Annotated in this window: 119 protein-coding genes, 8 pseudogenes and 1 riboswitch (1 of these 128 only partly in view); of the genes and pseudogenes, 104 read left to right on the top strand and 23 right to left on the bottom strand. The window is 33.9% G+C overall.

Translation table 11 applies throughout. The features are described from left to right. The first annotated feature begins 75 nt into the window (after positions 1-75). The 4 genes from ABH961_RS20920 to ABH961_RS20905 all read left to right on the top strand — a co-directional run bounded on the left by ABH961_RS20920 (position 76) and on the right by ABH961_RS20905 (position 2,232). Complete coding sequence (locus tag ABH961_RS20920) at positions 76-537, top strand: CarD family transcriptional regulator (RefSeq protein ID WP_000486298.1); 462 nt, start codon at positions 76-78, stop codon at positions 535-537. Positions 538-1,084: 547 nt separating this feature from the next. Next, positions 1,085-1,231, top strand: coding sequence for a BC1881 family protein (locus tag ABH961_RS20915; RefSeq protein WP_000738548.1), 147 nt, complete (start codon positions 1,085-1,087; stop codon positions 1,229-1,231). A gap of 295 nt (positions 1,232-1,526) precedes the next feature. Then, the gene (locus ABH961_RS20910; RefSeq protein WP_098048388.1) at positions 1,527-1,760 is read left to right on the top strand and encodes a hypothetical protein; all 234 of its coding nucleotides are present in this window, start codon (positions 1,527-1,529) and stop codon (positions 1,758-1,760) included. Positions 1,761-1,998: 238 nt separating this feature from the next. Next, positions 1,999-2,232, top strand: a complete 234-nt coding sequence (locus tag ABH961_RS20905; RefSeq protein ID WP_098048389.1) for a YuzF family protein — start codon at positions 1,999-2,001, stop codon at positions 2,230-2,232. 67 nt (positions 2,233-2,299) lie between these two features. Here ABH961_RS20905 and ABH961_RS20900 read toward each other — a convergent pair whose 3' ends face one another. Continuing rightward, positions 2,300-2,575, bottom strand: a complete 276-nt coding sequence (locus tag ABH961_RS20900; protein ID WP_001087713.1) for a hypothetical protein — start codon at positions 2,573-2,575, stop codon at positions 2,300-2,302. A 393-nt stretch (positions 2,576-2,968) separates the two neighbouring features. Here ABH961_RS20900 and ABH961_RS20895 point away from each other — a divergent pair, with 393 nt between their 5' ends. From ABH961_RS20895 to ABH961_RS20865, 7 genes are all read left to right on the top strand, one after another. Next, the gene (locus ABH961_RS20895) at positions 2,969-3,331 is read left to right on the top strand and encodes a Na-translocating system protein MpsC family protein (RefSeq protein WP_000798165.1); all 363 of its coding nucleotides are present in this window, start codon (positions 2,969-2,971) and stop codon (positions 3,329-3,331) included. 592 nt (positions 3,332-3,923) lie between these two features. Next, a complete protein-coding gene (locus tag ABH961_RS20890; protein WP_098080436.1) occupies positions 3,924-5,456 on the top strand; it encodes an NADH dehydrogenase subunit 5 in 1,533 nt (510 codons plus the stop codon). Beyond that, complete coding sequence (locus ABH961_RS20885) at positions 5,456-8,080, top strand: DUF2309 domain-containing protein (RefSeq protein ID WP_098080434.1); 2,625 nt, start codon at positions 5,456-5,458, stop codon at positions 8,078-8,080. The genes ABH961_RS20890 and ABH961_RS20885 overlap by 1 nt, the downstream gene beginning before the upstream one ends. Before the next feature lie 79 nt (positions 8,081-8,159). Further along, positions 8,160-8,675, top strand: a complete 516-nt coding sequence (locus ABH961_RS20880; protein WP_098080432.1) for a carbonic anhydrase — start codon at positions 8,160-8,162, stop codon at positions 8,673-8,675. 85 nt (positions 8,676-8,760) lie between these two features. Continuing rightward, positions 8,761-10,191 carry a cryptochrome/photolyase family protein gene (locus ABH961_RS20875; RefSeq protein ID WP_404519911.1) on the top strand — a complete coding sequence of 477 codons (1,431 nt, stop codon included), beginning with the start codon at positions 8,761-8,763 and terminating at the stop codon, positions 10,189-10,191. A gap of 111 nt (positions 10,192-10,302) precedes the next feature. Then, positions 10,303-10,758 carry a TspO/MBR family protein gene (locus tag ABH961_RS20870; RefSeq protein ID WP_098048397.1) on the top strand — a complete coding sequence of 152 codons (456 nt, stop codon included), beginning with the start codon at positions 10,303-10,305 and terminating at the stop codon, positions 10,756-10,758. Between the two features lie 103 nt (positions 10,759-10,861). Next, a complete protein-coding gene (locus ABH961_RS20865) occupies positions 10,862-11,572 on the top strand; it encodes an alpha/beta hydrolase (RefSeq protein ID WP_098080428.1) in 711 nt (236 codons plus the stop codon). Positions 11,573-11,674: 102 nt separating this feature from the next. On the opposite strand, the gene ABH961_RS20860 is transcribed toward ABH961_RS20865, so the two are convergent. Continuing rightward, the gene (locus tag ABH961_RS20860) at positions 11,675-12,040 is read right to left on the bottom strand and encodes a YxeA family protein (protein WP_098080426.1); all 366 of its coding nucleotides are present in this window, start codon (positions 12,038-12,040) and stop codon (positions 11,675-11,677) included. Positions 12,041-13,275: 1,235 nt separating this feature from the next. On the opposite strand from ABH961_RS20860, the gene ABH961_RS20855 reads away from it, so the two are divergent. Together ABH961_RS20855 and ABH961_RS20850 are read left to right on the top strand one after the other, a co-directional pair. Further along, positions 13,276-13,584, top strand: coding sequence for a hypothetical protein (locus tag ABH961_RS20855; protein ID WP_098079394.1), 309 nt, complete (start codon positions 13,276-13,278; stop codon positions 13,582-13,584). A 114-nt stretch (positions 13,585-13,698) separates the two neighbouring features. After that, positions 13,699-13,998, top strand: a pseudogene (locus ABH961_RS20850) (alpha/beta hydrolase); the annotation flags it as partial. Between the two features lie 113 nt (positions 13,999-14,111). On the opposite strand, the gene ABH961_RS20845 reads toward ABH961_RS20850, so the two are convergent. Continuing rightward, a complete protein-coding gene (locus ABH961_RS20845; protein ID WP_255258497.1) occupies positions 14,112-14,267 on the bottom strand; it encodes an acyl dehydratase in 156 nt (51 codons plus the stop codon). Between the two features lie 119 nt (positions 14,268-14,386). Here ABH961_RS20845 and ABH961_RS20840 point away from each other — a divergent pair, with 119 nt between their 5' ends. From ABH961_RS20840 to ABH961_RS20815, 6 genes and pseudogenes are all read left to right on the top strand, one after another. Then, positions 14,387-14,773 carry a YflT domain-containing protein gene (locus ABH961_RS20840; RefSeq protein WP_098048402.1) on the top strand — a complete coding sequence of 129 codons (387 nt, stop codon included), beginning with the start codon at positions 14,387-14,389 and terminating at the stop codon, positions 14,771-14,773. 123 nt (positions 14,774-14,896) lie between these two features. After that, entirely contained in the window at positions 14,897-15,298 is a 402-nt protein-coding gene (locus ABH961_RS20835) for a peptidase U61 (protein WP_404519909.1), read from the top strand. 35 nt (positions 15,299-15,333) lie between these two features. Next, complete coding sequence (locus ABH961_RS20830; protein ID WP_098048403.1) at positions 15,334-16,359, top strand: ParM/StbA family protein; 1,026 nt, start codon at positions 15,334-15,336, stop codon at positions 16,357-16,359. Between the two features lie 305 nt (positions 16,360-16,664). Next, entirely contained in the window at positions 16,665-17,615 is a 951-nt protein-coding gene (locus ABH961_RS20825; RefSeq protein ID WP_048547847.1) for a magnesium transporter CorA family protein, read from the top strand. A 624-nt stretch (positions 17,616-18,239) separates the two neighbouring features. Then, positions 18,240-19,829: a bifunctional metallophosphatase/5'-nucleotidase gene (locus ABH961_RS20820; protein ID WP_098069194.1), complete on the top strand. Its 1,590-nt coding sequence runs from the start codon at positions 18,240-18,242 to the stop codon at positions 19,827-19,829. 130 nt (positions 19,830-19,959) lie between these two features. Beyond that, positions 19,960-20,084, top strand: a pseudogene (locus ABH961_RS20815) (M15 family metallopeptidase); the annotation flags it as partial. 204 nt (positions 20,085-20,288) lie between these two features. Here ABH961_RS20815 and ABH961_RS20810 read toward each other — a convergent pair. After that, positions 20,289-20,708: a DUF1259 domain-containing protein gene (locus tag ABH961_RS20810; protein ID WP_048547833.1), complete on the bottom strand. Its 420-nt coding sequence runs from the start codon at positions 20,706-20,708 to the stop codon at positions 20,289-20,291. 776 nt (positions 20,709-21,484) lie between these two features. Between ABH961_RS20810 and ABH961_RS20805 the strand changes: the two genes are divergently transcribed. Both ABH961_RS20805 and ABH961_RS20800 read left to right on the top strand, forming a co-directional pair. Then, positions 21,485-22,750 (top strand): Y-family DNA polymerase, encoded by a 1,266-nt coding sequence (locus ABH961_RS20805; protein WP_098079389.1) that lies wholly within the window; start codon positions 21,485-21,487, stop codon positions 22,748-22,750. Continuing rightward, the gene (locus ABH961_RS20800; protein ID WP_048547830.1) at positions 22,747-23,088 is read left to right on the top strand and encodes a YolD-like family protein; all 342 of its coding nucleotides are present in this window, start codon (positions 22,747-22,749) and stop codon (positions 23,086-23,088) included. The genes ABH961_RS20805 and ABH961_RS20800 overlap by 4 nt, the downstream gene beginning before the upstream one ends. Before the next feature lie 461 nt (positions 23,089-23,549). Here ABH961_RS20800 and ABH961_RS20795 read toward each other — a convergent pair whose 3' ends face one another. Continuing rightward, a complete protein-coding gene (locus tag ABH961_RS20795) occupies positions 23,550-24,203 on the bottom strand; it encodes a CPBP family intramembrane glutamic endopeptidase (protein WP_000448284.1) in 654 nt (217 codons plus the stop codon). 188 nt (positions 24,204-24,391) lie between these two features. Between ABH961_RS20795 and ABH961_RS20790 the strand changes: the two genes are divergently transcribed. Both ABH961_RS20790 and ppsA read left to right on the top strand, forming a co-directional pair. Beyond that, positions 24,392-24,673, top strand: coding sequence for a YolD-like family protein (locus ABH961_RS20790; RefSeq protein ID WP_048547829.1), 282 nt, complete (start codon positions 24,392-24,394; stop codon positions 24,671-24,673). A gap of 119 nt (positions 24,674-24,792) precedes the next feature. Then, positions 24,793-27,399, top strand: a complete 2,607-nt coding sequence (gene ppsA, locus ABH961_RS20785; protein WP_098079386.1) for a phosphoenolpyruvate synthase — start codon at positions 24,793-24,795, stop codon at positions 27,397-27,399. Positions 27,400-27,454: 55 nt separating this feature from the next. Here the strand turns inward: ppsA and ABH961_RS20780 are convergent, their stop codons facing one another. Continuing rightward, positions 27,455-28,072 carry a TetR/AcrR family transcriptional regulator gene (locus ABH961_RS20780; protein WP_141497583.1) on the bottom strand — a complete coding sequence of 206 codons (618 nt, stop codon included), beginning with the start codon at positions 28,070-28,072 and terminating at the stop codon, positions 27,455-27,457. Positions 28,073-28,203: 131 nt separating this feature from the next. On the opposite strand from ABH961_RS20780, the gene ABH961_RS20775 reads away from it, so the two are divergent. From ABH961_RS20775 to ABH961_RS20740, 8 genes are all read left to right on the top strand, one after another. Next, the gene (locus tag ABH961_RS20775; protein WP_098079397.1) at positions 28,204-29,424 is read left to right on the top strand and encodes a YhgE/Pip domain-containing protein; all 1,221 of its coding nucleotides are present in this window, start codon (positions 28,204-28,206) and stop codon (positions 29,422-29,424) included. Positions 29,425-29,614: 190 nt separating this feature from the next. Beyond that, complete coding sequence (locus ABH961_RS20770) at positions 29,615-30,049, top strand: ferritin-like domain-containing protein (RefSeq protein ID WP_098079381.1); 435 nt, start codon at positions 29,615-29,617, stop codon at positions 30,047-30,049. A 166-nt stretch (positions 30,050-30,215) separates the two neighbouring features. Continuing rightward, positions 30,216-30,728: a GNAT family N-acetyltransferase gene (locus tag ABH961_RS20765; RefSeq protein ID WP_098079378.1), complete on the top strand. Its 513-nt coding sequence runs from the start codon at positions 30,216-30,218 to the stop codon at positions 30,726-30,728. Positions 30,729-30,732: 4 nt separating this feature from the next. Then, positions 30,733-31,611, top strand: a complete 879-nt coding sequence (locus ABH961_RS20760) for an aminoglycoside phosphotransferase family protein (protein ID WP_098079376.1) — start codon at positions 30,733-30,735, stop codon at positions 31,609-31,611. A gap of 112 nt (positions 31,612-31,723) precedes the next feature. Then, positions 31,724-33,052 carry a YjiH family protein gene (locus ABH961_RS20755; protein WP_098079373.1) on the top strand — a complete coding sequence of 443 codons (1,329 nt, stop codon included), beginning with the start codon at positions 31,724-31,726 and terminating at the stop codon, positions 33,050-33,052. 763 nt (positions 33,053-33,815) lie between these two features. After that, complete coding sequence (locus ABH961_RS20750; protein WP_098079371.1) at positions 33,816-34,403, top strand: GNAT family N-acetyltransferase; 588 nt, start codon at positions 33,816-33,818, stop codon at positions 34,401-34,403. Positions 34,404-34,733: 330 nt separating this feature from the next. Then, a complete protein-coding gene (locus tag ABH961_RS20745) occupies positions 34,734-35,366 on the top strand; it encodes a YdcF family protein (protein ID WP_000662223.1) in 633 nt (210 codons plus the stop codon). 153 nt (positions 35,367-35,519) lie between these two features. Then, entirely contained in the window at positions 35,520-36,668 is a 1,149-nt protein-coding gene (locus ABH961_RS20740; RefSeq protein ID WP_048547812.1) for an acyl-CoA dehydrogenase family protein, read from the top strand. A gap of 136 nt (positions 36,669-36,804) precedes the next feature. On the opposite strand, the gene ABH961_RS20735 is transcribed toward ABH961_RS20740, so the two are convergent. Both ABH961_RS20735 and ABH961_RS20730 read right to left on the bottom strand, forming a co-directional pair. Further along, on the bottom strand, positions 36,805-37,164 hold the full coding sequence (locus ABH961_RS20735; RefSeq protein ID WP_098079368.1) for a nuclear transport factor 2 family protein: 360 nt from the start codon (positions 37,162-37,164) through the stop codon (positions 36,805-36,807). Positions 37,165-37,303: 139 nt separating this feature from the next. After that, on the bottom strand, positions 37,304-37,774 hold the full coding sequence (locus ABH961_RS20730; protein ID WP_098079365.1) for a DinB family protein: 471 nt from the start codon (positions 37,772-37,774) through the stop codon (positions 37,304-37,306). A gap of 69 nt (positions 37,775-37,843) precedes the next feature. Between ABH961_RS20730 and ABH961_RS20725 the strand changes: the two genes are divergently transcribed. The 4 genes from ABH961_RS20725 (at position 37,844) to lepB (ABH961_RS20710) (ending at position 41,342) form a co-directional block, all read left to right on the top strand. Next, complete coding sequence (locus ABH961_RS20725; protein ID WP_048547809.1) at positions 37,844-38,548, top strand: ArsR/SmtB family transcription factor; 705 nt, start codon at positions 37,844-37,846, stop codon at positions 38,546-38,548. A gap of 170 nt (positions 38,549-38,718) precedes the next feature. Further along, entirely contained in the window at positions 38,719-39,864 is a 1,146-nt protein-coding gene (locus ABH961_RS20720; protein ID WP_098079363.1) for a stage II sporulation protein P, read from the top strand. Between the two features lie 225 nt (positions 39,865-40,089). Further along, entirely contained in the window at positions 40,090-40,767 is a 678-nt protein-coding gene (locus ABH961_RS20715; RefSeq protein ID WP_098048420.1) for a copper homeostasis protein CutC, read from the top strand. Positions 40,768-40,790: 23 nt separating this feature from the next. Next, positions 40,791-41,342: a signal peptidase I gene (gene lepB / locus ABH961_RS20710; RefSeq protein ID WP_048547804.1), complete on the top strand. Its 552-nt coding sequence runs from the start codon at positions 40,791-40,793 to the stop codon at positions 41,340-41,342. A gap of 48 nt (positions 41,343-41,390) precedes the next feature. Here lepB (ABH961_RS20710) and ABH961_RS20705 read toward each other — a convergent pair whose 3' ends face one another. Then, positions 41,391-41,804 (bottom strand): hypothetical protein, encoded by a 414-nt coding sequence (locus tag ABH961_RS20705; RefSeq protein ID WP_098048421.1) that lies wholly within the window; start codon positions 41,802-41,804, stop codon positions 41,391-41,393. A gap of 252 nt (positions 41,805-42,056) precedes the next feature. Between ABH961_RS20705 and ABH961_RS20700 the strand changes: the two genes are divergently transcribed. From ABH961_RS20700 to lepB (ABH961_RS20650), 11 genes are all read left to right on the top strand, one after another. Beyond that, positions 42,057-42,809 (top strand): IclR family transcriptional regulator, encoded by a 753-nt coding sequence (locus ABH961_RS20700; protein WP_048547800.1) that lies wholly within the window; start codon positions 42,057-42,059, stop codon positions 42,807-42,809. A 14-nt stretch (positions 42,810-42,823) separates the two neighbouring features. Continuing rightward, positions 42,824-43,537 (top strand): 5-oxoprolinase subunit PxpB, encoded by a 714-nt coding sequence (gene pxpB / locus ABH961_RS20695; RefSeq protein WP_098069184.1) that lies wholly within the window; start codon positions 42,824-42,826, stop codon positions 43,535-43,537. Beyond that, on the top strand, positions 43,528-44,517 hold the full coding sequence (locus ABH961_RS20690; protein WP_098080620.1) for a 5-oxoprolinase subunit C family protein: 990 nt from the start codon (positions 43,528-43,530) through the stop codon (positions 44,515-44,517). The genes pxpB and ABH961_RS20690 overlap by 10 nt, the downstream gene beginning before the upstream one ends. Positions 44,518-44,535: 18 nt before the next feature. Beyond that, positions 44,536-45,297, top strand: coding sequence for a 5-oxoprolinase subunit PxpA (gene pxpA / locus ABH961_RS20685; RefSeq protein ID WP_098079358.1), 762 nt, complete (start codon positions 44,536-44,538; stop codon positions 45,295-45,297). Between the two features lie 21 nt (positions 45,298-45,318). Further along, a complete protein-coding gene (locus ABH961_RS20680) occupies positions 45,319-46,014 on the top strand; it encodes a DUF969 domain-containing protein (RefSeq protein WP_000593393.1) in 696 nt (231 codons plus the stop codon). 1 nt (position 46,015) lies between these two features. Further along, positions 46,016-46,978, top strand: a complete 963-nt coding sequence (locus ABH961_RS20675; protein WP_046959846.1) for a DUF979 domain-containing protein — start codon at positions 46,016-46,018, stop codon at positions 46,976-46,978. A gap of 15 nt (positions 46,979-46,993) precedes the next feature. Beyond that, complete coding sequence (gene pcp / locus ABH961_RS20670) at positions 46,994-47,641, top strand: pyroglutamyl-peptidase I (protein ID WP_048547793.1); 648 nt, start codon at positions 46,994-46,996, stop codon at positions 47,639-47,641. Positions 47,642-47,809: 168 nt separating this feature from the next. Then, positions 47,810-48,004 (top strand): hypothetical protein, encoded by a 195-nt coding sequence (locus tag ABH961_RS20665; protein ID WP_048547791.1) that lies wholly within the window; start codon positions 47,810-47,812, stop codon positions 48,002-48,004. An 80-nt stretch (positions 48,005-48,084) separates the two neighbouring features. Beyond that, positions 48,085-48,822 carry an NAD-dependent protein deacylase gene (locus tag ABH961_RS20660; protein WP_088110319.1) on the top strand — a complete coding sequence of 246 codons (738 nt, stop codon included), beginning with the start codon at positions 48,085-48,087 and terminating at the stop codon, positions 48,820-48,822. Between the two features lie 241 nt (positions 48,823-49,063). Next, on the top strand, positions 49,064-51,217 hold the full coding sequence (locus ABH961_RS20655; RefSeq protein ID WP_098048426.1) for a peptidoglycan D,D-transpeptidase FtsI family protein: 2,154 nt from the start codon (positions 49,064-49,066) through the stop codon (positions 51,215-51,217). An 82-nt stretch (positions 51,218-51,299) separates the two neighbouring features. Beyond that, positions 51,300-51,821, top strand: coding sequence for a signal peptidase I (lepB, locus tag ABH961_RS20650; protein WP_098048427.1), 522 nt, complete (start codon positions 51,300-51,302; stop codon positions 51,819-51,821). 33 nt (positions 51,822-51,854) lie between these two features. Here lepB (ABH961_RS20650) and ABH961_RS20645 read toward each other — a convergent pair whose 3' ends face one another. Next, complete coding sequence (locus tag ABH961_RS20645; protein WP_053078552.1) at positions 51,855-52,478, bottom strand: CmcI family methyltransferase; 624 nt, start codon at positions 52,476-52,478, stop codon at positions 51,855-51,857. 225 nt (positions 52,479-52,703) lie between these two features. On the opposite strand from ABH961_RS20645, the gene ABH961_RS20640 reads away from it, so the two are divergent. Both ABH961_RS20640 and ABH961_RS20635 read left to right on the top strand, forming a co-directional pair. After that, positions 52,704-52,889 (top strand): antitoxin VbhA family protein, encoded by a 186-nt coding sequence (locus tag ABH961_RS20640; protein WP_048547778.1) that lies wholly within the window; start codon positions 52,704-52,706, stop codon positions 52,887-52,889. A gap of 208 nt (positions 52,890-53,097) precedes the next feature. Then, complete coding sequence (locus ABH961_RS20635; protein ID WP_098847280.1) at positions 53,098-53,955, top strand: PhzF family phenazine biosynthesis protein; 858 nt, start codon at positions 53,098-53,100, stop codon at positions 53,953-53,955. A 48-nt stretch (positions 53,956-54,003) separates the two neighbouring features. Here ABH961_RS20635 and ABH961_RS20630 read toward each other — a convergent pair whose 3' ends face one another. After that, a complete protein-coding gene (locus tag ABH961_RS20630) occupies positions 54,004-54,765 on the bottom strand; it encodes a class I SAM-dependent methyltransferase (RefSeq protein WP_098847281.1) in 762 nt (253 codons plus the stop codon). Between the two features lie 198 nt (positions 54,766-54,963). Here ABH961_RS20630 and ABH961_RS20625 point away from each other — a divergent pair, with 198 nt between their 5' ends. Continuing rightward, a complete protein-coding gene (locus ABH961_RS20625) occupies positions 54,964-55,455 on the top strand; it encodes a DUF2716 domain-containing protein (protein ID WP_048547772.1) in 492 nt (163 codons plus the stop codon). A gap of 63 nt (positions 55,456-55,518) precedes the next feature. On the opposite strand, the gene ABH961_RS20620 is transcribed toward ABH961_RS20625, so the two are convergent. The 3 genes from ABH961_RS20620 to ABH961_RS20610 form a co-directional block, all read right to left on the bottom strand. Next, complete coding sequence (locus ABH961_RS20620) at positions 55,519-56,289, bottom strand: DNA alkylation repair protein (RefSeq protein ID WP_048547770.1); 771 nt, start codon at positions 56,287-56,289, stop codon at positions 55,519-55,521. A gap of 32 nt (positions 56,290-56,321) precedes the next feature. Beyond that, complete coding sequence (locus ABH961_RS20615) at positions 56,322-56,627, bottom strand: iron-sulfur cluster biosynthesis family protein (RefSeq protein ID WP_064469863.1); 306 nt, start codon at positions 56,625-56,627, stop codon at positions 56,322-56,324. 113 nt (positions 56,628-56,740) lie between these two features. After that, a complete protein-coding gene (locus ABH961_RS20610) occupies positions 56,741-58,207 on the bottom strand; it encodes an amino acid permease (protein WP_048547767.1) in 1,467 nt (488 codons plus the stop codon). Between the two features lie 112 nt (positions 58,208-58,319). Continuing rightward, a riboswitch (Lysine riboswitch) is annotated at positions 58,320-58,512 on the bottom strand. 323 nt (positions 58,513-58,835) lie between these two features. On the opposite strand from ABH961_RS20610, the gene ABH961_RS20605 reads away from it, so the two are divergent. Beyond that, complete coding sequence (locus ABH961_RS20605) at positions 58,836-59,285, top strand: GNAT family N-acetyltransferase (protein WP_000764636.1); 450 nt, start codon at positions 58,836-58,838, stop codon at positions 59,283-59,285. Positions 59,286-59,324: 39 nt separating this feature from the next. On the opposite strand, the gene ABH961_RS20600 is transcribed toward ABH961_RS20605, so the two are convergent. Continuing rightward, positions 59,325-60,335, bottom strand: a complete 1,011-nt coding sequence (locus ABH961_RS20600) for a sulfite exporter TauE/SafE family protein (protein WP_142346269.1) — start codon at positions 60,333-60,335, stop codon at positions 59,325-59,327. Positions 60,336-60,433: 98 nt separating this feature from the next. Here ABH961_RS20600 and ABH961_RS20595 point away from each other — a divergent pair, with 98 nt between their 5' ends. The 6 genes from ABH961_RS20595 (at position 60,434) to ABH961_RS20570 (ending at position 65,368) form a co-directional block, all read left to right on the top strand. Beyond that, positions 60,434-61,231, top strand: coding sequence for a VOC family protein (locus ABH961_RS20595; protein ID WP_404519899.1), 798 nt, complete (start codon positions 60,434-60,436; stop codon positions 61,229-61,231). Between the two features lie 14 nt (positions 61,232-61,245). Continuing rightward, positions 61,246-62,184, top strand: coding sequence for an aminoglycoside phosphotransferase family protein (locus tag ABH961_RS20590; protein WP_404519897.1), 939 nt, complete (start codon positions 61,246-61,248; stop codon positions 62,182-62,184). Positions 62,185-62,197: 13 nt separating this feature from the next. Beyond that, positions 62,198-62,941, top strand: a complete 744-nt coding sequence (locus tag ABH961_RS20585; protein ID WP_404519895.1) for a metallophosphoesterase family protein — start codon at positions 62,198-62,200, stop codon at positions 62,939-62,941. Between the two features lie 111 nt (positions 62,942-63,052). Further along, a complete protein-coding gene (locus tag ABH961_RS20580) occupies positions 63,053-63,721 on the top strand; it encodes a nucleoside/nucleotide kinase family protein (RefSeq protein WP_098152451.1) in 669 nt (222 codons plus the stop codon). A 43-nt stretch (positions 63,722-63,764) separates the two neighbouring features. Then, complete coding sequence (locus ABH961_RS20575) at positions 63,765-64,307, top strand: GrpB family protein (RefSeq protein ID WP_048547756.1); 543 nt, start codon at positions 63,765-63,767, stop codon at positions 64,305-64,307. A 236-nt stretch (positions 64,308-64,543) separates the two neighbouring features. After that, positions 64,544-65,368, top strand: a complete 825-nt coding sequence (locus ABH961_RS20570) for a DUF2785 domain-containing protein (RefSeq protein ID WP_098847287.1) — start codon at positions 64,544-64,546, stop codon at positions 65,366-65,368. A 157-nt stretch (positions 65,369-65,525) separates the two neighbouring features. Here the strand turns inward: ABH961_RS20570 and ABH961_RS20565 are convergent, their stop codons facing one another. Next, positions 65,526-66,398, bottom strand: coding sequence for a hypothetical protein (locus ABH961_RS20565; protein ID WP_098048437.1), 873 nt, complete (start codon positions 66,396-66,398; stop codon positions 65,526-65,528). A gap of 244 nt (positions 66,399-66,642) precedes the next feature. On the opposite strand from ABH961_RS20565, the gene ABH961_RS20560 reads away from it, so the two are divergent. Beyond that, positions 66,643-66,957, top strand: a complete 315-nt coding sequence (locus ABH961_RS20560) for a DUF3892 domain-containing protein (protein ID WP_098643030.1) — start codon at positions 66,643-66,645, stop codon at positions 66,955-66,957. Positions 66,958-67,043: 86 nt separating this feature from the next. Here ABH961_RS20560 and ABH961_RS20555 read toward each other — a convergent pair whose 3' ends face one another. Both ABH961_RS20555 and pdxR read right to left on the bottom strand, forming a co-directional pair. Next, positions 67,044-67,484: a YaiI/YqxD family protein gene (locus tag ABH961_RS20555; RefSeq protein WP_000708783.1), complete on the bottom strand. Its 441-nt coding sequence runs from the start codon at positions 67,482-67,484 to the stop codon at positions 67,044-67,046. A gap of 81 nt (positions 67,485-67,565) precedes the next feature. Continuing rightward, the gene (gene pdxR, locus ABH961_RS20550; protein WP_098643031.1) at positions 67,566-69,008 is read right to left on the bottom strand and encodes a MocR-like pyridoxine biosynthesis transcription factor PdxR; all 1,443 of its coding nucleotides are present in this window, start codon (positions 69,006-69,008) and stop codon (positions 67,566-67,568) included. A 124-nt stretch (positions 69,009-69,132) separates the two neighbouring features. On the opposite strand from pdxR, the gene ABH961_RS20545 reads away from it, so the two are divergent. Next, positions 69,133-70,044 carry a DMT family transporter gene (locus ABH961_RS20545; protein WP_098643032.1) on the top strand — a complete coding sequence of 304 codons (912 nt, stop codon included), beginning with the start codon at positions 69,133-69,135 and terminating at the stop codon, positions 70,042-70,044. A gap of 18 nt (positions 70,045-70,062) precedes the next feature. Here ABH961_RS20545 and ABH961_RS20540 read toward each other — a convergent pair whose 3' ends face one another. Further along, entirely contained in the window at positions 70,063-70,530 is a 468-nt protein-coding gene (locus ABH961_RS20540) for an NUDIX hydrolase (protein ID WP_098643033.1), read from the bottom strand. Between the two features lie 91 nt (positions 70,531-70,621). Between ABH961_RS20540 and ABH961_RS20535 the strand changes: the two genes are divergently transcribed. The 10 genes from ABH961_RS20535 to ABH961_RS20490 all read left to right on the top strand — a co-directional run bounded on the left by ABH961_RS20535 (position 70,622) and on the right by ABH961_RS20490 (position 78,786). Then, positions 70,622-71,023 (top strand): DUF3980 domain-containing protein, encoded by a 402-nt coding sequence (locus ABH961_RS20535; protein ID WP_098643034.1) that lies wholly within the window; start codon positions 70,622-70,624, stop codon positions 71,021-71,023. A 17-nt stretch (positions 71,024-71,040) separates the two neighbouring features. Continuing rightward, complete coding sequence (locus ABH961_RS20530) at positions 71,041-71,511, top strand: GNAT family N-acetyltransferase (protein WP_404519893.1); 471 nt, start codon at positions 71,041-71,043, stop codon at positions 71,509-71,511. 48 nt (positions 71,512-71,559) lie between these two features. Beyond that, the gene (locus ABH961_RS20525; protein WP_404519891.1) at positions 71,560-72,450 is read left to right on the top strand and encodes an AraC family transcriptional regulator; all 891 of its coding nucleotides are present in this window, start codon (positions 71,560-71,562) and stop codon (positions 72,448-72,450) included. A 24-nt stretch (positions 72,451-72,474) separates the two neighbouring features. Next, on the top strand, positions 72,475-73,422 hold the full coding sequence (locus ABH961_RS20520) for a serine hydrolase domain-containing protein (RefSeq protein WP_404519889.1): 948 nt from the start codon (positions 72,475-72,477) through the stop codon (positions 73,420-73,422). A 208-nt stretch (positions 73,423-73,630) separates the two neighbouring features. Then, a complete protein-coding gene (locus ABH961_RS20515) occupies positions 73,631-73,999 on the top strand; it encodes a hypothetical protein (protein ID WP_098222120.1) in 369 nt (122 codons plus the stop codon). A 65-nt stretch (positions 74,000-74,064) separates the two neighbouring features. Next, positions 74,065-75,150, top strand: coding sequence for an FtsX-like permease family protein (locus ABH961_RS20510; RefSeq protein WP_098222123.1), 1,086 nt, complete (start codon positions 74,065-74,067; stop codon positions 75,148-75,150). A gap of 2 nt (positions 75,151-75,152) precedes the next feature. Beyond that, complete coding sequence (locus tag ABH961_RS20505; protein WP_176519579.1) at positions 75,153-76,418, top strand: ABC transporter permease; 1,266 nt, start codon at positions 75,153-75,155, stop codon at positions 76,416-76,418. Beyond that, on the top strand, positions 76,418-77,089 hold the full coding sequence (locus ABH961_RS20500; RefSeq protein WP_098048449.1) for an ABC transporter ATP-binding protein: 672 nt from the start codon (positions 76,418-76,420) through the stop codon (positions 77,087-77,089). Before ABH961_RS20505 ends, ABH961_RS20500 begins: the two co-directional genes overlap by 1 nt. 185 nt (positions 77,090-77,274) lie before the next feature. After that, the gene (locus tag ABH961_RS20495; protein ID WP_098079324.1) at positions 77,275-78,300 is read left to right on the top strand and encodes an SDR family oxidoreductase; all 1,026 of its coding nucleotides are present in this window, start codon (positions 77,275-77,277) and stop codon (positions 78,298-78,300) included. A gap of 54 nt (positions 78,301-78,354) precedes the next feature. Then, positions 78,355-78,786 (top strand): SMI1/KNR4 family protein, encoded by a 432-nt coding sequence (locus ABH961_RS20490; RefSeq protein ID WP_404519925.1) that lies wholly within the window; start codon positions 78,355-78,357, stop codon positions 78,784-78,786. Between the two features lie 63 nt (positions 78,787-78,849). Here ABH961_RS20490 and ABH961_RS30095 read toward each other — a convergent pair. Next, positions 78,850-78,936, bottom strand: a pseudogene (locus ABH961_RS30095) (DUF4240 domain-containing protein); the annotation flags it as partial. 305 nt (positions 78,937-79,241) lie between these two features. On the opposite strand from ABH961_RS30095, the gene ABH961_RS20480 reads away from it, so the two are divergent. The 6 genes from ABH961_RS20480 (at position 79,242) to ABH961_RS20455 (ending at position 82,911) form a co-directional block, all read left to right on the top strand. After that, positions 79,242-79,631: a GntR family transcriptional regulator gene (locus ABH961_RS20480; RefSeq protein ID WP_001167593.1), complete on the top strand. Its 390-nt coding sequence runs from the start codon at positions 79,242-79,244 to the stop codon at positions 79,629-79,631. Beyond that, on the top strand, positions 79,619-80,479 hold the full coding sequence (locus ABH961_RS20475) for an ABC transporter ATP-binding protein (protein ID WP_048547723.1): 861 nt from the start codon (positions 79,619-79,621) through the stop codon (positions 80,477-80,479). Before ABH961_RS20480 ends, ABH961_RS20475 begins: the two co-directional genes overlap by 13 nt. Further along, the gene (locus tag ABH961_RS20470; RefSeq protein WP_404519886.1) at positions 80,479-81,096 is read left to right on the top strand and encodes an ABC-2 transporter permease; all 618 of its coding nucleotides are present in this window, start codon (positions 80,479-80,481) and stop codon (positions 81,094-81,096) included. Before ABH961_RS20475 ends, ABH961_RS20470 begins: the two co-directional genes overlap by 1 nt. A 29-nt stretch (positions 81,097-81,125) precedes the next feature. Continuing rightward, positions 81,126-81,419 (top strand): YfzA family protein, encoded by a 294-nt coding sequence (locus ABH961_RS20465; protein ID WP_048547721.1) that lies wholly within the window; start codon positions 81,126-81,128, stop codon positions 81,417-81,419. A gap of 358 nt (positions 81,420-81,777) precedes the next feature. Continuing rightward, positions 81,778-82,245, top strand: a complete 468-nt coding sequence (locus tag ABH961_RS20460) for an NUDIX hydrolase (RefSeq protein ID WP_000366240.1) — start codon at positions 81,778-81,780, stop codon at positions 82,243-82,245. Between the two features lie 21 nt (positions 82,246-82,266). After that, positions 82,267-82,911: a hypothetical protein gene (locus tag ABH961_RS20455; protein WP_000679153.1), complete on the top strand. Its 645-nt coding sequence runs from the start codon at positions 82,267-82,269 to the stop codon at positions 82,909-82,911. Positions 82,912-82,956: 45 nt separating this feature from the next. On the opposite strand, the gene ABH961_RS20450 is transcribed toward ABH961_RS20455, so the two are convergent. Beyond that, positions 82,957-84,900, bottom strand: a complete 1,944-nt coding sequence (locus tag ABH961_RS20450; RefSeq protein WP_048547720.1) for an elongation factor G — start codon at positions 84,898-84,900, stop codon at positions 82,957-82,959. 265 nt (positions 84,901-85,165) lie between these two features. On the opposite strand from ABH961_RS20450, the gene ABH961_RS20445 reads away from it, so the two are divergent. The 24 genes and pseudogenes from ABH961_RS20445 to ABH961_RS20330 all read left to right on the top strand — a co-directional run bounded on the left by ABH961_RS20445 (position 85,166) and on the right by ABH961_RS20330 (position 105,197). Further along, positions 85,166-85,594 (top strand): MarR family winged helix-turn-helix transcriptional regulator, encoded by a 429-nt coding sequence (locus ABH961_RS20445; protein ID WP_000204172.1) that lies wholly within the window; start codon positions 85,166-85,168, stop codon positions 85,592-85,594. Between the two features lie 18 nt (positions 85,595-85,612). Then, on the top strand, positions 85,613-86,251 hold the full coding sequence (locus ABH961_RS20440) for a nitroreductase family protein (protein WP_048547718.1): 639 nt from the start codon (positions 85,613-85,615) through the stop codon (positions 86,249-86,251). Positions 86,252-86,297: 46 nt separating this feature from the next. Further along, positions 86,298-86,591, top strand: coding sequence for a putative quinol monooxygenase (locus ABH961_RS20435; protein ID WP_000583805.1), 294 nt, complete (start codon positions 86,298-86,300; stop codon positions 86,589-86,591). Positions 86,592-86,803: 212 nt separating this feature from the next. Continuing rightward, complete coding sequence (locus ABH961_RS20430; RefSeq protein ID WP_017763328.1) at positions 86,804-87,079, top strand: TIGR04197 family type VII secretion effector; 276 nt, start codon at positions 86,804-86,806, stop codon at positions 87,077-87,079. Positions 87,080-87,137: 58 nt separating this feature from the next. Next, positions 87,138-87,482, top strand: a pseudogene (locus ABH961_RS20425) (DUF3958 family protein). Beyond that, positions 87,479-88,951: a T7SS effector LXG polymorphic toxin gene (locus tag ABH961_RS20420; protein WP_098079311.1), complete on the top strand. Its 1,473-nt coding sequence runs from the start codon at positions 87,479-87,481 to the stop codon at positions 88,949-88,951. Before ABH961_RS20425 ends, ABH961_RS20420 begins: the two are co-directional and overlap by 4 nt. Positions 88,952-88,956: 5 nt before the next feature. After that, the gene (locus ABH961_RS20415) at positions 88,957-89,454 is read left to right on the top strand and encodes an SMI1/KNR4 family protein (RefSeq protein ID WP_000427919.1); all 498 of its coding nucleotides are present in this window, start codon (positions 88,957-88,959) and stop codon (positions 89,452-89,454) included. A 582-nt stretch (positions 89,455-90,036) separates the two neighbouring features. Beyond that, complete coding sequence (locus ABH961_RS20410) at positions 90,037-90,819, top strand: recombinase family protein (protein ID WP_048547715.1); 783 nt, start codon at positions 90,037-90,039, stop codon at positions 90,817-90,819. Between the two features lie 158 nt (positions 90,820-90,977). After that, positions 90,978-92,223: pseudogene (locus tag ABH961_RS20405) on the top strand (IS110 family RNA-guided transposase). Positions 92,224-92,277: 54 nt separating this feature from the next. Then, positions 92,278-92,742: pseudogene (locus ABH961_RS20400) on the top strand (CdiA family toxin C-terminal domain-containing protein); the annotation flags it as partial. Between the two features lie 34 nt (positions 92,743-92,776). Beyond that, on the top strand, positions 92,777-93,166 hold the full coding sequence (locus ABH961_RS20395) for a hypothetical protein (protein WP_001087574.1): 390 nt from the start codon (positions 92,777-92,779) through the stop codon (positions 93,164-93,166). Positions 93,167-93,485: 319 nt separating this feature from the next. After that, positions 93,486-94,247 (top strand): annotated as a pseudogene (locus ABH961_RS20390) (hypothetical protein); the annotation flags it as partial. Between the two features lie 28 nt (positions 94,248-94,275). After that, entirely contained in the window at positions 94,276-95,523 is a 1,248-nt protein-coding gene (locus tag ABH961_RS20385) for a PoNi-like cognate immunity protein (RefSeq protein ID WP_098080293.1), read from the top strand. A 132-nt stretch (positions 95,524-95,655) separates the two neighbouring features. Next, positions 95,656-96,498: a hypothetical protein gene (locus ABH961_RS20380; RefSeq protein ID WP_001234187.1), complete on the top strand. Its 843-nt coding sequence runs from the start codon at positions 95,656-95,658 to the stop codon at positions 96,496-96,498. After that, positions 96,495-96,809, top strand: a pseudogene (locus tag ABH961_RS20375) (immunity protein Imm33 domain-containing protein); the annotation flags it as partial. The gene ABH961_RS20380 and the pseudogene ABH961_RS20375, both read left to right, overlap by 4 nt. 139 nt (positions 96,810-96,948) lie before the next feature. Then, complete coding sequence (locus tag ABH961_RS20370) at positions 96,949-97,413, top strand: hypothetical protein (RefSeq protein WP_098049178.1); 465 nt, start codon at positions 96,949-96,951, stop codon at positions 97,411-97,413. A 210-nt stretch (positions 97,414-97,623) separates the two neighbouring features. After that, on the top strand, positions 97,624-98,556 hold the full coding sequence (locus ABH961_RS20365) for an AAA family ATPase (protein ID WP_070168918.1): 933 nt from the start codon (positions 97,624-97,626) through the stop codon (positions 98,554-98,556). Further along, entirely contained in the window at positions 98,553-99,662 is a 1,110-nt protein-coding gene (locus ABH961_RS20360) for a DUF58 domain-containing protein (protein ID WP_098049177.1), read from the top strand. Before ABH961_RS20365 ends, ABH961_RS20360 begins: the two co-directional genes overlap by 4 nt. A 15-nt stretch (positions 99,663-99,677) precedes the next feature. Then, positions 99,678-100,406 (top strand): hypothetical protein, encoded by a 729-nt coding sequence (locus ABH961_RS20355; protein WP_001284440.1) that lies wholly within the window; start codon positions 99,678-99,680, stop codon positions 100,404-100,406. Positions 100,407-100,664: 258 nt separating this feature from the next. After that, positions 100,665-101,171: a DUF3902 family protein gene (locus tag ABH961_RS20350; protein WP_000805747.1), complete on the top strand. Its 507-nt coding sequence runs from the start codon at positions 100,665-100,667 to the stop codon at positions 101,169-101,171. Positions 101,172-101,401: 230 nt separating this feature from the next. After that, on the top strand, positions 101,402-102,568 hold the full coding sequence (locus ABH961_RS20345) for a serine hydrolase domain-containing protein (RefSeq protein WP_000750389.1): 1,167 nt from the start codon (positions 101,402-101,404) through the stop codon (positions 102,566-102,568). Positions 102,569-103,304: 736 nt separating this feature from the next. Next, on the top strand, positions 103,305-103,781 hold the full coding sequence (locus tag ABH961_RS20340; protein WP_000278060.1) for a YbaK/EbsC family protein: 477 nt from the start codon (positions 103,305-103,307) through the stop codon (positions 103,779-103,781). 23 nt (positions 103,782-103,804) lie between these two features. Then, on the top strand, positions 103,805-104,566 hold the full coding sequence (locus tag ABH961_RS20335) for a YqcI/YcgG family protein (protein WP_001143353.1): 762 nt from the start codon (positions 103,805-103,807) through the stop codon (positions 104,564-104,566). After that, on the top strand, positions 104,559-105,197 hold the full coding sequence (locus ABH961_RS20330; RefSeq protein WP_000624898.1) for a LysE family translocator: 639 nt from the start codon (positions 104,559-104,561) through the stop codon (positions 105,195-105,197). The genes ABH961_RS20335 and ABH961_RS20330 overlap by 8 nt, the downstream gene beginning before the upstream one ends. A gap of 287 nt (positions 105,198-105,484) precedes the next feature. On the opposite strand, the gene ABH961_RS20325 is transcribed toward ABH961_RS20330, so the two are convergent. Then, entirely contained in the window at positions 105,485-106,060 is a 576-nt protein-coding gene (locus ABH961_RS20325; RefSeq protein WP_001056074.1) for a sugar O-acetyltransferase, read from the bottom strand. A gap of 124 nt (positions 106,061-106,184) precedes the next feature. On the opposite strand from ABH961_RS20325, the gene ABH961_RS20320 reads away from it, so the two are divergent. The 3 genes from ABH961_RS20320 (at position 106,185) to ABH961_RS20310 (ending at position 109,748) form a co-directional block, all read left to right on the top strand. Then, positions 106,185-107,063 (top strand): LysR family transcriptional regulator, encoded by an 879-nt coding sequence (locus tag ABH961_RS20320; RefSeq protein ID WP_404519881.1) that lies wholly within the window; start codon positions 106,185-106,187, stop codon positions 107,061-107,063. A gap of 290 nt (positions 107,064-107,353) precedes the next feature. Beyond that, complete coding sequence (locus ABH961_RS20315) at positions 107,354-109,108, top strand: adenine deaminase C-terminal domain-containing protein (RefSeq protein WP_142346270.1); 1,755 nt, start codon at positions 107,354-107,356, stop codon at positions 109,106-109,108. A gap of 112 nt (positions 109,109-109,220) precedes the next feature. Further along, on the top strand, positions 109,221-109,748 hold the full coding sequence (locus tag ABH961_RS20310; protein WP_048547695.1) for a hypothetical protein: 528 nt from the start codon (positions 109,221-109,223) through the stop codon (positions 109,746-109,748). 77 nt (positions 109,749-109,825) lie between these two features. On the opposite strand, the gene ABH961_RS20305 is transcribed toward ABH961_RS20310, so the two are convergent. Continuing rightward, positions 109,826-111,205 (bottom strand): catalase, encoded by a 1,380-nt coding sequence (locus ABH961_RS20305; RefSeq protein ID WP_048547694.1) that lies wholly within the window; start codon positions 111,203-111,205, stop codon positions 109,826-109,828. Between the two features lie 271 nt (positions 111,206-111,476). Between ABH961_RS20305 and ABH961_RS20300 the strand changes: the two genes are divergently transcribed. The 3 genes from ABH961_RS20300 to ABH961_RS20290 all read left to right on the top strand — a co-directional run. Next, positions 111,477-112,694 (top strand): aspartate aminotransferase family protein, encoded by a 1,218-nt coding sequence (locus ABH961_RS20300; RefSeq protein WP_098080304.1) that lies wholly within the window; start codon positions 111,477-111,479, stop codon positions 112,692-112,694. Between the two features lie 296 nt (positions 112,695-112,990). Then, positions 112,991-114,013 carry a hypothetical protein gene (locus tag ABH961_RS20295; protein ID WP_404519880.1) on the top strand — a complete coding sequence of 341 codons (1,023 nt, stop codon included), beginning with the start codon at positions 112,991-112,993 and terminating at the stop codon, positions 114,011-114,013. A gap of 376 nt (positions 114,014-114,389) precedes the next feature. Beyond that, a protein-coding gene (locus ABH961_RS20290; RefSeq protein WP_404519879.1) for a glycosyltransferase family 2 protein crosses the window boundary here: on the top strand, positions 114,390-115,343 show its 5' portion. It continues 564 nt past the right edge of the window; only the first 954 of its 1,518 coding nucleotides appear in the window; the start codon lies at positions 114,390-114,392; its stop codon lies off the right edge, out of view.

Genomic DNA, 115,343 nt, shown 5'->3' with positions numbered 1-115,343 from the left:
ATATTATTAAATATTTGATAAAAAATAACATATGTGTTAAGCTTGAGAAGGTTACCACATATGGAGGTGGGTTATATGTTTCAAATTGGCGATAACATTGTTTATCCAATGCACGGAGCAGGTATAATTGAAGCCATAGAAGAAAAAGAGTTCTCAGGGAAAAAGCAACTTTATTATGTCATAAAAATGTCCATTAGTAATATGCAAATCATGATTCCTAAGGGGAAAATATTGAGTTCGAATATACGCCCAGTTATTGATATACTTACATTAACGCGCATTATACACATTTTTCAGCATGGAGAATCAGGCGAATTAATGCCTTGGAAACAAAGGTATAAAGTAAACACAGATAAAATAAAAACGGGTGAAATACAAGAAGGTGCTGAAGTTATACGTGATTTAATCCGTATAAAGAAGGAAAAAGCACTGAATACAAGCGAAAAAAAATTGTTGGATGATGCATATAAATTTTTGGTCAGTGAGCTAGAATTAATTAAAGGAATCACTGAAAAACAAATAAAAAGTTTCTGTTGAGATTTATTATAAATACTGTATGACATCCCTCGGAAATATCCTGAATTTTCTGGGTATACATTGATTATTAAAAGGAAAGTATTTCAAAGATATTCAATTTCTTCAACTCACTTTTAGAGTAGATACCTCTTTTGTTACTACTTCAATCTAATCCATTTTTATTTTTAAATTTCTTTTACGAACGTTTGAAGTTTCATCAAATAACTCGATTAAATAGTCACTTGATTTTTACAATCCTGATTCACACTGGCACGGACAAGGAGCCGTAAGGATGAAAGAGAGGTAGGGCTTTCATTGTTTTAGGTAATATACTATCTAAGTCATTATTTCTAGAAGAAAAAACAATGAATCTCACCACTATCTTTAAGAGTGTCTTATATCTACTGAGACGGTGAATAGTAATTGTTTATCTTCTTTACGTAAAATTGATAAACGAACTGGTAACACCATATGGTCAACTACAAAAAATTGGTTTCCAGACCAGGAAACCAATTTAAATTTTATTTACATACCAATAGTAAATTAAGCAGTAAGAAGGAGTACACACATGAAAAAAATGTTAACAAAAGAATTAAGTAATGAATTAAAGAAGCGAGAAGGGATCATCTCTATTACAGTTGAGTCTTATGAAAAAATCGAAGTTGGTGGAATTCGTGTAGATGGACCAGCTATTATTCTAATTAATCAAGAATAGGTAAAAATAGTTGCATACAAGGAGAAAAGGATCGGCCTTTAAGAGAAGGGGGATCCTTTTTGCTTGTTGCAGCTAATATGGGATATACATAACTTTTATCTGATTTGTTGGGATTAAAAGAAAGGAGAGGGTCGGGATTATCATGGTGGAGAGCTTAATATTGGTAGGATTTCTTTTTACGTTATATAAATTAGTTGATAAAAAACAAACTAATTATTTAAAACGATAGATTGTTTCCTTCTTAAGGGCTAGATTTATTTGAGAGTGAAATGGATTATTTAAAGGAGGAATTTAGATGGATGCAAGGAAAGAACGCATAAAATACGAGAAGATGTCAAAGAATTATGACCGTATTTATTTAGTTTCGTTTATCCTATTAATTATACTTGTTTGTAGTAGTGTGATTATCATAGGAGCTACAGGAGGAAAATATGGAGTGTTTTTATTGTTAGCAATTTTACTTAACGCACGTATTACGAAAGAATCTCAAAAAAAGTATGAGTACTATTCTAATAAAGGGCGTATTTAAAATGATACATATGCTGAAAGGAACAACCTAGATGTACATTCAAAATATCCCTATATAATCACCTATTAACTAGTAAAAGTAACTTTATATAAATAATTTTTTAGCAATTTAGGAATAGAAACCGTATCTTATTAAAATGTTATTTCCGTTCATATAATGAATTATCCTTCTAGCATATTTATAAGATTTATATCATATATTAGTAGAAAGAATGCAAGTTAGAAAGGAGTCTTATAGAATGAGTTATTCGAAAGGAAATGACTTGAGTGAACAACATATGGTAAGTGTGCCTAATCCCTATGTATATCAGACATTACAATCAATAATTGGTAAACATGTGGTTATTGAAACTGTAAGAGGAAATATAAGAGGTAAATTAAAGGATGTGAAACCTGATCATTTGCTCATTGAAGATACGGTACCATATATTGTACGCATTCAACAAATTGTATGGATTATGCCAAAACAATAATCAAATTACATGTAATTTGATTTATAACAGATTAGCGTCATAGAGCATCAAATAAAAACACAGGGTTTTATCTCTGTGTTTCTTCAAATTTTCGTTTTTGGATATATGCTTGAGCATGGATAATTTCTTTCTGAAGTTCTTTTAATTCTTTCGTAGATCCAGATTCAATCCTCATGTACGTAGTAACTAGACTAATCATCATATCCATCTTCTCTACTATATTTTGAATGACCTGTTCAGATTGCTCTTTTTTAGGGTGTTGTATTGCTATTAAAGCATTCTCTATATAATTGTTCTTTCGTTGCTGGATATCATAAATAAACTGTTTTGTGTTTGAGTTCATTTGTTATTCCTCCGTTTTGGATATACTTCTATTCTATCATATTTGAATGGAAAATATTAGATTACCCTAAATTCACACCTGTCTCGTACATCTCCTCAAATATACAACCTAATCTCTTAACGTACAGGGGTCCTGCCCCATCGCTATCAAGCTAAGAAAATACAACTCCCCCCATAATGACCTTTTTAGAAATCTATGCAACAGAGCCTTTATTGTAAGAGTATCTTGTTGGGAATGATCAAAAAAATCTATATTGGAATATAAAAAATCACTATGATATGAAAGGATACCTTGCAACAACCCCAATAAATTCTTCTCAATAATTGAAAATAAAATCAATCCAGATTATTATATTGTTATTGTAAATTTATTTTATTTAAGGAGGATACATAAATGAAAAACTCAAAAGGTTCTATTGAATCAGAGATAAGTAAAGCAATTACTCACTGGGAAAAGGACTACCTAGGACGCGGGTCTATATCAGTTAAGACAGATATATTACGGGATATGATTATCGTAAATTTACAAGGTATTTTAACGCCGGCTGAATATACTGTTTGCGAAACAAAAGACGGTATGTTAACGATAAAGAAAAATCGTTCGGAGTTAGTTGAATCTGGAATTGAAGATTTAAAAGAGATTATACTAGAATTAACTGGAGAGAAAGTGAAAAGCTTTCATACGGATATAAGTTCCCGTACAGGTGAACGAGTAATGATTTTTAAATTGCTTCATAATCTTGAGGAAAAGTTTTAAAAATAAAAAACATCTTAAGATTAGTGGAAGGATTAAGAAACCTACAAGTTTTGCACTTTATTAACATACTAATAATTAAAAATCTGAAGTTATTTAAGTATAATAAATCTTAAAAACTGATAAAGAAATTGACAAATTGCTTAATATGGTTTATCTTATAATTGTTTTAAAAATTAATAGATGCTCATTTTAACAGTTTGCTATAATTAAGGCTTTAGCATTTTTTTAATATGTAATATTGACTAAATGAAAAAGTTTCTTAATTAAAAGATAGCGTATAACATAAATTGATATATTGATTGCACAATCTAGGAGATTAGAAATATACTTTTCTTTTTAACAGGAGTAATACATACATTATCCTCTATAAAATGGGAGCTCTTCAAAAAACTTTATTGAAGTTAGTTGAAGGGAAACCGACAATCTCCATAATTCAATGATGATATAAAATCATTGAATTATGGAAGTTGTCGGTTTTTTTTATGGGAAAAAACGATGTACTAAAAAGAGTGAATGAAAATTGAAATTAAAAAACTATCGTAATTAAAAGGAATTTTTACAGTTTATTTTCGTTTGAAAGGGAGTATTATACATGTTAATTTCGCTGAGTTCATCGACACTGTTAACATTATTTTTTATGGCGCTTAGCGCTTCTTGGCTAAGTGGATTATTGTTTTTACATGCAAGGATACCTTTACGTTTTGTTCATATCCATATCGGTATCGCTGCTTTGCCTTCATTGGTTTCTTTACTCGCACTTGTTAATCACAATGGAGATAGAGTTGTGGGGCCTTGGCATCTAGATACTTTAGCTTGGTTCATGGCTTTCTTTGTTCTTACAATTGGTCTAATCATTCAGCGTTTTTCTATACGTTACTTACTGGGAGATCGCTCATATCGAAAATACTTTGCACTTTTTACATGTACTACAGGTGTATCTTCGGTTGCATGGTTAAGTGATGATCTTCGTTTCATGATTATTTGTTGGGGAGCAACTCTTATAGGATTGGTTCTACTCATAGGGCTAAATAAAGGGTGGAAAGTAGTTAGTGAAGCAACAAAAATTTCTAGTTATTTATTTACAATAAGCTGGATTGCCTTGCTAGCAGCTATCATTTGGCTTTTTCAAGTCACTGGACAGTGGCAGTTAACATCAGTTTTAACGAATGAAAATGTAGCTCAATTTGGAACATTGGAGAAAACAGGAATTAACTTATTCATTATATTAGCTGTGATGATTCCAGCAGCACAATGGCCTTTTCAAAGATGGTTAATTGAGTCAGCTGTTGCTCCAACGCCTGTTTCTGCTATTATGCATGCGGGGTTAGTAAATGCTGGCGGTATCATGTTAACTAGATTTTCACCTCTTTTTCATGATGATATGGCACAAATCATTTTACTAATTTTCTCTAGTATTTCTGTCTTAATCGGAACAGGAATTAGCCTAGTTCAAGTTGATTATAAACGTCAGCTAGTGGGGTCAACTATTGCACAAATGGGGTTTATGCTTATTCAATGCGCATTAGGAGCCTATTTGGCGGCTGTTATTCATTTAATTTTACATGGTTTGTTTAAAGCTACACTGTTTTTACAAGCTGGTTCTTCAATGCAACGTTTTGGGGCAGTGAAGCAGTCTAATGAAAAGATATCTAATTTATGGATTATGGTCGGACGTGTTTTCGGATTATGTATAGCGATTGCTTTTTGGTTTACGACTTCTGGAGAAGGGTATGAATTAGTTAGTGCGTTCATCTTAGGGTGGTCATTATACTTTTCATGGAAACAACTTGTTGTTTTTGGAGAGGGAAGAATGGGACGAATTGTTGGCGTATTTATTTTAGTTGGATTTTCTCTCATTTACTTTACCGTTCATAATTCTCTTTATAAATGGTTGCATACTGACATGTATCAAAATGTTCAACCTTCAGCTTCAGCCGTTATTTTTGTTATATGTCTCTTATTATTTGGTAGTGCTATTAGTACTCTCGTTACTCGTAATCAATCCTCTACTATATTTGCTGTAATGTATCTTTGGTTCGTTCGAGTAGGTGAGGCGAGACAAAAGTCAGTAGAAAGTCATCCAAGCTATCTGAAACATTATGTATCAAAGGGAGGTAATCAGTGATGAGCATACCGTCAATCGTAACGAAAGAAACCTTAAGAAAGAAAGATACAAACATTGAAGTACAAGAAAAGAATATGAATGATTTAGTTGAATCTGCTAGCCGAGTGATTGCACCACTTTGGCCGATTGCTACATTTGCAGCTCATCACCCTTGGATGGGACTTGAAAAGCAATCATTTGAACAAGTTGCAGATTGGTTAAAAGAAACTCGTAATGTGGATATATATCCTAGTGCTACTATGATTCATTCGGCAAAGGCGAAAGGGGAGATTAAGGAATCATTTTTACAAAGTGGCTTGTCTCGTTGGCTTGATTCACAATCTTTTCATATCCCGCGAAAGAAAGCGGAGCAGTTTTGTCAAGCAGCTTTAAAATTAGAGAAATTACCTTCTAGTTTATTATCATCGCCACAATTAAATAAACTGGCAGAAGAAATGAGTTATATAAATACAGGAAGTATGAAAGACTCTTCTATGCAACCAATAAGTTCACTTATAGAGAATCAAAAGGGTGACAACCTATTTGATATTCTTAATTATCACATCATTAAATGGTGTAAATTATATTTGGATGACTCCGGGTCAAGTTGGACGATGCCAAATCGAGAGAAAGGTTTGTATCGTGCATGGCATCACCTTATTACATTTGATCCGGCGCTCAGTAAAAATGAGCGTAGCGTTTTAAAAGATTGGCCAGAGGATGCCGAGATAGCTTTAACAAGAGCTTTATCTGAATTAGGAATTTCTAAATCTAACATGCAAGCTTACCTTGAAGGTCACTTGCTTGCTTTGCCTGGGTGGGCAGGAATGATATTATGGCGTTCCCGACAGTCAACTCAGGAGCAGGAACTCGTTATAGAATATTTAGCCGTTCGAATTTCTATGGAGCTGGCCCTTGTAAAATCTTATTTACCTATAAAAAATCAAAAGGCTGAGAAAAAAGTTGCGATTGTCCCACTTATAGCTTCTTGGATCTACTGGGGGAATATTTCAACCCTGGAATGGTCACAAATGTCTGCAGCTGAACAAAGCGAATTATTAGCATTTGCTTATCGTTTTGATGAAAATATTCGCAGGAAAATTTGGCTAGAAGCTTGGGAACAGACGCATGCAGAGCAATTAAGGGAGAAGATTGCTTCTAAACAACGTGCAACTAATGATAAAAAGCGTGTATTAGCTCAATTAGCATTTTGTATTGATGTACGTTCAGAACCGTTTCGTCGCCACCTTGAAAAATTAGGTCCGTTTGAAACGTTTGGAATAGCTGGTTTCTTTGGGTTACCAATTGCGACTAGTGAACTAGGTAGTAATGACAGTCATCCTTCTTTGCCAGTTATATTAAAACCGAAACATCAAATAAAAGAGCTCACGGATGAAAATGAATGCAAATCTTATCAACAACGCAAGAAGATAGACAGCTCATTAAGTTATACGTTTAAAACGATGAAACAAAATGTACTGACAAGTATGTTACTACCTGAGGTAAGTGGCCCTTTACTTGGTTTACAAATGGTGACAAGGAGTTTTGTGCCAAGAAGAGTAGGGAGTTTCATTCGTAATCTTCATAAAACTATGTTACAAAAACCCGATACAACATTTTCGCTTAATCATGTTCATGATACAAAATGTGAGATACCTATCGGTTTTACTAAAGAAGAAAAAGTGAACTATGTGCGTCAAGCTTTAAAAATGGTGGGATTGACAGAAAAATTCGCGCCTTTAGTTGTAATGTGCGGGCACAGTAGTCAAAGTACGAACAACCCTTATGCTGCAGCGCTTGAATGTGGTGCTTGTGGCGGAGCAGCAGGAGGATTTAATGCAAGAGTTTTTGCTACTTTATGTAATCTTCCAGAAGTAAGAGAGGCGTTGTCTGCCGAAGGTATTAAAATTCCGGAGGATACCATTTTTGCAGCAGCTGAACATAAAACAACCGTGGATGAATTGGAATGGATTTATGTCCCAGAACTTTCGGAAACTGCGCAAGAAGCATTTGATTGTATTGAATCAATTATGCCAAATGTGAGCCAACATGCAAATAGAGAGCGTTTAATGCAATTACCTAATTTTAAAACGAAAATAAAAAATGCGAGTAAAGAGGCACATCGATTTGCAGAAGATTGGAGTGAAATACGTCCGGAATGGGGATTAGCCCGTAATGCATCTTTTATTATCGGACAGCGTGAATTAACTCAGGATTGTGACTTAGAAGGTAGGGCTTTCCTTCATAATTATGATTGGAAACAGGATGAAAGTGGGGATATATTAGCTAACATCATTGCAGGACCAGGAACAGTAGCTCAGTGGATAAATTTACAATATTACGCTTCAACTGTGGCTCCTCATTATTATGGTAGTGGAAACAAAACAACCCAAACTGTAACGGCAGGTCTCGGTGTTATGCAAGGAAATGCAAGTGACTTGTTGCCAGGTTTACCTTGGCAGTCCGTTATGCAGTCAGATAGTGAGACGTATCATTCACCACTTCGTTTACTAATTGTAATTCAAGCACCTATTGAATATATAGAGCGTTTGCTAAATAATGATTTCACATTTCGAGAAAAAGTTCAAAATGGATGGGTTAGACTGGCAAGTGTTGATCCAGAAGGGCAATGGAAAAACTGGTAACAATCATGTAATGAATAATGAACTATCGTTACTAGTTTAAAAGTTTCATAAATACAATAATGAAGAAGGAGTGCTCCATATGAATTCAAAGAATAAAAAAGTATTATTATTATTAACAGACGTTGAACACGGAATAGAGCCTATTATCCAACAAGTAACTAACATTCAACAAGAAAACATGTTGACTATACACAGCTATGATTCTGTAATTGTACATCCTTATGGGGATATAATGAGATCTATTATTATTGCTATTTATGAAGAAAATGTAGAAGAAATTTTTGTTGTCGGAATAGAGGATAAAGAAACTTCTTCCGTTAATCTACAAACTCAAAATGATTTCATAAAAGATAATATAGAATTAGACTATCTTTTTAAAAATTGCATGCCTGAATTTTCAAGTGGTAGCCTGAATGCATGGCTAAGTGGACAAGAAAATGTTAGTGAAAATATTGAAAAGAGTATAGATATGATTCGTAATCATCCATTAGTGCCTTCTGATATTAAAATTCATGGTTTCAAGATTGATAGAACAGGTGAAAAAGAAACGGTTGTTAAAATTCCTACTAATAAAATAGTTGAAAAAGTTAATTAATCTATTAAAGACAAATAAATTCTTATGTATAAACTACTGTTATATAATAAAATTTAATATGTTTTAAGAATTAGAAGGGATAGCCATGCAAAATAAAATTATCGTTATGTTTCAAAAAGATTTTCGTTTATATGATAATCCAGCTTTATTTGAGGCTGTTCAGTCTGGTGAGGTTGTTCCGGTATATGTACAAGATGAAACTTTTTCAATAGGAAGTGCGTCAAAGTGGTGGTTACATCATGCTATAATTGATGTTCAAAAGCAACTTGAGGCATTGGGCTCTACTTTAATAATTCGCAAAGGAAATACACAGGAAGAAATACTTTCTCTCATAGAACAGTTAGGTATAACGGCTGTATATTGGAATATTTGTTATGATCCGGACAGATTACAATCTAATCAAAAAATGAAAATGATGTTAGAAGATAAAGGTATTATTTGTAAGGAATTTAATTCACATTTATTATTAGAACCGTGGATTATTAAAAAGAAAGATAACGCTGAATATAAGGTGTTTACGCCTTTTTACAATGCATTTCAAAAGCAGGTAATACCTAAACCTACTAGCAAAGTGCAGAGTATAAAGTGGGGAAGCTCTTTACCAGCAAGCTTATCTGTTTCAGAATTACACTTGCTGCCAACCATACCGTGGACATCTCATATTGAATCAATATGGGATCCGACAGAGGAAGGGGCATATAAAACATTTAAGAAATTTTTCTCTAGCAAATTAGCCTTTTATAGTGAAGGAAGAGATTTTCCAAATCAAAATGTCCATTCGATGTTGGCACCGTATCTTTCATTTGGTCAAATATCAGTAAAGCTAATGTTTCATTACTTAATAAATAAAAGTACTGAAAGACAATCTAGTCTCTTTGAAAAACAAGTTAATAGCTTTATACGTCAATTAATTTGGCGAGAGTTTTCTTATTATTTACTATATCATTATCCATTTACAGTATATAAACCTCTTAATAAGAGCTTTGAACATTTTCCATGGAATAATGAAGAGGAATTATTAAGAGTATGGCAGAAAGGTGAAACTGGTTATCCGTTTATTGATGCGGGGATGAGGGAATTATGGCAAACAGGTTTTATGCATAATCGCGCAAGAATGGCTGTAGCATCTTTTCTTGTAAAGCATTTGTTAATTCCGTGGCAAGAAGGAGCAAAATGGTTTATGGATACACTACTAGATGCTGATATTGCAAATAATACAATGGGATGGCAATGGGTTGCTGGAAGTGGAGCGGATGCATCACCGTACTTTCGTATTTTTAACCCAATTACACAAGGAGAAAAGTTTGATAAAGATGGAGAATATATAAGAAGATGGGTGCCAGAATTAAGAGATATCCCAAACAAATATATACATAAACCTTGGGAAGCACCTGAGCATATTTTACAAAAGGCTAATATAAAGCTAGGAGATACATACCCTTTGCCAGTTGTTGATCATAAGGCAGCGCGGGAGAGAGCACTTTGTGCATATAAAAGTATGAAAGAATTCGTATGAAATAGGTTAAACAATATGTATTTGGAACTTGAATATTAGAATTTCATCCATTACAAGGACATACTAATCATATAAAGTTTTTATAACCTTCGAGTAAAAAGGAGAATGTTTATGAAAAAATCTAGTATTCTAGTATTTTTACTAACATATGGTTTGTTTTATGTTTCTAGTATCTTATTTCCTATTGATCGTATGTGGTACGATGCGCTAGAAAAGCCGTCTTGGACACCTTCTGGTATGACAATCGGAATAGTTTGGGCTGTATTATATGGACTTATTGCATTATCAGTTGCAATTATTTACAACAAATATGGATGTAAGCCAAAAACATTTTGGTTCGTATTCCTTTTAAATTATATGTGCAATCAAGCGTTCAGCTACTTTCAATTCAGTCAAAAAAATTTATTTTTAGCAACAGTAGATTGTTTACTAGTCGCTATTACTACGTTGCTTCTCATAGCGGTTTCTTCCAAATTATCTAAAGTATCGACATGGTTGCTAATTCCATATTTTTTATGGACTGCATTTGCTACATATTTATCTTGGACCATTTATAGTATAAATTAAAGGCGTAAATAAAAACTTGAGCATAATAAAAATGCTCGAGTTTTTATGTGTATGAATGTTAATCTGAAATATAGAATATATACATCTTAGGGAGGTCACCTTTGTGAAGAAATGGATAAAAATTACGCTGTACTCTTTACTAGGTATTTTACTTATAGGAAGTATTACTTTTTTAACTTGGTCTCAGTTTACATACAAACCAACGAAAGAGGCTATGTCGTTAGTGGATGATAAAAAAGATGAAGATCATATCGTTTTTGGAGAGAAAGATGCCAAAGTAGGGGTTATTTTTTATCAAGGAGCTAAAGTAGAAGCTGAGGCTTATAGTTACTTAGGAGAAGCTCTTGCAAAAGATGGGAACTTTGTAGTAATGCCTAAGTTACCACTAAATTTAGCGATACTTGGAATCAATGCGGTAGACAGTGTAATGGAACAGTATCCTAAAGTTCAAAAATGGTATGTTGCAGGGCATTCAATGGGCGGAGCTATGATTTCTAAGTATGCCTTCCAACATGAAGACAAGGTAGACGGGATCATTTTCTTAGGTTCTTATCCTGCAGATGACTTCTCTACGAAATCGATTCCGATGTTATCAATTTATGGGGAAGTAGATGCTTTAGCAACTGTAGAAAAAATAGAGAACAATAAAAAGTTCATGTCAAAGAATACAACTATGCACATGATAAAAGGCGGAAACCATGCTCATTTTGGCATGTATGGTGAGCAAAAAGGTGATAATGCGAGCTTAATTACGCCAAAAGCCCAACGAGATGAAACAGTGAAAGTAATTGAAGAATGGTTGTTAAAACAATGATAATGAATTTAATAAATTGATCAAAAGAATTCTCCTTCCCAAAAATATCCTAATGGTAGGTTGGAGAGGTAATCAAGAGCCAGCTCATAAGAGTAGGCTCTTTTATTTAACTTCTACCTCTAATTGCTTCCTGATTTTCTCCGGAATATCCTTTTCGGAAATAACGTCGTAAGAATACACATACTTTCCTTTTACATGAATTTTTAAGTAAGTCTTTCTTATAAAATCATTAGGGGTGTTCGTTCCTATTTTATATTCTTTCTCATTGCTTAATTCATCAACACTTTTTAGTGAGTAAATAGCCTGGCCTTTATAATGATAATCTGGAACACCATCCCCCTGCGCAACGGCGTATACATTTTTTTCTTCAGCAATCGGATTAAATCTGTCTAAATCCCCGTGTAATATGAAAGGTAGTAAGTATATAGGAAGACCTATTCCTATTATGCAAATTATAAATTTCTTCATGATCGTTTCTCCTCTTGTTAAATTACTTATTTTTAAGTATAGGAAAAAATTCTTATGAATTTAGAAGTGAATTTCTTAAGTTTTTCTTAAATAGGTGTTTAAAGGAGGGATAACATTGTATGGTTATTTTTTCGTGCAAATCGTATTATTTTTTATCCCGCTTTAATGGGCAGTAAGACCCCCACCTCAAAATTCAGCGAAAGCAAAGAAGTTAGGTGGGGGTCGGGCTGCCCCTAAAAGTCCGATTGGTTCAACTAATAATCAGTGGGGGATGAAGAAAACCCCCACTGATTAAAGTTTCACTTTATTTATATCTTCATAGCTTTTATGCAAAACACAACATTTCTAGATAAAATTAGACCTCCTTATATATATTAGAAAATGTATTTTGTGAATTAATTATGAATATATTTTATTTTGAAAAACATCCCTTGATAAATACACAGAGTTATTGTAAAGTGATGATAATTAAAATGTATATTGTTTGAAAGCGATAAAAGGAAAGAGTAAAAGTAGTTTTTCTTTTAGAGAGTCGGTGGGTGGTGTAAACCGAAGATAGGAAAATAAACCAAATTAGGTTCAAAGATGGTTCTTATGCTGACATTATTTTTATGGATCTTTATATAAAAATACCGAGTAACCACTCATTCTAAGGATGAGTGGTTACTTGCAGTTTGTTTAAACAGAGAAATATTGCTACCAAGGAAGCAAATTTTTATATATGCGGTTCTCTTCCTTTTATGGAAGCTATTATTAAGATTTTGCATAAATGGGAAGTACCAAAGGAATTGATTCATTATGAATCGTTTAGCCCCGTTGCAATTTTAGGTGAGTAACTAATACCGGATAGTGTTATAGTCATAATAATGTAAGCAAATGGTTTTTTGCGATACTTCAATAGTGAAGTATCGTTTTTTCTTGTATAACTAAAGCACAGCTATGGATTATGATGTAATGTTGAAAAATGATCCCAAGTAATGATTTGTCTGTTGTAATACTAAGTAACTATGATGAAATTGAATCTAAAAAGTATGCTAATAAAATAGTAAAAAATTTTTAAAAAAAGTAAAAAAAATAGAGCTTAGATTTGCAATAATAAATGTTTTTTTTATTAGATAATTACTTTACCGATAATCGAGATGTTTGCGGATACATTTATTTTTGAGATACATAATTATATTTAGAGAATACCCAGTTACAGTATTTGAATTTTTAATAAGAAGGGATGCGAAGGAATGAACTCACAGAGACAAGGCTATGCAGGCTGGTGGCAAGGCGGACACGGTGGTTGGCCGGGTGGACATGGTGGTTGGCAAGGCGGACATGGTGGTTGGCAAGGCGGACACGGTGGTTGGCAAGGTGGACACGGTGGTTGGCCGGGCGGACATGGTGGCTGGCAAGGCGGACACGGTGGTTGGCAAGGCGGACATGGTGGCTGGCAAGGCGGACATGGTGGTTGGCAAGGCGGACATGGTGGCTGGCAAGGTGGACATAGTGGTTGGCAAGGCGGACACGGTGGTTGGCAAAGTGGGCATGGATATTAAAACGAGGCTATAAAATCATTTTTTATGCAAAGTTTGTATATTTAGTATCGTTGTATATTTTCATTTGTATAGTAAGTATATAGTGAAAACAGCAAAAAAATTCTGTGAAGTAAGAATTCTATCCGAAAAATTAAAGCAGCAGAAATGTCAAAAGAACAAAAGACATCGCTTTTTATTATTCAAGGAGAAAGAGACTATCAAGTTCAATCAAAAATCGAAATTCCTTTTTGGAAAGAACAATTAAAAGAACGAGATAACGTTGATTATCAACTATATCCAAAGTTAAATCATTTCTTTACAGAAGGTTATGGAGAAATAAGTAAACCGGATGAATATTATAGTCCTGCTAATATTCCTGAGTATGTTATAAATGATATTGCTGCTTGGGTGCAAGGAAGATCGCAATTAAATTAGCAACTATATGTTTTAATAAAGACTTTCTTTCTGTAATCAAACTAGAAACATTATTAGGTTATATGTTTTTTAGCACTCTTTGAAAAGGAGTGTTTTTTTATTTTTCTTTTGATTTAATTAACGAAAAAAGTATCTTGTACTCCTTTTGTAACTTTTTCTAAATAGAAATTTTCTATAAAATAAGGGGCCTGCCTTCCAAACAAAGCGTTATTTGTAACATTGTTATCAAAGCAAAGTGCTCGTGACATCTCGTTAATATTGAAAAACAGTAATAACATATTGTATTAATTTTTTTGAAAATTTAGGTTTAACATCTTTAAAATAGGTGTATTACATATTACATAACAACTAAATAAGAAAATAAAAAATCTAAGGGAGGAAAAATACGATGCATAAGAGTGAAAGAAAACCGGTGGTTCATGAATATGATAATGAACATGAAGTAGTTATGAAAGTAAAAGAGCTAGAATTGCAAGGGATTCACCAAGATGACATTTACGTCTTAACACATGAAAAACATCTAACAAAAAAGATTGCGGATGATACAAATACAAATACGATTGGAGTAAAAGAACAAGGATTGGGTACAAGTATTATCAACTTTTTCTCCAAAAAAGGGGACGAACTCCGAAATCAAATGGAGGAAATGGGGTTGTCGAAGGACGAAGCTAACTTATATGAAGAAAAACTAGATCAAGGGAAGATTTTACTCCTAGTAACAGCTGAAGTACCACTGGCGAATGATAGGCAGCCGCAAAATTATCATTCTCTGTAATAGATTGTAACATCTGATAAATAGGTAAGATAATGCTAATTTCCTATTTTAAGAAAAAATTGAAATAGACTACATTTTAGGTTCTAGCATTGAAGAAAATAAAGTAGAGAAGGGTGAGAAAAAATGAAACATACAATATTCAAATATACTGTGATTGGGATTACGACCGGAATCATAGTCTCCTTGTTAAAAAAAGAAAATCGGAAAGCTATACAAACAAAAGGAAAAAGCGTAAAAGACAAACTACAAGAAGGAAACATAAAGGAAACATTAGAGAAGGTAACTGAGACAAGTAAACAATTTTCTGTAACTGCAGCTAATGTTGCAAAACAAACATTACCACAACTGCTTACAGCCACACCAGTTGTCATTTCTACCATTAAAGACTTAACAGAAAACGAAAATAACAAAAAGAAAACAGATGAAACGGATTACGAAATAAATGAAAATAGTAAGAAATTAGACGGGGAAAAAACGGAAAATGAAAAGAAATATGTGAAAGAAGGGAAAGAAGAGAGTGCTTAGATTTAATTCTAAAAAGAGAAAGTGAGGAAAAAAGTATGAAATCTCTGTATGCAATTGATGTAGGAATTGGCTTTACCAAGCGGGCATATCGACAGGATGTAGATTCTGAGATGACGATCAAGAGTGAAGCTTCCACACTAGCCCCTGTACCTAATCATGCTGAAAGTGAAGATTTAACAAAGGTAAGTTTTATAGACTTAGACTTTGCATACTACATGGGAAATGAAGCACATCAATCTGACGCTTCATTCCTTCCTCCATTTGGCGAAGAAATAGAAAATTATTATGAAAGCGAACGGTTTAAACAACAAATATTTGGTTGCATTGCAAAGGATTATAAAGAAAATGTCGTGTTGCCTTTAGTTGTTACCGGGCTTCCTGTTACTTGTTTTGGTAGTCAGCATGAGCAATTACAATGTGCACTAAAAAAAGAAACTTCCGTGCAAATTGATGGGAAATTTATTCATATTACGGTGGAAAATGCTTTGATTCTTCAGCAACCGGTCGCTTTACATGCCTATTTCTTAAAAGAGGGAATCATTCAGGAACGAGATCGTATCTTAATTATTGATGGTGGATTTCGTACATTAGAAATGACAGATATGAAACAGAATGTCATTTTAAATCATTATGAGACAGAGCTAGGATGTAGCAAGCCTTTGAAAAATATTAAGAATATCCTGCAGAATCATGCGGGTGAAAGTAATCAATTGCATATTAACGACATGCCAAACATATTAGAAAAAGGATATGGAGGTCGAGAAGAAAATCCTCAGACAAGTCAGGTGGATACTTTGATTCAAAAAGAGTTGGATGCACACTTCCAAGACGTTATGCGTGTATTACAAGAACAATTTAAGTTAGAACAGTACGATACTATTATTTGGACAGGAGGAATAGTAGATCTCCACAAAAAACGAATTGAAAAAATACAAGGTGAAATTTCTTCTTTCCGTATGGTAGACGCTTCGAAAGAGGCTGCACTTCATGGATACTATTTGATTGGAAGTCAAGTATTTGACGACATTACCAATCAATCTGTATATGAATCTAAATTATAATAACGACCGAAATGGATTTCGTTGAATAGACGTGCCAAATTATGTAGCTTCTTTTCCACATATAAAAAATTCTTTATAAGAAAAGATAAAAAGTGCTTATATAGAGGAAATGTTTAAAATTGAGAATAAAAATAACGAATATATAGGGGGTCTTCCTTTTAAAAGAATAAGGCCTCCTATGCCATTTATTTTGTAATTTAGATGGACTAAAAACTTTTCCTCCAAGACATGAATACCTACATACAAATTTCATATTACGGATATGATTCGATCAAACATAAAACCCTTTAGAAAGGAAGAATAATATGGAATGCATAAAAATGACGAAATGGAGTTGGTATCATGTGAAAACTAGTGAGCTTGAAAAACTTTCTTCTATAATCCCTCGTGATGTAACATCTTATTTCTCTCAATTTATAAAGAAAATAAGTTCTCCTTGTGAAAATGGATTATATGTTTATACGTTATCGCCAAGTCAAACTTGTGTATATGGTTCGTTTTTATATGATCAAGATAAAAAGGACGCCAAAATTCAAAAATTTCTTCATTATTTCGTAGCTCATGGAATACTGATAACAGTTCAGGAAAAAGAGGAAGAGGATTTTCAAAAATTAATACATAATTTCCCTATGGGTACAAAAAATTGTAATAGTTCCGCTGAAGGATTATGTGCTATCTTATCAATGTTTATATCTCACTACTTGCGAAAGGTTGATTACTTTGAAAACAATTTCAGAAATGTATTATGGGATTTTTATCATCATAATAACATAGCAGTTTTAGAAAGAATTTATCATATTCGTCATGAACTATTTATGAACACACATGTGTTTCGCTTAATACAAGAAGTGTTACAAGGGCTGAAAGAAGCTTGGTTAGAAAACTTAACAAACACCCTTTGTTATAAACAAACACACGTAAAATTAGAGCGTGGATTACAACTCGTTAAAGAGTACCAAGAAGAATTAGACACAATGATTCATTTACAAGAAGTTGTTTCTTCTCATCGTGGGAATGAAATTATGAAAGCTCTTACTGTATTAACTGCTGTAAGTACGCCTTTGACAGCCTTAGGAGCATTGTGGGGGATGAATTTTAAATATATGCCTGAGCTAGAATGGAAATATAGCTATTTAATCGCTCTCTTATTTATTATTTTTACAACAGGTGGTATGTATTTATATATGCGAGTCAAAGGATGGACAGGTGATTTATTACGAGTAAAGAAAAAGAAATCTTTTTTTAAATCTAATTAATCCTGTTTATAAAAAATATGATAGGTATATGGTTAGTAATATTTATTAATGGGGGTAGTGCTATATCCCTATTAAGTTAAAGTTTTGATGTCTCCGCATTTAAAAAGATGCTCTTGGATAAATCCAGGAGCATCTTTTTAAATGCGGAGTAGTGCACCACTGTAATCTTCCATTACGAAATTTCTATTTAATTTTTTAATTTTGATATTGAGATGTTAGCTTGATAAATACTCATTAGTTTCGAATTGAATAATCTTTTTAACAGCTAAAATTTATTGATTAGAGTTTTTTAGGCCTCTTAGATGTATTGATATATTACTATCAAGATAATATTTTGAATAATCCTCAAAACAAAGAAATGCACATTTTCTTATTTTGGGTAGTGAAGCTTCTTAAGTTGTTTATATCATAATCCAAAAGTGTAGGCTACAGCCTACAAATAATCATCTCCCTCTTAAAGTTGTCGTTTTACATCTTCACATTTTTGAGGAAGGAGTGTTTTGTTGGGAAATAATAAAATCTTATTAATTTTTATAATTAGTAGAATTTTTATAGAAATAATCCTCTTAATATATTAAAATAACATTGTATTATGTCAGATTTTAATTAGGGGAGAGAAATTTTATGTTGAAAAAAATCATTCCAGTTGCTTTAGCATTAAGTACAGTTACTTTTACTAGTGTATTCGCTGTGCCTTCAGCACAAGCAAGTACAGAACCAAACCGCTACATAGATGTACAAATGCTCGGTATTAACGATTTTCATGGGCAACTAGACACTGTAAAAAAAATTAACAATAAAGATGCAGGGGGAATTGAGTACTTAGGGGCTTATTTACGTGATCGTGAAAAACAAAATCCGAATACATTAAAAGTACATGCTGGCGATGTTGTTGGAGCAAGTACTCCTGTTTCAGCATTATTACAAGACGAACCTACGATTGAATTTCTAAATGATTTGAAATTCGATGTTGGAACTATAGGAAATCATGAATTTGATGAAGGTGTTGAGGAAATGCATCGCCTTATTTATGGTGGATTCCATGAGAAAACAGGAAATTTTAAAGGAGCAAAATTCCCATATGTTGCTGCAAATTTCTATAATAAATCCACCGGTCGTCTATTTTTACCACCATTCACTATAAAAAAGGTACAAGGAGTTCCTGTTGGATTTATCGGAGTCGTAACAACAGATGTGCCTAACCTTGTTATGCCTACTATGCTAAAGAATGTAGAAATTACAGATGAAGTTGAAGCTATTAACAAATCCGTAAAGCAATTAAAAAAACTAGGCGTTAAATCTATCGTTGTTCTTGCACATAACGGAGGTATAACAGATGGGAACGGTGTAACAAATGGTGATATCGTCCGATTAGCAAATGAGACTGATCCGGAAGTCGATGTTATTTTTGGTGGGCATAGCCACACTTATGTAAATGGAACTGTTAATAATAAACTTGTCGTACAAGCAAACTCTTATGGTATGGCTTTTGCTGATGTTGATGTAAAGATTGATCGTAAGACACAAGATATTGTTGAGAAAAAAGCAGAAATTGTTACAACTTACCATGAAGGCATGGAGCCTGATAAAAAAATCAAGAAGAAGATGGAGAAATATCAAGCAAAAATCGCACCTCTTGTTAATGAAGTTGTAGGTAAGTCTATTGCTCCACTAGATCGCAAACTAAATACGGCTGGTGAATCTACTCTTGGAAATTTAGTTGCTGATGCCCAGCGTACAACAATGCAATCCCAAATTGCACTTATGAATCCTGGTGGTATTCGTAATGACTTAGATGCTGGTGATATTACATGGGGAGAGATATATGGTATTCAACCATTCGGAAATCAATTAATAAAAGTAAATTTAACAGGCCAAGACATTCGTGATATTTTAAATCAACAATGGCAAAAAGACATAACAAGAATGCTTCAAATTTCAGGGATCCAATACACTTGGGATGCGAACAAGCCTAATGGAGAAAAAGTAACAAGTATTCGCTTAACAAATGGAGAAGAAATTATTCCTTCGAAAACTTACAGCGTCGTTGCGAACGCATTTCTAGCTTCAGGTGGAGATGGATTTGTATCCTTTAAAAACGGTAAAGATGCTGAAACAGGACCAACTGATTTTGAAGCATTAGTAGATTATATAAAAAAATCAAAAGAACCAATTCAGTCTATTATTGATGGAAGAATTCAAAAGATAAATTAGGTTTTTATTAATCTCAAAAACAACTAGATTGCCTGTGCGCTAAACTTTTTAGTGTGCAGGTAATCTATTTTTTTTGGGTTTGAAATAAAGTCTTACTGTGGACAAGGGGTATACCGTCTAGATGCAGAGTGCAGGGTTTATCATTCGTTATCCAAAGGAAAAGGGAAATATAACTGGTTATGCGTATTCGCTGTGTAGGAGATATTGCAAAAAATATATAAGGAAAAATTAACTTTAGAGGAATATATGAGGTAAGAAAGCTAAAGTGAATTGCAAATCTGTATTTTTGTTTAGGGAATAGTAGTTTATAAAATAGTAGGGTACTTTATTTTAATAGATTCAAAAACTGCCTATCTAAAAATTTGATAGGCAGTTTTTTCTTTTGGGCACAAAGTGAAATAATTTTATGATGTTCGCACATGTAGAAAATGTAATGTGTAAATATATCTGAAACACCAATCATTGCCCCTCATTATTAGCGATAGGATAGCTACTTAAGGACAAAAAAGAATGGGCTAACTTTTGTGCAAAATGTAATGGAGGCTCTACCGACTGGATATGAATATACATAATTAAGGGATTCATGTATAGCCAGTGATTATGTAAAGCACTTACAATGATTCCTTGTTGTACAATTGATTTCATAAATGCAGGAATTTCTTCTTGTAGAACAGCGATTTCGCCTAAATTTAATGCATTACCATTTGGATCCAACGATTCAAAACTTACTCCCACGGGCACTACAGAAGTACTCGGTTTTCCTTGAACAAGCACCCTAAAATCGCGGTGAAAAGACACTGAACAACCACCTTGATTTCTTTTACCTTTCCCTTTAAGTATTGTAGCAAATTGTTCACAAAGGAAATTAAAATTTTGCATAAATTCAATTCCTTTCTTGTACAAAATTATGTAATTAGAGATTCGATTGAGGAGATACAGATAAAGTGAAACTTTAATCAGTGGGGGTTTTGTTCATCCCTCACTGATTATTAGTTGAACCAATCGGGCTTTTACTGCCCGTTAATGCGGGATAAACAATCTTTCTTTAGCATTCAAAAAACAGGCTGTGATTTTAATGTATCCAATGTTTATTTTAAAAGAAACACACGCGATATTATTTGGATATTCAGGATTTTATTGAAGATGATTCGTGTATCCGGGTTAATAAATTTATGATTCATGATAGTCCGTTCGAGATATTGTTATAAAAAATCGATAAAGTATGCAATTATACGCTTTTAGTTTATGTAGGTTAGATAAATATGTGTCTAAATTTGAATGATAAAACTAGAAAACAACGTTGAGAAAATAATCAATAATAATTTATTTTCTATAAACAAGCACTGCTAAATAGTACTCTTTTTCAAAATAAGTCTTTCTTATATAAGTATATTGCTTTTAAATACAGGATTAAGTTTGAATACTAAAAAACGGGTTCTAAAATACCGTATCTATACAAGAAGAATCTAGTTGTTTCTTCTTGTATCTATTTACATTTTTCAGTATAGAAAAAATATAGAGGTGAATTCCTTGATTTTTTCTTGAAAAATGTTCATGCACGGTTATTTTAACCAAAATTTTCATGAAAACACCTTTAAGAAGAACATGAGTTCGTATATAATAAGAACAAACGTTCTTTGTTAGGAGTGATAACCTTGTATGATTATTCTCTTTTACCGAATCGTATTATTCTTTGTGTAGATTTACGTAGCTTTTATGCAAGCGTATCATGTATTAAAAAAGGACTTGATCCACGATATACAAAATTAGCTGTCGTAGGAGATGTAAACCGCAGTGGATCAATCGTATTAGCAGCAACACCGCCATTAAAAGCGTTAGGAATAAAGAAGATGGCTAGAATGTACGAAATACCGAAGCGGTCAGATATTATTATTGTGAATCCGATTATGCATACATATATGAAGTGTTCAACTTACATAACTGGTTTAGCTTTACAGTATGTTGCGCCGGAAGATTTCCATCAATATAGTATTGATGAGTTTTTTATGGACATGACCGCAAGTATTCATTTGTTTGCGAGTAATCCGTGCGAGTTCGCATTAAAGTTTAAGCGAGAAATATATGAACGTACACGGATTGAAAGTACGATTGGTATTGGCCCCAATTTATTATTGAGTAAAGTAGCACTGGATGTGGAAGCGAAAAAGAATAACGATGGAATAGCGCAGTGGACGTATGACGATATACCCGAGAAGTTATGGAGTATTAGACCACTCAGTAAATTTTGGGGTATATCGTATAAAACAGAAATGAAATTAAATCGAAAAGGTATACATACGATTGGAGATTTAGCGCAGTACCCGTTGAAGTATTTAAAGCAATCATTTGGTGTAATAGGAGAGGAATTACACTTGCATAGTAACGGGATTGATTTTAGCAGAATAGCAGAGAAATATGTTCCAGCGACAACATCTATAGCGAAAAGCCAAATATTATTTCGTGATTATTCGGTAGAAGAGTTCATCGTTATTTTATTAGAGCATACAGAAGAAGTTTGTTACAGATTGAGACGAGAAAAGAAATACGCGCAAACGATTCATTTTTCAGTCGGATATAGTAGGGAATACGGGGGAGGAATAAAAAAAGCACATACGTTAAATAGAGCAACAAATTTAACGATGGATATTTACAACGTTTGCACATATTTTTTATACGAGCGGCATACAGGAGAGCCGATTCGATCGATAAGTCTTTCCTTAACAAATTTAATACATGAAGGAGAAGAGCAAATTTCGCTTTTCGATAACATTATACAGAGAGAAAAAGAAATGAGATTAACGAAGGTGATGGACGAAATTCGAACACGATTTGGTAAGAACAGTATTTTACGTGGGATTTCTTACACAAGCGTCGCAACAGCAAGATATAGAAACACATTATTAGGAGGGCACAAATCGTGAAGAATGCTAATATGCCAAAAGGAAGAGGAATGGTAAAGTGGCAACCGTTTGCTAGTATGCCAGAGCAGTTCATCTGTATTAAAGACATGATACAGGAGCAAACAAAAATCCCGCGTCCAATTTTAACGCAAGATGCAAAAGAAAGGATTGAAAATAAGCTGTTAATTTCATATTTAGGTGAAGAAGAGGTTTTACTTACATATTATAGAGGTGGATACTTATATAAAAATTACATAACTGTAGTTGATATAAATCCCTTGAATGGATTGATTACTTGCACGGATGCTTTTTGTAATAAGAAGATTTTTAAGTTTGGTGATGTAATTGAAATTGATTAGAACTTTTTAGCTGATGTATTTTTGTACTATTTACAAAGAAATGCTCATTTACTTCAAGTGTTATTTCTATTTTTATGCAAAACCCAAAGTTACAAAAGAAGTTCATAATATAAAGTGTAAGTACCATGGGTTTTCAAGTTATAAAACACGTACTTCCGACTAATATATTAAAACTTAAAGAACCTAAAAAATAAGAATGATCACTACTAAATAGGCATTCAAAATACGAATTCATATTTTGAATGCCTATTTGAAAATTTTCGAAGTCAATATAGTTTGTGTCAAACATTGAAGAATCCTTTTATAGGTGTAAATATATATATTTCTCATGTATCTGTCCCTGAAATGAATGGGTATTTTATCTATATTCTAAGTAATATTTTCTGTTAAGTAAAAAAGAACCCTAAGGTTCTTTTTGTTTTTATGTTATTGTTTGTTACTTATAAGTACAATGTAATTTTTTATTTAAAAAGCATTGGTAAAAATCCAATAATGTCGAAAGCAAGGTGGCAAATCCAACTTACCCAAACACTCTTTGAATTTTTCCATATATAATTCAGTAATAACCTAACAGGGACTATAGTTATCAATAATTGCATTGGCACGAAACCATAAGCAGGAATATGCCACAAGGCAAACAGAACGCTACATATTATTGATGCTGTACCAAATTTTAATCCTAATTTTTGTAATGCGATGATTATGTTAGTACATAGCAATTCTTCACCCATTAACATGAATGGTACACGGGTCAAAATCATCGAAACGCTTATTACTTGAGCAACAGAATTTGTAGTTGGAGGTTCAAAAATATAGTTATATAGTGTGCCTGAACCCATGCCCACTATGATTGTTAAAGGTAAACCCCAGAGTAATGTTTTAAATTTAAAATGTTTGAATTGCTCTAAAGATATTTTCCCTAAAAAATAGTATCCTATAATTCCACATAATACAAGATTCCATGAAGCTTCAAGAATCATTTCTAATAATTCAGGTATATTACCTACTATAAGTGCAATACATTGATATACAATTCCTGAAATAATTAATAATCCTAAAGCCAAAAGAGATTTTGAATCAATTTTCTTTTTTGTTTCTATAATCTTTGTTTCCACAACAACCCCTTCTTTCTTATTATTTCATTAATTACAAATATATAATAACATATATTATCCCTAATTAATGGTAATTCAGAAGGGTGCCATAACTTTTGTATAATATCGTTGTATAAATGCAGTAAAGCGATTTTTTAAACAAACTTAATAGGCTTATTTAGCATGCCTACTTTTTTATCGTTGCTAGTATGCCAGAGCAGTTCGCCTGTATTAAAGAAATGATACATGAGCAAACGAAAATCCCGCGTCCAATTTTAACGCAAGATGCAAAAGAAAGGATTGAAAATAAGCTGTTAATTTCATATTTAGGTGAAGAAGAGGTTTTACTTACATATTATAAAAATGGCTATCTATATAAAAATTACATAACAGTAGCTGATATAAATCCATTAAATAAGACGATCACTTGTACCGATACTTTTCATAATCAAAGGATGTTTAAGTTTGGTGATGTAGTTGAAGTGAATTAGAGGGGGGATATTTCTTCCTAACTTAATTATATCATGTAAATCAAGTTCGAAATAGACTGTTTATTCGTATTTACTACTGCTACAATCAAGAACACATGCATAGTAAGGAGAGATGGTAAATGAGTTCTTTCGTTCTCGATTTTCAGGAAATAGAAAACACGCAGCTTGCACTCGTTGGTGGAAAAGGATTGAATTTAGGGGAGTTATCAAGCGTTCAAGGGATACAAGTGCCAGAAGGATTTTGTGTTACAACGGTAGGATATGAAAAGGCCATCGAGCAAAATGAGGAGCTTCAAACTTTGTTGCAGCAACTAACAAAGTTGAAAAAGGAAGAGCGAGCCCAAATTGGTGAAATGAGTAAGAAGATTAGAGAAGTCATTATGGCAGTAAAAATCCCTTCTGAAGTAGTGGAAGCGGTAGCTCATTATCTCTCACGTTTTGGAAATGAACATGCGTATGCCGTGCGCTCTAGTGCGACGGCTGAAGATTTACCGTATGCCTCGTTTGCTGGTCAACAAGATACGTATTTAAATATTATCGGTAAAGAAGCGATTTTGCAGCATGTAAGAAAGTGCTGGGCTTCTTTATTTACAGAGCGAGCAGTAATGTACCGCATGCAAAATGATTTTGAACATAATCAAGTTTCTATATGTGTTGTCGTTCAAAAAATGATTTTCCCTGAGGCTTCGGGAATTTTATTTACTGCTGATCCGGTTACTTCTAACCGAAAGGTAGTATCAATTGATGCCAGTTTTGGACTTGGTGAGGCATTAGTATCAGGACTGGTCTCTGCCGATAATTATAAAGTAAAAGAAGGCGAAATTACCGGAAAGATGATAGCAACTAAAAAATTGGCTATTTATGCTTTAAAAGAGGGCGGAACGGAGACGAAACAGATTGATCCGGCTCAGCAACAAATTCAAACATTGTCTGAACAACAAATTTTACAACTAGCACAGATTGGAAGACAGATTGAAGCTTATTTTGGTTGTCCGCAAGATATTGAATGGTGTTTAGTGGATGATACATTTTATATTGTCCAAAGTCGCCCCATTACGACTTTATATCCAATTCCTGAAGAAAATGATGGGGGAAATCATGTGTATATATCAGTTGGCCACCAACAAATGATGACCGATGCGATGAAACCGCTTGGGTTATCTTTTTTCCTGTTAACGACTAATGCTCCTATGCGTAAAGCAGGAGGACGGCTGTTTGTGGATGCTACGCAACAATTAGCTTCACCTGCTAGCAGAGATTATTTAATAAACACTTTAGGAAAATCAGATCCACTCGTAAGAGATGCATTAACAACTATAATCGAGCGAGATAATTTTATTACATTGTTGCCGGATGATGAAAAAGAAAAGAGTGTTAGTAAAAGTAAGCAACCTGCAAATTCGCAACCAGAAATCGAAAATGATCCGGCAATCGTTACGAATTTAATACAGAATAGTGAAGCATCAATCGAAGAGTTAAAACGAAACATGCAAATGAAATCAGGGGTGGATGTACTTGATTTTATTTTGGAAGACATTCAGCAATTAAAAAAAGTATTATTTAACCCGCAAAGTATAGCTGTTATTATGGCTGGTATGAATGCTTCAACATGGATGAATGAAAAGATGGAGCACTGGCTAGGCGAAAAGAATGCAGCAGACACGCTTTCTCAATCTGTACAAAATAATATTACGTCTGAAATGGGTTTAGCATTACTAGACGTTGCTGATGTGATTCGACCGTACCAAGAAGTTATTACGTATTTACAACATGTAGAAAATGATAACTTTTTAGATGAATTAGTTCAATTTAAAGGCGGAGAAAAAGCTCGAGATGCTATTCTAACTTTTCTAAATAAATACGGAATGAGATGCAGCGGAGAAATCGATATTACGAAAACGCGCTGGAGTGAAAAGCCAACTACAATTATCCCGATGATTTTAAATAATATAAGAGACTTTGAAGCGGGTGCTAGTAAACGGAAGTTTGAAGAAGGGCTGCAAGAAGCTTTGAAAAAAGAAGAAGAGTTAGTAAATCGATTGCAGCACTTGCCAAATGGAAAGCAAAAAGTAGAAGAGATGAAGCGGATGGTTCGTAATATCCGTAATTTTATCGGTTATCGTGAATATCCAAAATACGGCATGATTAATCGTTATTTCATATATAAGCAGGCATTATTGAAAGAAGCTGAGCAACTTGTACAGAGCGGTGTCATTCATGAAATCGATGATATATACTATCTAACCTTTGAAGAACTTCACGAAGTTGTTCGCACGAATAAACTAGATTACGAGCGGATACAAAAACAAAAAAATGATTACAAATTATATGGAAAACTAACGCCTCCTCGTATCATGACGTCTGATGGAGAAATCATTACAGGCAAATATAAACGAGAAAACCTCCCAGCTGATGCGATTGTAGGTCTGCCTGTTTCTTCAGGAGTGATTGAGGGAAGAGCTCGCGTTATTTTAAACATGGAAGATGCGAATTTAGAAGAGGGGGATATATTAGTTACTGCTTTTACTGACCCGGGCTGGACACCGTTATTTGTGTCTATAAAAGGGTTAGTCACCGAAGTTGGCGGGCTTATGACTCACGGGGCAGTGATTGCACGTGAATATGGATTACCAGCAGTCGTCGGGGTAGAGAATGCTACGAAACGAATAAAAGATGGGCAACGAATTCGGGTACATGGGACTGAAGGGTATATTGAAGTGTTGTAATGAAATAAAAGATCATCTGCTATTATAGTAGATGATCTTTTATTATATAGCTAACTTATTTCTTTAAGCCAGCCGCATAAAAAGGTCCATGAACTGCGATTGTTGATAAAATACGAGCAATTTCCTCAGGTGTTTCTTTTTGCCCGGTATTTAACCATTGCTGAATGACACCTATATGAGCAGATGCCATATAAGAAGCTAAGTATTGACTTGGGACAAGTAAATTCTCCTTATTAATGAGGGCACCATTCGTATCTTCAAATATTGTTTTCCACATAAAGTCTTTTAGTTTTGTTTGGAAAGATAAATCTCCTTTTGGGCTTAATACTGCTTTCATAAAATCACTATTTTCATTTAGAAATTCAAGAATAGAAGTAATAAGTATAAACGGCATTGTTGGGGAAGGGTTTGACCCAAGATCAGCAATAACTTCAGGCAATCTCTGTTTGGCAATGCTAGAAAACTCATACATAATTTCTTCTTGGCATTTCGTCATTAAATCAAATTTATCTTGATAGTGCGCATAGAAAGTGCCGCGATTAATGTTTGCTTTCGTTGTAATATCTTTCACTGTAATGGCGTCAAAGCCTTTTTCTTCAATTAGTTCCACCAATGCATTTCGTATGGCAGTTTTCGTACGAATAACTCGTAAATCTAAATTACTATCACGCAAAGTATGTCCCTCCTTCATTTTAGCCAACACATTTCAAAGATGTGTCTTATAACCGACACATTCACGATTTTTGATTATTGTATAAGGATCAACTCAAACATATAATTCAAATATAAATAAACAACACGTTGTTGGTTATTATAAATCAAATGATAGGAGGAGAAAAGAAGATGTTTAAAAATAAACTTTTATTGTTATCACCAGTTATTGCACTACTTGTTGTTTTTATTTTTTCATTAACGTTATTTCCAACTGTTCAACCTCAGCCGAAAAACTTGCCAATCGCAATTGTAAATGAGGATCAAGAAGTAGAAATTCCGAATCAACCGAAGATGAATATGGGGCAAACGATTGTTGATAATATGAAAAAGACATCAAAATCAGAGGAAGAACCTGCGGTGAAGTGGGTAGAAGTGAAAGATAAGGAAGCTGTGCAAAAAGGATTAAATAATCAAGAGTATTACGCAGCGTTAGTTATTCCGAAAGACTTTAGCACAAAACAAGCATCATTACGAACAGCACAGCCATCTTCACCAGAATTAGAAATATTCATCAATCAAGGAATGAATACAGCGGCATCAACTATGGCAGGACAAATGTTAAATGCGATCGTTGATAATATGAATAATACTGTTCGCGCGCAACTATTAGAAGGATTGAAAGCAAAAGGAGCTACAGTAACAACAGACCAAGTTTCAAATGTAGTCACACCAATTGCAAAGAAAGTGACAAACGTAAATGAAATCGGCAAAAATAGTGCGAACGGTAACTCGCCAATGTCTTTATTCCAACCGTTATGGATTGCAAGTTTAGCGAGCGCAGCAATTATCTTTATTGCGATAAGTAAAATGCCAGTAGGTACAAGAAAAGAAAACTTCGTATTAAAACTAAAACAAATCATAACAGGGGCTGTCGCGGCACTTGTTATTGGATTTGGCCTCACATGGATCGCGGATGGTATGGTAGGTTTAAATATTTCGAATTTCACGGATACGGCACTGTTTTTATCAATTACCTCCTTTAGCTTCTTTTTAATGATATCCGCAGTACTTTCACTAGTTGGACTAAAAGGAATTGGTGTATTCGCACTCTTACTTTTCTTTGGGGCACCGTTATTATCGTTAGCACCTGAAATGTTGTCGCCATTTTATCAAGACTGGGTGTACGCATGGTTGCCAATGCGATTTATGATTGAAGGACTTAGAGAAATATTCTTCTTTGGAAAAGGGTTAAGCTGGAGTACACCACTTACTGTGCTCGTTTGGATTGGCGTAGTAAGTATGGTTATTATTTTAGCGACTGCTTTCAAACGTAGTGTAGTAAAGGGACGAAAAACGGAATTAAACGCATAAAAGCAAAAAACGTTTCACTAGGAGTGAAGCGTTTTTTGCTTTTTATTAACTTATCGGGAAATCAAGAAGGATAGGTTTTTCTATATTTTAAAGGGAATAGAAGAGTTCGGATTTGCAGTGCCTTTTTGTATACATGCTCCTGCTATTTCAAATTGCATAAAATGTTATGTGAAATAATGGAGGGGATACGATGTATAATTCGAATGATTATGATTGGTATAGGCAAAATGATAAGTTGATTCGTGATATTGAGAAAGCAATTAATGGAGAGTTTAGTGCTATAAATTGCTATGCGAAATTAGCCAACATGGCTCCAAATGCGGCGGAACGAAATCAAATTCTTGAAATTCGTAACGATGAAATAAAGCATTTTCATCATTTTGTACAAATCTATACAAATTTAAGTGGTCAGCAGCCGAAGCCACAAATTACGGAAGAATGCCCAAATACGTACTTACAAGGATTAGAATTCGCAATACAAGATGAACAGAAGACAGTGGATTTTTATTTGGGAATTTCAGATGAAACATCAGATGCACATATGAAAGAGTTGTTGCGCAGAATAGCTGCCGATGAACAAAATCATGCGGTGTGGTTTTTATATTATTTTGTGAAGTCGAAGTGAATGCTTAAGGAATTAAAACCGTTTCACTAGTAGTGGGCGGTTTTTTTGATGGAATACAAGTTGTAAAATAGATATCTTTGAAGGTGTAGTGGTTAATCTTGGTATATAATGTATAAAACGAAAATTAATAAAGAGAGAAGTAAGCATTTGAAAGGAGAACAGAAATATGGAGAGAAATACAGTTAAAGAATATACAATTCGAACTGCTATTGAAGAGGAAAGCGATAGCATTATCACTCTATTAAAAGAAGTAGCAGAGTGGCTACAACATAAAGAAGTGAATCAATGGCAGTATCTGTTAGGTGGAGAGGCTACGGCTGAAATACTAGAAGGTATAAGAGAGAAATATACGTATGTTGTTACGAAAGGAGATGAAATTGTCGGTACGGTTACAGCATCTCCTAAACAAAATGATTGGGATGAACATATCTTTGGTAAAGAGGAAGTTTCTAATTCGTTATATATTCATAGATTTGCAGTGAAAAGGCAGCATAAGGGGAATGGAATAGGAGAACACATTTTACAGTGGGTAGATGAGAATATGCAAAGTGATAAACAGTATTTGAAGTTAGATTGTGTTGGACATAATCGTACATTGAATGACTTTTATAAGAAAAACGGTTTTGAATATATCGGTAGTACGGATGGACATAGTAAGTTTCAAAAGAGAAGGGGGTAAGTGGATGAATCAATTTCCTACTGCTTTAGCTAAAAGGTTGATAGAGGAACAGTTTCCTGAATGGGCACATTTAGAAGTGAGACCTGTAAAGTTTAGTGGGCATGATAATAGAACGTTTCATCTAGGGGATGAGATGAGTGTAAGATTGCCAAGTGATGCGGCATATGCACCACAAGTAGAGAAAGAAAATAAGTGGCTACCTCTATTAAGTAAGGGGCTTTCTTTACCGATTTCTACACCACTTGCGAAAGGTAATCCATCTGAAGCGTATCCATGGCCTTGGTCTATTAATAAGTGGATAGAGGGCGAAATAGTTACGAAACAAAATGTTCGTGACTTAAATGAATTTGCGGCGGACTTAGGAGCATTTTTAGTAGAATTACAATCCATTGATGCGAGTAATGGACCAATAGCTGGAGCGCATAATTTTTACCGAGGTGGGCTTATATCTGTATATGATGAAGAGGCGAGAGGTGCTATCGAAAATAATAAGGACGTTTTTGATAAAACTGTATTAAAGCACCTTTGGGATGTAGCACTTCAGTCAACGTGGAAGCGTAAACCAGTTTGGGTTCATGGAGATGTTGCACCAGGAAATTTACTCGTTAAGGACGGAAAGCTTTGCGCCGTAATTGATTTTGGTATTTTAGGAGTAGGAGATCCAGCTTGTGATGCAGCGATGGCATGGACATTTTTTGATAAAAGTAGTAGAAACGTATTTAAAGAAGTATTGCAAATAGATGAAGAAACGTGGAATAGAGCGAGAGGATGGGCACTTTGGAAAGCGTTAATTACATATGATGCGAATAAGACTAGTGATAAGGCAGTTGCAGAAGAATCGTATCGTGTTATTCAAGTGATTGTGGATGATTATGAGAGGTAGTAGAAAAAGCCTATTTTAAAATAGGCTTTTTCATATGATGAAATATTAGAAACTGAAAGAAGGAATCTAATATAATTATACAGAATATTTAGATAATAGGAGGTGTCGAATTTTGAGTGAAATTGAATTAAAAAGGAATGTAATTAAGACAGGGAGTGAGAAGGGGATCATTCTTCGGTTTATACTCGCTAGTCTAGTTGGGGTATTTATGTTTTTCGTACCAGTTACGATAAATGGTGCTTCGTCCATTATGATTGATCATATCGTATCATGGGTCAGGACTTCTGTTCCGAGCGTAGTACCTTATTACGCTCTACTCGTTATGATAATGGGTGCGATTTATCCATTTTATACGAAAAAATGGAATGCAACTATTGTAGACATTTGTTTTTCTATTTTAAAAGTAATTGGTGTTGTCTTTGGTGTATTACATTGCTTGAAAGTAGGACCAGCTTGGTTCTTTGCACAAGATGTAGGGCCGTTTTTGTATGAAAAACTAGTAATATCGGTAAGTTTACTCGTGCCAATTGGTTCGGCTTTTTTAGCGTTGTTAGTCGGGTACGGATTACTAGAATTTATCGGTACGTTTTGTCGTCCCATTATGAGACCGTTATGGAAAACACCTGGACGATCAGCAATTGATGCGGTTGCATCCTTTGTAGGGAGTTATTCACTCGCTTTATTAATTACGAATCGCGTGTATAAAGAAGGAAAGTATACGACAAAAGAAGCAGCCATTATCGCTACAGGCTTTTCTACAGTATCCGCAACATTTATGATCATCATCGCAAAAACATTAGACATTATGCATTTATGGAATGTTTATTTTTGGACTACTCTTGTTGTAACATTCATCGTAACTGCTATCACCGTAAGACTCCCGCCCCTTAGTAGAAAACCAGATACATATGTAACAGAAGAAGGGTTCCCAGAGCCCGTTTATAAGGAGAAAATGCTAGAACGCGCTTGGGAAGATGCGCTAGAAGTATCGAAATCTGCACCGAGTATTATAAAAAATATCGCAGTGAACTTAAAAGATGGGTTTATTATGACAATGGGAATTTTACCTTCTATTATGTCAGTAGGATTAATTGGTATCGTCTTAGCGAAATTCACACCAATATTTGATTGGGTCAGCTATATTTTTTATCCTTTTACATGGGCTTTACAATTACCAGAAGCCGACTTAGCTGCTAAAGCAGCATCCGTTGGTATTGCGGAAATGTTCTTACCATCATTATTAGTAGTTAGTGCACCACTTGTGACAAAGTTTGTCATTGCGGTTGTTTCGGTATCATCAATATTGTTTTTCTCAGCTTCCATTCCTTGTATACTATCAACAGATATTCCGTTAAAAGTATCGGAACTTATTATTCTCTACGTACAAAGAACGATATTAACATTACTTATTATTACGCCGATTGCTTATTTGTTGCTTTAAAAAAGGAAAAGTATTATCAAAGTCATTTTAACTTTATAAAGATAGAGTAACGAAAAAGGGAAAGGTATAAAAAAGTAGAATTGAAAATAGTAGTAGTATACATGTGGTAACTACTACTTTAAAGTTTTAAAAAGATACAAGTATAAAAAAGAATCCTTCTGTAAAAGGAAGGATTCTTTTGTTTAGTATTTTTATCAAGTAAATACCTTTTTGATGTTTTATTTGTTTTTTGTATATGACGTAATACTTCTTAAGAAAATTCCTAACCCTGCAAAAAAGAAACCTAAGCATAATAAGCTGCCTGGTGTTCCCCAAGTAATTTGATCTAGCATTTTTATATCCTCCCATTTATCCCATATTAATTAACTGTAAAACTTTCACCGTTTTAAATTTCACTTTATTATTATATAGTATTTTTGGGTTTCTATCCATATTTATCCATACTATCAAACTGAAAAATTGATCCATAAATGAAAAACAATAATCTATTTGTAGAAAAAATAGCATTTTTGCTGTGCAAATCTTTAAAGAACACACATTAGACCATTAGAAAAAGAATAATTTCACATGAAACGAAACCAATATGAATGTAGCTTGAAACAATGAGATGTAAACGGTATTTGTTAGAGATTTTTGGTTGATTATGATGTGAGAAGTTATTAAAAATTGAATGTAAGTGCATTTAAAAGTGGGATTAAAATTAAAATATCTATATAATTAAATTTTATTTTGTATGATATAGTAAGAAAAAGGGGGCTTACAAATGGAAAGCATTCACGAAAGAGCAAAGTTACGGTTAATAGATAGTGATGATGTCGAAACTTTGTTTTCGATTGTAGAAGGAAATCGGGATATTTGGGCGTATTTAATTTCTAAAATGGATAGTGCGCAAGATATGCAGCAATACGTTCAAAAAGCGATACAAGGTTATGGAAAGGGTACGCAAATACCTTTTGTTGTAGTAGATCAACAGACGAATACGATTGTAGGAAGTACACGTCTATATAATATTTCAGTAGAAGATAAGACAGTCGAGTTAGGGCAAACTTGGTATCATCCAAGTGTGCAACGTACGAGTATAAATACAGAGTGTAAGTACATGCTTCTCCAATATGCTTTTGAAAAATTACGTATGCTGAGAGTACAAATTAAGACGGATGCAAGAAATGAAAAAGCACAACGAGCAATTGAAAGGTTAGGTGCAGTAAAAGAGGGTGTGCTTAGAAACGAAAGAAAATTGCCAAGTGGTCATGTGAGAGATGCGGTTGTATATAGTATTATCGCAAGTGAATGGCCAGTTGTGAAAGCACGTTTATTAGAAAATTTAGAGTTGTATAAAGAAAAGTTATAATTCGTGTTTTGAAAGGTATATTGTTCGTGATGTATGAAAAATATACCTTTTTTCTTACAAAATGCTACTTTATTTTAATTCCTTTTGTTTCATCGTTCCCTTCTGAGAAAAAATTCGTTACAATGTAGTTGTATGGTAATAAACTTATGAATTTAAAACATGTAATGAAAACCGCAAATAAAAATGAATTGATAATCCTCAATTTTAAATGAAAACCCTTTTATACATAAATAACAAGTAAAGTTCCTTCTTTTAAATAAACTCAAACGAAACGATTTGATATAAATGTTTTTTTATAGAAGTATGGATGATGTACGGAGGCAATTACAAATGAAAGAAAATAAGAAGAGTAAGAAAAGACGAATCTTTCAAGTATTTTTACTAATGATTTGTTCTGCTATTTTATATGTAAGTTATGCAGCTTACGATATTTGGAGCTATCGTTTTAAAACAGATGATAGTGTGAAAACGGATGCTGGTATTGTATTAGGAGCAGCTTCATGGAACGGAAAACCATCTCCTGTATTTAAAGAAAGAATTAATCATGCGATTTCTTTATATAAGAACGGAAATATTAAAAAGATTATTTTTACAGGTGGTACAAAGTTCGAGGCAGAACTTGAGGAAGCGCGTACTGCAAGAGTATATGCAATGAAACAAGGTGTAAAAGAGGAAGATATTTTAATTGAAACAAAATCCCTTTTCACAGAAGAAAACTTAAAGAATGCGAAGGAAGTTGGAATAGAGAACGGAATACGCACATACACGATTGTAAGTGATCCACTTCATATGAAACGCGCAATGAGAATCGCAAAACATATTAATATTGAAGCGTATGCTTCACCAACGCCGACATCAGCATATAAAACGTTAGACACAGAAATACCATTCTTCTTTAAAGAATTATTCTCGTACATTGGATATGTAACCTCTTTGCCGTTAAAGGCATTGAAGGGAGACTAATATAAGAAAAGAACCTATTTTAAATGGGAACTTTTCTTATTGGTCAAAAACATTGTATTTTTATCGGAATAGTGAAACAATAGAGAGGTAGCTTCATATAATCATAATGAAAAAGTGAGCGGTTGATGAATCGAACATAAAGGAGATTATAGTATGGCACTCTCATTTGTTGAAACAGAAGAACAATCTTTCATTATTGAACAAATAAATAAATTGATTCCGAAGTTCATGGAAAGAGAGCATCAACTAAGTGAATTAGGATCATTTCCGTATGAAAATATAAGTGATTTGAAAGATATCGGATATACGAAATTAACGTTACCGAAGGAATTTGGTGGTAGTGCGATTTCTTTATATGACTTCGTTTTATTTCAAGAGAAAATCGCGGAAGGCTGCGGAGCTACTGCGTTATCGATTGGCTGGCATATTGGCATTGTGAAAGAGCTAGCGGAAAATCACTCTTGGAATGATGAGATGTTCAAATGGTTTTGCGAAGAAGTACGTAACGGTGCGCTTTTTAACAGGGCAGCAACAGAACCAAAAACAGGGAGTCCGACGCGTGGTGGTAAGCCAGAAACGATAGCGGTTCAACAAGGCGAGAAGTGGATTATAAATGGAAGAAAAACTTTTACAACGATGGCGCCAATACTTGATTATTTTATTATTTCAGCGAGTGTGGAAGGCCGAGAAGAAGTTGGTGAGTTTGTCATTCCCAGAAATACGCTCGGTGTATCCATTGAAGAAACGTGGGATAGCGTTGCGATGCGAGGGACTGCTAGTCACGACCTTGTCTTACAAAATGTAGAGATAGAAAGTCGCTTTTTTACGAATGTATTGGGCGGGAAAGTGAAACAAAAGGGTATTGGCTGGTTGCTACATATACCAGCATGTTATTTAGGAATTGCACAATCAGCAAGAAATTATGCGGTTCAATTTGCGGGATCATACAAGCCAAACAGTTTAAATCATTCTATTAGTTTATTGCCGAATGTTAGAAGATTAGTTGGAGAATTAGAACTTGAGCTTATGCAAGCTCGCGTCTTTTTATATCAAATTGCGAAAAAGTACGATGAGGCAGAAGATAAACTATCACTGCAAGCAGAATTAGCGGCAGTGAAATACGCCGTAACAAATGCGGCGATATCAATAGTGGATAAATCAATGCGCATCGTAGGGGCAAAAAGTTTATCAGAAAAAAATCCGCTTCATCGTTACTATTTAAACGTCAGAGCAGGATTGCACAATCCGCCGATGGATGATGCAACACTATCTATGTTAGCGGATGCGGCGTTTCGGTCGTAGTTTTTTTAACTTACATTTTATTGTTTATGGACAATATAGTTGTTTTGAAAGCACGTGTTTGATTAGTAATCGAACACGTGCTTTTTATGTGTACGACGTACCAAATTGAGATGTAGATTTTTAGTATAAATGGTTATCATGATTTTGTAAGTGTTCCTTGATGGAAAAACATTTGCCATTTTCCATCTATCAGTTTCCAAATGGAACTTCGCAAAGTATTCTGCATTCTAGTTTCAGCTCTTACAAGATATGTCGCCAACACAGTATCCTTCGATAAAGGGTATATTTCAAAATTAGAAAGAGTCATTTCTCTCACACTAAGTCCGTCTCCACCAACAGAATCCTTCTTATACCAAACGTTTCCCGAACTTCCAAACTCAAAAAAGTCGTCTGCAAGTAATTTGTCCAGTTCTGTTGGATTTGTACGAGTTTTAGGTTCTAATAGTTTTTCCTCCAGTTCACATAAATGCTTTTTTAATTCAGAGTGCTTTTTCACGTGATCATTCCCATATATTAATTATCGTACAACAACTAAATTGCTCTTTTTAACTAACGGAAAGAATTTTGACTAGTTAGATAATTGGTTGCGTATTATTATAATGCCAGTTTGAAAGCTTTGTAAACATTTGTTATATTTAATCCCAGATTAAAGGTCTTTCCAAGTTTATAATTCGTAAATATTGTAAAAATTGACCAGCATGGACCGCATCATGATAGGCAATTCGTAATAGCATGTCGCCTAAATATCTTTCATAGCCAACATCGCTTCGATCAATAAGGGTTGAATCTAGCTCAGCTATGCTTATGGATTGAACATATTCTATAAAGTCAGTAAAGTACGATTGTGCCAATTCAATTTCCTTTTTTACACAAGTAATTGGCTCGTCATCATACGGGAAATGTATATCATGTATTGAGCCGTTGTTTTTTAAAATCATATGATAGTAAAAAGTTGAGCTCCATACATGACGAATCATCTCACCAAAGGACATAGCTTCATGATCAGGTTTCCAATTAAGAAAATTATCGGGAAGAGAATTCCATAATTTTTCTGAGCGCCTTCTCGTTTCTTTCAAATTTAATATACTAAGATCAATTGCATTCATAATACATTCTCCTTTACTATTAAACTTAAAATAATTGTATCAGTTTAATAGTTAGGGTATCATCGAAATATGAATGTATATCCGAATATCTCATATATAGCTAAACTAATTGCTGAACCTACAAGAGCAATTATCTTAGATTGTCTAATGAATAATCAGGCACTACCTGCTAGCGAATTGGCTTATAAGGCAAAAGTGTCACATCCAACGATTAGTTCCCATCTTTCTAAATTAGTAGAGGGGAATCTACTTACAGTTGAACAACATGGTAGACATCGTTACTATCGACTTGCTAATCAAGAGGTAGCAGAAGTTCTTGAAAAGTTAGGAACAATCGCACCAACAGTCCAAGTTCGTTCTTTAAAACAATCGGATCAACTAAAACAAGTTCGTTATGCTCGAACTTGCTATGATCATCTTGCAGGCAAACTCGGTGTAGAGATAACCGAAAAATTATTAGATAAGGAATTTATAATTTTAGAGAAAGGAGAATACATTGTAACGGAACAAGGTAAGCAGTGGTTTCTGAATTTTGGAATAAATATTGAAACGGCAGATATAAAGAGAAGGGTATTTGCAAAACCTTGTCTTGATTGGAGTGAACGACGCTACCATATTGCTGGTTGGTTAGGATCTGCGATAGCAAAACTATTTTTTGAACAGGAATGGATTACAAAAACGGATAAGAATAGAGCCGTCCATCTTACAAAAAAAGGTATGAAGTTATTGAAAGACCAATTAGGCATTGACATGGAAAATAAAAAATCCCATTAAAATGCAGTGTCTTCTGTCAAGTAAACGGCATGAAATAACCTGAGTACTATATTTATATAGACTCAGGTTATTTCATTTCTTTTAAAATTTTTGAGGCAATTCTATTAAATTAGTAATCATATTACTTAAAAATTATGCGTAAGAATATAGTAAATGAAGGGAGATATAAAATGAATAAAGTGAAACTGAAAGTATTGAATGTAAGATATGTAGTGATATGTATTTTATTCACGATTATATGTATCCTCACTTCATTCGTCATTTCTAGTAATTCCAGCGTATTTAAATCATTTTATATGAATCAGTTATTAGGAACGAATTCTACTAAAGGTCTTATGTATATGATAGGAAGTGAAAATCGTTATTTTGCAGAAGAATTTCATCAAGAAAAAGGACGAGCGTCTTTGGAATCTTTTTTACTGTCACTTTCTACAAACATTAATGTAAATGATCTCCGAAGTTTATTAACTAGAGAACTTCCTAATATGAATCAATTTTATTCGGAAATATTAATTGCTGGGGAAGGAACAGATTATACGAACATTCCTGAAGAATCCAGCATTCCTTTAGATAAAATTAAAGATAAAGGTACTGCTGTTGAGCGCCCAAAGAGTGGGAAAGAAAACAATTCTACTGATAAAAATTCAAATACACAAAATAACAGTGAAAATAAAGTTTTTATTTATCATACACATAGTTGGGAATCGTTTATTCCTCTTATTCCAGGTGCTACTGTACCCGATGATGCTTCCAGTACAAATAATGAAGTGAATATTACGTTTGTTGGAAACTATTTAAAACAAAAATTAGAAGAAAAAGGAATAGGTGTTTCGCATGATACGACAAATATGAGGGATTTTCTGCGAAATAAAAATTTAAATTGGGCCCAATCTTATAAAGGGTCCCGTCAAATATTACAAGATAAATTAACGCAAGATAAAAATATTATGTTCCCAATGGACCTCCATAGAGATGATGCACGAAAAAATACTACAACAAAAAATATTAACGGAAAGAATTATGCTCGGCTCTATTTCATTTTAGGACGGGAAAATCCTAATTATGAAAAAAATAAAAAAATAGTAACGGCAATCAATTCATATTTAGATGAAAAGTATTACGGTTTAAGCCGAGGCATTTTTATTAAAGATCGTAAAAGCGGGAACGGAGTATATAATCAAGACCTTTCTCCGAATGCATTACTTATTGAAATGGGAGGGGTAGATAATACACCAGAAGAATTGTATGCGTCAGTTGACGCATTAGTAGAAGGATTTAGCCACTATTATAATGAAGTAACTAAGAAAAATAACTAAATGTATAGGGGAAACCTAGTATTTTTGTAAAATAAAAAGGAGTGACACCTAGTCAGAAGTTCTAGGGGTTACTCCTTTTTTAGTAGAATATAATATTAACAATGAAGGCAATCAATAAAAAAAATCTTTCTTTTCATTCTTCTTTTTATAGTTTTATAGGAGAATGCTATGCTTCTTATTTCACCTACTGTATAATAAGAAAAAAGCACGAAAAGAGGTCATCTCATGCTAGAGGTTATTGCAACATGTTTAGAAGATGTGAAACGAATTGAACGAGCTGGCGGGAAGCGAATTGAATTAATTTCATCTTATACAGAAGGCGGTTTAACGCCGAGTTATGCATTTATTAAAAAAGCGGTAGAAGCAGTACATGTACCAATTCACGTTATGATTCGTCCGCATGCGAAATCTTTTACATATACGGAAGAAGAAATTGAAATGATGAAAGAAGATATTGTAGTTGCTCAGAAATTAGGAGTAGCTGGTGTTGTATTAGGTGTATTAAATGAACGAAATGAAGTGGATGAAAAGAAACTAGCGGATTTATTATCTGTGGTAGACAGGATAAATGTCACATATCACCGTGCAATAGATGATACAGAAAATCCAGTAGAAGCGATGAGAACTTTAAAGAAGTTTCATAAAGTGACTCACGTTTTAACTTCAGGTGGACAAGGAAATATAGTAGATAATATTCCGGTGCTTGCAGAAATGCAAAAGGTAAGCGATGGCCAAATTCAACTTGTTGCTGGAGCTGGCGTGACGAAAGAAAATATAAAGAAATTACTAGATGAAACTGGAATTTCGCAAGCACATGTCGGTACAGCGGTAAGAGAAGGGAAATCATGTTTTTCTGAAATTGATCTTAATTTAGTACAAGAATTAGTTCAAATTATACAATAAACAGTTAAGAAAGAGGAGAAACGATGAAGGAAAATACGAAGAAAGAATTATTCTCATGGGCTAAAACGATAGGATTTACTCTTTTATTAATTGCTATTATTCGCGGTGTTTTATTTACACCTTCATTAGTACAAGGTGAATCGATGATGCCTACTTTAGAAAATAACGAACGAGTTCTTGTGAATAAGATTGGTTATAGTATAAGTGGATTAGATCGCTTTGATATTATCGTCTTCCACGGAAAAGAAGGATACGATTTAGTAAAACGAGTGATTGGTTTACCAGGCGATACAGTGGAGTATAAAAACGATGTGTTATATGTAAACGGAACAGCGATGGAAGAACCATATTTAAAAGAGTTTAAAGAAAAAGCAGCAGGCCGTGTACTAACTCCAGACTTTACGTTAGAACAAATCACTGGAAAAACGAAAGTGCCAGAAGGCCAAGTGTTTGTTTTAGGAGATAATCGTGAAGTTTCGAAAGACGGTCGAATGTTCGGATTTATTTCAGAAGATGAAATTGTCGGAAAAGGCCAAGCTGTTTTCTGGCCGTTGAAACAAGTAAGAGCGTTATAAAACAAAAAGTATGGAAGAATATTCTTCCATACTTTTTTTGTGCTTTATTTAAATGTTTGGTTTTGCTATAACTTGAACTTTTGAAAGAGAACCATCATTATTCCTGAATTTAATCTTATATTCACCTTCAGGAAGCCAATCGCTCCAATTTATACTAAATTCGTTGATCGCTTGTTCCCCAGGTTTTAAAGTTCCGTCAATCATCCAAGAATCTTTAGCAGTATATAAAGTGTAACTAAAAGGAGAATCGCCTATATTTTTTACAAGAACGCTTAAGTCATCCCCGTGAGAATAGTAAAAGTCAGAAATACTTGATCCGAAAAAATGAATTTCTTCGTTCGCTATTTTATGATGTTGGGCAACTTTAGCGGTTGAATGAGTATCTTCATTTGTCGCAAATGTCACATTATAACCTATACAAAAAGATAACATAATAGCAGGAATTACTAGCAACTTTTTCAAAAGAAACACTCTTTATATGTTGTTTTACATATATCATGATAATTGGAATATGTTGGATATGTAATGGTTTAATGTGAAAATTTACAAAAGAATTGAATTATTGACGTTTTTTAAATTACTGACAAATATATCGAGTCATACGCTTGAAAAAAATATTGATAGAATTGAAAGAATATTTTATAATTTTAAATTATATATTCGTTTCAAAAAACGGAATTTAAGTTTCGAAATTCGGAACAAGAGGGAGATAGAATGAGTATAAATAAAACGGCAGTTAAGACAATGGATATTTTAGAGTTGTTTTATGAGCATGAAGAGCTAAGTTTAACAGAGATGGTTCAGCTTACGAGTATGCCGAAAACATCTGTTTATCGTTTAATTGGCTCGTTAGAAGAAATGGAGTTTTTACAAAAAAACGAGAAGGGGAAATATCGTTTAGGGGTCGTATTTTTACGGTTCGGTCAACTTGTTTCACAAAGATTATCAGTAAGGAATATTGCGATTCCATATATGAAAGAGCTTAGAGATAGTTTAGGACAGGCAGTTAATTTAATTATTCAAGATGGTAATGACGCGATTTATGTGGAAAAGATGGAAGGCGTTCAGCCTGTACGCGTGTATACGGCAGTTGGAAGAAGAGCGCCACTTTATGCGGGTGCATGTCCGAGAATTTTACTATCGTATTTCTCTGAGGAAGAGAAACGGAAATACATAGAGGAAACGGATTTAAAACAGTTTGCAGATGGAACAATTGTGGATAAGGAACAATTGCTAGAAGTGTTGCAAATGGCGAAAAAGGAAGGACATACAATTAGCTACTCGGAGTTAGAAAATCATACAGCGGCTATAGCAGCGCCCATTTTTGCAAGCGATGGAACGGTTGTAGCGGGTATTAGTATTTCGGGATTAGCAATTGAGTACAGCGAAAGTAACATTTCATATTTTATTGCGAAGGTGAAAGAAACAGCACATCGCATTTCGAAAGAACTCGGCTTTTTGGCATAGAAAGAGGGAGTGGGATGAAATTTTCTGCGTTAGGGGATCAAGCAATTATTGTTACATTTGGTGAAGAAATTGGGATGGAGACATACGAAAAAGTGCAGCGATTGTTTCAAGCGTTAAGGCAGCATCCGTTTGCAGGAATGGTTGAGTGTGTGCCATCTTTCACTTCATTAGCTGTCTACTACAATGTATACGAAGTATGGAAGCGAAATGGGAGAAGTGAAGGGCCGTATCATTACGTTTGTCAATATATAAAAGAGCTATGTAATTCATATAAAGAAGAAGTGAATCAAGATGTGAAACATATTTCTATACCTGTTTGCTACGGGGGAGAATATGGACCTGATTTAGAAGAGGTCGCACATTCTAGAGGGTTACAAGCGGAGGATGTTATTCGTATACATAGTGAAACAACATATTTTGTGTATATGTTAGGTTTTACACCAGGGTTCCCGTATTTAGGAGGACTATCAAAAGAACTAGAAACACCTAGAAAAGAAACGCCGCGGTTACAAATACCTCCCGGTTCAGTAGGGATTGGTGGGAATCAAACAGGTATATATCCGCTTGAAACACCAGGAGGATGGAATATTATCGGCCGAACTCCAATCTCCTTATTTAATCCAGAAGAAGAAACACCAACATATATTCAAAGCGGTATGTATTTACGATTTATCCCAATAACGAAGGAAGAGTACGTATCACTTGAGGGGGCTAAAGAATGGATGTAGAAGTTTTACATGCAGGAATGTTTACAACAGTCCAAGATTTAGGGCGAGCTCATTATCAACAATACGGTGTACCAGTTGGCGGGGCCATGGATCAAAGTGCACTTCGGATGATCAATATATTAGTCGGTAATGAAGAGAATGAAGCGGGACTCGAAATGACGATTATGGGACCGAAATTGTTAATAAAGAAAACGACGTTACTCGCAATTGGTGGAGCAAATATGGAGCCGTTACTGAATGGGAAGCGTATTCCGTTATGGCGTCCCATTTTAGCGGAAGAAGGTAGCATGCTTTGTTTTGGGAAAGTGAAAAACGGTTGCAGAGCGTATGTGACTTTTGCAGGTGGTATACATATTGATCATACGATGGGAAGCAAAAGTACTTATATACGTGCTGCGATTGGTGGTATTGAGGGAAGAATGCTGAAAAAAGGAGATTATTTTCAAATTGGTACCCACTCAGAAATAGCGAGTCGTTTCATTCAAGACTTACAAAAGGAGGAGCAAATCAAAACGAAATGGGCAATTAGCAAAAGCGTACTGCCAAAGTATAAGAAGTACCCTAAGCTTCGCGTTATAACTGATTTTGAATATGATCAATTTACAGAAGAAAGTATACAGGCATTTTTTACGAAAGAATATAAAGTATCTAATTACGCTGACCGTATGGGCTATAGAGTTGAAGGAGAAGTTTTAAATAGAGTGGAAGAAAAAGAGATTTTATCGAGTCCGGTTACATTTGGGACCATTCAAGTTCCTAATGGAGGACAGCCGATTATATTAATGGCAGATAGGCAAACGACAGGTGGCTATCCGAGAATGGGAAATATTATTTCAGTAGATTTACCACTTCTTGCTCAGTTAAAACCGGGGGACTATGTATCTTTTGAGAAAATTACACTTGAGGAAGCGGAACAATTGTACATAGAACAAGAAGTAAATATGAATCTATTAAAGAAATTCATCACTTTACGAAGTTGACATTAGGAGGGGAATATCGTGACGACAATCGATTTAAATTGTGATTTAGGAGAAAGTTTTGGAGCTTATAAAATGGGGAATGATGATGGAATTCTTCCGTTCGTTTCCTCTATAAATGTTGCTTGTGGTTTTCATGCGGGTGATCCGACTGTAATGAGGAAAACGGTCGAAAAGGCACTGCAGCATAACGTAGCAATTGGCGCGCATCCTGGTTTTCCTGATTTAATTGGATTTGGAAGAAGAAACATGAATGTTTCAGCAAGTGAAGTATACGATTACGTTTTATATCAAATCGGTGCATTAGACGCTTTTGTGAAAGCAGCTGGCGGGAAGATACATCATGTAAAACCGCACGGTGCTTTATATAATATGGCAGTAACTAATCTAGAAATTACAAATGCAATCGCAAAGGCAATTTCTCATGTGAATCCAACTCTATTACTTTACGGATTAGCAAATAGCGAGGCGTTTATACAGGCTGCGGAAAAATACAATATAACTCTCGTACAAGAAGCTTTTGCAGATCGTACGTATAAGCAAGATGGAACGTTGACAAGTCGTACAGAAGAAAATGCGCTCATAAAAAATGAAGACGAAGCGATAAAGCAAGTGCTTCAAATGGTGAAAGAAGGGTATGTAAACGCGGTGAGCGGAGAGAAAGTAGCAGTTCAAGCACAAACAATTTGTTTACATGGTGATGGAGAGAAAGCAGTCCAATTTGCGGAAAAAATATACAGAACATTCGAACTTAATGGTATTTCTATTTGTGCACCGAAATAAAGAATAGGGGGAAGTGCTGGAATGATTAAATTAATCGGGATATTACTTGTTGCAGTTGGTTTTTTATTTAGATTAAATACACTATTAGTAGTTATGGTTGCAGGTATTGTTACTGGTATGGTTTCAGGGTTAAGCTTTTATGATGTCATTAGCATGTTCGGTAAATTTTTCATAGAAAATAGATATATGTCTATGCCAATAATATTAACTTTACCGGTAATTGGAATTTTAGAGCGTTACGGTTTAAAAGAAAGAGCAGAAGCACTTATAACGAAATCTAAAGGTGCAACAACTGGAAGAGTATTAATGTCATATTTTACGATAAGAGAATCATCAGCAGCACTGGGGCTGAACATTGGTGGTCATGCGCAAACAGTAAGACCGCTCGTTGCACCGATGGCAGAAGGGGCTGCGCAAGGTAAATACGGTAAACTTCCTGAAAAATTAAGAGAGAAGATTAAAGCAAACGCAGCAGCTGCGGAAAATACAGCTTGGTTTTTCGGAGAAGACATTTTTATCGCAACTGGTGCCATTTTATTAATGAAAGGATTCTTCGATTCAGTAGGTATGCATGTCGGTGTATGGGATATGGCACTTTGGGGTATTCCAACTGCAATATCTGCACTTATCGTGAGCTGGATTAGGTTTAGAAGGTTTGATAAATATATAGAGAAAACAATGAAGACAGAAGGAAAAGAAGAGAAGGAGGCAATATAATATGAACATCATAACTATGGATACAATTTATTACGTATTAGGTATAATCGTTGCATTTATCGCTGTTCGTATTGCGTTTGATCGTGAGCATCCAAATCGATTTGGTTCTAGCTTATTTTGGGCATTGTTTGCAGTTACATTTTTATTTGGAAATGTAATTCCTTCGTTTTACGTTGGTTGTATTGTGCTTGCTATGGTCGTGTTAGCTTCATTAAATAAAGTAACAAAATCAGAGGAGAAAGAAGTTCCAGTACAAGAACGTGTGAAACATGCGGAGAAATTAAAAAATAAAATTTTTATGCCTGCACTATTAATTCCTATTTTTACAATTATCGGTACGTTAACGTTAGGGAAGATTAAATGGGGGAATGTATCCCTTGTTGATCCAGATAAAGTCACATTAGTTGCATTAGCACTTGGGGCACTACTTGCATTCATTGCGGCGATGCGTATTACAAAATCGAAAATAACAACGCCTGTGCAAGAAGGAAGCAGACTATTACAAGCTGTCGGTTGGGCTGTTATTTTACCACAAATGTTAGCGGCACTTGGTGGTATTTTTGCAAAATCTGGCGTTGGACAAGTCGTTTCTGATTTAGTCGGACAAGTATTACCGACAGAGTATCCGTTCGTTGCTGTTATGGCATATTGTTTAGGAATGATGCTCTTTACAGTCGTAATGGGAAATGCATTCGCAGCGTTTGCCGTTATTACTGGCGGAATTGGCTTACCTTTAATTGTTCAAATGCACGGTGGAAATCCGGCAATTATGGCAGCGCTTGGTATGTTTGCTGGATATTGCGGAACATTGCTTACTCCAATGGCAGCAAACTTTAATATCGTTCCGGCAATGCTTTTAGAGCTAAAAGATAAAAATGCAGTTATTAAAGCGCAAGTACCAATTGCTCTTTCAATCTTTATCATAAATATGTTTATTATGTACGGCCTTGTATATCGTTTCTAATTAGGAGGGAAAACTATGAAAACAGTATTACTAACAGGATTTGATCCATTCGGCGGAGAAAGCATCAACCCAGCTTGGGAAGTCGCAAAAAGTTTGCACGAAAAAACAATCGGAGAATACAAGATTATTAGTAAACAAGTACCAACTGTATTTCATAAATCAATACAAGTTTTAAAAGAGTATATAGAAGAACTAAACCCTGAAATGATTATATGTATCGGACAAGCTGGGGGCAGACCAGATATTACGATAGAGCGTGTTGCAATTAACGTTGATGATGCAAGAATTGCTGACAATGAAGGAAATCAGCCCGTAGATGTACCGGTTGTAGAAGAAGGATCAGCTGCCTACTGGTCTACACTTCCGATGAAAGCAATTGTAAAAAAGCTACAAGAAGAAGGGATACCAGCTTCCGTTTCACAAACAGCAGGTACATTCGTTTGTAATCATTTATTCTACGGTCTCATGCATGAACTAGAGAAGCGTGATAAGAAAATAAAAGGCGGATTTATTCATATTCCGTTCTTACCAGAACAAGCGAGCAATTATCCAGGCCAACCGAGTATGTCACTTTCTACTATTCGTAAAGGGATAGAACTGGCGGTTGAGGTAACGACGATAGTTGAGGTTGATATTGTAGAAATTGGGGGTACGACGCATTAAGTAAGATTCTGAGGTAGTACCGAAGTGCGTATGTAGTTGTTATTTTTGTTTGGAAGAAGGATATATCGTTCACTTGATAATGATAGGGTACATTGCATATTTTAAATTCGCCCATTCTCATGTATAATTATTGTAAAAATTGGGATTTTGGAAATTGAGGTGGATATCTTGAAAAGTTTTGGTATGTTAGTATTCTCTACTGTGCTTTCAGCGGGGCTATTATATTATAATGCTCAATCCTTTTATAATAGGTTTACTTCTGGAAATACATATTATTGGGTAAACGGTATCCTAGCAGTTATCTTCCTTGTATTTCTGTACAATAATGCAAAAGATATCATCAAGAAAAACTATATAAAATAAGGAAGTTTAAAGAGTTCTTTATACAAAGACAACACCTCTTGTAAACAACTGGTATAATAAGTATAGGAAAATACATAGAGGTGATTTTTGTGCAACAATTTGAAGAAGTACGTTCAATTTTAGAAAAAGCGAAGAAAATTACAGCGTTAACAGGTGCAGGAGCAAGTACGGAAAGTGGTATCCCAGATTTTCGTTCAGCAAATGGATTATATGCTGATGCGAATGTGGAGATGTATTTATCAAGGGGATATTATAATAGGAGTCCGAAAGAATTTTGGAAGCATTATAAAGAAATCTTTCAAATTAATACGTTTCATCAATATAAACCAAATCGCGGCCATCGCTTTTTAGCTGAATTAGAAGAACAAGGGAAAGACATTACGATTTTAACGCAAAATATTGACGGTTTACATCAACTAGGTGGTAGTAAGCATGTCATTGATTTACATGGAACACTTCAAACAGCACATTGTCCGAAGTGTAAAGCGGGATATGATTTGCAGTATATGATTGATCATGAAGTGCCTCGCTGCGAGAAGTGTAATTTCATTTTAAATCCAGACGTTGTTTTATACGGAGATACATTGCCGCAATATCAAAATGCGATAACACGTTTATATGAAACAGATGTACTTATCGTTATGGGAACGTCGTTAAAAGTACAACCTGTCGCTTCATTCCCACAAATCGCAAAGAAGGAAATAGGGGCAACAACAATTTTAGTAAATGAAGAGTTAACAGGGCAAGAATATAACTTTGATTATGTTTTTCAAAATAAGATTGGTGAATTTGTTGAAGGTGTATCGTCGGTTAAATAAGTTATTATTTTTATGAAAAACTGAGGTGTATAGAGAACACCTCAGTTTTTTGTTTGAATAAAATTCATGTTATGACGAATTAAGGGGAATGGTAATAAATAGGACATAAAATCAAAAAACTGAAAATTAAATCTTTTATTTCTTTAGTAATTAATATAAAATTCTATATATATCATATAAATAAATTTGATACATAATGGTTCTATGTAGAAATGTTAATAGAATGAAGTGAGGGAGCGAAATGAGACAGAAAAAGGAGCAGAAGAAACAATCGAAAAAGAAAAAGACTCATATTCCTTTTCGATTAAATGTACTATTTTTTATCGTCTTTCTTTTATTTTCAGCTATTATAATTCAATTAGGTAAAGTACAAATCATTGATGGAGAAACGTATAGAAATGAAGTGAACAAAAAGGAAGATGTAACGGTAAGCACTCCTGTTCCTAGAGGGAAAATGTTTGATCGGCAAGGTCAAGTGATTGTAAATAATAAACCACTACGAACCGTTACATATACGAAAATGAAAGGAGTAGATTCGAAAGAAGTTTTACAAGTAGCAAGAAATTTAGCTCAGCTTATTGAAATGTCGCCAGAAGATATAAATAAGTTGACAGAAACAGATAAAAAAGATTTTTGGATGCAGTTAAATGAAAAGCGAGCAGCAGAAAAAGTAACGAAAGAAGATGAGAGTGCATTTAGGAAGCAAGAGATAGAGGGGAAAGAATTAGATAAAAAAGTTGAAGAGTTGCGTCGTGAAAGAATTACGCAAGAAGAATTAAACGAACTTTCAAAAGAAGATTTAGAAGTACTAGCAATTAAAAGTAGGATGAATGCGGGATATAAAATGACGCCGCAAATTGTTAAAAAAGATGTAAGTCAAAATGAATATGCAATCGTAAGTGAAAGATTGGCAAGTTTGCCAGGAGTGGATACGACAGTGGATTGGGAACGTGAATACCCAAATGATAAAATACTTCGTTCCATACTTGGTAGCGTTTCTACTGAAAATGAGGGCTTGCCGAGAGAACAGTTAGATTATTATTTAGTGCGTGATTATAACCGAAATGATCGCATTGGTAAGAGTTACATCGAGAAACAGTACGAAGATGCATTACATGGAACGAAAGAACAGTCTAAAAATATTACGGATAAAGCAGGAAATATTATTCGAACTGAAAAAGTGACCGAAGGAAAAAGCGGAAATAATTTAATGTTAACAGTAGATATGGAGTTACAGAAAAAAGTAGAGGAAAGTCTTGAAAAGAATTTACGAGCATTTCATTCTGCAGAGCCGATGATGGATCGCGCGTTCGTTGTAATGATGAACCCGAAAAACGGCCAAATTTTATCAATGGCAGGAAAGAAAATTGTAAATAAAGATGGCGGAATGCAAATAGAAGACTTCGCTTTAGGAACGATGACAAGTTCTTATGAGTTAGGGTCAACTGTGAAAGGGGCTACGTTATTAGCCGGATATCAAACTGAAACAATTAAGCCGTATACGCATTTCTTTGATGCACCAATGTATTTTAAAGGAAGTACTAAGCCAAAGAAATCGTGGAAAGATTTTGGTGATATTGATGATTTAAGAGCTTTACAAGTTTCATCAAACGTTTATATGTTTAATACAGCATTAAAAATGGCAGGTATTAATTATGTGCCAAACAATCCGTTAGATATTAAAAAAGAGACATTTAATAAAATGCGCTACTACTTTAGACAGTTTGGCTTAGGTGTACCGACTGGAATTGACTTACCGAATGAATCGATTGGTCAAATGGGTAGAACAGATAACATACCTGGTTTTTTACTTGATTACGCGATTGGACAGTATGATACATATACGCCGCTTCAACTTGCTCAATATATGTCAACAATTGCAAACGGCGGATACAGAATGAAACCACAAATTGTGCAAGAAGTGAGAGAGCAACCACATAGACCAGAGGATGTTGGAAAAGTTGTTCGGTCTATTGAACCAGTTATTTTAAATCGAGTGGATATGGACACTTCATACATTAATCATGTAAAAGAAGGATTTAGAAGAGTTTTTCAAGAAACTGACGGAACAGGTACGGCAACGTTTAAAGGATTACCGTATAAACCAGCTGGAAAAACAGGAACAGCTGAAACTGTATACGGTGGAGAAAGTGATATTGGAAGAGATGAAAACAATAACCGGAAAAAATGTTATAATTTAACTCTTGCCGGTTATGCACCATATGATGCTGATCCGGAAGTAGCTTTTTCAGTTGTTGTACCTTGGGTGAATGATGACAAATCAGGAATTAATTCCGCGATTGGTAAAGAGATTTTGGATGCGTATTTTGAATTGAAAACGAAAAGAGCGGGTGGAAATCCAGTCCCAGTAGAACAGCCGAACAAGGCCCAGTAAAAATAGTATCACTGCATGGAGACATATTGTGCAGTGATATATTTTTTGAGTTAAAAAGCGTTTAAATAAGGTGGGAATGGATATGAAGCAGGAGATTAAAAGAGGCTGGGGGAAATATATACTCTGCGTGTTTGTTTTGGTAGTATCCTATCATTCTTTTACTTTATGTAAAGTGGAAGGGAAATCGATGCAACCGACTTTATATGAAAAAGACTACGTATTTGTAAATAAAGCAGCAGTACATTTTTCAAATTTAGAGCACGGAGAAATTGTCATTATAAAAGAAGAAGATGAATCGAAATATTATGTGAAACGCGTAATAGGACTTCCTGGTGACGTAATTAACATAACGAATGGATCAGTATATGTGAATGATAAAAAGCAAGAAGAACCGTATACAAATAAAGATTTATTCAATAATACGCAAGTGTTTTATAACTTTCAAAAGACGAAAATCCCGCCAAATAAATTATTTGTAATGGGAGATAACCGTGAACTTAGTAGAGATAGTCGAAATGGCTTAGGATATATTGAAGAAGATAATATAATAGGCAAAGTGGAATTTGTATATTATCCTTTTTCAAAAATGAAGATTATAGAATAAGTGGGGTTATACACAACCCCACTTATTAAAGTTTCACTTTATCTTCTTTAAAAAACCTTTTGGATTAAATGAAATGAAAAACTTATGTTTAGATTCATCAATTATGAAGTTGTTGTTTTTAGCTAAAAACTCTTCTACAGCTTCCATTGGGCCGGGGCCCCAATCGGGAGAAACAGGATTTCCATTAATAGATGTATCCTCTACAATAATATAACTACCAGTAGTAACGATAGATTTATAAAGTAAAAGTTCTTTTGATACATGATCTTTACTATGATCAGAATCTAAAATAACTAAAATCACATCATCAGGTTTGCGCATATTTAATATAGTTTGAACGGCATGTACAGAAACAGAAGAAGCTGTTACATACGTAATTCGGTCATGGGATGGACGATTTGGTTGAGGGAATATATCAATAGTAACAACGTGACCCTTTCCAATTAAATCTAATATAGAAGCTAAATACAATGCGCTACCACCATAACAAGTGCCACATTCAATAATTAAATCGGGTTTTAATTCGTAAATAATTTCTTGATACAAAAAAAGATCAGAGGGAAGTTTGAAAATGGGGACCCCGAGCCAGTGTGTATCATGTAACCAAACGTTGCTGTCGTAATAAAGTTTTAGAAATTCATTGCTTATAGTATCGATGTTAATTCTCCTTTCTAAAAAGGATTCTTTCGCTTTACGTAAAGTGCTTACGTATGAAAGTTGTACTATATATTATGTGATAAGGAATTGTAAGGCGAGTGTTTTTACTTAAAAATAAGCTAAATAACTCATGTGTAAAGGGAAGGAAATGGACGTATGTATAAGTACACAATTTGCTTCATTAGAAAAAGAAATGAAAATGATGTGAAGGAGATAACTTAAATTATGGCATTCAAAAGCGAGGATGAACTGAATAAAGCTTTCGAGGCAGCTAAAGCGAGCCTAGAAATAGAAGGTATGACCATTACAAAAGAAATGGAAAAAGTTATAAAAGAAAAGTTAGCCGGAAAGATAACGCACGAGCAACTTATTACATTAGCTGATGCGATTGCGAGAAGCGAACTTACTTAATGATCTAGAAGCTGCCACAAATTTTTGTTAAATAAACGGGAAAAAGAGATGGTAGATCCATCTCTCAGGCTGTAGACAAACTATTTTTGGAGAGTTCAGATGCTAAAAAATAGTTTGTCTCTAGCTTTATGACGAATTTATCCAACAATATATATACGTAGTACGTTTTATGCTACAATTTACTATAAGTGAGGAAGGAAGGTGTCTTATGAAAATATCTGTTTATGTTGCAAGTGCATTTAGCAAGGATCATAAAGGCGGAAATAAAGCAGGAGTGGTATTTATGGAGAATACATTGACCACTACTCAAAAAATGGCAATAGCTAAACAACTGGGCTATGCGGAAACCGCATTTATATCAGAGTCTGAAATTGCTGATTATAAAATTGAGTATTTTACACCAAAAGAGGAAGTTGATTTATGTGGGCATGCCACAATTGGCTCTTTCGCGATACTGATGCATGTAAATAAACTTTTCAAGAATCGCTATACGATTGAAACGAACAGCGGTGTTCTTACTATTACCATAAAAGATGACATCATATTCATGGAGCAAAACGAACCGATATTCTATGATGTTATATCTCCAAATGAGTTTATCGACTGCTTTGACATTAAAGATATAGACAATACATACCCAATTCAAATTGTCTCCACGGGCTTAAAAGATATTTTAATTCCTATAAAAAGCGAAACACAATTACATACAATGCAACCTAATTTTGAAAAAATTAAAGAAATCAGCAAGTATTATAATGTTGTCGGGATGCATCTATATACTTTTAATGACAATCGAATTATATGCAGAAACTTTGCTCCGCTATACGACATTAATGAAGAAGCAGCGACTGGAACTTCAAACGGTGCATTAGCTTGCTACCTGTATGAACACCACTACTTACAAAAAGAAGTCTATGTATTTGAACAAGGTTATTCTTTACACTCGCCTTCCGAAATATTAGTTAAATTAGCAACCGATAGCGAGAATAAAATAGAAAAAGTTTATGTTGGTGGCAAAGGCTATTACTGTGAAACGAAGTATTTAAATATAGAAAATATCGACTGAAAATAAAAAAGAGATGGTAGATCCATCTCTTTTTCATATACTCCATGATTAACTGCGAATTGCCTTAATCATAAATCGATGTTGCTTCACATCAAAATAACCTTTTTGTAAGATGATTTCATGTATACGATATAATTCCTCATTGTAACCTTCGACAGTAAAATCAGGAATTTGCCACGGAATCGCTTTTAAATAATAGACGATAGCGCCAATGTCGTAAAAGCGTTGAAAAGGGAACTCTTCTTTTTCTTCTAAAATAGTAAATCTATTTTCCTTTAACTCACAACATGCCGCTTCAAGCGACCAACTTGCAAATTCGCTATTTAGCGGTGTGTTAAACTGTTCATTCAGTTCCGCGCAATCGAGACCACCAACTTGTTGGGTAAAAAATATTCCATTAGGAGAAAGTATTCTTTTTACTTCAGAAGCAGCATATGATTCATGTTGATTTATGATTAAATTAAACTGACCATCTTGAAATGGTAAAGCAGTATCATCTGTTACCTCTATAACTGTAACCCCTAAAGGTTCTAATTTCTTCCGAGCAATCGGCACGTTTGGAGCATAGCCCTCAGTCGCAAAAATAGTTGATGAGAACGGTTGTAACATAGATAAAAACTCTCCGCCGCCAGTGCCCATATCTACCATTGATTCTGCATGCTGCATAAGCTGGAAAGCAGCGCTGCCATACGACCACGATAAAGGTGCGCTCTTCATCCGACCCGTTTCTGAAATGAAAGAAAAATCCCAACCGCTAAAATTTGTATTAGCACTTTCTAATAAAGTTAAAAATAATGGATCACGTTTCATAATTGTATCCTCCTATTTTGTAAGTAAATGATATGATGAAAAAAGAAAAAAAGGAGGACCTCTTATTAAAGGGGAACGTTTTTACGTTTCGTGTTCGAATAGATTCATATACATTCGCTCCTTGTCAGAATGGTTATTTATATATTCGGGATAATCGAGTGTAAATCCTTTGAAGTTAGTAGGGAAGGTAGTTGTTTAATGGAAAACTGGATAGAGTTTACGGACAAAGAGAATAATCAAATTTGGGACAAGATATATAGTGAACTTAAGTTTTCACCAAGTGTTTCTATATTCCCATCATTTAAGGTGCCAAGTCCTTTTGTAACATATGATATTTCTCATTGCTTTGGAGAATCGATAGATATAAATATATATAGCGATCTGGAAGATAAAGCGTTACAAGCTTTTCAAGAAATTACAGGATCAAATGAATATATTATGGCACTGGATTGGCAACATGAGTGTTATTGGGTGAATCCACATTTTGAGTTTGAAAGAAATGAATTTGATGAGTGGATGATACCTGTATTTCCGAATGGAGATTACTACTTCTTTATTCAGAAAGACTTTAAGTGGGGCTATTTAGGCCATCCTTGGGAGGAGAGTATAACGATATTTGGAAAAGAACTTATAGAAAGCTTTGAACGAAATAAGCCAAAAATGTTTCAAAATATTTTAAGACAAGGGTAATGTTTGAAAGAGAAAACCGCTTATACTTCATTTTTGAAGCATAAGCGGTTTTGTTTAAAATACTTAAAAAGAAAAATCTTTTGGCAAAGTACCACTTTTTATTACCGTTCTTAACCCATGTTTTATAATCCAAGGGTTAACAGGATGCTGTTTATCACGTAACTGCTGCAACCATTGAAAAACGAGTTCTTTATCGTCTTTCGTAATATCGTTAATATGATTGGCTACTGATTTTTGGACATATTTAGAAGGATCATTCATTAATGGTTCAAGAAGCTGTAAATTGTTCTTAAAGTCACCTTTCAGAGCTCCCATTTTTTTAGCCCAAGGAAGTCTTGGTCTTGTACCTTCGGAAACTAATCTCCTAATGTGGCTGTTTTCGTCATGAATCCACTGTTGTAATATGTGTAGTGTGTTTTCATGGTATGTTTTGAGAAAAGGCCGAATGGCATATTCAGCAGTATTCCTTTTTGTTATTTCATACATGGCGTTACATGAGGTTTCAAAATCGTTAAGCCCATATTTTTCAACGTATTTTGCAATAGGCATATACATATAGCCGTTTGTAAATGTACCTACTTCTGTTGTGTTTTCTGGTCCCAATGTTTTCAGTAAAATATGTATTGCTTCATTAAAATCTTTTTGTAATGCAGTATGTAATTCATCTGCTATTACTTCTATACGTTGCTTTAACTCTAAATTTTCAACTTTACATGTGACGGAAGATACGAAGTTTCTTTTAGAGAAATTAGGATCGTGTTTACAAATAGAATCAGCCATTATTTCTGCTAATTCTTCATTAAATAAAAATTTTAACGGAACATAATTACCCATTTTTCACCTCATTGATCAGCTGAAAATAATTTTTATTTTTTAATCGACAACCCATAAACTAAAGTCTCACTCGGAGTCGTAATACTAAAACCTGTCGTTTTATAATCAAGTGTCACCGTATCACCAGTGTAGTCTTTCGTAAATGAATCCATTTGTACGATAAACTCAGCATCTTCATATACAACATCATCTGCATCATATGTATCCCAAATTAAATCAACATCAATGAAAATACTGCAAGAGTTTGTCATTGTTCCTCTAATGCGAATGATTTTTTTGTCTTCACGTTCTAATCTATGTATAGCTGCTTTTGCTTCATCAGTAATGCGAATGTTCATGGTATCCCAACCTTTATGTATATTTCCTTTATTATTGCAAAAACAGGAGCAATAGGGAAGGGAGAAGCATTGGAATAAAAAACGAGCAAACAAATTTGTTTGCTCGTTTCACTTTATTTCAATTCACATTTATCAAGTGGAATCACTTTCGTTTTCTTCGTAAATTTATATCCTAACCATAGTACTAAGAAGAGTGGTAAACCGATGTAAGAAACGAGTACGCCGTTCCAATCAATTGATTCACCCATAAATGCACCGTAGTTTTGTCCTAAAATTACGATGACACAAAGTGCAAATGCGAAGATTGGACCGAACGGGAACCATTTTGCTCTATATGGTAAGTCTTTTAAATCTTTACCTTGTGCGATATATGCTTTACGGAAACGGTAATGACTAATTGCGATTCCGACCCATGCGATAAAGCCTGACATTCCAGATGCGTTTAATAACCAAATGTATACAACACCGTCGCCGAATAAGGAAGCAATGAAAGCGATACTACCGACAATTGACGTTACGATTAATGCGTTAACAGGTACACCGCGGCTGTCTAATTTGCCTAAGAATTTTGGTGCTTTACCTTGGCGAGCTAAGTCCCAAAGCATACGAGTTGATGCATACATACCAGAGTTACCAGCAGATAGTACTGCCGTTAAAATAACAGCGTTCATAACAGAAGCAGCAAAGGCAACGCCCGCTTTTTCAAAAATAAGTGTAAACGGACTTACTGTAACATCGCTTGCGGCAAGGCTTTCAGTTGTATAAGGAATTAATAAACCGATAACGAGAATCGCAAGGATATAGAATAAAAGAATACGCCAAAAGATAGAACGAATTGCTTTTGGAATGTTACGCTCTGGATCAGCAGTTTCACCAGCAGCTACTCCTAATAATTCAGTTCCTTGGAAGGAGAAACCAGCAGCCATAAATACACCGATAATTGCCATAATGCCGCCATTAAATGGTGCATCTGCAACTGTAAAGTTTTTGAAGCCAACAGTTTCGCCACCCATAATTCCGAAAATCATCATAAAGCCGACAATTAAAAAGATAATAATAGTAACTACTTTAATAAGTGCGAACCAATATTCAGATTCACCAAACCCTTTAACAGATAAATAGTTTAAAAGGAAAATAATAGCTAAACATAATCCACTCCAAATAAGAGAAGGGGTATCAGGGAACCAAAATTTCATAATTAATGTTACAGCAGCGAGTTCAGCAGCAATTGTAATGGCCCAGTTATACCAATAGTTCCATCCAAGTGCAAAGCCAAGGGACGGATCAACAAATTTTGTTGCATAAGTACTAAAAGATCCAGTAACAGGCATGTAAGCTGCGAGTTCAGCTAAGCTTGTCATTAAAAAGTAAACCATAATCCCAATTGCGGCGTATGCAATTAATGCGCCACCAGGTCCAGCTGAATGGATGACACCACCGCTGGCAAGAAATAGTCCGGTACCGATTGTACCACCGAGAGAAATCATCGTAAGGTGACGAGATTTTAATCCGCGTTTTAATTCACCTTGTCCTTGTGTAGTTTGCGTTTTAGAGGTAGCTTGATTCGTTGCGCTATTCATGTTCAACACTCCTTTTCTTGTAAGATAGGAAGGAACGGGGGAGAAAAATACAAAAAACCGCCAAAGGAATTTGGCGGAACGTTTCACAAATAACCACCCCATCATACCCTTCCGTTAAGATAGCACCCCACGTTTACACGGTAATTTTGTAAACGTGACAGTTCTGTTCCTTTCGGAGACAGCCCCAGCTCATAATTCCAGAGAAGAAATATAAACTTCGGCAACTTTTCCTTTCAAACGGAGTCGGTGACATTCTCTGTGTCTCGTCCGTTTTACTCATAAAAGTCGCAACCTCTACCTCATCGGATTGATGAGGATTTGATATATTGCTAAGATTTTTAATATATGGCAATTGTAATGACTTTCTGAATATATTGCAAGATATTTTGTTAGGAAAAGTCAAAAAATATCGGTTATTGTATAGAAAACGCTTGCAAAACTCCACCCGAACCTACTGTTATGTAACAAAAAACAAATAAAGAAATTGTTATACGAATGTTTCGCAAAAAATATTGAAAAACCCTTTAAAAATAAAAGAAAATTCTGAAAATATAATTCGACATTCATAATAAGGTCATATTTTTTGTTATAATTAAAAAAACGTTTAAGCAAAAAAGGGGAAATTAACATGAAATTAGAAACAGAAAGACTCTATATAGTACCGTGTACAGAAGAGAGTATGCAAGTTGCTAACGAGCAAGGATATAACAGTGGTCCGCATATTGTAGGGCATGTAGAAAATGTAAAACAAAATAAGGTTTTATTACCTTGGGGCGCGTGGTATGTCATTCGCAAAGAAGATGACATCGTTCTAGGTGATATAGGATTTAAAGGGAAACCAAATGAGGAACATACAGTAGAAATTGGTTACGGATTTATTGAGAAATATTGGAATAAAGGGTATGCGACAGAAGCTGTAAGAGAATTAATAAATTGGGCTTTTCAAACAGGAGAAGTAGAAACGATTATTGCGGAGACACTTCTTGAAAATGATAGCTCGATTCGTGTATTAGAGAAATTACATATGAAGAGAATTGACACTACAGAAACGATGATTAATTGGAAAATAGAAAAATAAAAAATACCGCTCGAAGTATATCGGGCGGTATTTTTATCGTTATGGTAGCATTTGTTTTTGATCATTCGGATATCCGGCTGTCGATGCGTTAGAACGCTTGGAATGATTGCGAACAGCAATGAAAATAGAAATAATAACGACAAGACCAACTGCCACGTAAGAAAGTGAAATAATAGTTGGATCAACTTTAAATGTAGTAAGCAATGTACGAATGTTTGTAAAGATAATAAGGCCACCAACTAATACGCCAAGTAAATGAGAAGGAACGATGCGTACTAGCCATGCAGCGATTGGTGCCGCAACGATACCACCGAGCATGAGAGAAAATACCCAAACCCAGCTTACTTGTTCCCATCCAAGTGAAATGAAAAATCCAATTGTTGCAGCGAGTGAAACAGGAAATTCGCTCGTATCTACAGATCCGATAACTTTTCTAGCTTCATTTCCTCTTGCCAAAAGTACAGGTGTCGTAATCGGCCCCCAGCCACCACCACCAGTTGAATCAACGAATCCAGCGAATAAGCCAAGCGGAACAAGCTGTTTTGCAGACATACGTTTATTTGAAGTAACAATTTGTTTTTGAATGATGAATCGTAATAAAATATAAACCCCTAAAGTAAATAAAAATACGGAAATGTACGGTTTAATTATATCGCCAGGTAAATTGCTTAAAAAACATGCCCCAATAAATGCGCCAATTGCTCCTGGTAATGTAAGCCTGGAAACGGTATATTTATCAACGTTTCCAAATTTGATGTGAGATGCACCAGAAGCGGCCGTTGTAACGACTTCAGCTAAATGAACAGATGCGGAAGCTACAGCTGGTGCGATACCAAACATTAATAATAGTGAGGTAGATGTTACCCCGTACGCCATTCCAAGTGCCCCATCAATCAATTGAGCGAAAAATCCAATAATAGCAAAGACAATTAATTTCTGCATAAATAATCCCCCTGTAATAATAAATGAAAAAGGCACTTTTCCCGTATGAGAAAAGTGCCTTTGGTTTTTCCAATCAGCAATAATTAAATTTGTTTCATTATAATACATATTAATCGTATAAATCAACTGGGTTTTAAAGTTTTTTGAATTGAATGAAAGAAAAATAAAATATACAATAAAAGGATGGAGAGAAAGGGGAGAAAGACATGTTACGATTTGATCATCTCGTACACGCAGTATATGGTACACCGGAGGAAGCGGCAAAACAAATACAGGAGCGTGGATTTCATACTGCAATAGGCGGAGAGCATATTACTTGGGGTACTTGGAATAGTTTATGTTATTTTGATTTATCCTATATAGAATTTTTAGCAGTTCAGCATGAAGAAAAAGCGAAGAAAGCAGACAATCCATTAGTACAAGAAACAGTAGTAAAATTACAAGACGGAGAAGGAATGCTACAAATCGCAATTCGAACAGATGCCATTGAAGACCTAGCAAATAATTTTAGTAAGCACGGTTTACATACGATAGGACCATTTGAAGGAAAACGTATAAGAAAAGATGGCCGTCTTTTAGAGTGGAAAATGTTATTTGTAAAGCAAGAGGAAAACGGACTGAAATTACCATTCTTTATACAGTGGAATGAAACGGATGAAGAAAGAAGAAACGATTTACGTAACATAGGGACGATCACTGAACATAAAAACAAAGTACAACAAATTGAAACGATTCATTACGCAGTGAAAAATGTTCGAGAAACAGTACAGAAATGGAAAGAAGTAATGGGGCTAACTGCAAGCTCAATCACAAAGAATGAAGAATGGAATGCGGAGTGTCAAAGCGTATCATTTGGTGATGTTCATGTGCAGTTTTGTGAACCAATAGGAGAAGGGTTAGTACTAGAACGTTTGAAGCATCATGGCGAATATCCATTTGCAGTGGAGTTTAAAGGTGAAAATAAACGAGAGCATGAAGTGTTAAGTAGTTTGTACATATATTGATAGAGGTGAATGTTGTGAAGGAAATGCTTAGAGAGATAGAGAGACAACTAGAATGGCCTCGTATTGTAAAGTGTACAGCTATTTCAAAAGGTTTTTCACATGAAGAAAAATATAAAGTTGAATTAAAGAACGAAGAAACTTATTTTGTGAAAGTATGTGATGCTGTTCATTTTGAACGTAAACAAGAAGAATATACGTATATGAAACAATTAGAGTTATTACATATTCCAACGCCCAAGTTAATTCATTTCATAAAACTTGAGGAATTAAATAAATGTGTACAAGTATTTGAATGGGCCCAAGGTGTAAATGGTGAAGAAGGTTTAGGGAAGCTATCGGTGGAAGAACAGTATAATGCAGGAAGAAAAGCAGGGGAAGTATTAAAGAGGATCCACTCAATTGGAAGAGAAAGTGCAAGTAATAAATGGGGAACGGTTCGATGGAATAAATACGAAAGATACGTAGAAGCGTTAGCAAACTATGAAATAGACTTCCTTGATTTGAAGCCAGTATTAAGTTTTGTAGGGGAGCATAAACAATTATTGAAAAATCGCCCTATTACCTTTTTACACGATGACTTCCATCCAGCAAATAGTATGATTCATAATAAAGAGTTTATCGTTATCGATTTTGGTGGATATGATTTTGGCGATCCAATACATGATTTTTATAACGTAGCGATCTTTACTACAAGAATAAGTAAACCATTTGCGGTTGGACAAGTTCACGGTTATTGCGTGGGAGAACCGTCACTTCACTTTTGGCAGTTGTACTCATTATATGCAGCAATGACATTCCCAGCTGATATCGTATGGACAAACAGAAGCACGCCACATTTAGTAGATGATATGAAGGAAAGATTGAACGGAATTTTAGAAGATCATTATAATTTTTCATCCTATATTCCAAAATGGTATCAATCACAACATGAGGATATAATAAACAATAAGTAATGGAGGGATTCATATGGATAAAATAGCAGTAATTTCAGATATTCACGGTAATATTCCAGCTTTAGAATCTGTACTGCAAGATATTAAAGTAAGAGGAATTGAGCGCATCATTTGTCTTGGAGATTTAGTCGGAAAAGGTCCTCATTCTAGTGAAGTGATTGAAATCATTCGTAAAGAATGTGATGGAGTTGTAATGGGGAACTGGGATGATTTCATCACAAAACCTACGGAATTTGAAGCGTTAAAATGGCATCAACAAAAATTATCGGAAGAACAAAATGACTATTTAAGAAGCTTACCATTTTCAATCGAATTTTTTATGAGTGGCAAATTAATTCGTATGTTCCACGCATCGCCGAGAAGTTTATATGAAAGAATTCAGCCACATGCCTTAAGAGAAGAGCGTATTAGTATGTTTGAAAACAGTGAGCTGACAGAGAATATAGAAGGGGAAAGAAAACCAGATGTCGTTTGCTACGGTGACGTTCACCAAGCATTCGTTCAAAACTTCAGAGGGAAAACGTTATGTAATGCTGGTAGTGTAGGTAATCCTCTTGAAATTACACAAGCTTCCTATTTAATATTCGAAGGTACTTACAATGAAAAAGAAGCAGCGAGCTTTTCTATTCAACTCGTACGTGTACCATATGATATTGAACTAGCTATCAGACTAGCAGAAGAACTCGATATGCCAGAAATTGAAGAATACAAACAAGAATTACGGACTGCTTTATATCGAGGGTTTAAGGGAAAGTAAGCTAATCATAATATATCAACGATTTTTTCGATATATCGACTTACCGACAAATAATGACACGGATTGTTACCTGTAATTATTTTATGTAAACTAACTGTAGGAGGAAATATCATGAACCGAATACAACGCATGAAAGAAATTGCAGATCATATTTTAAAATTAAATTTAACACATCCAACAAGAGTTGGAGTAAGTGGTATTACAGCTTCAGGAAAAACAACATTTGCAAACGAACTAGCGGAAGAAATAAAAAAACGAGGATTACCAGTAACACGCGCCAGCATTGACGATTTTCATAATCCGCGAGCGATTCGTTATGCACAAGGAAAAGAGTCTGCAAGAGGGTATTACGAAGATGCACACGATTATACAGCTTTCAAAGAAAGATTATTAATGCCTTTAGGACCTAACGGGAATTTACAGTATGAAACGATTTCTCATAACTTAATAACGGATATGCCTGTACATACTGAGCCGCTATTGGCCACACAAAATATGATATTAATAGTAGATGGAACGTTTCTATTGAAAAAAGACGTTGCGCATTTATTTGATTACAAAATCTTTGTAGATACAAATTTTGAGATGGCGAGAAAACGTGGTGCTAAGCGGGAAACTGAAGCTTTTGGAAGTTATGAAGAAGCAGAGAAAATGTTTTTAAACAGGTATCACGCGGCCTGTAAGATGTATATAGATGAGCATAATCCGAAAAGTTGTGCGGATGTTATATTTCGGAATAATAACTTTGATGATCCAGTAGTTGTATTTAAAGAAATTTAATATTGTTTATACAGCAAAAAATTCGTGAAAGGAGATGTTTTGGATGGATACAAAAGAGAATCCGAACAATTGGCCTGTATGGGCGAATGAGTCAGTAGAGATAGTGAATGCAAATCCTGATTGGCAAGATAAAGGCCGATGTGAAGAGCAGCAATTATATGAACTGCTTGCTCCTCTCGGTATAAGCAAAGTAATACATATAGGAAGTACATCCATACCTGGTTTACCTGCAAAACCTATCATTGATCTAATGGCTGAAATAGACTCATTTGAAAGAGTACTACATATTTCAGCTACATTGGCCATATATAATTGGCATTATGTAACCCCAGAATTAGATGAAAGACCTTGGAGAAGGTTCTTTGTGAAAGTTAAGAATAATAGGCGTGTAGCTCACCTGCATTTAATGGTTAAAGGAACTGAGAGATGGGAGCAACAACTTTTATTTCGTAACCGCTTACGAGAAAATCCACAATTAGTTTATGATTATTCAAATCTTAAACAAGATTTAGCTAAAAGGTTTAACCGAGATAGAGAAGCATATACAAAAGCTAAAACAGAATTTATTAAACAAGTTCTAAAATGATGCAACTTTTGATTGTAACTACGTTTGAATACAGAAGAAAAAACATCCTTTATTTTATAAATTAAACTGACATGAAATGCATGTAAACAAAGTGAGAGACTGCGATGCTCTAATGTATTTCCTTTTATTTATCAGGAGAAATTATATATAATTGAATCAAGTTCATATAAGGATAGGTAATTACAGGGGATAAGGCGAAAATATGTTAATAAAGTAAAAAGGGGACAGGAAATATAATGAATGAAGTACTAGAACTAAAAGAAGAACTACTACAAATTAAAAATAATAATTATGCTGTACCAGAAGACGTAGATGCATATCCATATGCGCAGTGGATGTTAGATTATATCGGTTCACCTGATGCTGAATTACGTGATGATTTAATTTATAGTACGCTTCACACATGGATTACAAATGATGTATTTAGACAAAAAGAGTTACGAGGATTAATGTTACAAGCAATTAGTCCTGATTATTTATTTTATAAAATTGGTGAAAAGGGCACAGACTCTGTATTTAAACGTGCATTCTCCGTACTAATTCCACCACTTATTTTATCTGTTCATGAAAGAGAACCACTTTTATCTGAAGAACAACTGTACAGTGTGGCAGAACAAGTGTTGGAATATGTATATTTAGAAGAAGATGTAAGAGGTTACGTAGAAGGAAAAGGTTGGGCACATTCTACAGCACACGCTGCTGATGCACTTGATGCTTTAGCACGTACTATACAAAATCGTGAGTTTTCATATGCGATTCTTGCAGCTGTTCGTCAGAGGGTTCGATTAAGTGATTACGTGTATGTGCACTTTGAAGATGAGAGATTAGTAGCGCCAATTATGTCGTTACGTAACCAAAATATTTTAACTGGAGAAGAGTGGAGCAATTGGCTACATAGCATAGCAACTGTTGAAGATATCCGACATCCGCAGCATGCTATTTTAGTACAAAATATTAGAACTTTCCTAAGAAGTTTTTATTTCAGAGTTTTAGAGGCAGAAGGTAGTACAGCCTTTACAGATGATATATTTGAGACTTTGAAGGGTTTGCGTAGGTATTAAAAAATCACTAGATGCCATTATAAATGAGTACGTAAGAAAAGAATAAGATTAAAAAACCGATTATACATGTAGGCTCTCTACAAAAATAATCGGTTTTTTAGTTGAATTGAAATTTTAGACTTAACTATACATGTGCTTGTATGTAATAAGAAATGTATTAAATATGTAATTGTGGATGTTCTTCATATAAACTATTCACATACTGTTTTAAATTCTTCATGAACAATAAAACATCTTGACTAGCCATTCTAGCATGTTGAAGATGAAATATATTTCTTTTCCCAATTTCAAATTCATCTGATGTTAAAGTAATAGGTATATTTTTAAAGATATGCCATGGGAAATATAAGTGTACAAAAGTTTCTCTAAAATATATACCTGATTCACAAATTAATACTCCATCAGATCCTTTCCCCATATTCCCAAGGATAGATGTATCTAAAAAAGCGATGATTTGTTCTTCTTTTGGAACGATAAATCGTGCCTCAATTGCTTTTAACTTTTTGTCTGAAATATGAGTGTCTACAAATAATCCGTTATCAGGTTCTAATAATTCATTGTATGTTTCAAATAATGAGCAAATTGATTTTATCTCATCCATTTTTATAATTGGATGTATATCATGTTGTTTTGAATTTTGGAATGAATTCGTAAGAGCTATAAGTAATTCTTTAAATAACAGTGGTGGATAATCACTCCCGTTAATATTGAAGCTTTTTTGTGCATCAAAAGATAAGAAACCATCTTTATCAATTTCAATTTGTTGCACTTCATTTAATTGATCAAATTTCAAACTTCCTTTACCTAATAACCAATTTTTCCAGTATAAACCCGAACTCGTAAAGTAAACACCATACTTGCCTGATCCAAATAAATTACAACTTAAAAAAGCAATAACTTGATCATCCTTTGGTATAGAAAAACGTTTATGGGCAATTGATAAGAAATCTTTAGGGATTCTAGTAACATAAAATCTAGATTGCTGATACTCTAAACAAATATCAGTTAAGCGATTAATATCTATATTCACCTGAATCATTCTCCATTTCAAATTTCGTTTCGATATAATTAATTATAAAGTTGTCAGGAAAATATTAACACTTAAATTTAGCTTAAATTAAGAAGGTAAGAAACTATAAATAGATTTGTATTAGAATACAAAAAATGACCTGTATTCTTTATTTGGAGTAGTAAAGACTTGTTAAGGTAATAAAAAGGTACATAAAACCACCACCTCCCAACCATACTAATAAAATGTGTTGGAGGTGAATGTTATGGACAAGAAAGACTTTGAAAAAGTTTATAATGATTACTTACATCAAGGAGAAGAGCAAGCTCAATTTGAAGTAGACCATGAAGTCAATTCAGGAGCAGAACAAATTATTGCCGTTCGTAAAAATGATGATGGGGATTTAATTGCTTTTAAGACAAGTAGCGGGAGAGAGTTAGATTATATGACTGCTCTTAATGAAGCGAAATCAGGGAAGTTAGCACATGTGGACGTATTTCATAAGTATGGTAGGGATATTATACGTAGTGAACCGGATGGAATAAAAGAAAATAACTTAGATAATCTACCTTCATTTTAAACGGGTAAACCCCAAGAAGAGAATGTTCATTTCAATATTCTCTTCTTTATTTTGCGAAGTTTTCCTTGCAAATAGACAGTTCATTTTTAAAGAGCGATCATACTTTTAAAGAGTGCTCGAAATTTCTCTTTATCTTCTGCTGTAAATGGTTTCGGTCCCTTTGTACGTTTACCGCTCTTTCGAACCATTGCACTTAAATACCGTGTTTGTAATAGTTGTTCAATGTTTTCATTCGTATACTTGTACCCTTTATGGTGTAGCACGATACAGCCTTTTGCTAAAGCCAGTGAAGCAAGACCGTAATCTTGCGTTACGATTAAATCTTCTTTTTTTGCTAACTGCATAATCCGGTAATCTGCAGCATCTGCTCCAGAATCAACATAAATTGTTTCTACGCCTGTTGGCTGTTCTGCATTAGAATAATGAGAAAAGCTAGTAACGAGGGTAACAGGGATTTCTACATTCGTAGCTTCGGAAATAATCACATCTTTTACAGGACAAGCATCTGCATCAACGTAAATTTTCATTGGTATCACTCCTATAAATAGATTCGAGTTGATGATAATGGTAGAATTTTCTTTTGTCAAACGAGAAAGCTTTATTTAAAGTTATTTTTCACATACCAAAATAGCCTCACGTAAACGAGAAATACCTTCCTCAATTTGATCAATATTCACTTTTCCATAAGATAAACGAATATAACCATCTTTCGCGCCGAAAATACTCCCAGGCATAAATGCAATTTCTTGTTTTAAACTTTGCATAATAAGTTGTTTTTCGTTTATCGGTTCTCTTAATTTTCCCCATATGTATATACCGCCGGTCGGGTTTGAAAAAGAGATTTTATCGTGAAGTTGCTCGTTTAGGGCCCGAACGATAACATCTCTTTTTTCTGCTAGTTGTTTTCGTAACGGTACGATATGAGACTGAAATGGTACAGTTTCGAAAAATTGTTGCATAAGCCACTGCGGGAAAATACTCATACCTAATTCCATTTGGTGTCTTGCGTCAGATAACCTTTCTACTACAGACTGCGGGGCGACAAGCCAGCCGACTCGTAAGCCTGGCGCAACCATTTTTGATAAAGAATGTACATAAATGACTGTTCCATTTTCATCAATCGATTTCAAAGTAGGGCAAGGTTGTTTCTTTTCTAGCGTAAGTAAGCTGGACGGATCATCTTCCACAATCGCAATTCGTAAGTCTGCGCAAAGTGATAATAGTTTTTTTCTACGGTTTGGATGAAGCATTGTGCCCGTAGGATTTTGGAAGTTTGGATTTAAAAATATCATTTTAATACGGTGCTTTCTATATAACTCTTGCACATCGTCTGGGTTAATACCGTGTTCATCGACAGGTAATGGGAAAATACGAATACCTGCTGATTGGAATAACGGTAAGGAATAACAGTGTGAAGGGCTTTCGAAAGCAACTGCATCACCGGGATTTAATAAACATTGAACGATAAGGTGAAGTGCTTGCTGTGCGCCAGATGTAATCATTATGGATTGTTCAGTCGCTTCAACTTTTAAATATTCTTTCATATATTTTACGACCGCTTGTCTTAGCGGGAGATAGCCTTGCGGATGATCATAACTTAATGAATGCGTTAACGGTTGTTCTCGTAAAATTGTCTGTAGTTGATCGTGAGGATAAAGGTTACAACCGAGCTCGCCGTTTGCGAAATCAATGATATTTTCATTTTGTTGTACTTCTGCCCGAATATGGCGAAGTAACGGTAAGTTTGGTAAAAAAGTACCACCTTCTACGAAATTTCTCCAATTCGGAGTTAATGTTGGAGAAACGCCCCACATATGTGTACTTACACGTGTCCCTTTACCAGTCGTACTTTCCACAATCCCCATAGCACGTAGTTCATTATAAGCAGTCGTTACCGTACTTCGGTTTACATTTAACTGCGTAGCTAATTTCCGTTCGGAAGGGAGGAAGCTTCCAGGAGGAAGTTCTCCGTATGTAATACGTTTCTCAATAAAGTCAACTACTTGCTGATAAATTGGGATTTTACTGTCGTTATCTAGCTTCCATTCCATACAAACGCCTCCGCATCTCTTATATACATTAAGTATAACAAATTGGCTGGGGAAAAAAACAGCCAATTGGACGGTGCTATATCCAGCCAATTTTACTATGCTAAATATGGAAGGGGAGATTCGGATGAAACGATGGCAAATGGAGTGGCTCCTAGTATCAGTAGCATTAGTATGGGGAGCGAATTATACAATTGGAAAGTATGGCGTGGCATATATGTCATCCATTCAATTTAATAGTTTACGATTTTTAGTAGCATCTCCGGTATTATTACTTATTACATTTTTAATGGAACGCTCATTACGTATTGAAAGAAAAGATTGGTTACGACTAGTAGCAGTCGGTATCGTTGGTACGGCAATGTATCAAACGATGTTTATGCTATCTGTGAAATATACTTCAGCAACGAACGCCTCATTATTAATTGCGATGTCACCTATTTTTACAGGGATATTAGCAGTATTGCACAAACAAGAACGTTTTTCGATGAAAGTACAAATAGGTTCAATAATAGCGTTTATTGGTGCAGCATTCGTTTTATTAACAGGACATACAGGAGGAGCTACTTACGAATATGCGTGGCTCGGAAATGTAATTGGATTAGTCGCAGCAATTGCGTGGGGATGGTATCCAATATTAGCGCAACCTCTTATTACAAAATACTCCGCAATGAGGGTCACATCATGGTCTACTTTAATTGGAATTGTACCTCTCGTTATATACTGTTTATTCAACGTAAATACATTAACGTGGCCAGTAGATACGCCAAGCTGGGGATCACTAGCATATTCAATCGTCTTTGCGACCATATTTGGGCTAGCAATGTGGTATGTTGGCATTAGTCAAATAGGTTCAACGAAAGTAATGGTTTATATGTATCTCGTACCATTGTTTGCAGTGATCTTTGCGGCAGTAACCATTGGAGAGCAAATTAATTTGATGCAACTAGTTGGCGGGCTTATTATCTTCATCGGTTTATATGTTGTAAAAAAAGGTGGAATCAAAAAGCCAGCTCTCAATTTGAAAAAAGTAAGTTAACAATAAAAAGGATCTCTTTCATATAGAAGGAGATCCTTTTTGTTTTTGTAATAAAAGCGCTTGTTCAATGGCCCATTTTTGATGATCGTGTATGAGAAGCTCTATAGCATGCAATGGAGACATCCACCTTAGAACATGATCCTCCTCACAGTTTTCAGTTTGTTTCTGCACCATATTCGCAATATAAAAAAATCCATCGTTTAAATAATATATATCTTCCTTTTCTGCATAAAAATATCGAGCCGCATTACCGATATACTGATCAATTTTAATTGCCCATCCTAATTCCTCTAGTAGCTCATGGTGCAAACATTCTTCTTTTGTTTCAGTACCTTCTATACCGCCGCCGGGTAAAAAGTAGCGTTCTCCTTTTTGGATAACAGCAATCTTTGAAGAAGTTGAGTTGAAAATAATTGCATAACAACTAGGTCGTAATACATATTGCTCAGTAGGCTTTTTATAACCAAAAGTAAGTTTAGATATCATAAAACACGTCACCTCTCTATAAAATACATAAAAGTAATAATAAGGTAAAAAATGTATAAGTATAATCTTACGAGATTGGAGTGATAACAAAATGATAAATCGAAAGTGTACGCGCTGTAAAGAAATTACAGGTACATTGCACGGTGGTAAAAAAATTAAGGAAGAATTTCTATGTGAGGACTGTTTGCAAAAAGGAATTGCAAGCGGGGAAATCGAATTATCACAAGTGGAGCAAGAACAAACTTCGTATCTTTCTATAAAAATATTAAAAATAATGAGTGTGATTTATTTAATAGTATCTATTATAACCGCTATTTCTGCTGGAGCATTTATACAGGATCCAGGGCTTGGTGGAATATCCTTTTCAATAACAGGTGCAGTTGGTGTTATGATAATTGGATCGATATTCCAGTCTGTTCTTGTATTTTGCGGGATTTGGGTATTTATCCTTTTAGTAGAAACAGTCATTAAAATTTATGAAAAAATGAAGTGAGTGAGAGGGAGAAATATATGCGAGTTAGAAACATCCAAGGGGAAGATTATGTAAAGATTCATTCTGTTTTAAATGATTGGTGGGGCGGGAGAGATATGGCTAGTATGTTGCCAAAGCTGTTCTTCGTTCACTTTCAAGAAACGAGTTTTATCATTGAAGAAGAGGGAGAAACGTTAGGTTTTTTATGCGGATTTTTTTCACAAACATATAAAGATGAAGCATACGTTCATTTTATCGGAGTAAATCCGAAGTATAGAAGAAGAGGAATCGCATCGACATTGTATTCTTATTTCTTCGATGTAGCTCGTGCAAATAACCGTAAAGTTATAAAAGCAATCACGTCACCAGTAAATAAAAAATCGATACAGTTTCATAGGGAGATCGGCTTTCGAATTGAAGCTGGAGATGATGAGATAGAAGGTGTATCGGTACATACAAATTATGATGGGAATGGCGGTAGTAGAGTTTTATTTTTGAAACATGTGTAAAAGTAGGCTAGCGTGAAGTTAGCCTTTTTGTTGTGAGGAGGTATTAGTATGGAAAATAAACAAAGCAGAAATGAGTATATAAGACGCATACATACAGTTCAAGATTATATAGAATTAAACATAAATAGTTCACTATCTATTGAAGAGCTAGCCGAGGTAGCAGGATTTTCAAAGTTTCATTTTCATCGGATTTTTAAAGGGATCGTAGACGAGCCATTATCACGGTATGTAAACCGATTGAAGTTAGAAAGGGCAACGAATCTACTTACATATCGCACAGATATGACGATTACGGATATCGCTTACCATTTTGGCTTTACAGATTCAGCAGTTTTCTCTCGAACATTTAAAAGTCATTACGGAATAAGTCCATCTCATTATCGAAACGACAATAGCAAGAATTGCAAAGACGTAAGCAGAGCTTCTCAATACAATGAATGTAAGAAGGTTCGAGGTAATGTTGAAATTGTAATAGCGAACGATATAAACGTCGCATACATAAGACATATCGGTACATATGAGGAGTTAACTATAGCTTTTCCTGAAATGATAGAGAAATTATTTTATTACGCATCGAAGCAAAACTATCATGTATTTGAGGATACGAAAGTATTAACCATTTACCACGATCATCATGAATTTACTGAGGACTATCATTTAAGAACAAGTTTATGTATAACAATTCCGGATGCGTCTGCAGTAAAAACGAGTGATATTGGAATAATGGTAATACCTTCTGGAAAGTATGCAGTAGGGCATTTTGAAATATTCCAAGATGAATATAAAGGAGCATGGGATTTCTTATACGGTGAGTGGCTTCCAAATAGCGGATATAAACCGAGAGATTCGTATCCTTTTGAAGTATATAGAAATAATCCCAATCAGCATCCCGAAGATAAACATATAGTTGATATATATGTACCTATCGAACCTTTTTAATCATAGGTTAAAGGGGAAAGAATAATGAAAACTGCTGAAAAGTTAGATCAGATTATACAAGAAGAATATGAAAATATGAATGGTATGTTAGTAGTACAGAAAGGTAATGTTATTTTTGAAAAATATTATAACGGCCACGGATTAGATGATGCACTTCATGTAGCATCAGTTACAAAAACGATAATCTCTGCGCTAATTGGGATATGTATAGATAAGGGTTATATAAAAAGTGTTGATCAAAAAGTAATAGAGTTTTTTTCAGAATATAAATGTAAGGTGTCTGAAGCAACAGTGGGACACCTCCTTACAATGACAGCACCATATCCTTTTGTAGACTGGCAGGAACCGTTAGAAGAACTATGTACACAAGAGGATTGGATAAAGTATACATTAAATAGGATTGGACAAGGCGGAGAAATTGGGACTTTTAAATATTCATCTGCAGGAGCGCATGTACTATCAGCAATTATTACGAGCGCAACAGGAAAAAGTGCTCGTGAATTTGCAAACGAATACTTATTTCAGCCACTCGGCATGAGAGAAATTCCAAACTACAATATGAAAGCATTTGGATTCGATGACTTATTCGGAAAAGATGTAAAAGGATGGGTTCACGATCCAAACGATATTTCGACGGGCGGATGGGGACTAACGTTAACGGTTAGGGATATGGCTAAGTTTGGACAGATGTATTTGAATGAAGGTATTCATAATGGAAAACAAATACTATCAAAATCATGGATAAAAGAATCGACAGAAATGAACCAAAATCAATATGGTTACTTATGGTGGTTACGAGAAGAGGATGGAATCTTTTCATACTGTGCAATGGGCGATGGTGGGAATGTGATTTGTTGTATTCCGGAGAGGGAATTGGTGGTGGTGATTGCCTCTGAAATTATACCGAATGCAGGGGATAGATGGGAATTGATTGTGAAATATATTCTTCCTTGTATACGGTCAAATAAATAATTTTAGTAAAAAGATGGTGTGAATTGGAGTTTCATACCATCTTTTTGTTTTATGACGGAAAGTTCAGGGGAATGTAAGGGTTGTGTTAATAAATTTTAAAATTAGGAATTAATGATATAAGATTATTTTTTTTATGTATAATGAGGACAAGGCCTGAAAATACTTAAATATTTAAGTGAATATATTAAACAAGGGAGATTGAGTTTATATGAAAAACTTACTTCAAAAAACTTTAGCTACAACAGGGCTAACTGCTTGTTTATTAGGTATGGTTTCTTCTGTTTCATTTGCTTCGATTAGTTGTGATTCTTATGGAAAATGGGATGGAAGCGGAGGAAAAGCTACAGGATACGCCTACACTGCGCAAAAAAATGAACCTCATTTTTACAAGATGACTGTAAGAGCTAGCTTTGATGATGGGTCTTCTAAAGAGGCATCACGGGATAATGCTAAAATTACAGATCGTGTGGACGTTAAAGTTTCATCCAGAGGGCCAATTACCACAGGTTATTCGGGTCATGAATGGATAATGAAAGGTGATAATGCATACACCTCAAAGGAAATGAAAATTAAATAAAAATCAACAAAAACCGTGAAAAAGGATAAATACCTTTTTCGCGGTTTTTAAAATGAGGAGGATATATGAATCTAGTATTAAAAGAAATAGCGGTGAACAAAGCAATATTCATTATGTTATTTATTGGATTTGTATTGACAATATGGCCAATCCTGATCGCAATGTCGACGCGAGATTATTATGATGAGAAATTTTATGATAGTAAAAATGGTTATTTTAATTATTACTATTCTGTTCAACTGACTAATATGGGGGAAATCAATTTCGAACAATTTCAGACGCTAGTAGAATCTGATTTTAAAAACGCTAGTGTTATTACAAATGATATTCGTACTACTATTCCAGGTATCGGTCACGTAACAATTAATGGTCTACTTAATAAAAATTGGTCTCCACCTTTGCTAAAAGGTTCACAGATGGAACAAGATGAGGAAAATAGTGTAATAGTGGGGAAGAAAATTTATAAGGATATGGAAACAATAAAATTATTTAATAAGGAATATACAGTTAAAGGCGTAGCTGGAGCAAGTACTGGATATGAGTATAATATTAAAATTTACATCTCTCTAAATGACATGCCAGATGAAGTGAAACAAATGATACAAAATGAAAATACATTTCAAATGATCGTTCGTTCTAACGAAAACCCTAAAAAGGAGATAGATACCTTCATAGAGCATATGAAGCAGAACAATAAAGATATAAATGCCAAAGTGATAAGTGAAAAAGAGAATTTTGAGAAAGACAAAAACTCAAGTAAAGCCGTGAAAGAGTTACTTAGTTTTCCATATAGGCTTTTTTGTATAGCTTTAATTACCAGTATAATAGTAAGTTATTATTGGATATATACGAAGAACAAAAGTCTGTCGCTAAGGAAAGCTTTGGGAGCAAGTAATGTAAATCTTTTTATTTTTATATTTAGTCAATTATTCTTATGTGCAATTACTGCATCAGCCTGTGCAATATGCATACAATGGATTTTTAGCACTTTGAGTAAAATTATTATAGAGTCTACAAGCTATAGCATTGGTTTACAGTCTTCTCATATTACAATGTGTGTATTTCTTTCACTTTCTATAGCTTTTTTCCTCTCTGTTATACCATTTGTATATGTGCTTAAAAGTGAACCTGCTAAAGCCTTAAAGGGGTAAAAATGATGAGAATAAAAAGTGCGTTCCTAGCATTAAAAAAGAGATTTCTATTTTCAGTACTTCTGCTAATACAAATTACATTTGGATTAGCAACTATAACGAGTTCAATTAATGTATTTTATAATTTACACCATCTAAACGATAAATCCAGCTCAGTATTAAATGTGGATAAAACATATTTAGTTACTTTTGAAAGGACGACAGATAGGTTACAAAGCAATCAATTTAATAAAGAGCAAATTCAAGCGGTTTATAATACAATTCATCAAAATAAAGATGTGATTTCGTATGGTACATACGAGGAGAGTTTAATTGAAATAGAATCAAGTAATAGGCCACTTCAAAACAGTATGATTGCTGATTTGAAACATAAAACGTTTCACGATGAAAGACCTACTGTTCAAACAATTGTTGTAGATGAAAATTACTATAAATTGTTACATTTACCTTTAAAACCTGAAGAAGTCTTCTTGCATGAAGACTTTCAAAAAAATAGTGAAGACAAAACAAAGGTATTAATGGGTTCCTACTTTAAGAAATATTTTCAGGTTGGGGATACAATTAATAATCAATATACAATTATAGGCTTTTTGCCAGAGAATAAATTTATCGTAGATAATAATTCAACGAACGTATATTTGAAGTTGGATTACGCAATGATAATGCCTATGTCATTTGATAGATATGAAAACTATGAAGGAATGTTTTTAAGACTGCATCAAAGTACAGTTTTACATTTACAAAAAGATGCCGATATAAAGAAACTAGAAGAATCAATTCAACTTAAAGGAAACGGTGGTACGTTTCATTTGAAAAATTTAGGTGATGAAATAAATATAGATTTTACTCTTAACAGCTATTCTGAAATACCTCAACTTATAATAGGAATATTATTCATTCTATTCTCGATCGTCGGAATTGTAGTAACAACCATTGTTTCTATTTTGATGAGAAAGAGGGAATTTGGTATAAAAATAGTTTTTGGCGAAAGTAAATTTGGAATGTTTATTCAAATTGTTTTAGAAAACATTATTGTAGCAATAGTTGGCTTAGGGATGTCACTAGTTTACTTTTCATGGAGATATGGGAGGCTGTTGCAAATGTCAAAGGATTTTAAAGTAGCATCGGTATTAGACTTTAAATTGGATATGCCTATATTATTTTTAGTATTTCTATTCTTATTATTGATCATCGTTGTCTCAAATGTAATTGTCTTCTTATTTATTAGAAAGCTTGAACCGAAAACATTAATAGGTGGGATGGAATAATGAGTTTAGTTGTATTGAAAGACATTAAGAAGGTGTATAGCAACAAGAACCACAATACGTTCGCGTTAAACGGTATAAACTTAACGATAAATAAGGGGGAAATTATAGCGATAATGGGGCGATCAGGCTCAGGAAAAAGTACCCTATTAAATGTTATAGGATTAATTGATATGCCAAATGAGGGTGAATATACGTTAAATGAAAAAACATTAACTGAAATTAGAGCAAATCAAGTTCATAAAACAAGAAATGAAATGATCGGATTTGTTTTTCAATATTTTGCACTGTTAAAAGAACATACTGTACTGGATAATGTGGCACTACCGCTAACGTATAGAAAACTAAAGCAACGTGAAAGAGAGAATAAGGCGAAGTTCTATTTAGAAAAAGTAGGGTTAAAAGAACAAATGTATAAAACACCGGATGAGTTATCAGGTGGGCAGCAGCAGCGAGTCGCAATTGCAAGAGCGTTAGTAGGTGAACCAGAATTAATATTGGCAGATGAACCGACAGGGAATTTAGATAGAAAAACCGGAGAAGAAATTATGAATCTACTATTACAACTGAATGAAGAAGGACGAACGATTATTATTGTAACTCATGATATTGAGGTAGCGAATAAGTGTAATAGAATTATTGAGTTAGTTGATGGGGAAGTTGTGCGGAGTTAAAAATTCAACTAAGATACATCAAAACAATTGTTTTTTATTTAAGAATCAATGTTGATTTATTTTTCAAAATGGATTCTATTTTTGTTTGTAGAATTAAAATAAAACAACAAATCCACCGTAACTTTTCACACTAAAAAATCGTTAAACATATAGAAAAGGTTTTTAATCATGAATGGGGGAGAACTATGAAGATTCTAATTCTAGGTGGTACACGTTTTTTAGGAAGAGCTTATGTAGAGGAGGCGTTGAAAAGGGGACATGACGTTACATTATTCAATCGCGGAACAAACAATGAAATTTTCCCTGAAGTGGAGCAGCTTATCGGTGACAGAAATGGTGATGTATCAAGTTTAGAAAATCGAAAATGGGATGTTGTCGTGGACACATGTGGGTTTTCTCCGCATCACATTCGGAATATTGGAGATGTCTTAAAAGATAATATAAAACATTATATATTCATCTCAAGCCTTTCCGTATATAAGGATTGGATCCCGCATGACATAAAAGAAGACTATATATTACAACCTGAACCAACGGAAGAGCAAATAAAGGCTGTAGAGAATGGTGAAATATCTTATTATGAGCATTATGGTGCACTAAAAGTATTATGTGAAAAAGAAGCAGAGAAATATTGGCCGGGGCGTGTTTTACACGTAAGAGCAGGACTTCTTTCAGGAATGTTCGATTATACAGATCGACTTCCATACTGGATCGGGCGTGTAGCAAAAGGAGGTAAAGTGTTAGTTCCAGGAAGAAAAGACCGTCCAGTACAGATAGTTGATATAAAAGACGTCGCAAACTGGGGACTAAACATGGCAGAAAACAATAAAGCAGGTACATTCAATGTAACAGGTCCGAACTATGAATTGACGATGGAAGAGCTATTAAATACGTGTAAAAAGGTTACGAATAGTGATGCTGCATTCGTTTGGATAGATGAATCGTTTATGAATGAACATAAAGTGCAGCCTTGGACAGATATGCCTTTATGGCTTCCTGAAACTTTTTCATTAGAAGGTGAGACGAAGCCGTGGAAAGGTGGTTTTTCTATTAGTATTGAAAGTGCTGTTAAAGAAGGACTTACTTTTAGGAGGTTAAAACATACAGTTACAGATGTGTATGAGTGGATAAAGAGTGTGGATGAATTGGAATTAAAAGCAGGTATTTCAGGTGAGAGGGAGAAAGATTTGTTAGAAAATTGGTATCAATAAATTTAGATGAGCCCTTTGAATATACTTGATTGCACATAAGGAGGAGTAAAGGTGATGTGGAAAAATACCATTCACAGTATCTCACCAAACTTAAGTTTGAAAAAAACAGCTACGAAGGATGAACTCGCTGAAGTTCACAAAAATTTGCAGGTGGAGTTACCAAATGATTTAAATCAATTATTACAGGAAACAAACGGTGTAGAAGGTGAATACGGGGATTTTATATGGTCTACTTCAAAAATTAAAACTGAAAATATGAATATGAGAAATATAGTTGATTTCAAGGATTTATATATGCCTTTTGACTGTTTATTATTTTTTGCTGATGGCGGAAATGGTGATTTGTTTGGTTATTCCATTTTGAACGGAATCGTGCAAAGAGACGATATATATGTATGGAATCATGAAAATGATAGTAGAACTTGGGTTGCTCCTTCGTTAGAAACGTTTATGAAGTGGTGGGAAAGTGGGAAGATAAAAATTTAAAAATAGTATCATGAAAAACGCCTTGTTACGAAAGAAACAAGGCGTTTTTGACAATCAACTAATCTACCAGTTTATGGGTTCTTCCCCGTACATGTCCCATAACTTAGGAAACATCTTTTTTAATTCTTCTTCGTCATCTGCATCCCAGTCTAACTTGATATCAACTTCCTCAGATTGTTCTTCTATTTCAAACTCTTTTGCTTTCACACTACCAGCTGTGCCAATTTCTCCGTAAACACAACGTAGTCTTTATACCGCATTAGATAGCAGTAAGACCTCCACCTCAAAATCGAGCAAATACGAGGAAGACTGGGATAAATAAGTTGTATGAATTACATGTATTATTAGATTGTGTTCGTGACTATATTTTGGAAATTTTCTGTTGATTTACAATGTACGATAGTATATATTGTATATAAAGTATATATACAATATTTTTAAAAAGAGGTATTTGCATGCAAATCGTTATTACGAACACTTCAAAGGAACCTATTTATGAACAAATTGGTGTCCAAATAAAAAAACTTATTTTACTAGGTGATTTAAAGCAAGGAGATGCTCTTCCTTCAATGCGTCAGTTAGCAAAAGATTTAAGAGTAAGTATTATTACAACGAAAAGAGCATATGAAGAACTGGAAAAAGACGGTTTTATTTATTCAATTGTCGGAAGGGGGTCCTTTGTAGCGGAACAAAACATTGAAACTATGAAAGAAAAAAAATTAAAGACAGTTGAAGAAAAGTTGTGTGAAGCGATTCAAAATGCTAAACAAATGGATGTTTCTTTAAATGATCTAAAAGAAATGCTTACAATTTTATACGAGGAGGAAAACTCTTGGAAAACGTAATAGAACTTCAAAATGTCAGTAAATCTTTTAAAGGATTTCAAATTAAAAATTTTTCGATGGAAGTAAAAAAAGGATTTGTTACGGGTTTTATTGGGGGAAATGGATCAGGTAAATCTACAACGATTAAAATGATTATGAATCTAATGAACCCGGATAGTGGAAATGTCTCCTTATTTGGCATGAACTATTCGACTGATGCGAAGCGAATTAAAGAAAGAATTGGTTTCGTTTATGACGATAATGTGTTTTATGAAGAACTCACATTAAAGGAAATTACTAAAATTATTGCGCCTGCTTATAAAAAATGGGATTTTAACCAATTTACATATTATAAAGATCTGTTCGAATTACCATTAAATAAAAAAATGAAAACATTCTCCAAAGGAATGAAAATGAAAGCCTCTCTTGCAATTGCTCTTTCACATCATGCTGAACTAATTATTATGGATGAGCCTACTTCCGGACTCGATCCGGTATTTAGAAGAGAATTATTGGATGTTTTACAAAATATTATGCAGGATGGTGAGAAAACTATCTTTTTCTCATCTCATATTACAACGGATTTAGACCGCATTGCCGATTATATTACATTTATTCAAAATGGGAAGCATATTTTTACAAAAGATATTTATGCCATTGCAGAAGATTATATTTTGGTCAAAGGACCACTAGATATGTTAGATTTTGATACTGAGCGTGAATTTATATCTGTATGTAAGGCAAATACAGGTTTCGAGGGATTGATTGAAAATGTAAATTCTATCGAAACTTTATTTAATAAAGAAGTGGTGATTGAAAAACCAAGTTTAGAGGATATTATGTATTTCATGAAAAAGGGGGAGTCATGATGCTTAATTTAATTAAAAAGGATTTGATTTTACAAAAAACTTTTTTACCTGCTTATCTCTTATTTCTAGTTACCTATTTGTGGGCCGGCATGGATGTAGCATATGTCATAATCATTTGTAGTGCCGTTTTTGTAATTAACACATATCAATCTGATGATAAAGATAATGCTAATATTTTAGTAAACTCATTACCGTATACTAGGAAGGAAATTATAAGTTCAAAATACGTTGGAACCTTATTTTTTACAATAGTAATCATCCCATTTTGTTTAGTTGGAAAATATTTCATTTTAGACAGCATGGAATTTCAACTTTCCTTAGAAAGTTACATCCTAGGCTTCTTGGCAGTCATGCTGATTACTGCATTTTACATCCCATTTTTTGTTGCATTTAAAGTGAAAACACTTGTACCAGTTTTTATATTTTTATCTATTGTAGTTATATATTTAATGCGAAATACTCCATATTTATTAAATAAATATGCTAATGGCGTACTGACCTTTTTAAAAGAGATTTCAGATTTGAAATTATTTCTTATATTTGCTGTCATAGCAGTGGGGTGCTATGGGGTTTCATGGATATTATCTATTCGTATCTATCAGAACAAGGCTCTTTAATAGCAAGTTCTAAAAGGAGGATCATTTAAATGACATCAAAAAAAGGGCGTCCTATTCGAATACGAAATTGGCTGAAAACTCTTGGAGCATTTTTCGTTATGCAACTAATTTTTATCGTCCTTGATATGAATTCGTGGATACCGAACTTCAAGGAAGGAGGAGTTGGGGAGCGTCTCGTTAATGCAGAGTTCTTTACGGAATGGTTCGCTCCTTATAAAACAAAGCAATTTAACGTATTAACGGTAGTTATGGCTATTTTACTATTCCTAAATGTATTAACAAGTGTAATAAAAGACGCTTTTTCTAGAAAAAAAATTAATTAGCACATAAGTTGACCTTGCATCTTTTTTAATAATGTCTTAACAATATTTAAAAACAACAGGGGAAAGATAAAAACTCCACTTATTGAAGTTTTACTCTATCTTTCACAACGATTTTCTAAAACTTATTTGATTTCTCAGTTTGCTGGATTAATAACGTTTCCATTCGTACCCCCATAATGTTTTTCTAGTGTGCCCTATGATTGTATCATATGTATATACCTGTAATGACAAAGGATAAGTCTAATTATCGGAAAGTTCGAAACTTATTGAATGGAATGAAAAAATAGTAATCTTATTTGTACAGCATATACATAATAGTTTTATAGCGATTTTGAAATAAAGTATAGGGGGCAATGGTATGGATCTAACATTTAAAGTTGAAGAAACATGTTTTAATTACCGCGTCGGAGCAATTTGTAAACTGGATAATAAAATACTTATTCTTCAAAACAAAGGGGAACATTATTGGTATGTACCAGGCGGAAGAGTGAAAATGCTAGAAAATAGTGAGGATGCGTTACAACGAGAACTTGCAGAAGAACTAGGTGTTCCTATTAAAGGGAAGAGATTAATATGGTCAGTAGAAAATTTCTTTACACTTTCTGAGCGAAAGTTTCATGAAATTAGTTTTTATTATGAAGTAGAGCTACATGAGTTACCTGCGAGTGGAGCGGATCAATATATTTTGGAAGAAGAGGGTAGAACGTATTTGTTTAGATGGGTGCCAGTAGAAGAACTGCATACATATAACTTACAGCCTGCATTTATAAAAGAGAAAGTAAAGGATGTATCAGTTCACACAGAACATATCGTATTACAAAAGTAAACGTATTCGGAGGAGAAAACGGTGAAGGGGACTAAAAAAGAGGTACATATAAATGACAAAGTAATTCGTTACACACATATCGAAAAAGGTTCTAGTACGGTTTGTTTTATGTTTTCAGGTTCAGGATACAATTATGATAAGCCGTTATTTTATTACGCAACGATGTTAATGCTTGAACATAAAATAGATGTTGTACATATTCATTATTCTTATGATGGACAATTAATGAATAAACCAATGGAAGAAGTAACGAAAGTAATGATGGATGATATTAATCCTGTAATAAATGAAGTATTAAAAGATGAGCAATACAACGAGACTATGTTTTTAGGGAAGTCACTCGGAACAATTCCGATTGCAAATGATTTAATGAAGAGAGAAGAATTCGCGCAGTCAAAAATGATACTACTTACACCTTTACTGACGTTTGATACAATTTTTGATTCTATCTTACATAGTCGACACGAAGGGTTTTTAGTTATTGGGGATAAAGATCACCAATACAATGCAGATCAAATTGATCAGTTATATAAAACGAATTTACAGATTGAAGTTGTCAAAAATGCAAATCATTCTGTAAATGTTGGGGGATATGAAACGGAAAATTCAATTGAGGCTATAGCGAAAATAATAGGAAAACTTAAAGAAGTTGTTAGGACAAACTAACCTATTAATACATGCAAAAGAGGTGCGAATTGCACCTCTTTTACTTTAATAAGCCTTCAAAACATGAAGTAAATAATCCTTACGATTCAGCGGATTATAATCAACACGTTTTCGAGTAGGGAAGGGAGCCATAAGTTTTGTGAAACCAGCTGGCTTCGTTGTAAATATGCCTTCTCCTTCTGTAAATGAATGTAGTATTCGTTTGAAACTCTCTGTTTTCGCAACAGGTAATGATCCTGTTAACTGATAAGAATTGTTATTGAATATAGGCTCTGCAAAAGTTGCTGGAACGGCAGCAAGTTTATACATTGCAGTACTAATTGCGTGCTCCGGTACAGTTAATTCAAATTCATTTACTGGTTCATATACATATGTTTCAGCTTGCTTTAAAGCATCCATTAATACGATCGGTGTCAAATTTCTAAAGTCACTCGCTGTTGTAACAGGACTAGCATAACCAGTATGTGTTAACGTGACCATAACATCTGTAACTTCCCAACCATATAAACCTTGTTTTAACGTTTGAAATACTGTATCTTCAATTGCTTTATGAAATGCTAAAGGCAATGAACCAAGCTCAACACCTAATTTATACGTTATGCCAGAGTTAAGGTCACCACGTTCAATTTTAAAACCAATTGTTGCGTAAAATGGATTCGCTTTTTCACCCATGACTTCAACGGAATTCCCAATGCCAATTGGCTTTTCAATACATACAACTCGCGTATTTGAGAAAGTAACCTGTAAGTTATATTTATCATAAAGTGTTGTTTCGATAACCTCTTTTTGTACTTCACCGAAAAGGCGAATATAAAGTTCATTATGAACATCATCTTTCCACACTTTAATGAGTGGATCTTCTTCACAGAGTTCCATAAGTGCAGCGTATAAATCATGAATTCGCTCTTTAGGTACCGCATCAATGGCAGCTTCCATTTGTGGTTCGGCAAAGTGAATATCTTTTATATAATCCGTACGTTCACCGATAATATCACCAATTTTAATATCATTCAGCCCCCACACTTTGCAAAATTCTCCGCTAGGAACGATAGAAGATTGAACAACATTCCCGTTATGAAATAGGCATGTTTTCTTAATCTTTTCTTTATGCCCCAGAACGTCCCCGCGCTTTATATCAACATATTTTCTTACGTGTAAACGACCAGAAAAAACTCTTACATAAGCAATCTTTTCTCCAGAAGGTTCACGTTCAATTTTAAACACAACACCGGATAATGGTTCCTCTGGTGCCGATGTAAGAGCTGGAATGAGAGCCGGAAGTTTTTCAAGAAGTTCTGTTACGCCCATACCAGTCATTGCTGAACCGAAAAAGATTGGATACACATTTGCTTGCTGTATTTGTTTTTCGAGTTCTTCTCTTAATAATACGTCCGGTACGATTTCATCATTTACATATGACGCAAGTAACGATTCATTATATGGTGCTAACAGTTCCATACAATCGTCATATGATTTGTATGGAATAATCCGGGCTTCTTTCGTTCCTTCGTTTTGGGCAGAGTAGAAAGGGAATGCTTCATTTGAAAGAATCTCTTTTATTTGTTTCATAACTTTTTCAGTGTTTGCGCCACTACGATCAATTTTATTAACGAATAAAATAGTCGGTATGTTTAGTTTCTGTAATGTTCGCATTAAAATTTTTGTTTGTGCTTGCACACCTTCAACGGCAGAGATAACTAAAATCGCACCGTCTAGAACGCGGAATGATCGCTCCACTTCAGCGATAAAATCAGCGTGTCCAGGTGTATCAATGACATTTACTTTTACAGCATCAATAAAGAAAGAAACGACAGATGCTTTAATCGTAATTCCGCGTTGTCTTTCTAATTCCATTGAGTCAGTTTGTGTATTACCACTATCTACTCGGCCAATTTCTTTAATCACATTCGTTTCATAAAGAATGCGCTCAGTCAAACTCGTCTTGCCAGCGTCTACGTGCGCGACAATCCCTATATTTATTGTTGTCATTTGTGAATATCCTCATTTCATTTTCCATTTTCAATTCCTCATTTCTATTTGTATATTGCCGCATTATCAATCACTCTCCAGTTCTTTAAATTAGTATTATTATAGTGCAATTAACATTATTTGTAACGCTACAAAGCGCCTTAATTTGGAAAAAATAAAATGAAAACAAAATGCTTGCATTCTAAATCGATATAGATTATATTAATTGACATATCAACTATTGATACATCAAATGTTTTTATTTTGATTGTAAAGGAGGGTTAATTTGACAAGTTCATGCTCAAAAGAAGCGATTATTTTATATAAATTACACTTTCTAAATAAAGAAGTAAGTTCGAAATTTGAAGGGTGTACGGGTATGAGCCAGTCTCGATTAGAGCTTATACTTCAGTTATATGAAGTAGGTGAAATTAGTCAAAAAGCACTTCAACAAGAAGTGAATATTGATAATGCTGCGATAACAAGGCATTTAAAGCAGCTTGAGGCCAATGAAATGATTGTAAGACGTAAAAATCCAGATGATAACAGAATTACGTTAGTTTCTCTTACTGAAGAGGGACGAAATAAAATTCAAGCGTTTCAAGAGGAAAAAGAACGTTTTGCAGCATCTGCATTTAAAGGATTAAGTGAGGAAGAACGCGATAATCTTTTAAATATGTTAAATCACATTCAAGAAAATATAAAAGAATTATAAAAAAGGGAGAATACAACTATGACTAACTCAGTAAAAACAAATGATTTTAACGAAATTTTAACAGGACGTCGTTCAATTCGTAAGTACGACCCAACAGTAAAAATTAGCAAAGAAGAAATGACAGAAATTCTTACAGAAGCAACACTTGCACCATCTTCAGTAAACATGCAACCATGGAGATTCGTAGTAATTGAAAGTGACGAAGCAAAAGCAACACTTGCGCCACTTGCGAAATTCAATCAATCTCAAGTAGAAACATCTTCAGCAATGATCGCTGTGTTTGGTGACTTAAACAATTTTGATAACGCAGAAGAAATTTACGGTACAGCAGTAGAACGTGGTTTAATGCCAGCTGAAGTAAAAGAAGATCAAATGAAAAAACTTTCAGGTTACTTCTCAATGGTTACACCAGAAGTAATGAAAGATACGGTATTAATTGACGGTGGTCTTGTAGCGATGCAATTTATGCTAGCAGCTCGTGCTCACGGCTATGACACTTGCCCAATTGGTGGATTTGAAAAAGACCAAATCGCAGAAGCATTTGGACTAGATAAAGAACGCTACGTACCAGTAATGCTAATTTCAATCGGAAAAGCTGCTGACAGTGGTTACCAATCAGTACGTCTTCCAATTGAAAAAGTTGCTGAGTGGAAGTAATCTAATTAGGTCATAGAAATATATGGAATATGAAAGGGGAAACACCATGATTATTATTCACGCAATATTTCAAGTAGACCCAGCAAAACAACAAGCATTTTTAGAAGAAATTCAGCCACTCATTCATGGTTCAAGAGAAGAAAGTGGAAATGTATCTTATGACTTATATAAAGATACAGAAAAAGAAAGTGTTTATACGATGGTAGAAGTATGGAAAGATGAAGCAGCAGTTGCGAGCCATAATACGAGTGAACACTTCACATCTTTCGTTAGTAAAGCAGCACAATTTTTAACTGCTCCGCTTAATATAAAAGCTTATAATGGAGAATTAGTAAAATAATAAGGTAGAAAAAGATGACTTTAGCATATGGCTGAAGTCATCTTTTTTGTATAAGTAGAATCCATTTTGGACTCAGTTATGTTGATAGATAAGTGTTGCTCTTATCCTCAGTAACTGTGGTGAATTGTATGTTAAATTCGAACATTCGGTTTATTGGGATATTTTTCCGTGGTATAATTTTCTTGTAAATAAAAGGTAGAGGGGAGTAAGTAATGGGAGAATTTCAAAGTAATTTGCATACGGCAACACAACTTGCAACGAAAATGAGAACTGCTTCAGATAGAATGCAAAGTGCTACTAGTCGCTCTATAAATAAGGCAACGCGTACGACACTATCTGTGAACTTTAAAGCACAAGAAGCAAATCAACAAAATTTACAGATCACGAAACAATTTTGTACTGCTTTTCAACAAACAATTGATAATATCCATTCCGTAGCAAATGAATTTGAGAAAATGGATACCGGACTTCAAAAGACTTTTCAATAATGTAACAGCCTACGTAAAGGGGAAAAGGTAGGGAGAAAAGATGACTTAAGAAATTGAAATGAGAATCAGTCAATGTAATCAAAAATTACGAATTATATTTGAAGAACAAAATAAAAACCGAATGGCGCTGCAAAATTAAGAACGAGCTGAGGTTAGTTTTCATGAATGGAAAAATAGAAGCAATCGTTTATTTAACCGAATACTAGAAACTTGGCACGGCGACAAAGAAGTGTTTCACCTTTTTACGAATATGCGGCAAGAAATCGGACAGTATGAAAGAAAACTTACATTCGAATTAGAAAATGAAAAAGAGACGTTGCTTAAAGAAAAACGGCATCTCAGTGAGAAAGAAAACGACCTTTCCTATGAACAGCAGCAACTACAAAGGGAGGCCAATACATGAGTTTAAACATGTATTTGGGAGAAGTACAAAGTCAAACTCAAAGTATGAACGCTATATGTAATGCTACGATTCAAAGTATGGAACAAGCGATTCAATCTATTGATGCCTTTGCGATAGATACAGTATTACAAGGACAAACATACAGTAGTGCAAAATCCTACCTTGTCCAAACATTTCGGCCATTAGCGCAAGGAATCATATGCTTATGTGAAGAATTAATTCGCCAAAATGAAGCATTTCCAAATGAGTTCCAAGCGAAAGTTGCTTCGACAGATGTGATTGAACAAGAAATAAGAGAACAAATAAGGGGAATTAATCAATCGATTACAAGTATAGAAGCAATAGAAGTACTTACACCAATGCCCGGAGTAGGTGCAATTGTAACGGTATTAGGTGCAATGAGAAAAAAACTGGAAGAAAAACTAGAGCATTTATATGAATTCAATCATTCATCCAGCAACAACTACAGCACCGCTCTCCAATTAGCAGCTAGCATCACAGCCGGACTCGCTGAAGTGCAAAGTGGGAAAGGATTTAGTCCTGTGAGTGGTACGTTTCATAGTGAAAAGTTAAATATGGAATGGGCAAAGCAAATTCAAATAATTATAGAAGAGAAAATACGGAAATCTGATAATGGTATTGGAAAAAGTGTAGACTTAGAGCACAATGTGTATAACGACATTGAAGGAATAAGCAGCGAAAATCAATCTATCAATAATAGATTTACAAAAGAAGAGATACAAGCGACACAAAAATACCTTGAAGGAATTAAAAATGGTACAATAAAAGGGAATATAGGTGAGGATTTCCAAGTTGAAACCGATGATTATGAAATGGAGCATAACATTTTTGGCCAGCCAGTCGGTGGTAGAAGGCCAGTACTCAATCCTTTTTTAATCGGTGTGGCGAAGTTTGGATTCGATTTTCTCTTTGGTGATCTTTTCACACTCTTTGACCCAGAAGCTACCTATGGTGAAAAACTCCTAGCAGTTGGGATGATGACTCCATATGGGAAAGGTGTAAAAATAGTTGATAAACTTCATGATTTAAAAAAGGTTGGAGATGTGAAGAAAGCAACGTCTGGGAGTGCGGGTGTTGCTAAGGGTACGGGTAAGACTACAGAACCATACGATGTAGTACCGTATAGGCCAAGCAATTCACCACTAGAAAATCATCATGGCGTTATGGATGTATGGGCTAAACATAATGTCCCCGATTATGTTAGTAGAGGGGCGAATACTCCAACTATAGCTTTAACTAAAGAGCAACACAATGCTACTAAAGCTGTTTATAGACAATGGCTCTTTGAAAAAACAGGGAAAAAGGTTGGAGGTAAAGTAGATTGGAAATCTGTTTCACCAAAAGAAATACAAGAATTGACGGAAAAAATGTTTGATGCTGCGAATGTACCACGTTTAGCTAGACAAGAGTATTATAGGGCCTTTAATCAATATAATTTTAGGGAGTAATTTAGATGGAAAATATTAATCAGTTGATTAAAAAAGTAAAATCATTACCTAATTGTCGAGTTCAGGAGCCTACAGAATTACCGATAATTGATAAGAATAAGCATATGCTACCAGGTGATTTAAAAGAATTTTATAGTCTTTGTGGTGGTCTAACTTTATTTGAAAATGAGGAATATCCTATTCATATTGTTACCCCAGAGGAGTTTATTTTGGCTAATCCCGTAATTGTAGGAGAGTTATGTGAAGAAGATATTTCATCAAATTGGTATATTATATGCAATGATGGTAAGGATGAATATTTAACAATAGATCTTAGTGAAGAAAGACTAGGTAGATGTTATGATAGTTTCTTTGATCGACATGGAATAGTTGGGGAGTCGCAAATTATCGCAACTTCATTCACTGACTTACTTGAAAAACTTATTAAGAATAATGGACAATATTGGTATTGGCTAAAGAGTGAATTTGAATCACTTGGAGATGCTTATGATGATCAAGAGTGAAAAAGAGAGCCTTTAAGTGGGATAAGAAAGTGAAAGAGTTTTTGAAAGTATGTACTCTATGATGGTTGTACCATCATGGAGTACTATGTGCAATGATAGAATAAGAAAACGAGGTACGAGCTTTGGCGAGATGACATTTTACTGGGTGCTGAATATAAACACATGGAATATATATTAAACTAACGAACTCGTACAAACTCGTAAGTTTTAACGTAGTAGTTGTTACCACATATAAAAGGTGTCATACTGTTACTACAAAACTTACAAATTTATGCTACTTAAAAACATATGAACTTAAAGCACTTGATTGTCAATTAAAGGCAACAAGTGCTTTTTGGCGTTTTAGGATAGAAATGATTAGACACATTATAATTTTATAAGTGTGCTAAGTATTAAATTTTTATAGATTGTAATGGCTATGAACAGGGTATGACGATAGTAGAGGAAAAAATAAAGGATTGTGTTATGTTTTGAAGTCATCGTAAAGTACGTTTTAACGGATGGACGTTATGCACACGTTATCCGCAAAAAACAGGCAAACGTTACAGAGATTGTAATTACTGTAACGGGAGAGGACTCAATATGGAAGAGAAAGTAGTGGGTTATGTACGAGTTTCAACAGAAGGACAAGTACGTGACGGATACAGCTTAGCGTATCAAGTAGAAGAAATCGAACGTTACTGTATGGAAAACAACTTACAATTGCTTCATGTATATGAAGATAGAGGACTAAGTGGCGCAACTGTTGATGAAAATGGATTAACAGTTGAACGTGAAGGCTTACAAGAACTATTGTCAGATATGGCATATCAACAAGTGAAGCACGTGATTGTACTCAATACATCTCGGTTATGGCGCTCTGATATGGCAAAAGTGTTAATACAACGAGAGCTAAAGAAATACAAGGTAGATGTGAAAGCAATTGAACAACCCAATTACAGTATATACACACATGACCCAAATGATTTTTTAGTAAATGGCATGTTAGAGCTATTAGACCAATATCAACGTCTCGAGATTGCATTGAAGCTAAGTAGAGGCAGAAAGAAAAAAGCGGAACAAGGTGGATATGCAGGTGGTGGTGTGATGTTTGGTTATAGAGTAAAGAAAGGACAAAAAGTGTTAGAAGTAGATACGGAGAAAGCAGTGGTTGTGCGTAGACTATTTGAATTAAGACACTTTTTTAAACATTGGTCGCTGACTCAATTGGCAGAACGACTGAATAGGGAAGGTTATCATACAGAGAAAGGAAAACAATTTACGAAAGTACAAGTAAAACGCATGTTAGACCGAGAGAGTTTTTATCGAGGGGTATATACATACGGGCAAATACAAACAAACGGTAAACATTCAGCAATTATATAACAGTCGTACTTAAAAAAATCGCTCATTTTACTATATGTACTTATGAAGTTATGAAAATGGATAGGCTTGCGTACCTATGCGCATCGGGAGATGAACGCTCGAACTAAGGTTGCCGACGTTTTTATATATGACTAAATCATTGAATAGAGGGATGAGTTATGCATAATAGGCAGAATTATTTGTATGTAGGAGTAGATTTACATAAAGAGCAGCATACGGCTGTTATTATTAATTGTTGGCAAGAAAAATTAGGAGAAATACAATTTGATAATAAACCATCTGCATTTTCGAAGTTTTTATTAGAAGTAGAGACATATGTGAGTGATGGTTTATCAGTTGTATTTGGTTTAGAGGATGTTGGTGGTTATGGAAGAGCGTTAGCGAAATATTTAGTAGATCATAAACAAGTAGTGAAAGAAGTAAATCCAGCTTTATCATTTTTAGAGCGAAAAAGCCATGTGACGACACAAAAAAGTGATAGTTGGGATGCGGAATGTGTAGCACGCATATTGGTAAACAAATTTAATCAATTGCCAGATGCAAAGCCAAACGATTTATTTTGGTCGATACAACAACTAGTATCAAGAAGGAATGCATTAGTAAAAGCACAAAGTGCATTAAAGAACCAACTACATATTCAATTAAACCATCATTATCCAAGTTATAAAAAGTTTTTCTCAGAATTAGATGGGAAAACAGCATTAGCGTTTTGGCAGCAATATCCATTATCCTCTTGTTTAGAGGAGGCGAATATAAAGCAATTAACAGCTTTTTTATTAGATGTTAGCAACAATACATGTTCAGTAAAGAAAGCAAGCGAAATATTAAAACTTGTAAAAGAAGATGGACAAACAATGAAAGAGTATCAAGAAACACGAGACTTTTTAGTAAGAAGTATTGTACGGGATATTGAGTTTAAAAAGAAGGAAATGAAATACATTAAAAGAGAATTAAAACGGTTAGTAAATCTACTAGATTATCAATTAGAGACGATGCCGGGAATAGAACTTGTGACGGCATCAGCATTAATTGCAGAAATTGGGGATGTAAGGCAATTTCCAAATGCCAACAAATTAGCACGATTCGCGGGGATTGCGCCTGTTTACTTTGGTTCTGGCGGAAAAGGTAAGACACATAAAAGCAAACAAGGAAACAGGGCGTTACACGCTTTATTTTATAATTTAGCAGTACAGCAAGTGCAAGTGGCGAAAGGAAGTAAGTTAGCTAGAAGTCCAGTGTTTTATGCATACTATCAAAAGAAATTAAAAGAAATTAAAAGAGGGAAAAACAAAAGGACAGGCATTAGTATGTATTATGAGAAGACTGGTGAACATTATATATGGCATGATGAAACATAAAACGGCATATGAGTTGCCGGTAGTACAAGAGAAGGAAGTAGTTTAATAAGGTTTTATATGGTTTGTTTTTTTATTGTGAGAGTTTAAGATTACAACATAGGGTACGGGTAAAGCTAATAACTTTAAATTTGGAGATAATGCTAAAAATCATTTAAAAAATGTTGAGAATATAAGCACTAAGAAAGGGGTTAGTGGTGGACATAACATGGATGAATTTTACAATGCTTTAAAAAATCAGGGTGTTGATGTAGAAGAATTAATTATATCTAAAAAATCACATTCTTCAATTGAAGGGATTTATGAGATAGAATACAAAATACCTAGAAAAGATATGGCTGGAAATATTGCAGAACCCGTTTCGTATAAAAATATTAAGGAGCCTAAAACAATATACGATCCAGCAATGATTAGTGATGATAAGATATATCAGTGGGGAAAAGAAGCGATGCAAAAGGGAACAATAAATGGTAGGCTTGTTGAAGGTACTGCTTCAAATGGATTGAAGTTCAGAGGTTATTTAAATGATGCTGGGGAGATAACTAACTTTTTCCCAATTCTAGACTGATATTATCAAGATACAATATTTATAGGAGGATAAAATGAATAGTAATTTTGAATTTATTGAAGATAAAGAGAAAAATGATGAATTGATGTCAATATATTTTAACTTTATAAACGGTAAGTACTTGGAAAGAGCTTTGAGTTTTTTTGTAAAAAAAGAGGGGTTTGGACAAGAAATAGTATTCGTTCATTTTCAGTCTGATTTAGATGAATTTGATATGTCACAGCTACCTACACCTTTAGATGATAAGCATGTGTTAGTTGAATTAGATTCTCCAGCTGTTGAGTCTGAACAACAAGTGTATTTGGACTTTGAAACTTTTTATAATTATTTGGAAGAACATGTGAAAAAAGAAGTGGAAAAAAATCCAGAAAGAAATGGATTAATGGATTTATTAGTGCAAGTTAAGCGTAGCTTAAATTTGTAATATCTTATAGCCATTTTACTAGATTCGTAGGGCAGAAAAAGAACTTTTTGAAGAACGCGTTTTTATTAGGATTTTATTATATTTCAATAAGGAAGATTGTCTGATATTGAATAAGTAAAGAGGAAGTTATAAATGAAAAAGACTCAACAAAAGAGACTTCACATTTGAGGTCTCTTTTGTTGATTTCAATTGAAAATTATTATTTGAGCGAATGCACTTTCGTACCTCACATTTCACAGGCACATAGGCTTCAATTGATGCTATATAGTATGTTTTTCAATGTCAAAAAACATTAAAAAAAACAGGGCAAAATTATTAAATAGCCGGGTCCATTGTAGAAATGTTTGAAGGTATCTCGCTCATAGGCGGATCTAATTTCTTAACTATCGTGGCAGAAGTAGGAACTGGTGGGTTAGCATCACCAATTGTTATTCCATTAGATATAGCAGCAACAGCTACTGGGGCAAGTCTTTTTGTACATGGTGGATTTATTTGGAATAAATCGATTCAAAATACTAAGGATACTATTCAAAAAATCCAGTCTTCTGGTGGAGGTGCGGCTAACGGTAAACCTAGCAGTAACAAAAACACAAATGTAGATAATTTTGATGCAAAAACAGCTACCAATAAGCAAAAAGGTAATTATGGTGAAATAAAATCTAGTGACAATTTATTGAATAATCAAAGTTTAAAAGAAGCTGGATTTGATTTAAAGCCAGTCGGAAAAAGTACACCATCAGGCATAAATGATAAAATAGTAAAAGGGATTGATGGATTATACGAAAATGCAAATCCAAATTCAAATATTAAATATGTTATTGATGAAGCTAAGTTTGGTAGTTCACAATTGGGGAAAACTAAAGATGGACGGCAAATGTCAAATGATTGGTTGAATGGTGCGAAGACCCGAAAAAGTAGAATATTGAAGGCAGTTGATGGAGATGCAAAATTAGCATCAAAGATTACGAAAGCATTACAAGATCAGGAAGTTGAGAGAGTGTTATCAAAGGTTGATAGTAGTGGAAAGGTGAAAACATTTAGAATAGATGCAAAGGGAGACATAATTGGAGAATGGCCATAATTTAAGGCACTAGGAGGAATTGAATAGTATGAGAGATCCTTTATGTATAGAAGAAAAATGTAGAGAAGGAATAGAATATAATAAAGAGTTTATTGAGGAAAATAGAGAGGAGATTAAAAGTTTTGAAGAAGATGAAAGGAATGGTATTCAAAGAAAGGCTAAAGATAATAAAAGTCTTATAGAAGGAAGGTATCTATTAAATTTTAATTATGAGTTAGAGGATATTAACGCAAAATATTCCCTAGGAGAAGCTATCTATACAATAGAAGGAGATTTTGACAACGCTCTTATTGATTTGAGGCATATAGGGGAAAATGAAGTTGGATATTTAAATCTAATTTGGATGATATCTCTAGGGATTTTATTAGAGACGGAGAAAAAGAATCTTGTAAGTTTAGCTAAGCTAGTTGAGAAGGAAAATATGAACGATGCAGTAATCGATTTCCTCTTATGCGCTAGTGATATCGGATACACAAAAATGACGAATGTTTATTTTAAAGAAAATCCATATGCAAAAACGAGAGAGATTATAGAACTTGCACAAACAGATAAAAAAGAAGCGTCTAAAAGATTGCAAACGTATATGGAGAAAGAATGGTTTAAAGGCCATTATGATTATGAATGGAAAAATGCCCATAAAGAACCTGGATATGTGGGGTATTGGAGCTTTGAAACGGCAGCGCTTGCGAAAATTTTGGAACTTGATGATACAAGTTTAAAAGATAATAATCATTATCCATATGATTTGGCACATTATAAAAATGAAATGAAATTTAAGCATATAGACCTAAGTGAATATCACTATGAAGATGAGACAGAAGAAATAGAGGATATAGTAGAAGGAATTGAACATAATCCTGCATTGGTAAATATTATTCCTCCAAGATGGCATTCATTGGTCAATGAATTAATTCATGACTATGAGAATATGGAGGATAGTAGTTTTTATGAAAAATACAAAAAAACGATAGGAATAGGTCAAGTGTGGTTCTTATCACAAGAGTATGAAGAAGAAAATGAGCAAAAAAATCTATTAGGAAGTTTAATTGTGTTTGCCCTGACGGTAAGAGATTATATATTACAACTGGACTATAAAGAAGATTTAGAAGACTACATTGATAATCTTAAAAATTTCTGGAATGGATCAGAAACAAAGTTAATTCAATTTATGTTAGAGAATGATCAAAATTATTATGCATGGGTACCAAAAGAAGCAAACATCCCAAATATGTATGAAGTGAAGATTGAGAGTGTCGATGTAGAGGAAGTTCTATAACGAACAAATTGAAATGGTTGTCATCATATGTAATGTTAGAATACATTTTACTAGTTAATTGAAAAAAATGCATGCGTTGGAGAAAAAAGAGCGTATAGTTACTAAAAAGTAAAGGGAAAGAAGGCTGTTGAATTGAGATTGGCAGATTTTATTAAACTAGATAAAAATGAAGTAATTCACTTTGATATTAAAAACCTTTCACCATCATTTGAAGTGCAAAAAGAATTACATCCTGTAAAAAAATTTATTTTGTACAAAAAAGATTATCAAGAAAGAATTTTAAACAGAGTAAAAGAAAAATTTGACTGTGATAGATGTGATCTTGTTTTAGAGATATATTCTAAAATATATGTAAATAAAAACTTGAACAATGTAGATTTAGATACTATGAATTCTTTTTATCAAACGTACCGGCTTTTATTGCTATCAAGTGATAAGTCATTTTGGGAAAATGATTTTAATACATTCTGTAATAATCGTGGTGTAAAGCCTAAATCAATTAAAAAAAATGCCTTAAAGCTGTTAAGGTATGAATGGTTATTGTCTGAAAAAGTGTTTAATCATTATGAAAATATTAATAATCATCCCGATGTTATGCGTTTTGCTACAGTGACACATACAATAGGAAATATGACATTATTGCCTAAAGGATTTAACGTTGGGCGTGCTATTGCAACTAGAGATTATTGGGATTTAACATTAATGTCACTACAAAGTTTTTTAGGCCGTTCTTTCGATACTTTCGTAACAGATTATTATATGCAAGACTTTATTGATGATAAATTAGAGTTATGGAAGGGACATTGTTTTGAATACCCATTGCCAAATTCATTTAATAAAGTAAAGGCTCGCAAACTATCGGAAATTCAAAAAAATCAAATTGTTCAAAGCAGAATTTTTGAATTTATGGTAAATGCAAATAATAAAATCGAGAAACGTTCTGAACGATTATATAAAGCGTTACTAGTTAAATAGAGAGACAATTAATAAAATTTAACGATAAGATTGTGATAGCGAAAAATGTGTTGCAACAAGAAGAGGTGTTTTTACAAAGATCTATTGGTTGTGATGAAGGTGATTCAGGTTGGTATATAGCTCCTAACAATGAAGAAGTATCAGGAGAATTGGAAATCATATATGCCCATGAATTATTAAAAATGAAACCTGAAATTATTTAAGTGCTAGCCTTACCGTATAATTATTTAGTAGTATTTGAGAAGGACGAAATGAAAGTGATTTTAAATGAATGTGATGTTGATATTTGGGGTGACATAGATAAGAAATGAAGTGAATATCAATTGAGACTATTAACGATCATGGTAAGTCTATAAGTGTTGACTTACAGTATTTGTTTTATAGAATATGATGAAAAAAATAGAAAAGAGGTATATTTTTAAGAGGTTTATAAGGTAGGGACTATTAACTATGAAAATTTATTATTGTGACGAGTGGTCAGATATTAGAAAGAAACCTTGGAATATGATTGATGAGTGTAAAGCATATTTGTGTCATCAAAATAACGAACCATATACGGCCTTGTTAATTGAAGGTGAAAGGATTAAGTATGTTATTAATATTACAAAAGATTGGATTTCAGTTGGGTTTTATGATGAATTAGTTCGTAAGTATTTAAATTATGATTTTGAAGTTATAAATGATAATAGAATTTTCTTAAGAACAGCTATGTATTGGGAATATAATGATACGAATGAAAAAGAAAAAACTAGCATGATTTTCAATTTCCACGAAAATGGTTATACAGTAATGGAAAAGGTGGATGTGAATAGAGGGTTAGTTGAGGAACGAGAGAATTATGATGATCCTGAAAATAAATGGGATGTGTTTCCTGATTTTGGTCATTATATTCATTTGTGCAGAGAGGAAAGATAATGTATTTATATAAGGTGTCAAATGCCCAATATGAAAATCACGTGAGTTAAGCACTTCATTGTCAACAGAGGACAATAGGTGCTTTTTTTACGTGAAGTAAAGTAAAAATATAAGTTTGCTTGTTGCTCTGTTTCAACTTTGTGCTATATGTTATAATTTGGAAGTATATATTCTTAATTTTTAGAAAATTTAAAGGTGGTAGGTTAATATATGAGTACATTAAAGAAAATTACTAACAATATTTCGAAGGTTATTATAGGTAAGGATGAAGCGATTGAACTTGCAGCTATAGCTCTTATAGCAAGAGGGCACATTTTATTAGAGGATGTACCTGGGACGGGGAAAACAACATTAGCGAAAAGTTTGGCTAAAAGTGTAGACGCTAAATTTCAAAGAATTCAATTCACAGCGGATACTTTGCCGGGCGATGTTATTGGTCTTGAATATTTTGATGTGAAGGAATCGGAATTTAAAACGAGGTTAGGTCCTATTTTTGCAAATATAGTAGTAGTGGATGAAATTAATCGTGCTGTACCGAGAACGCAATCTTCGTTATTGGAAGTGATGGAAGAACGTACTGTTACGATTGCGAAACAGACACATTCATTACCAGAACCTTTTTTAGTAATTGCAACGCAAAATCCTCTTGAATCGGCCGGTACATTTCCTTTACCTGATGCTCAACTAGACCGTTTTTTACTAACTATACGTCAAGGCTATCCTACGAGGGAAGCAGAAAAGGAGATGATGAATCGTTTTCAAATGAATGATCCGTTAGAAACGTTACATTCAATTATTTCAACTGAAGAAATTATTACAGTGCAAAAACGAGCAAGAGAAGTGTTAGTAGGGAATGATGTGCAAGATTATCTACTTGAAATTATTGAGGCAACGCGTAAACATGAGTTAATTGAAATTGGTGTAAGTCCGCGGGGGACGTTGGCATTTATGAGAGCGATTCAAGCACGAGCAATATTAAATGAAAGAGACTATTGTACGCCAGATGATATAAAGACGCTCGCAGCATCTGTTTGCGCTCATCGTTTAACGTTAACGATTGAGGGGGAGATGAAAACAACGAGAGAACAAATCATGAAAGAAATTCTTCATACGATTAATGTGCCAGTGGAGAATGTACAATGAATCAACAACTTGTGTATACACCTTTAGCGGAGCCTTTCGTAATGGGAGTTATGTCAGTTGTAGCCGTTATTTTATGTGTATTTTCAAGTAATCTATTGTTTTTATCTCTCGTATTTTTGTATGTAATTTTAATAGGTGCGATGCATGTATACATACGTAAAGTATCTCGTGTTGAATGGGAATACAGTCAAGGGAATTCAAACGTTTTTATAGGTGAAGCGAATGTGTGCAAAATGAAAATTTCAAACAAGTCGTTATTCCCTATTTTCAATATCGTATTTCGATTTAAATGTGAAAATAAGTTAACTTGGAATCATGATGAAATAAACAAAAATACGAATACAGGTTCAAATTATTATATGAATTTACATTTAAAAGGAAGAGAGTCAGTTTCATTTGATTTACAAGCTGTAGCTGTAAAAAGAGGACTTGCGAAATGGGAAGAAGTAGAAATTGTCATTACTGATCCCTTTGGATTCATAACGAACCATATAACATATAAACAAGTTGAAACGCCGTCCTATTTAGTTTTACCAGCTGTTCCGAAAATGCAAGTACCTGAATTACAAGAATGGTCACGAGGATTTCGAAAAGCGATGTCATCACCCTTATATGACGAAACGAAAGTAATGGGAGTGAAGTCGTATGAAAATGAAGATTTTCGTTCTATCCACTGGAGTGCGACAGCGAAAACAGGGACGATAACTGCGAAAAAGTACGAGCGAACACAATCAGATAAATATGCGATATATCTCAACTTGCAAAATAAAAGCGGTATTTCTTTGCGAAATGATACAGAGGAACTAATTGAATTAACAGCAGGCATATGTAAACAACTGCTTATGCAAAACTGTTCATTTGAAGTTTGGATCAATAGCGTAAAAGACAATGGATTGTTGCATATAAAGAACGGTCATAACCGGAAACATTTGCAAAATGTATTAAAAGTACTTGCCTCAATATCGGACCAAGATACTCCTGTATCTTCCACTTATTTTTACACAGCAGGTTTTCGTCGAAAAGAATTGGATGCAGTTCCTTTAATTCTGGGTACTTCTCCAAGGAAATACACCAGAACGAATAAATGGGTTGTAATTAAAGAATAAGAAGGGGTTTATGTCATGGCTAATAAAGAGCGACATATGAAGGTGAAGATTTGGAGTATTAGAGTTTTCATGATACTTTTCTTTACGGTTAGTGCGATAACGTTATCACAAGGTGTTGTGCATCTACAAGACATAGTAAAAGGGCTTTTTTCTAGTAAGACGGAGACAATATCGGAAAGAAATTATGATTTTACTAGTTTAGACGAACAGTTTGATGAACCTGAAAGAATTATAGATGAAGAAACAGGAGTTGTAGATACAAGAACAAAAATAGATAGGAAAATTCCACTTTTTGTACGAAAAAATTCATGGACTGATGTGTTTTCTGTTCTTTCAAATGCATGGATTAGTGTCGTTTTTTATGTAATTATTGCAGTGGTCATTCTATTTGCTTTTTATAAATTAATGAGGAGAAAGGTAACGAAATTAGAAATAGAACAGGATAAACAATCGATAACAAAAGAAAATATGGATAGAACCGAAAAGAACAAGAAAGTGAAGCATCAGTTAGAACAGCCGTTACTTAAAGATAAGATAAGGCAAACTTTAGTGGAATGGGAAAGAACATTACCGTTTCATGAACAGAGAAGGTCATATGAAACGATGCAACAATGGTTAAGCAGAATTTGTAGAACGCGAGATATTATTCCGATATATGAGTCTGTCCGATATGGAGAAAAGACGTATACGGAGTTAGATGTAGAGAAGACTGTTCGATGGATAGAGCGAGACGGGAAGGCGTGACATTAATATAAGTAAATGAAATTAACTGTAAATTAATTTCATTTACTTATATTTAATTACATGGTAATGTATACTTACTTTTTTATATCTCTACCAATGGAAAAAGGTAGCCTTTGTAGAGTATTGCTCGTTGAATTTTTTTTGAGGTTATCTTCACTTCATCAATATAGAATGAAAAAGTGATGAATCCATTACGGGTATCATGTAAATAAAAAAATATAATTTATATTTAAATTTTTGTAAGGGTGTGAAAATAGAATGAAACCGGTATTGAAAAACATACTCCTTTCCTTTGTTTTTTCTGCAGCAGGGATGTGTTGGTTTCTGTTTATGTTAGTTAGAGGAGGTGGAGACTGGTTATTGTCTTGGGTAGGTGTATTCATGGCCTTTTTATCTTTATACACGTTAATAGATTTATATTGTAAGTATACATACGATAAAAAATTAAGTAAATTGTTTATCAAAGCAACAATTACTACCTTTAGTTTTGCAGTATTGGGAATCACCTTTGGTATTGTACACGAGCTATTACAGCCATGGAGTCTCAGTTTAATGGTTTGGTATTGGTTGTTAGTGTTACTTTTGTTTGTAACGACCATAATATTGTTAGTTTTTGTAGTATTTGTTAATCGTAAAAATCACCATATTCCTGGGGGATATAGAATACTTATACTGCTAAATTTATTTCTTACGTTAGCACCAGTGCTGTGGCCAGTACTACTTACTATTATCGGAAATGGCATGAACGCTAGTGCAGGGTGGTAAAAGTGAATGAAATAAAAAGTTGGTATAGGGTTTAAGTATGTAAGAGAACGTGTTTTCATAAATTGAAAACACGTTCTTTTTTATTTTCATACATTACTTTTTCCCATCTGGTCGTCAAATTTTGAACGTAAGTATTTCGTAAGGAATGGATAAGAAAAAAGAGAGGTTTATCATATAGGATGAAAGTATAGCTTGAATCAATACGATATGAATAGAGGAGAGAAAGTCTTATGAAAAAAAGTTATTCCATTAAGTTAGCAAGTTTGGCAGTTTTATTAGCGGGTACTACTTTATTCACACCAGGTTTTACTGTAAAAGCAGAGTCTACTCAAAATATTTCTAATCCGTCAGAAGCACATGATCAAAAGAATCGGAATGGTTGGAAAAGAGTCATGCAGGAAACAATCCAAATTGGAGCGCCGGGGGTATTAGCTAAGACGTATAATAACGGGAAAATTAGTAGTTATAATGCTGGCGTCGCGGATTTAAGTACAAAGAAATCGATGAAATCAGATTATCGTTTTCGGATTGGAAGTGTGACGAAGACTTTTACTGCTACGACTGTTCTTCAATTAGTAGGAGAAAATCGCGTGCAACTTGACGATTCTATTGAAAAGTGGCTACCTGGCCTCATTCAAGGAAATGGATATGATGGCAATCAAATTACGATACGTCAACTTTTGAACCATACAAGTGGTATAGCTGAATATTTAAAGTCAAAAGAAGCTGACATTATGAATTCGAAAAAAACGTATACAGCAGAAGAAATAGTGAAAATAGGACTTGCTCTACCTCCAGATTTTTCGCCAGGTAAAGGTTGGTCGTATTCAAACACAGGATACGTAATACTAGGAATGCTTATTGAAAAAATAACTGGTAATAGTTATGCGGAAGAAATTGAAAAGCGAATTATTGAACCTTTGGACTTGTCAAATACGTTTTTACCAGGTAATTCACCAGTCATACCAGGAAAGAATCATGCTCGAGGGTATATGAAAATTGATGAAACAAGTGAATTGAAAGACATGACGTATTATAATCCGAGTTTAGCTAATTCAGCGGGAGATATGATTTCAGATGCGGACGATTTAAATAAGTTCTTTTCATCTTTGCTCGGTGGTAATTTATTGAAAGAACGCGAGCTAAAAGAAATGCTTACTACAGTTCCTATAGAAGGAAAAGGTCTTGGTGATGGATATGGCCTTGGGATCTATGAGACGAAACTTCCAAATGGTGTCTCAGTTTGGGGGCACGGAGGATCAATTCCTGGGTTTATGACTTTTGTTGGTGGAGTAATTGGAGGCAAGCATACATTTGCTGTCAATGTTAACTCTTTAGGTCCGGTTGATATTCTTACACAGTTTAATAAAATGATGCAAATTGAATTTAAGAAATAATAGATGAAAAGAGTTCTACTATAGAGGTATATAAGGACTTGTATGCGATTTAATTGTTATTAAAATATAGTCTTAAAAAACCCCGAATCATGAGCAATTTACTGCCCATGATTCGGGGTTTTTACGTGCTGTTACAAGAAAAGTAATGATGTATTTAAATTTTTTCATTTTACTATAAATCTATTATATTTATTTGATATTTCTTATTTATAGTGACTTTTACATTTTTAAAATATTGGAACATACAAAGGTAAGTAGTTCTAGATTTTAGAGTTAATAATAAGTAAATTCTGATTTTTGTTGAAAAATATTCGAATGTATTTCCTTAATTTACATAATAATGTACTTTTATCGTATGAATTAATATCTTAAAGCGTATAAATGTTGACGCATTTCCGAAGGATAAAACAAAACATTTTTGGAAGATGAAAAATAGAACACATATACAAGTCCTTTTTTAAAAGAAACAATATGTATGAATTAATAACAAATAGAATTAAGTATACAAAAATAGATAATTATGATTTGCGTCTAAATGATTGACTATTATGAAATTAATGATTAATATAGGTTTTATATTTTGATTCCATTTATATTACAAATATGTATTTTATTTCAATTTTAATTGTTTCGTAAACTATAATTGAATATATTGTGAAAAAGAATAGGGAGGGGGAACAGCAATAGAAAAGGCTATCTTTTCAAATTGTGTAATGAAATCAAAGGGAGGATAAATATGTATAAACAAGTAGTAGAACTGTTAGAAGAAGCGGCTATATCGTATAAACAATATACACATGAACCAATATTAGATTATGAAACAGATAGAAAAATTAGAGAAAGGTTTAAATTAGAAGGTGTACCCAGTAAAAGTTTATTTTTAAAAGATAAATCAAATAACTATTACATATTTGTAACTGTTGAAGGAGAAAAATTAGATTCAAAACTTATGAAAGAGTTGGTTGGAAAAAGGATTTCTATTTGTTCAGCCGAGGAGTTAATAGAAAAAACTTCTTGTGTTCCAGGATGTGTATCTCCATTTGGCTATTCAAATGAAATCACACTTATTATAGATCGAAAAATTTATAACTATAATAAATTTTTGTTATCTCCCGGTATACCTGAGATAACAATTGAAATACCTACAAAAAGTATAAATGAAATTTTAAATATTGTTGAGAATGATATTTTACTATATGAGAAAAAATCATAAATATATTAGGGGGGATTTTAATAATGCCAACTACAAAAATGTATTTATACAATCAAAAGAGAATAATTGAAGAACAAAATAAAGGGATTTTAGATGAGTGGAAAACTGTATCTTTCAATAATTTTCACGATAGCATTTTAGATCAATCTAAACCATTTCCGTGTTATTTTGCAGTGGATTCTGAGAAACATGGTTGGTCTAGATATATATTTTCCGAATCGGCTTATGATGAAAATGAATTGTTCAAACTAAGAGATGGGATTTATGAATATATTAAAACATATCAACAAATTGCAAAGAGAACTACTTTAGTAATATTTTTTAAACCCTCTAATAAACAATTACTGGCTGAAGAATACAAAAAACAATTTTGGAATGTATTACAATTTTTAATGAGAAATGATCCGGAGCCATGGAATGCAGAAATTCCAATAGATCCTTATAACGCTAAATGGGAATTTTGTTTTGGTGGTGAACCTATATTTGTCGTTTGTAGGGCTCCAATATATTCTGAAAGAAAAAGTAGATATACAGGAACCGGCCTTGAAATTACGTTACAACCTCGAGGTACTCTGGATGATATTACAGGTGATACAAAACAAGGGAAACAAGTGCGGAAAGTGATTAGAAAACGTTTGTTAGCATATGATGATATTCCAATGCATCCAGATATAGGGGATTACGGAATAAAAGAAACCTTTGAATGGAAACAATATATGTTACCAGAAACAAATGAAGAAAGTGTAATGAGATGTCCTATTACGGGGTTGAAGAAAAATGATTAGCATGATATTCAGTTATATATTATTAGGGATTTCATTGTCTGCACCAGTCGGTCCGATTAATGTTGCTCAAATAAATAAAGGAATAAAAAATGGTTTTTTGAGTGCATGGTTAGTAGGAGTCGGGGCAATGTCAGCAGATGTTGTAATGATGTTTTTAATTTACTTTGGTATTTCGACTTATTTAACAACTCCAGTTGCTCAACTTTGCATTTGGATTTTTGGTTTTGTAACGATGATTTATTTGGGTTATGAAAGTATGAAAGAAGCTACTAAACAAGTTCAATATATTTCATCAGGTGAAAAAGAACATCCTTTAAAATCTTTTCTATCGGGGTTTGCTATCGCAATTTCTAATCCATTAAATATTATTTTTTGGATAGGGATATATGGATCAGTTCTAACTAGTGCTATGAATACTATTGGAAAAGAACAAGCTTTATGGTATAGTGCAGCCATTTTTGCTGGGATTATGCTTTGGGATATATTTATGGCTACATCTATTCATTTTGGTAGAAGATTTATTAATCATACAGTAATGAAATGGATTTCTATAGTAGCAGGCATTGTTTTAATTCTGTTTGGAATATATTTTGGCTACGAGGCAGTAAAAGGAACTGCTCAACTATTGTGAACTTTTTGATGACTAGAGAGAATAGTGATTTATTAGAAATTTATTTATCGCGAATCTTTTGGTTTTTGAATTTGTTAATCGATGGGTATAGGTTAATTCCTTATAGTAAAAGACTTATAGAATCATTCTATAAGTCTTTTTATTGCGGTATAGAAAAATATATAGGTACATTCTCTTCTCACAAAGAGAAATAAAATTCTTAACAAGAGCGATAAAATAAATATATAAGCAGTAAAGCAAATTTCAATCAAAGTAGCTTGTTTGCATTTCAAAAATCTAGAATATTTTTAATTGCTATGAATGACTTTCACACTTTTTGCAGGCACCCCTGCAACGACGGTGTTTGCAGGTACATCTTTTGTAACAACTGAACCTGCAGCAACAATTGAATTGTTCCCAATTGTAACACCAGGAAGTATTGTTGCGCTAGAACCAATCCATACATTTTCACCAATTATAACAGGGGAAGCGTATGTCGTATTTCTTGTTTCTAAAGTTAGCCCGTGATTAAGTGTGGCAATTGTAACATTCATACCGATCATACAATTGTCTCCTATATGAATTCCGCCTCTATCTTGAAAGGAACATCCAGTGTTAAAAAATACGTTTTTTCCAATTGTAATATTTTTACCGAAGTCTGTATGAAACGGTGGAAAACACATAAAAGATGGATCAATGTTGTTATCTGTTAATTCACTAAATATCGCTACAATCTCTTCTTTAGAATGATAAGATGTATTTAATTTCATTGTTATCTTCTGGGCTTCATAGCTACATTGAACTAGTAGATCATGTAATTCTTTATCCTCGCCTGAAATAGGCTTGCCGGCCTTACAAAAATTTATAAAATCTTTCATATTCATTGTTATACTCCCCTCTAAAACGCTAATCTTTTCAATACAATCATAAAATGATACGATTCCAATATCAAATACCTATATTAAATACATTCATATGCTTATTAGCTATATGTAAAAGGAGACTATCGTGGAAATTCGAGTTTTACGCTATTTTATTGCTGTAGCAAATGAAGAAAGTATTTCAGCAGCTGCAAAACAATTACATTTGTCACAGCCAACATTATCAAGGCAACTGAAAGATTTAGAAATGGAATTAGAAACAGATTTATTTATAAGAGGAAATAGGAAAATCTCATTAACAGAAGAGGGGAAATACTTATTTAAAAAGGCGAAGGAGATTGTTGATTTAGCAGATAAAACGGAAGCGAACTTAAAAGATTCAAAAGAAATGATAAGCGGGGAAGTTTACATTGGTGCCGGTGAAACTGAAGCGATGCATCTTATTGCGAAAACATTAAAAGTATTAATAAAAGACTATCCAAATATTCGATTTCATTTGTACAGCGGAAATGCTGATGACATTAAGAGTAAATTAGATAGTGGATTATTAGATTTTGGTGTCGTTATAGAGCCAACTGATAAACAAAAATATGAATATGCACAATTGCCAGCTAAAGACACTTGGGGTGTATTAATGTGTAAAGATAGTCCTTTATCGGATAAACAAGTTATTAGCCCAGTGGATTTAATAGATAAACCATTATTCATTTCACGACAATCTACTGTTAGTAATGAATTAACAGGATGGTTTGGAGAAAGTATAGATAATTTAAACATCGTCGCAACCTATAATTTGCTTTATAATGCAGCACTTATGGTTGAAGAAGGTATTGGATATGCATTATGTATAGATAAGATAATTAACACGTCAGGAAATAGTAAACTTTGTTTTAAACCATTACAACCTAAATTAGAAGCGAACTTAAATATTATTTGGAAAAAGAATCAAGTTTTTTCAAATGCAGCCCATGCCTTTACAAATCAGCTCCGAAATAGTATGAACTAATCATAATTTGAAATGCAAAGTAAAAAACGTGCCATCTTATTAAGGTGACACGTTTTTTACTTTACGAAATAGTTGTTATTCTTTCGAAGATTTAAGTAAAACAACTGCACAGAAATGTTTATGTTCAAAAGGAGAAGTAGTGAACAATAAAAACGATTATTATTCTGAAAATTGTTATTTATATGATTATTAAATATAATAGGGGTATGTATTGCGGGGCTTGAATAGAAAATAGTTTAGTTGATTAATTATTTTCAAATGTAACTAATATAGCATTGGAGTTGAATACAGTGGAACAAAAGTATTTCAGGTGGAGTAACAAGCAATTAAGAGAACATGTTGAAGTAATAGATGGTAAAAGAAGTCCGCATATTTTATTTAAGAATGCAACTTATTTAAATTCCTATATGCGCGAGTGGATGCAAGCAAATATTTGGATCTATGATGATCGCATTATTTATGTAGGAGAAAAACTGCCAGCGCAACTACATAAATGTGAAGTCATTGATTGTGATGGAAAGTATATAGTTCCAAGTTACATAGAACCGCATGCACATCCATATCAATTATATAATCCAGAAACGTTAGCAAATTATGCGATGCAGTTTGGGACGACGACTTTTATTAATGATAATTTAACTTTATTTTTCACATTACAACGTGAAGAAGCATTTCGTTTATTAGATGAATTTGAAAAGATTCCAGCAAGTATGTATTGGTGGTGTCGTTTTGATGGACAAACTGAATTGCAAAACGGGGAATCTTTATTTAATCGTGAAGACATAATAGAGTGGCTTAAGCATAAAGCAGTTCTTCAAGGTGGCGAGCTAACAGCGTGGCCAAAGTTATTACATGGCGATGATGAAATGTTACATTGGTTGCAGGAAACGAAACGATTACATAAAAAAGTGGAAGGACATTTTCCAGGAGCATCTGAAACGACTTTAGCGAAGTTAAAACTGTTAGGTACAGATTGTGATCATGAAGCGATGACAGGGCAGGAAGCTTTCACTCGTCTTATGCAAGGTTACACGGTTTCCCTAAGAAATTCTTCAATACGCCCAGATTTAGAAGTGTTACTGAAAGAATTGTTGGAACTAGGAGTAAAGCAGTTTGATAGATTTATTCTTACTACAGACGGCTCACATCCTTCGTTTTATGAAAATGGAATGACAAACGTAATGATAGCTACCGCGATAAAACAAGGAGTGCCAATAATAGATGCTTATCATATGGCAAGTTATAATATCGCTCGTTATTACAATATGGAACATGTACATGGATCGATTGCGACAGGTAGAATAGCTAATATTAATATTTTGGAAAGTAAAGAAAATCCGGTTCCAATAAGTGTAATTGCAAAAGGAAAATGGGTGAAGCGTGACGGAATAAACAATAATGAATCAGTACGAATAGAATGGAGTCAATTCAAAGTAACTCCATTATTATTAAACTGGTCTATAGAAAAAGAGGATATGATTTTTTCTCAAAAAGTGGGTATACAATTATTAAATAACGTTATAACTAAACCATACACGACTGAAATTGATTTAAACCGTGATGAACTTTCTCTAGATCATGATGAGTGTTTTCTTATGATGATTGCTCGTGATGGTACTTGGCGAGTGAATACAGTTGTAAAGGGGTTTGCGAAAGAACTAGGTGGTCTTGCTAGCTCTTATTCTGGTACCGGTGACATCATTCTTATTGGAAAGAATAAAGAAGATATGCTTACAGCTTTTCATAGAGTGAAAGAGATTGGGGGAGGAATGGTAATAGCTGAAAAGAATGAAGTATTACACGAAATCGCATTACCATTACTCGGGATTATGTCTAATTTGAAAATGAATAAATTAATACAGGAAGAGAAACAGATGGTGAAACTACTCCAAGAGCGTGGTTACGCGTATGACGATCCGGCATTTACCATTTTGTTCTTTTCTGCGACGCACTTACCTTTTATACGGGTAACTCCTATAGGATTATATGATGTGAAAAATAGTAAGGTAATGGCTTCACCGGTGAATTTGATAAAACAATGTTAATATGAAAGGCTCTATAAAAGTCCAATTTATAGGGCCTTTCACATTGTTAGCATAAGAATATTGTGAGCCTCAAATAATATAGTATCTAAATTACTTGAGGTGAAACGTAAGTATGAAAAAAATATTGTATATATTAAGTGTATTTATATTAAGTGTATCTATTCAACAAGTTGTACATTCTCAAACGGATGCACCAGAGCTATCTTCTGATTGTCTTGAAAAAAGGAAAATTCGAGATGAAAAGTATGTGAAGAATATAATACAAGACATTAAATCCACATTTAATTTAAATATGGATGAACATAGTTTTTGGGAAGTAAGTAAAAGAGATCTAGAGGCTGCCCATTTGATGTATGGTGGAAAGGAAAATGATTCTTATTATAATTCGCTAACTAAAATTTATGATAGTGGTGGATTTAGCGAGCAACCCAGCTTATTTGTGAGGGCGCAAGAAGCATTTTTACTTTATAAAGAAAAAGATAATATTAATGTAATGAAACGCCTTAAACTAGACGTTGAAAAAGGGGAATGGCTCGTTATAAAAACGAAAAAGAAGAAAGGGAAAAAAGTGAAATTCAAGCCGTTGCAATGTGAAAAAGATTATTTGAAAAAGAGAAATGAGTACCATAATGTAAAATGAAGCGGTAGAAATTACTAGTAATTTCACCATAAAAAAAACGTCATTTTTTATTTTTAAAATGACGTTTTTTTATATACTTAAAGCTTTTGCATTGCACTTTCAATCTTCTTTACCAAATCAGCAGACACTTTATGAAAATATCCTAAAATGACCTTTCTAATATCATCAGAGATAACTTTCAAATCACTAGCTAAGTTTTTAGCAAGATGTTCTTTTTCAATCGGTTTTAACTTCGTATAAAATTCAGTAGGCTGGGTAAAGTCATCCTGTTTCGTAATAGAAGTTCTTTCAAGTTTACCTTCAACGTATCTTCCGTCACCGCTCGTTATTTGATTAGCAGGCGTCCAATTTTGCTGTTTGTTAATTGCCAATTTACGAAATTCGGAACCAATTCTTCTTCTTTGAGAATCACTGTAAATGTTAGCGCGCCCTTGCAGCATTTTATCATCTGATAGTTCTGCACCGTCTAGTAAATTAGAAGGGGAGAAGGCGACTTTTTCTACTTGCTCCATATAATTTTCAGGATTTTTATTTAATACCATTTTGCCTACTGGTATAAGAGGATACTTCTTTTCATCCCATACTTTTGTATCATCTAAAGGGTCATAAGAAAGATGTGCTTCATCTTTCGGATCCATGAGCTGGACATATAAACCGTATTCTACTGGTTTACCATTTGCAATTGCATCATATAAATCTTTCCCGCTATAATCAGGGTTTTCAGCAGCCAGTTTATTCGCTTCCTCACTAGTAATGTATTGAACACCTTCAAAGGGGTACCAATGATACTTTACATACTTTCGATGACCTTCTGCATTTCTCCATACATATGTATTAACACTATGTCCTGGGATGTGGCGAAGACTTTTGGCCGTACCAGCATCAGAATATAAATGGACAACGAAATGAATGGATTCAGGCGCTCTAGCGACAAAGCTCCAAAATCTATTAGGGTCTATTAAGTTATTTATAGGTGAAGGTAACAACGCTTGAATCGTTTCAGGGAAACGAATCGGATCACGAACGGAAAAGACAGGGATGTGATTACATAAAAGATCGAAAATGCCTTCTTCTGTATAAAACTTTGTAGAAAAACCGCGTACATTTCTAGAAGTGTCAGGTGTTCCTTTCGTACTAACGGCTAATGAAAATCGCACCATAACAGGAACTCTCGCATTAGAATTTTGTAAAAAACGTAGTTTAGTATGTTCAGACATTGGATAGATCGTTTGAAAATAACCGAACGCACCAAATCCTTTTACATGAACAGGTCTTTCTAAAATTTTTTCGTGAATAAATTCTTGTAGCGTCTCGTGAAGTACACTATCTTGCTTTAGAACAGGTCCACGTGAACCAACTGTTTGTGAGTGAAGTATAGCTTGTTCATTACGTTCTCTATTTTCATTAAAGTCATTCCCTAGTAAAGATTGCCTCTGTTTATCATAGTTTTCATTCATCGTTATTGCCTCCAAATCTTTTTTGTCCATTGTTACTAAATATGATTTTATAGCCTTGATTATGTATGACAAGCACAGTCCAAAATGCTAACAGACCGCTAGATGAAAAAAATGCACATGTAGTGGACCTGTTGAAATAGAAGAAATTATGGAAAAATGAATATCGGGAAGAAAATTACTATGAAAATTTCAATCTAAAAAATGAATTTATACATGACTTTATAGAGAATGAACATAAATAAACAGGGAAAATAACTAGGAGGAATTTAAAATGTCGGATTGGTTTCAATTAGATAAAGAATATATGATGTCTACGTATTGTCGTACGAAGGTTGCGATAGAAAGAGGAGAAGGTTGCAAACTATACGATGTGGATGGTAAAGAATATGTAGATTTATTTTCTGGTGTCGGAGTGAATGTATTAGGATACAATCACCCGAAAATCGTGCAAATGACAATGGAACAAGTTACGAAATCGTTGCATCTTCCATTTCATTTTTTAAATCCAGTTGCGATTGAGTATGCAAAGAAATTAGTTGACTGCTCTTTAAAAAACGGAAAGGTCTTTTTTACAAACTCTGGTACGGAAGCGACAGAAACGACATTAAAATTAATTGATAAATATAGAGCTAATACGGGAGAGGAACGTGAAGGAATCGTAGTGCTGAAGAATAGTTTCCATGGGCGTACGTTAGGAGCACTTCATTTTACGAGACAAGAAAGTGTATATCAAAATTTCCCTAAAACATCGATTCCGGTATATGAAGTAGAGCGTGAGAATATAGAGCAATTAGAAGAAACAATCGTTAAAGAAAATCCAATTGCGATTATGCTAGAGCCTGTATTAGGAAGCGGGGGGATATACCCTTTATCAAGTGAATATTTAAATGGTGTTCAAAACTTATGTGATAAATATAATGTCATTCTTATCGTTGATGAAGTTCAAAGTGGTATGGGGAGAACTGGTAAACTATTTGCTTATCAAAATTTCAATATTACTCCGGATATTATTCAAATTGGTAAGGGAGCAGGAGGCGGGATACCGCTTGGCGGAATTATTGTAGGTGAAAAGTTATGTGATGTATTTGCACCAGGAGATCACGGCACAACGTTTGCTCATTCTTCAATGGGAACCGCTTTAGGGTTAACGGTATTAAACACATTGATTGACGATGGTTTAATGCAAGAAGCGTATGAAACGTCACACTATCTAAATGATAAATTGCAAGAAATTCAGAAAGAAAATTCTTATTATATTCAGGAAGTACGCCATGCTGGTATGATGTTTGGAATTAGTTTGAATGATACGAATGAAAATGTAAAGAAATTACAGGTGGAGCTAATGGAGAAAGGGATGTTAGTTGATGTTACACAAGGGAACATCATCCGTTTACTTCCTCCATATATAATTAAAAAAGAAGAAATTGATGCATTTATTACTCAATTTATTTCTTGTATGGATAAAGTTGCTGCTGTAGTAAGTGCTTAAAAGTTAAAAGCTAAATTTTATATAAAGTGCACTCTAATTGTTAAAAATAGTTTTACAATTGGGGTGCATTTTTTATAGTTGAATTTTGTAAAATACAGTTGTTGGTAAATGATAACGAAAAAAATAGAAGGAATTTCATTATATTTGATACATGATTGAATGATATTTTACTGTTGAAGAAAAGAGAAAGTAAATATAAAGATAGTAGATAAAACGAGTGGTACTAACAACGAGTGATAGAACGTTTTGAAAATAATAGCATACGAATATATAAATAATAAGAATGAGGTGATATATTGGAAAATAATGATATTCAATTTACTTCTTTACAAATGAGAACGGATAAATATGGTTGGGCTAGTATTCAATATGCAAATAAAAAGCAAGCCATCTTATATACTCGAAACGGAGGAGTAGAATGGGATGTTGTTAATCCTCTAAAATCAATTGTATTATTTGCATATCCAATAAACGCTCGAAGCTCTTGGGCATATGGTTTAACAAAAACGAATGACGATCTATTGCCAGCTATATTTTATACAGTTAATAGAGGGGAAAGATGGAGTGAGTTTATTTTACCGGTTGAAGAAGAATGGGAGAAATCGACTGATGTTCAAGTGCAATTGCATGCTACGAATATGGATAGTATATGGATTGTATTATCTAGAAAGCTTGCATCAAATAAATTTGAACATAATTTATACTATTTGAAAATGAAAGCGAAAGCTTGGAAAGTAATAAAAAATATAAGTATTAGTGATAGTATTTCAGGGATAACATTTATTAACGATTTAGTCGGATTTATTTCATTACAAACACATTATGAAACATCAACGGTATTTAAAACAATAAATGGTGGGGAAAGTTGGCAAGCTATAAAAGATATTCCAAGTCTTGAAGGAATTAATAATGGGACTGCTATGGCTTATAAAGCAATTTATAAAAATAACCTATTAGTAATACCAACTAAAATGAATGATGATAAATTTTTAATGAATTACTCATTTGATAAGGGGAATTCGTGGCATATTTCAAATAAAACAATAAATACTAGTAAAGTGGCTGTTTCGTTTTTTAGTTCCTATTATGGCTGGGTTATAAATAGTGAAAATGGAAGTGTATATCAAATAATAAAAAAAGGATCAAAATGGATAAAAGTATCAAGTAATCCATTGTTAAAAAATGTATTTTGTTTGCATTTTTTTAATCGGCGTAAAGGTTGGGCGTGTAATAAAAAAGAAATATTTACTACAACAGATCGCGGTATAACATGGAAAAAGGTAGTATATAAAATTAATAATATTGATAAATTTGTTTAATAGAGTCCTAAAGAAATTAGGACTTTTTTTGTTTTTAAATGGTGAGAGTTGTAACAAAAAATGATAAGAGGAAGGAGGTAAGTGCAGAACTTATATTTTCAAAAATAGACGGTTGTTTTTACACAGTATAATTCACTTTTGAATATGTTAATAAAGTAGCAAATTCATAGGAAATGGTAATACTTAATATTTTATCCCGCTTTAATGGGCAGTAAGACCCCCACCTCAAAATTCAGCGAAAGTAAAGAAGTTAGGAGGGGGTCGGGCTGCCCATAAAAGTCCGATTGGTGAGGGCTAATAATCAGTGGGGGATGAAGAAAACCCCCACTGATTAAAGTTTCACTTTATGTCACATGATGTGTAAAGGGGGCGCGTAATGAAATCGTTAACGGTTATTATTTTGTATAGTGAAAGAGAGCAAATATTAGAAGAGTCAATTCAATCTATATGGAAGCTAAATCCTCTTGAAATTATAATTTTCGTTCCTAACGATAGAAGTAATTTGTATGAAATAGCAAAGAAACATAAATGTCATATTGTTTTGATGGATAAATATAGTACGTATTATGATGGATATGAAGCTTCTGTAAAGGCAGCTAAAGGAGATGTATTATTATTTGTAGATAGTAATTTTTTATTATCTTCAAATGAAATGAAGAATTTTATTGAGCCAGTTGTTACAAATCAGGCTGATGTAGCATTAAACAAGATAGATAAATTTATAGAAGTTGGTAAATGTCCAAATACGGATATTGTTTGGAGAAAAATGTTAAATGAAATTTTAAGTCGACCAGATTTAAAAAGCAATTCAATATTTTCATTACCATATGCACTTACGAAAGAAGTAGTGGTAAATATCGGCTTTGATTATATAAAAGATATCGTTCTAGCTCATATGAACATAGTTAATCAAGGCTGGCGCATTAACGATCAATATGCAATAAAAACGTTATCTAGAGATGAAACGTTAGAAGAGGAAGGTTATTTAGTTAAAAAAGAATTGTCAGAAAATGAAAAGGAGAAAGTGGGAAAATATTTAATCGGTATTTCTAAATGGATAGAGAAAAAGGGAAAAAGAGTAGGGTTTACTGATGCAGGAAAAAGAAGAGATATTATTCAAAAGTTAGGTGAATGCAAGCGATATCCTTCTTATCATCGAGGATGGGGTATGAATTCATCAATTTATGACGGGAAGCAACTTTCTGTCATTATACCAGTGCAAAATGAAGAAGAAACTATAGAACAAGTAATACTTGAGGCAAGAAAAATAGAACCGCTAGAAATAATTGTCGTTGTAAATGGTTCGACAGATCAAACGGCCAATATCGCT

The organism is Bacillus sp. RC251, from assembly GCF_044908765.1.
In the GTDB taxonomy this organism is placed as follows: domain Bacteria; phylum Bacillota; class Bacilli; order Bacillales; family Bacillaceae_G; genus Bacillus_A; species Bacillus_A wiedmannii.
Note: the sequence above shows the minus strand (reverse complement) of the source record. Positions and strands in the feature narration are given on the sequence as shown.

Excerpts from the sequence above, each read along its gene's own strand:
- ABH961_RS20415 (WP_000427919.1), top strand. The coding sequence starts at position 88,957 with ATGGAAAATATTAATCAGTTGATTAAAAAAGTAAAATCATTACCTAAT.
- ABH961_RS20700 (WP_048547800.1), top strand. The coding sequence starts at position 42,057 with ATGAGTATAAATAAAACGGCAGTTAAGACAATGGATATTTTAGAGTTG.
- pcp (WP_048547793.1), top strand. The coding sequence starts at position 46,994 with ATGAAAACAGTATTACTAACAGGATTTGATCCATTCGGCGGAGAAAGC.
- ABH961_RS20435 (WP_000583805.1), top strand. The coding sequence starts at position 86,298 with ATGATTATTATTCACGCAATATTTCAAGTAGACCCAGCAAAACAACAA.
- ABH961_RS20745 (WP_000662223.1), top strand. The coding sequence starts at position 34,734 with ATGAAAGAAAATAAGAAGAGTAAGAAAAGACGAATCTTTCAAGTATTT.
- ABH961_RS20330 (WP_000624898.1), top strand. The coding sequence starts at position 104,559 with ATGATTAGCATGATATTCAGTTATATATTATTAGGGATTTCATTGTCT.
- ABH961_RS20825 (WP_048547847.1), top strand. The coding sequence starts at position 16,665 with ATGGAATGCATAAAAATGACGAAATGGAGTTGGTATCATGTGAAAACT.
- ABH961_RS20305 (WP_048547694.1), bottom strand. The coding sequence starts at position 111,205 with ATGAATGAAAACTATGATAAACAGAGGCAATCTTTACTAGGGAATGAC.
- ABH961_RS20360 (WP_098049177.1), top strand. The coding sequence starts at position 98,553 with ATGAATCAACAACTTGTGTATACACCTTTAGCGGAGCCTTTCGTAATG.
- ABH961_RS20410 (WP_048547715.1), top strand. The coding sequence starts at position 90,037 with ATGGAAGAGAAAGTAGTGGGTTATGTACGAGTTTCAACAGAAGGACAA.
- ABH961_RS20885 (WP_098080434.1), top strand. The coding sequence starts at position 5,456 with ATGAGCATACCGTCAATCGTAACGAAAGAAACCTTAAGAAAGAAAGAT.
- ABH961_RS20515 (WP_098222120.1), top strand. The coding sequence starts at position 73,631 with ATGAAAAACTTACTTCAAAAAACTTTAGCTACAACAGGGCTAACTGCT.
- ABH961_RS20720 (WP_098079363.1), top strand. The coding sequence starts at position 38,719 with ATGAATAAAGTGAAACTGAAAGTATTGAATGTAAGATATGTAGTGATA.
- ABH961_RS20910 (WP_098048388.1), top strand. The coding sequence starts at position 1,527 with ATGGATGCAAGGAAAGAACGCATAAAATACGAGAAGATGTCAAAGAAT.
- ABH961_RS20630 (WP_098847281.1), bottom strand. The coding sequence starts at position 54,765 with ATGAAACGTGATCCATTATTTTTAACTTTATTAGAAAGTGCTAATACA.
- ABH961_RS20465 (WP_048547721.1), top strand. The coding sequence starts at position 81,126 with ATGACATCAAAAAAAGGGCGTCCTATTCGAATACGAAATTGGCTGAAA.
- ABH961_RS20530 (WP_404519893.1), top strand. The coding sequence starts at position 71,041 with ATGCGAGTTAGAAACATCCAAGGGGAAGATTATGTAAAGATTCATTCT.
- ABH961_RS20395 (WP_001087574.1), top strand. The coding sequence starts at position 92,777 with ATGAATAGTAATTTTGAATTTATTGAAGATAAAGAGAAAAATGATGAA.
- ABH961_RS20490 (WP_404519925.1), top strand. The coding sequence starts at position 78,355 with ATGTGGAAAAATACCATTCACAGTATCTCACCAAACTTAAGTTTGAAA.
- ABH961_RS20820 (WP_098069194.1), top strand. The coding sequence starts at position 18,240 with ATGTTGAAAAAAATCATTCCAGTTGCTTTAGCATTAAGTACAGTTACT.
- ABH961_RS20500 (WP_098048449.1), top strand. The coding sequence starts at position 76,418 with ATGAGTTTAGTTGTATTGAAAGACATTAAGAAGGTGTATAGCAACAAG.
- ABH961_RS20860 (WP_098080426.1), bottom strand. The coding sequence starts at position 12,040 with ATGAAGAAATTTATAATTTGCATAATAGGAATAGGTCTTCCTATATAC.
- ABH961_RS20600 (WP_142346269.1), bottom strand. The coding sequence starts at position 60,335 with ATGTATTATAATGAAACAAATTTAATTATTGCTGATTGGAAAAACCAA.
- ABH961_RS20310 (WP_048547695.1), top strand. The coding sequence starts at position 109,221 with ATGAAAAAAATATTGTATATATTAAGTGTATTTATATTAAGTGTATCT.
- ABH961_RS20540 (WP_098643033.1), bottom strand. The coding sequence starts at position 70,530 with ATGATATCTAAACTTACTTTTGGTTATAAAAAGCCTACTGAGCAATAT.
- ABH961_RS20355 (WP_001284440.1), top strand. The coding sequence starts at position 99,678 with ATGGCTAATAAAGAGCGACATATGAAGGTGAAGATTTGGAGTATTAGA.
- ABH961_RS20595 (WP_404519899.1), top strand. The coding sequence starts at position 60,434 with ATGTTACGATTTGATCATCTCGTACACGCAGTATATGGTACACCGGAG.
- ABH961_RS20520 (WP_404519889.1), top strand. The coding sequence starts at position 72,475 with ATGAAAACTGCTGAAAAGTTAGATCAGATTATACAAGAAGAATATGAA.
- ABH961_RS20420 (WP_098079311.1), top strand. The coding sequence starts at position 87,479 with ATGAGTTTAAACATGTATTTGGGAGAAGTACAAAGTCAAACTCAAAGT.
- ABH961_RS20510 (WP_098222123.1), top strand. The coding sequence starts at position 74,065 with ATGAATCTAGTATTAAAAGAAATAGCGGTGAACAAAGCAATATTCATT.
- ABH961_RS20440 (WP_048547718.1), top strand. The coding sequence starts at position 85,613 with ATGACTAACTCAGTAAAAACAAATGATTTTAACGAAATTTTAACAGGA.
- ABH961_RS20580 (WP_098152451.1), top strand. The coding sequence starts at position 63,053 with ATGAACCGAATACAACGCATGAAAGAAATTGCAGATCATATTTTAAAA.
- ABH961_RS20900 (WP_001087713.1), bottom strand. The coding sequence starts at position 2,575 with ATGAACTCAAACACAAAACAGTTTATTTATGATATCCAGCAACGAAAG.
- ABH961_RS20855 (WP_098079394.1), top strand. The coding sequence starts at position 13,276 with ATGAACTCACAGAGACAAGGCTATGCAGGCTGGTGGCAAGGCGGACAC.
- ABH961_RS20505 (WP_176519579.1), top strand. The coding sequence starts at position 75,153 with ATGATGAGAATAAAAAGTGCGTTCCTAGCATTAAAAAAGAGATTTCTA.
- ABH961_RS20495 (WP_098079324.1), top strand. The coding sequence starts at position 77,275 with ATGAAGATTCTAATTCTAGGTGGTACACGTTTTTTAGGAAGAGCTTAT.
- ABH961_RS20870 (WP_098048397.1), top strand. The coding sequence starts at position 10,303 with ATGAAAAAATCTAGTATTCTAGTATTTTTACTAACATATGGTTTGTTT.
- ABH961_RS20835 (WP_404519909.1), top strand. The coding sequence starts at position 14,897 with ATGAAACATACAATATTCAAATATACTGTGATTGGGATTACGACCGGA.
- ABH961_RS20555 (WP_000708783.1), bottom strand. The coding sequence starts at position 67,484 with ATGAAAATTTACGTTGATGCAGATGCTTGTCCTGTAAAAGATGTGATT.
- ABH961_RS20625 (WP_048547772.1), top strand. The coding sequence starts at position 54,964 with ATGGAAAACTGGATAGAGTTTACGGACAAAGAGAATAATCAAATTTGG.
- ABH961_RS20840 (WP_098048402.1), top strand. The coding sequence starts at position 14,387 with ATGCATAAGAGTGAAAGAAAACCGGTGGTTCATGAATATGATAATGAA.
- ABH961_RS20890 (WP_098080436.1), top strand. The coding sequence starts at position 3,924 with ATGTTAATTTCGCTGAGTTCATCGACACTGTTAACATTATTTTTTATG.
- ABH961_RS20470 (WP_404519886.1), top strand. The coding sequence starts at position 80,479 with ATGCTTAATTTAATTAAAAAGGATTTGATTTTACAAAAAACTTTTTTA.
- ABH961_RS20545 (WP_098643032.1), top strand. The coding sequence starts at position 69,133 with ATGAAACGATGGCAAATGGAGTGGCTCCTAGTATCAGTAGCATTAGTA.
- ABH961_RS20905 (WP_098048389.1), top strand. The coding sequence starts at position 1,999 with ATGAGTTATTCGAAAGGAAATGACTTGAGTGAACAACATATGGTAAGT.
- ABH961_RS20725 (WP_048547809.1), top strand. The coding sequence starts at position 37,844 with ATGAATGTATATCCGAATATCTCATATATAGCTAAACTAATTGCTGAA.
- ABH961_RS20635 (WP_098847280.1), top strand. The coding sequence starts at position 53,098 with ATGAAAATATCTGTTTATGTTGCAAGTGCATTTAGCAAGGATCATAAA.
- ABH961_RS20325 (WP_001056074.1), bottom strand. The coding sequence starts at position 106,060 with ATGAATATGAAAGATTTTATAAATTTTTGTAAGGCCGGCAAGCCTATT.
- ABH961_RS20340 (WP_000278060.1), top strand. The coding sequence starts at position 103,305 with ATGTATAAACAAGTAGTAGAACTGTTAGAAGAAGCGGCTATATCGTAT.
- ABH961_RS20810 (WP_048547833.1), bottom strand. The coding sequence starts at position 20,708 with ATGCAAAATTTTAATTTCCTTTGTGAACAATTTGCTACAATACTTAAA.
- ABH961_RS20875 (WP_404519911.1), top strand. The coding sequence starts at position 8,761 with ATGCAAAATAAAATTATCGTTATGTTTCAAAAAGATTTTCGTTTATAT.
- ABH961_RS20880 (WP_098080432.1), top strand. The coding sequence starts at position 8,160 with ATGAATTCAAAGAATAAAAAAGTATTATTATTATTAACAGACGTTGAA.
- ABH961_RS20585 (WP_404519895.1), top strand. The coding sequence starts at position 62,198 with ATGGATAAAATAGCAGTAATTTCAGATATTCACGGTAATATTCCAGCT.
- ABH961_RS20790 (WP_048547829.1), top strand. The coding sequence starts at position 24,392 with ATGCCAGAGCAGTTCGCCTGTATTAAAGAAATGATACATGAGCAAACG.
- ABH961_RS20365 (WP_070168918.1), top strand. The coding sequence starts at position 97,624 with ATGAGTACATTAAAGAAAATTACTAACAATATTTCGAAGGTTATTATA.
- ABH961_RS20915 (WP_000738548.1), top strand. The coding sequence starts at position 1,085 with ATGAAAAAAATGTTAACAAAAGAATTAAGTAATGAATTAAAGAAGCGA.
- ABH961_RS20450 (WP_048547720.1), bottom strand. The coding sequence starts at position 84,900 with ATGACAACAATAAATATAGGGATTGTCGCGCACGTAGACGCTGGCAAG.
- ABH961_RS20300 (WP_098080304.1), top strand. The coding sequence starts at position 111,477 with ATGTCGGATTGGTTTCAATTAGATAAAGAATATATGATGTCTACGTAT.
- ABH961_RS20460 (WP_000366240.1), top strand. The coding sequence starts at position 81,778 with ATGGATCTAACATTTAAAGTTGAAGAAACATGTTTTAATTACCGCGTC.
- ABH961_RS20605 (WP_000764636.1), top strand. The coding sequence starts at position 58,836 with ATGAAATTAGAAACAGAAAGACTCTATATAGTACCGTGTACAGAAGAG.
- ABH961_RS20655 (WP_098048426.1), top strand. The coding sequence starts at position 49,064 with ATGAGACAGAAAAAGGAGCAGAAGAAACAATCGAAAAAGAAAAAGACT.
- ABH961_RS20525 (WP_404519891.1), top strand. The coding sequence starts at position 71,560 with ATGGAAAATAAACAAAGCAGAAATGAGTATATAAGACGCATACATACA.
- ABH961_RS20760 (WP_098079376.1), top strand. The coding sequence starts at position 30,733 with ATGAATCAATTTCCTACTGCTTTAGCTAAAAGGTTGATAGAGGAACAG.
- ABH961_RS20750 (WP_098079371.1), top strand. The coding sequence starts at position 33,816 with ATGGAAAGCATTCACGAAAGAGCAAAGTTACGGTTAATAGATAGTGAT.
- ABH961_RS20895 (WP_000798165.1), top strand. The coding sequence starts at position 2,969 with ATGAAAAACTCAAAAGGTTCTATTGAATCAGAGATAAGTAAAGCAATT.
- lepB (WP_048547804.1), top strand. The coding sequence starts at position 40,791 with ATGAAGGAAAATACGAAGAAAGAATTATTCTCATGGGCTAAAACGATA.
- ABH961_RS20535 (WP_098643034.1), top strand. The coding sequence starts at position 70,622 with ATGATAAATCGAAAGTGTACGCGCTGTAAAGAAATTACAGGTACATTG.
- ABH961_RS20620 (WP_048547770.1), bottom strand. The coding sequence starts at position 56,289 with ATGGGTAATTATGTTCCGTTAAAATTTTTATTTAATGAAGAATTAGCA.
- ABH961_RS20335 (WP_001143353.1), top strand. The coding sequence starts at position 103,805 with ATGCCAACTACAAAAATGTATTTATACAATCAAAAGAGAATAATTGAA.
- ppsA (WP_098079386.1), top strand. The coding sequence starts at position 24,793 with ATGAGTTCTTTCGTTCTCGATTTTCAGGAAATAGAAAACACGCAGCTT.
- ABH961_RS20575 (WP_048547756.1), top strand. The coding sequence starts at position 63,765 with ATGGATACAAAAGAGAATCCGAACAATTGGCCTGTATGGGCGAATGAG.
- ABH961_RS20730 (WP_098079365.1), bottom strand. The coding sequence starts at position 37,774 with ATGAATGCAATTGATCTTAGTATATTAAATTTGAAAGAAACGAGAAGG.
- ABH961_RS20740 (WP_048547812.1), top strand. The coding sequence starts at position 35,520 with ATGGCACTCTCATTTGTTGAAACAGAAGAACAATCTTTCATTATTGAA.
- ABH961_RS20715 (WP_098048420.1), top strand. The coding sequence starts at position 40,090 with ATGCTAGAGGTTATTGCAACATGTTTAGAAGATGTGAAACGAATTGAA.
- ABH961_RS20385 (WP_098080293.1), top strand. The coding sequence starts at position 94,276 with ATGAGAGATCCTTTATGTATAGAAGAAAAATGTAGAGAAGGAATAGAA.
- ABH961_RS20350 (WP_000805747.1), top strand. The coding sequence starts at position 100,665 with ATGAAACCGGTATTGAAAAACATACTCCTTTCCTTTGTTTTTTCTGCA.
- pdxR (WP_098643031.1), bottom strand. The coding sequence starts at position 69,008 with ATGGAATGGAAGCTAGATAACGACAGTAAAATCCCAATTTATCAGCAA.
- ABH961_RS20765 (WP_098079378.1), top strand. The coding sequence starts at position 30,216 with ATGGAGAGAAATACAGTTAAAGAATATACAATTCGAACTGCTATTGAA.
- pxpB (WP_098069184.1), top strand. The coding sequence starts at position 42,824 with ATGAAATTTTCTGCGTTAGGGGATCAAGCAATTATTGTTACATTTGGT.
- ABH961_RS20560 (WP_098643030.1), top strand. The coding sequence starts at position 66,643 with ATGGACAAGAAAGACTTTGAAAAAGTTTATAATGATTACTTACATCAA.
- ABH961_RS20675 (WP_046959846.1), top strand. The coding sequence starts at position 46,016 with ATGAACATCATAACTATGGATACAATTTATTACGTATTAGGTATAATC.
- ABH961_RS20430 (WP_017763328.1), top strand. The coding sequence starts at position 86,804 with ATGGGAGAATTTCAAAGTAATTTGCATACGGCAACACAACTTGCAACG.
- ABH961_RS20370 (WP_098049178.1), top strand. The coding sequence starts at position 96,949 with ATGAAAATTTATTATTGTGACGAGTGGTCAGATATTAGAAAGAAACCT.
- ABH961_RS20615 (WP_064469863.1), bottom strand. The coding sequence starts at position 56,627 with ATGAACATTCGCATTACTGATGAAGCAAAAGCAGCTATACATAGATTA.
- ABH961_RS20770 (WP_098079381.1), top strand. The coding sequence starts at position 29,615 with ATGTATAATTCGAATGATTATGATTGGTATAGGCAAAATGATAAGTTG.
- ABH961_RS20920 (WP_000486298.1), top strand. The coding sequence starts at position 76 with ATGTTTCAAATTGGCGATAACATTGTTTATCCAATGCACGGAGCAGGT.
- ABH961_RS20610 (WP_048547767.1), bottom strand. The coding sequence starts at position 58,207 with ATGAATAGCGCAACGAATCAAGCTACCTCTAAAACGCAAACTACACAA.
- ABH961_RS20640 (WP_048547778.1), top strand. The coding sequence starts at position 52,704 with ATGGCATTCAAAAGCGAGGATGAACTGAATAAAGCTTTCGAGGCAGCT.
- ABH961_RS20680 (WP_000593393.1), top strand. The coding sequence starts at position 45,319 with ATGATTAAATTAATCGGGATATTACTTGTTGCAGTTGGTTTTTTATTT.
- lepB (WP_098048427.1), top strand. The coding sequence starts at position 51,300 with ATGAAGCAGGAGATTAAAAGAGGCTGGGGGAAATATATACTCTGCGTG.
- ABH961_RS20345 (WP_000750389.1), top strand. The coding sequence starts at position 101,402 with ATGAAAAAAAGTTATTCCATTAAGTTAGCAAGTTTGGCAGTTTTATTA.
- ABH961_RS20830 (WP_098048403.1), top strand. The coding sequence starts at position 15,334 with ATGAAATCTCTGTATGCAATTGATGTAGGAATTGGCTTTACCAAGCGG.
- ABH961_RS20690 (WP_098080620.1), top strand. The coding sequence starts at position 43,528 with ATGGATGTAGAAGTTTTACATGCAGGAATGTTTACAACAGTCCAAGAT.
- ABH961_RS20570 (WP_098847287.1), top strand. The coding sequence starts at position 64,544 with ATGAATGAAGTACTAGAACTAAAAGAAGAACTACTACAAATTAAAAAT.
- ABH961_RS20480 (WP_001167593.1), top strand. The coding sequence starts at position 79,242 with ATGCAAATCGTTATTACGAACACTTCAAAGGAACCTATTTATGAACAA.